General features: G+C 37.8%; 93 protein-coding genes, 1 pseudogene and 1 other annotated feature. Of the genes and pseudogenes, 79 read left to right on the forward strand and 15 right to left on the reverse strand.

What is annotated here, in order from left to right; translation table 11 throughout:
• Positions 1-317: 317 nt before the first annotated feature.
• The 18 genes from rapZ (at position 318) to ilvE (ending at position 22165) form a co-directional block, all read left to right on the forward strand.
• A complete protein-coding gene (rapZ, locus tag BUC45_RS09345) occupies positions 318-1187 on the forward strand; it encodes an RNase adapter RapZ (protein ID WP_366750107.1) in 870 nt (289 codons plus the stop codon).
• Positions 1188-1193: 6 nt separating this feature from the next.
• Complete coding sequence (locus tag BUC45_RS09350) at positions 1194-2129, forward strand: gluconeogenesis factor YvcK family protein (RefSeq protein WP_296971846.1); 936 nt, start codon at positions 1194-1196, stop codon at positions 2127-2129.
• Between the two features lie 61 nt (positions 2130-2190).
• Positions 2191-3147, forward strand: a complete 957-nt coding sequence (gene whiA / locus BUC45_RS09355) for a DNA-binding protein WhiA (RefSeq protein WP_366750109.1) — start codon at positions 2191-2193, stop codon at positions 3145-3147.
• The gene (locus tag BUC45_RS09360) at positions 3148-3414 is read left to right on the forward strand and encodes an HPr family phosphocarrier protein (RefSeq protein ID WP_013777816.1); all 267 of its coding nucleotides are present in this window, start codon (positions 3148-3150) and stop codon (positions 3412-3414) included. It abuts the gene before it with no gap.
• Positions 3415-3473: 59 nt separating this feature from the next.
• A complete protein-coding gene (locus BUC45_RS09365) occupies positions 3474-4772 on the forward strand; it encodes a DRTGG domain-containing protein (RefSeq protein ID WP_296971847.1) in 1299 nt (432 codons plus the stop codon).
• Positions 4773-4781: 9 nt separating this feature from the next.
• Positions 4782-8207 carry a DNA polymerase III subunit alpha gene (locus BUC45_RS09370; protein WP_296971848.1) on the forward strand — a complete coding sequence of 1142 codons (3426 nt, stop codon included), beginning with the start codon at positions 4782-4784 and terminating at the stop codon, positions 8205-8207.
• Positions 8208-8250: 43 nt separating this feature from the next.
• The gene (locus tag BUC45_RS09375; protein WP_296971849.1) at positions 8251-8451 is read left to right on the forward strand and encodes a hypothetical protein; all 201 of its coding nucleotides are present in this window, start codon (positions 8251-8253) and stop codon (positions 8449-8451) included.
• Positions 8452-8470: 19 nt separating this feature from the next.
• A complete protein-coding gene (gene pfkA / locus BUC45_RS09380; RefSeq protein WP_296971850.1) occupies positions 8471-9430 on the forward strand; it encodes a 6-phosphofructokinase in 960 nt (319 codons plus the stop codon).
• A 12-nt stretch (positions 9431-9442) separates the two neighbouring features.
• The gene (gene pyk / locus BUC45_RS09385; protein ID WP_296971851.1) at positions 9443-10882 is read left to right on the forward strand and encodes a pyruvate kinase; all 1440 of its coding nucleotides are present in this window, start codon (positions 9443-9445) and stop codon (positions 10880-10882) included.
• 449 nt (positions 10883-11331) lie between these two features.
• Positions 11332-13005 carry a biosynthetic-type acetolactate synthase large subunit gene (gene ilvB / locus BUC45_RS09390; RefSeq protein ID WP_296971853.1) on the forward strand — a complete coding sequence of 558 codons (1674 nt, stop codon included), beginning with the start codon at positions 11332-11334 and terminating at the stop codon, positions 13003-13005.
• Between the two features lie 3 nt (positions 13006-13008).
• A complete protein-coding gene (gene ilvN / locus BUC45_RS09395; protein ID WP_013778992.1) occupies positions 13009-13512 on the forward strand; it encodes an acetolactate synthase small subunit in 504 nt (167 codons plus the stop codon).
• A gap of 1 nt (position 13513) precedes the next feature.
• Positions 13514-14512, forward strand: coding sequence for a ketol-acid reductoisomerase (gene ilvC, locus BUC45_RS09400; RefSeq protein ID WP_296971855.1), 999 nt, complete (start codon positions 13514-13516; stop codon positions 14510-14512).
• Between the two features lie 142 nt (positions 14513-14654).
• Positions 14655-16190 (forward strand): 2-isopropylmalate synthase, encoded by a 1536-nt coding sequence (locus BUC45_RS09405; protein ID WP_296971857.1) that lies wholly within the window; start codon positions 14655-14657, stop codon positions 16188-16190.
• Positions 16191-17465 carry a 3-isopropylmalate dehydratase large subunit gene (leuC, locus tag BUC45_RS09410; protein ID WP_296971860.1) on the forward strand — a complete coding sequence of 425 codons (1275 nt, stop codon included), beginning with the start codon at positions 16191-16193 and terminating at the stop codon, positions 17463-17465.
• Positions 17455-17958 carry a 3-isopropylmalate dehydratase small subunit gene (gene leuD / locus BUC45_RS09415; RefSeq protein ID WP_296971861.1) on the forward strand — a complete coding sequence of 168 codons (504 nt, stop codon included), beginning with the start codon at positions 17455-17457 and terminating at the stop codon, positions 17956-17958. The genes leuC and leuD overlap by 11 nt, the downstream gene beginning before the upstream one ends.
• The gene (gene leuB / locus BUC45_RS09420) at positions 17946-19016 is read left to right on the forward strand and encodes a 3-isopropylmalate dehydrogenase (RefSeq protein ID WP_296971862.1); all 1071 of its coding nucleotides are present in this window, start codon (positions 17946-17948) and stop codon (positions 19014-19016) included. Before leuD ends, leuB begins: the two co-directional genes overlap by 13 nt.
• 55 nt (positions 19017-19071) lie before the next feature.
• Positions 19072-19339: a binding site (T-box leader), on the forward strand.
• A 165-nt stretch (positions 19340-19504) separates the two neighbouring features.
• Positions 19505-21187 (forward strand): biosynthetic-type acetolactate synthase large subunit, encoded by a 1683-nt coding sequence (gene ilvB, locus BUC45_RS09425; protein ID WP_296971864.1) that lies wholly within the window; start codon positions 19505-19507, stop codon positions 21185-21187.
• A gap of 99 nt (positions 21188-21286) precedes the next feature.
• Complete coding sequence (ilvE, locus tag BUC45_RS09430) at positions 21287-22165, forward strand: branched-chain-amino-acid transaminase (RefSeq protein ID WP_296971865.1); 879 nt, start codon at positions 21287-21289, stop codon at positions 22163-22165.
• A 274-nt stretch (positions 22166-22439) separates the two neighbouring features.
• Here the strand turns inward: ilvE and BUC45_RS09435 are convergent, their stop codons facing one another.
• The 5 genes from BUC45_RS09435 to steA all read right to left on the reverse strand — a co-directional run bounded on the left by BUC45_RS09435 (position 22440) and on the right by steA (position 27128).
• Positions 22440-23519 carry a DUF3866 family protein gene (locus BUC45_RS09435; RefSeq protein ID WP_296971867.1) on the reverse strand — a complete coding sequence of 360 codons (1080 nt, stop codon included), beginning with the start codon at positions 23517-23519 and terminating at the stop codon, positions 22440-22442.
• A 7-nt stretch (positions 23520-23526) separates the two neighbouring features.
• Complete coding sequence (locus tag BUC45_RS09440) at positions 23527-24348, reverse strand: glycosyltransferase (protein WP_296972002.1); 822 nt, start codon at positions 24346-24348, stop codon at positions 23527-23529.
• 73 nt (positions 24349-24421) lie between these two features.
• Entirely contained in the window at positions 24422-25123 is a 702-nt protein-coding gene (locus BUC45_RS09445) for a glycosyltransferase family 2 protein (RefSeq protein WP_296971869.1), read from the reverse strand.
• The gene (locus BUC45_RS09450) at positions 25113-25997 is read right to left on the reverse strand and encodes a copper transporter (RefSeq protein WP_296971871.1); all 885 of its coding nucleotides are present in this window, start codon (positions 25995-25997) and stop codon (positions 25113-25115) included. The genes BUC45_RS09445 and BUC45_RS09450 overlap by 11 nt, the downstream gene beginning before the upstream one ends.
• Before the next feature lie 12 nt (positions 25998-26009).
• On the reverse strand, positions 26010-27128 hold the full coding sequence (gene steA / locus BUC45_RS09455; RefSeq protein WP_296971873.1) for a putative cytokinetic ring protein SteA: 1119 nt from the start codon (positions 27126-27128) through the stop codon (positions 26010-26012).
• Positions 27129-27304: 176 nt separating this feature from the next.
• Between steA and BUC45_RS09460 the strand changes: the two genes are divergently transcribed.
• The 13 genes from BUC45_RS09460 (at position 27305) to BUC45_RS09520 (ending at position 44776) form a co-directional block, all read left to right on the forward strand.
• Complete coding sequence (locus BUC45_RS09460) at positions 27305-29488, forward strand: phosphoglyceromutase (protein ID WP_296971874.1); 2184 nt, start codon at positions 27305-27307, stop codon at positions 29486-29488.
• Positions 29489-29522: 34 nt separating this feature from the next.
• Positions 29523-30839, forward strand: coding sequence for a histidine--tRNA ligase (gene hisS / locus BUC45_RS09465; RefSeq protein WP_296971876.1), 1317 nt, complete (start codon positions 29523-29525; stop codon positions 30837-30839).
• Between the two features lie 221 nt (positions 30840-31060).
• Positions 31061-32347, forward strand: a complete 1287-nt coding sequence (locus BUC45_RS09470) for an amidohydrolase (protein WP_296971878.1) — start codon at positions 31061-31063, stop codon at positions 32345-32347.
• A gap of 13 nt (positions 32348-32360) precedes the next feature.
• Positions 32361-33140 (forward strand): MTAP family purine nucleoside phosphorylase, encoded by a 780-nt coding sequence (locus BUC45_RS09475; RefSeq protein ID WP_296971880.1) that lies wholly within the window; start codon positions 32361-32363, stop codon positions 33138-33140.
• A 589-nt stretch (positions 33141-33729) separates the two neighbouring features.
• Complete coding sequence (locus BUC45_RS09480; RefSeq protein WP_296971883.1) at positions 33730-34953, forward strand: dicarboxylate/amino acid:cation symporter; 1224 nt, start codon at positions 33730-33732, stop codon at positions 34951-34953.
• 337 nt (positions 34954-35290) lie between these two features.
• Entirely contained in the window at positions 35291-36478 is a 1188-nt protein-coding gene (locus tag BUC45_RS09485; RefSeq protein WP_366750111.1) for a PLP-dependent aspartate aminotransferase family protein, read from the forward strand.
• Positions 36479-36520: 42 nt separating this feature from the next.
• Positions 36521-37327, forward strand: a complete 807-nt coding sequence (locus BUC45_RS09490) for a sugar phosphate isomerase/epimerase (RefSeq protein ID WP_296971887.1) — start codon at positions 36521-36523, stop codon at positions 37325-37327.
• A 410-nt stretch (positions 37328-37737) separates the two neighbouring features.
• A complete protein-coding gene (locus BUC45_RS09495; protein WP_296971889.1) occupies positions 37738-38427 on the forward strand; it encodes a heptaprenylglyceryl phosphate synthase in 690 nt (229 codons plus the stop codon).
• A 100-nt stretch (positions 38428-38527) separates the two neighbouring features.
• Entirely contained in the window at positions 38528-41167 is a 2640-nt protein-coding gene (locus BUC45_RS09500) for a cation-translocating P-type ATPase (RefSeq protein WP_296971891.1), read from the forward strand.
• Positions 41168-41249: 82 nt separating this feature from the next.
• Entirely contained in the window at positions 41250-41546 is a 297-nt protein-coding gene (locus BUC45_RS09505; RefSeq protein ID WP_013778970.1) for a hypothetical protein, read from the forward strand.
• Positions 41547-41726: 180 nt separating this feature from the next.
• Entirely contained in the window at positions 41727-42623 is an 897-nt protein-coding gene (locus BUC45_RS09510) for an MBL fold metallo-hydrolase (protein WP_296971893.1), read from the forward strand.
• 24 nt (positions 42624-42647) lie between these two features.
• Positions 42648-44471 carry a translational GTPase TypA gene (gene typA / locus BUC45_RS09515; protein ID WP_296971894.1) on the forward strand — a complete coding sequence of 608 codons (1824 nt, stop codon included), beginning with the start codon at positions 42648-42650 and terminating at the stop codon, positions 44469-44471.
• 125 nt (positions 44472-44596) lie between these two features.
• Positions 44597-44776: a hypothetical protein gene (locus BUC45_RS09520; RefSeq protein ID WP_296971895.1), complete on the forward strand. Its 180-nt coding sequence runs from the start codon at positions 44597-44599 to the stop codon at positions 44774-44776.
• Positions 44777-44974: 198 nt separating this feature from the next.
• Here BUC45_RS09520 and BUC45_RS09525 read toward each other — a convergent pair whose 3' ends face one another.
• Positions 44975-45787, reverse strand: coding sequence for a hypothetical protein (locus tag BUC45_RS09525; RefSeq protein WP_296971897.1), 813 nt, complete (start codon positions 45785-45787; stop codon positions 44975-44977).
• 219 nt (positions 45788-46006) lie between these two features.
• Between BUC45_RS09525 and BUC45_RS09530 the strand changes: the two genes are divergently transcribed.
• Together BUC45_RS09530 and BUC45_RS09535 are read left to right on the forward strand one after the other, a co-directional pair.
• Positions 46007-47002, forward strand: coding sequence for a biotin--[acetyl-CoA-carboxylase] ligase (locus BUC45_RS09530; RefSeq protein WP_296971898.1), 996 nt, complete (start codon positions 46007-46009; stop codon positions 47000-47002).
• A 95-nt stretch (positions 47003-47097) separates the two neighbouring features.
• Positions 47098-47310: a hypothetical protein gene (locus BUC45_RS09535; RefSeq protein ID WP_296972004.1), complete on the forward strand. Its 213-nt coding sequence runs from the start codon at positions 47098-47100 to the stop codon at positions 47308-47310.
• Here BUC45_RS09535 and BUC45_RS09540 read toward each other — a convergent pair.
• Positions 47303-48628 (reverse strand): CCA tRNA nucleotidyltransferase, encoded by a 1326-nt coding sequence (locus tag BUC45_RS09540; RefSeq protein WP_296971900.1) that lies wholly within the window; start codon positions 48626-48628, stop codon positions 47303-47305. The genes BUC45_RS09535 and BUC45_RS09540 overlap by 8 nt on opposite strands.
• A 199-nt stretch (positions 48629-48827) precedes the next feature.
• Between BUC45_RS09540 and BUC45_RS09545 the strand changes: the two genes are divergently transcribed.
• The 31 genes from BUC45_RS09545 to BUC45_RS09695 all read left to right on the forward strand — a co-directional run bounded on the left by BUC45_RS09545 (position 48828) and on the right by BUC45_RS09695 (position 79037).
• Positions 48828-49214, forward strand: a complete 387-nt coding sequence (locus tag BUC45_RS09545) for a GntR family transcriptional regulator (protein ID WP_296971903.1) — start codon at positions 48828-48830, stop codon at positions 49212-49214.
• Positions 49204-50073 carry an ABC transporter ATP-binding protein gene (locus BUC45_RS09550; RefSeq protein WP_296971904.1) on the forward strand — a complete coding sequence of 290 codons (870 nt, stop codon included), beginning with the start codon at positions 49204-49206 and terminating at the stop codon, positions 50071-50073. The genes BUC45_RS09545 and BUC45_RS09550 overlap by 11 nt, the downstream gene beginning before the upstream one ends.
• Positions 50070-50732, forward strand: coding sequence for an ABC-2 transporter permease (locus BUC45_RS09555; protein WP_296971906.1), 663 nt, complete (start codon positions 50070-50072; stop codon positions 50730-50732). Before BUC45_RS09550 ends, BUC45_RS09555 begins: the two co-directional genes overlap by 4 nt.
• A gap of 106 nt (positions 50733-50838) precedes the next feature.
• Positions 50839-51522, forward strand: a complete 684-nt coding sequence (locus BUC45_RS09560; protein ID WP_296971907.1) for a DUF6391 domain-containing protein — start codon at positions 50839-50841, stop codon at positions 51520-51522.
• 159 nt (positions 51523-51681) lie between these two features.
• Complete coding sequence (gene gatC / locus BUC45_RS09565) at positions 51682-51972, forward strand: Asp-tRNA(Asn)/Glu-tRNA(Gln) amidotransferase subunit GatC (protein ID WP_296971909.1); 291 nt, start codon at positions 51682-51684, stop codon at positions 51970-51972.
• A gap of 22 nt (positions 51973-51994) precedes the next feature.
• Positions 51995-53473 carry an Asp-tRNA(Asn)/Glu-tRNA(Gln) amidotransferase subunit GatA gene (gatA, locus tag BUC45_RS09570; RefSeq protein ID WP_296971911.1) on the forward strand — a complete coding sequence of 493 codons (1479 nt, stop codon included), beginning with the start codon at positions 51995-51997 and terminating at the stop codon, positions 53471-53473.
• A complete protein-coding gene (gatB, locus tag BUC45_RS09575; RefSeq protein WP_296971913.1) occupies positions 53463-54881 on the forward strand; it encodes an Asp-tRNA(Asn)/Glu-tRNA(Gln) amidotransferase subunit GatB in 1419 nt (472 codons plus the stop codon). The genes gatA and gatB overlap by 11 nt, the downstream gene beginning before the upstream one ends.
• A gap of 563 nt (positions 54882-55444) precedes the next feature.
• Complete coding sequence (locus tag BUC45_RS09580; RefSeq protein ID WP_296971915.1) at positions 55445-57103, forward strand: ABC transporter substrate-binding protein; 1659 nt, start codon at positions 55445-55447, stop codon at positions 57101-57103.
• An 85-nt stretch (positions 57104-57188) separates the two neighbouring features.
• The gene (locus tag BUC45_RS09585; protein ID WP_296971917.1) at positions 57189-58115 is read left to right on the forward strand and encodes an ABC transporter permease; all 927 of its coding nucleotides are present in this window, start codon (positions 57189-57191) and stop codon (positions 58113-58115) included.
• A gap of 14 nt (positions 58116-58129) precedes the next feature.
• Positions 58130-59047, forward strand: coding sequence for an ABC transporter permease (locus BUC45_RS09590; protein ID WP_296971919.1), 918 nt, complete (start codon positions 58130-58132; stop codon positions 59045-59047).
• 11 nt (positions 59048-59058) lie between these two features.
• The gene (locus BUC45_RS09595) at positions 59059-60057 is read left to right on the forward strand and encodes an ABC transporter ATP-binding protein (RefSeq protein ID WP_296971923.1); all 999 of its coding nucleotides are present in this window, start codon (positions 59059-59061) and stop codon (positions 60055-60057) included.
• A complete protein-coding gene (locus BUC45_RS09600) occupies positions 60047-61021 on the forward strand; it encodes an ABC transporter ATP-binding protein (protein ID WP_296971924.1) in 975 nt (324 codons plus the stop codon). Before BUC45_RS09595 ends, BUC45_RS09600 begins: the two co-directional genes overlap by 11 nt.
• A 154-nt stretch (positions 61022-61175) precedes the next feature.
• Positions 61176-62426: a DUF1015 family protein gene (locus tag BUC45_RS09605; protein WP_296971925.1), complete on the forward strand. Its 1251-nt coding sequence runs from the start codon at positions 61176-61178 to the stop codon at positions 62424-62426.
• A gap of 160 nt (positions 62427-62586) precedes the next feature.
• Positions 62587-63525 carry an FAD:protein FMN transferase gene (locus tag BUC45_RS09610; protein WP_296971927.1) on the forward strand — a complete coding sequence of 313 codons (939 nt, stop codon included), beginning with the start codon at positions 62587-62589 and terminating at the stop codon, positions 63523-63525.
• Positions 63526-63658: 133 nt separating this feature from the next.
• Positions 63659-64288, forward strand: a complete 630-nt coding sequence (locus tag BUC45_RS09615; protein ID WP_296971929.1) for a redox-sensing transcriptional repressor Rex — start codon at positions 63659-63661, stop codon at positions 64286-64288.
• Positions 64288-65097, forward strand: a complete 810-nt coding sequence (locus BUC45_RS09620; RefSeq protein ID WP_296971931.1) for an anti-sigma regulatory factor — start codon at positions 64288-64290, stop codon at positions 65095-65097. The genes BUC45_RS09615 and BUC45_RS09620 overlap by 1 nt, the downstream gene beginning before the upstream one ends.
• 23 nt (positions 65098-65120) lie before the next feature.
• On the forward strand, positions 65121-66443 hold the full coding sequence (locus tag BUC45_RS09625; RefSeq protein WP_366750113.1) for a [Fe-Fe] hydrogenase large subunit C-terminal domain-containing protein: 1323 nt from the start codon (positions 65121-65123) through the stop codon (positions 66441-66443).
• A gap of 12 nt (positions 66444-66455) precedes the next feature.
• Positions 66456-66800, forward strand: a complete 345-nt coding sequence (locus BUC45_RS09630) for an AraC family transcriptional regulator (RefSeq protein ID WP_296971935.1) — start codon at positions 66456-66458, stop codon at positions 66798-66800.
• A complete protein-coding gene (locus BUC45_RS09635) occupies positions 66800-67546 on the forward strand; it encodes a PHP domain-containing protein (RefSeq protein ID WP_296971937.1) in 747 nt (248 codons plus the stop codon). The genes BUC45_RS09630 and BUC45_RS09635 overlap by 1 nt, the downstream gene beginning before the upstream one ends.
• A gap of 62 nt (positions 67547-67608) precedes the next feature.
• On the forward strand, positions 67609-68097 hold the full coding sequence (nuoE, locus tag BUC45_RS09640; RefSeq protein WP_296971939.1) for an NADH-quinone oxidoreductase subunit NuoE: 489 nt from the start codon (positions 67609-67611) through the stop codon (positions 68095-68097).
• Positions 68098-68099: 2 nt separating this feature from the next.
• Positions 68100-68648, forward strand: a complete 549-nt coding sequence (locus tag BUC45_RS09645) for an ATP-binding protein (RefSeq protein WP_296971941.1) — start codon at positions 68100-68102, stop codon at positions 68646-68648.
• Position 68649: 1 nt separating this feature from the next.
• Entirely contained in the window at positions 68650-69024 is a 375-nt protein-coding gene (locus tag BUC45_RS09650) for a (2Fe-2S) ferredoxin domain-containing protein (RefSeq protein WP_296971943.1), read from the forward strand.
• Between the two features lie 33 nt (positions 69025-69057).
• Entirely contained in the window at positions 69058-70851 is a 1794-nt protein-coding gene (gene nuoF / locus BUC45_RS09655; protein ID WP_296971945.1) for an NADH-quinone oxidoreductase subunit NuoF, read from the forward strand.
• Positions 70852-70878: 27 nt separating this feature from the next.
• Positions 70879-72630, forward strand: a complete 1752-nt coding sequence (locus BUC45_RS09660; RefSeq protein ID WP_296971947.1) for an NADH-dependent [FeFe] hydrogenase, group A6 — start codon at positions 70879-70881, stop codon at positions 72628-72630.
• 213 nt (positions 72631-72843) lie between these two features.
• Complete coding sequence (locus tag BUC45_RS09665) at positions 72844-73683, forward strand: formate/nitrite transporter family protein (RefSeq protein ID WP_296971949.1); 840 nt, start codon at positions 72844-72846, stop codon at positions 73681-73683.
• Positions 73684-73910: 227 nt separating this feature from the next.
• On the forward strand, positions 73911-75233 hold the full coding sequence (rsxC, locus tag BUC45_RS09670; protein ID WP_296971950.1) for an electron transport complex subunit RsxC: 1323 nt from the start codon (positions 73911-73913) through the stop codon (positions 75231-75233).
• A 66-nt stretch (positions 75234-75299) separates the two neighbouring features.
• Complete coding sequence (locus BUC45_RS09675) at positions 75300-76223, forward strand: RnfABCDGE type electron transport complex subunit D (protein WP_296971952.1); 924 nt, start codon at positions 75300-75302, stop codon at positions 76221-76223.
• Complete coding sequence (locus BUC45_RS09680; RefSeq protein ID WP_296971954.1) at positions 76220-76762, forward strand: RnfABCDGE type electron transport complex subunit G; 543 nt, start codon at positions 76220-76222, stop codon at positions 76760-76762. The genes BUC45_RS09675 and BUC45_RS09680 overlap by 4 nt, the downstream gene beginning before the upstream one ends.
• Positions 76763-76764: 2 nt before the next feature.
• The gene (locus tag BUC45_RS09685; protein WP_296971955.1) at positions 76765-77361 is read left to right on the forward strand and encodes an electron transport complex subunit E; all 597 of its coding nucleotides are present in this window, start codon (positions 76765-76767) and stop codon (positions 77359-77361) included.
• A gap of 31 nt (positions 77362-77392) precedes the next feature.
• Positions 77393-77983, forward strand: a complete 591-nt coding sequence (gene rsxA, locus BUC45_RS09690; protein WP_013778933.1) for an electron transport complex subunit RsxA — start codon at positions 77393-77395, stop codon at positions 77981-77983.
• 25 nt (positions 77984-78008) lie between these two features.
• The gene (locus BUC45_RS09695) at positions 78009-79037 is read left to right on the forward strand and encodes an RnfABCDGE type electron transport complex subunit B (RefSeq protein WP_296971958.1); all 1029 of its coding nucleotides are present in this window, start codon (positions 78009-78011) and stop codon (positions 79035-79037) included.
• Between the two features lie 58 nt (positions 79038-79095).
• Here BUC45_RS09695 and BUC45_RS09700 read toward each other — a convergent pair whose 3' ends face one another.
• The 3 genes from BUC45_RS09700 to BUC45_RS09710 are packed head-to-tail and all read right to left on the reverse strand — an operon-like array spanning position 79096 to position 80132.
• Positions 79096-79668 (reverse strand): manganese catalase family protein, encoded by a 573-nt coding sequence (locus tag BUC45_RS09700; protein ID WP_296971959.1) that lies wholly within the window; start codon positions 79666-79668, stop codon positions 79096-79098.
• Entirely contained in the window at positions 79655-79936 is a 282-nt protein-coding gene (locus tag BUC45_RS09705; RefSeq protein ID WP_296971961.1) for a spore coat protein CotJB, read from the reverse strand. Before BUC45_RS09705 ends, BUC45_RS09700 begins: the two co-directional genes overlap by 14 nt.
• A gap of 19 nt (positions 79937-79955) precedes the next feature.
• Positions 79956-80132: a spore coat associated protein CotJA gene (locus tag BUC45_RS09710; protein ID WP_296971963.1), complete on the reverse strand. Its 177-nt coding sequence runs from the start codon at positions 80130-80132 to the stop codon at positions 79956-79958.
• 305 nt (positions 80133-80437) lie between these two features.
• Here BUC45_RS09710 and sdaAB point away from each other — a divergent pair, with 305 nt between their 5' ends.
• Together sdaAB and sdaAA are read left to right on the forward strand one after the other, a co-directional pair.
• Positions 80438-81109, forward strand: coding sequence for an L-serine ammonia-lyase, iron-sulfur-dependent subunit beta (gene sdaAB / locus BUC45_RS09715; RefSeq protein WP_296971965.1), 672 nt, complete (start codon positions 80438-80440; stop codon positions 81107-81109).
• A gap of 1 nt (position 81110) precedes the next feature.
• The gene (sdaAA, locus tag BUC45_RS09720) at positions 81111-81977 is read left to right on the forward strand and encodes an L-serine ammonia-lyase, iron-sulfur-dependent, subunit alpha (protein WP_296971967.1); all 867 of its coding nucleotides are present in this window, start codon (positions 81111-81113) and stop codon (positions 81975-81977) included.
• Here the strand turns inward: sdaAA and BUC45_RS09725 are convergent.
• Positions 81955-82203, reverse strand: coding sequence for a hypothetical protein (locus tag BUC45_RS09725; RefSeq protein WP_296971971.1), 249 nt, complete (start codon positions 82201-82203; stop codon positions 81955-81957). The genes sdaAA and BUC45_RS09725 overlap by 23 nt on opposite strands.
• 380 nt (positions 82204-82583) lie before the next feature.
• On the opposite strand from BUC45_RS09725, the gene brxF reads away from it, so the two are divergent.
• The 7 genes from brxF (at position 82584) to BUC45_RS09760 (ending at position 95243) form a co-directional block, all read left to right on the forward strand.
• Positions 82584-83069: a BREX-3 system P-loop-containing protein BrxF gene (gene brxF, locus BUC45_RS09730; RefSeq protein WP_296971973.1), complete on the forward strand. Its 486-nt coding sequence runs from the start codon at positions 82584-82586 to the stop codon at positions 83067-83069.
• Between the two features lie 44 nt (positions 83070-83113).
• Positions 83114-86779: a DUF6079 family protein gene (locus tag BUC45_RS09735; protein WP_296971975.1), complete on the forward strand. Its 3666-nt coding sequence runs from the start codon at positions 83114-83116 to the stop codon at positions 86777-86779.
• 13 nt (positions 86780-86792) lie between these two features.
• Entirely contained in the window at positions 86793-89348 is a 2556-nt protein-coding gene (locus BUC45_RS09740) for a DNA methyltransferase (protein ID WP_296971977.1), read from the forward strand.
• A 12-nt stretch (positions 89349-89360) separates the two neighbouring features.
• Positions 89361-91280, forward strand: a complete 1920-nt coding sequence (gene pglZ, locus BUC45_RS09745; protein ID WP_296971978.1) for a BREX-3 system phosphatase PglZ — start codon at positions 89361-89363, stop codon at positions 91278-91280.
• A 3-nt stretch (positions 91281-91283) separates the two neighbouring features.
• Positions 91284-91991 (forward strand): hypothetical protein, encoded by a 708-nt coding sequence (locus BUC45_RS09750; protein WP_276793112.1) that lies wholly within the window; start codon positions 91284-91286, stop codon positions 91989-91991.
• Between the two features lie 64 nt (positions 91992-92055).
• A complete protein-coding gene (locus BUC45_RS09755; protein WP_276793114.1) occupies positions 92056-92409 on the forward strand; it encodes a DNA-binding protein in 354 nt (117 codons plus the stop codon).
• A 95-nt stretch (positions 92410-92504) separates the two neighbouring features.
• Positions 92505-95243 carry a sigma 54-interacting transcriptional regulator gene (locus BUC45_RS09760; RefSeq protein WP_296971980.1) on the forward strand — a complete coding sequence of 913 codons (2739 nt, stop codon included), beginning with the start codon at positions 92505-92507 and terminating at the stop codon, positions 95241-95243.
• A gap of 106 nt (positions 95244-95349) precedes the next feature.
• On the opposite strand, the gene BUC45_RS09765 is transcribed toward BUC45_RS09760, so the two are convergent.
• From BUC45_RS09765 to BUC45_RS09780, 4 genes are read right to left on the reverse strand one after another with little or no spacing between them, the layout of a single operon-like run.
• On the reverse strand, positions 95350-96306 hold the full coding sequence (locus BUC45_RS09765) for a hypothetical protein (protein ID WP_296971982.1): 957 nt from the start codon (positions 96304-96306) through the stop codon (positions 95350-95352).
• 22 nt (positions 96307-96328) lie between these two features.
• Positions 96329-96655, reverse strand: coding sequence for a PTS lactose/cellobiose transporter subunit IIA (locus tag BUC45_RS09770; protein WP_296971984.1), 327 nt, complete (start codon positions 96653-96655; stop codon positions 96329-96331).
• Between the two features lie 15 nt (positions 96656-96670).
• Entirely contained in the window at positions 96671-96979 is a 309-nt protein-coding gene (locus BUC45_RS09775; protein WP_296971987.1) for a PTS sugar transporter subunit IIB, read from the reverse strand.
• Positions 96976-98241 (reverse strand): PTS transporter subunit EIIC, encoded by a 1266-nt coding sequence (locus tag BUC45_RS09780; protein ID WP_296971990.1) that lies wholly within the window; start codon positions 98239-98241, stop codon positions 96976-96978. The genes BUC45_RS09775 and BUC45_RS09780 overlap by 4 nt, the downstream gene beginning before the upstream one ends.
• 299 nt (positions 98242-98540) lie before the next feature.
• Here BUC45_RS09780 and BUC45_RS09785 point away from each other — a divergent pair, with 299 nt between their 5' ends.
• The 6 genes and pseudogenes from BUC45_RS09785 to BUC45_RS09810 all read left to right on the forward strand — a co-directional run.
• Positions 98541-100289 (forward strand): sigma 54-interacting transcriptional regulator, encoded by a 1749-nt coding sequence (locus tag BUC45_RS09785; protein ID WP_296971992.1) that lies wholly within the window; start codon positions 98541-98543, stop codon positions 100287-100289.
• A 289-nt stretch (positions 100290-100578) separates the two neighbouring features.
• Positions 100579-101811, forward strand: coding sequence for a diaminopropionate ammonia-lyase (gene dpaL / locus BUC45_RS09790; protein WP_296971994.1), 1233 nt, complete (start codon positions 100579-100581; stop codon positions 101809-101811).
• Between the two features lie 22 nt (positions 101812-101833).
• Positions 101834-103015 (forward strand): YgeY family selenium metabolism-linked hydrolase, encoded by a 1182-nt coding sequence (locus BUC45_RS09795; RefSeq protein ID WP_296971996.1) that lies wholly within the window; start codon positions 101834-101836, stop codon positions 103013-103015.
• 18 nt (positions 103016-103033) lie between these two features.
• Positions 103034-104629, forward strand: a complete 1596-nt coding sequence (locus tag BUC45_RS09800) for a D-aminoacylase (RefSeq protein WP_296971998.1) — start codon at positions 103034-103036, stop codon at positions 104627-104629.
• A gap of 31 nt (positions 104630-104660) precedes the next feature.
• The gene (locus BUC45_RS09805; RefSeq protein ID WP_013778909.1) at positions 104661-104978 is read left to right on the forward strand and encodes a YhdT family protein; all 318 of its coding nucleotides are present in this window, start codon (positions 104661-104663) and stop codon (positions 104976-104978) included.
• Positions 104975-105838 (forward strand): annotated as a pseudogene (locus BUC45_RS09810) (sodium/panthothenate symporter); the annotation flags it as partial. The gene BUC45_RS09805 and the pseudogene BUC45_RS09810, both read left to right, overlap by 4 nt.

Here is a 105838-nt window from a genome sequence, read left to right on the forward strand (position 1 = left end):
CTTTCATAATTATCACCTTAAATCCTATTATAGCAAATATTGCAGTTTTTCCAAACTTGATTTTACGTACATTTTTATAGAATGGATTTTATTAATAATATATATTATACTGTTACTAAGATATTATAAGATATGAAGCTGATAAATGTAGTTAGAACCAGTAGCAATATAATTAAATAAATATATGGAATTAATGCTGTTTGAATATGCAAATAAAAAACATAATTAAAGTAGGCATTGTCCATAAGATGTTTAAGTAATTAGCTGTCTTAAGAGCAGTAAAGGGGTGAAAATGTATGAATGACACAAAAAATGACATAAAATTTGTAATTATTACCGGACTTTCAGGAGCGGGGAAAACGTTGGCTATGAGGGTATTTGAAGATCATGGATATTTTTGCGTAGACAATCTTCCTCCGGCATTGATCCCTACCTTTATAGAACTTTGCCGACAGAGCATTAAAAAAATAAATAAGATAGCCTTAGTAATTGATATACGGGGTGGCGGCTTTTTCGACAAGCTTTTTGAGAGCTTAAACGAACTGAGTAAGGCAGGCCATAACTATGAAATACTTTTTCTTGAGGCGTCTGACGAGGTGCTCATAAAAAGATATAAGGAAAGCCGTAGACGTCATCCGCTAGCCTTTGAAGGGCGCATAGTTGAAGGAATAAAATCCGAACGGGAGAAAATGGCAAAACTTCGAGAAGTAGCCGACCATATTATTGATACATCTTTAACAACACCGGCTGAACTGAAAGAGGAAATAGTAATCAGGTTTATTGAACAGGAAAAAGAGGATCCTTTTTTGATAAACATAGTATCATTTGGCTTTAAACAGGGAATTCCCTTAGATGCAGATTTGGTTTTTGATGTGAGATTTCTGCCTAATCCGTATTATATTGATGAACTTAGACCATATACCGGCGAAGATCAGGAAGTTAAAGAATTTGTGATGAAATGGCCGGAAAGCCAACAGTTTTTAGACAAACTAATTGATATGATTCAGTATTTAATACCATATTATATAAGAGAAGGCAAAACCCAGCTGATAATAGGCATCGGTTGCACCGGCGGTAGACATAGGTCTGTGGCCTTAGCTGATGAAATGGCCGTAAGGCTTAAGATTGACCGCTGCCGGGTGATCATAGACCATAGAGATATAGACAAAGACATAGAACGGAGTTGAAAGGCCATGTACCCTAATATAGTATGTTTAGGGGGAGGCACAGGTCTTCCTAATCTTTTAAGGGGCTTAAAATCTTATTCGGACCGCATTACTGCTATTGTAACGGTAGCAGATGATGGTGGCAGCTCAGGAGTTATCAGGAATGAACTTAAAATACCACCTCCGGGCGATATAAAAAACTGTATATTAGCATTAGCTTATACAGAACCACTCATGGAAGAGTTATTTCAATACCGTTTCAGCAGCGGGTCTTTAAAAGGACATAGCTTCGGAAATCTATTCTTGGCTGCCATGACTGAGATGCTAGGTAATTTTGAACTGGCTATAAAAGAATCGAGCAAGATTCTCGCAGTTAAGGGAACTGTTCTACCATCCACTTTGGAGGATGTAACGCTTGAGGCAATTTATGAGGATGGTGAAAAAGCCAGCGGCGAATCTTGCATTCCTAATTCGCGAAAAAGGATATCAAAAGTAATGCTAAAGCCATCCGATGCTAAGCCGCTGAACGATGCATTAGAAGCCGTGGAAAATGCAGATTTGATAATACTCGGCCCGGGAAGCTTGTACACCAGCTTAATTCCCAATCTTCTTGTAAAAGATCTGACTGAGGCTATAACAAAGTCAAAGGCAAAGAAGATTTATATTGTAAATGTAATGACACAGCCGGGAGAAACTGATGGCTATACTGCATCTGATCATGTGAAAGCGGTTATAGAACATTCGAGTCCTAATGTGATGGAATATGTCATTATAAATACCGGTCAAATTCCGGATTATCTGCTGTCGCGCTATCTGTCTGAAGGTTCTACATATGTAGAGTGTGACAATGATGTCATAGAAGAAATGGGTTATACTGTAGTGGCAGATTCCATAGTTAATCCCACTGATGTGGCTCATCACAGTCCAGTAAAGCTAGCCCAAACGATTATGAAATTAATTTAGTAAATTTTGTTTGAAGGTTTTTTAAAATTAATGTAGAATAAGATGGAATGAGGTGAGGATGGTGTCTTTTTCGTATAATGTAAAAGAAGAATTATCCAGACTATCCTCAAGCACCTGTTGCCAACGAGCAGAACTAGCTTCACTTATGCAAATGGCTGGCACAATCCAAATAATAGGTGGGCAAAAAAAAATACTTCTAAGGATTCAAACTGTACATGCACCCACAGCTCGGAGGATTTACAAACTTTTAAAGAAAAATTCCATATCACCAGAGGGGATTGCTGTTAAGCGGAATAGTTTCTTAAAAGACAGAAGCTTATATATCATTTCCGTAGATGTAAAGCAATGCAAGACTTTACTTGAAGAACTGGGAATATTACCTATTGGAAACGGTTCCGAACATCAAAGCACCGGTATCAACCCGGACTTAATTAAAAATAAATGCTGTAAAAAAGCCTTTTTGCGAGGCGCTTTTTTAGGTGGAGGTTCGATAAGTAATCCTAAAGGCTCCTATCATATGGAATTTGTTACACAAGATAAGGATATGGCTCAGACCCTATTAAAACTTATTGGTGATTTTGGTTTAAAATCAAAGGTGGTAGAGCGTAAAAACAACTATTTAATATATTTGAAAAATGGGGATCACATTGCCGATATGTTAGGGATTATCGGTGCGCACAGCAGTCTTTTAAAATATGAAGACATAAGAGTGCTAAAAGAAATGCGAAACAGTGTAAACCGTATGGTTAATTGCGAAACTGCCAATTTGAACAAGACGATTGATGCTTCAGTCAGGCAGACTGCTAGCATTAACTATTTAAAAGAAAGTGGCAAGTTTGATGATTTACCGGAGAATTTAAAACAAGTTGCTGAACTTAGACTCAAACACCCGGATTTGAGCTTAAAAGAATTGGGCCAAATGATGGATCCTATTTTGGGCAAATCAGGTGTGAGTTATAGATTAAAAAAAATTGAAGAAATAGCTAAGAAGCTACAGTCAACGAAAGGGGAATATTAGATGTTTCAACAAAATGTAACCGTTAAGAACAAAACGGGTCTTCACGCAAGACCTGCAGCATTGTTTGTTCAAACAGCAAACAAATTTAAATCTGAAGTATTTATCGAAAAAGATGGGAAAAAGGTTAATGCCAAAAGTATAATGGGTGTTATGTCACTTGCAGTAAGTCAAGGAACTCAAATTACAATTTCTGCTCAGGGTGAAGATGAGAAAGAAGCTGTGGAAAAACTAGTAGAATTAATAGAGAGCAAGTTTGGTGAAGATTAATTTAAAAGCTACCGTGACGGTAGCTTTTAAATTAGATATAATGAATTAAAGGTGAGATTATGACAAAACATGCCCGTATTATTGAATATATTAAAAAGCTTGAGGTAGGTTCAAAAATATCGGTAAGGCAGTTGGCAAACGATTTGAATGTAAGTGAGGGGACGGCATATCGCGCCATAAAAGATGCACAGCTGGCAGGATATGTTTGTACCATGCCTAGAATAGGCACTATCCGCATTGAAAAAAAGACCGATGAAGCAATTGAACATTTATCCTTTGCCGAAGTAGTAAATATAGTTGAGGGAAGTGTAATGGGCGGTAAATCCGGCCTGCATAAACCTCTTAGTAAGTTTTTAATTGGTGCTATGGAAGTAGAAGAAATGCACAAGTTTATTGAACCAGAAAGTCTTCTAATAGTAGGCAATCGTAAAGATGCACAAATCCTGGCATTAAAACATGGTGCAGCAGTGCTGGTAACGGGTGGCTTTGATGTGGATGATGAAGTAATTAAACTGGCAGATGATATGGGAATGCCCTTACTTTCTTCGTCATATGATACATTTACCGTAGCTACAATTATCAATAGTGCTATCTATAAAAGGTTGGTAAGGAAAGAAGTTGTCAGAGTAAAGGATGCGATGGTAAAAGAACCTGATTATTTAACCATTGATGCTACCGTAGGCGATTGGAGAAATATGTATAAGAAAACCCAACACAGTAAATTTCCTGTAGTCGACAAAGACATGAAAGTCTGTGGAATTGTTACTACAAATGACATATCAAGTTTAAGGGATGATGTTTTAATAAAAGATGTTATGAGCAAAGATCCTATAGTATTGACGAAAGATACGCCGGTTGCGCATGCGGCACGGTTAATGGGTTGGGAAGGTATAAAGCTTATTCCTGTAGTAGAAGATAAAAGACTGGTAGGCATCTTGACTCGGAAAGATGCGATTAAGGCTTTGCAACATTTGAGTTTTCAGCCGCAAATAGGTGAAACGGCGGATAGTATTGTGATGAGTCGTTTTTCCATGAGCAAAACCGAAGATGGAGTGAAACTTCAAGGGAAGACAGATCCCGTCATGTTAAATCCTTATGGTGTAGCAAGCAGCGGAGCTCTTATGACGGTTATAGCTAATGCCGGTTTTGAGGCATTCAGAGCACAGAAAAGGTTGGAAACAGTTCTGGATAGTTTTACGGTATATTTTTCAAAACCTGTACAGTTAGAGCAGGAAATAGAGATAGAAGCTAAAATAATCGATATAGGGAGAAAGTCGGGAAAAGCTGAAATAAATCTCATGCACGAGGAAAAATTGGTGGCAAAAGCCATTATTTCTGTGAGGGTTATTGATAGGTAGGTGATTTTTATGGGAGAGTTTGTGCATTTGCATGTCCACACAAACTATAGCCTCTTAGACGGTGCGTGTGAAATAGAAAGGCTGGCTAAACGGCTGGCAGAGCTAGGGATGAAAAGCGTAGCTATTACAGACCATGGTGTAATGTATGGCGTAATAGATTTTTACAAAATTATGCTCTCTTATGGCATCAAGCCGATAATAGGCTGCGAAGTTTATATGGCTGCACGAACCATGCAAGACCGCCAGCCGGGAATAGATGATGATTTATATCATTTGGTTCTTTTGGCAAAGAATAACGAGGGCTATAAAAATTTGATGAAGCTAGTTTCGGTAGGTTTTACTGATGGGTTTTACTATAAACCAAGAATAGACATGTCGGTTCTTAAAGAATATTCAGATGGTCTTATAGCATTAAGTGCCTGTCTTGCGGGCAAGATACCGACTTTACTCTTAAAAGGTAATTATGACCAAGCTAAAAAAACCGCTGAAGATTTTAAGGAGATATTTGGACAGGACAATTTTTACTTAGAGGTTCAGGATCATGGCATATTAGACCAGAGAAGAATAATCAATGACCTTATACGTTTGAGTAAAGAAACTGAAATTCCTATTGTAGCAACAAATGATGTCCATTATATTAATAAAGACGATGCAACAGTGCAAGATGCTCTTTTATGTATACAAACCGGTAAAACCATAGATGATGAAAATAGAATGAAATTTCAAACTTCAGAATTTTATTTGAAATCATCGGAAGAAATGGAAAAGCTTTTTTCATATATACCCGATGCCATTGAAAACACAGCTATGATTGCAGAAAAGTGCAATGTGAAACTTGACTTTAATACAATACATCTGCCCAGCTTTGAAGTTCCGGAAGGCGTTACTCAGGATGAATTTCTGGAAAAATTATGCTATGAAGGTGCGGCTGAAAGATATCCCGAAATTACGGACAAAATCAAAAAGCGTTTAGATTATGAGTTGGATACAATTAAAAAAATGGGTTATTCCAGTTATTTCCTAATTGTATGGGATTTTATTAACTATGCACGGAAAAATAATATAATGGTAGGACCCGGGAGGGGATCGGCGGCCGGCAGTCTTGTAGCTTATTGTCTGCATATTACTAATATTGATCCGTTAAAGTACAATCTTTTGTTTGAGCGCTTTTTAAACCCCGAGAGAGTGTCTATGCCGGATATAGATGTAGACTTCTGTTATGAGCGACGACAGGAGGTTATTGATTATGTCGTCAGGAAATACGGTCAAGATCGAGTAGCACAAATTGTAACATTTGGAACAATGGCTGCACGAGCTGCTATTAGGGATGTAGGAAGAGTTATGGGATATCCTTACGGCGAAGTAGATACGATTGCCAAAATGATACCACAGGAGATAGGCATGACTATCGAGAATGCCTTGATAGTAAATCCTGAACTTAAAAAAATGTATGATGAAAATGAAAGAATCAAGCGGCTTTTAGATGTAGCAAAAGCCCTTGAAGGTTTTCCGCGCCATGCATCTACACATGCGGCAGGCGTTGTAATATCAAAAGACCCAATTGTAGAACATGTTCCCTTGCATAAAATCGGTGATTCTAATGTGGCAACACAGTATACAATGACCGCTCTTGAAGAACTAGGTCTTTTAAAAATGGATTTTTTAGGGCTTCGCACTTTGACGGTTATAAGGGATGCTATAAACATTATTCGCCACACGAAAGGTAAAGAAGTAAATCTTGATAAACTTTTGTTAGATGATAAAAAAGTTTACGAAATGTTAGGTAAGGGAAACACTGCAGGGGTTTTTCAGCTTGAAAGCTCAGGTATGAGAAATTTACTTACGGAATTAAAACCCGAATCTTTTCAGGATGTGGCAGCAATAATAGGTTTGTATCGACCAGGTCCGTTAGGAAGCGGTGCAGCCGATGATTTTATAAAGAGTAAAAATGGTCAAAAACCTATCAATTACCTGCATCCTGCGCTAAAACCCATATTAGATGAAACTTATGGAATAATTCTTTATCAAGAGCAGGCTATGCAGATTGCTCAGGAGTTAGCCGGTTTTTCTTTGGCTCAAGCCGATATCCTTCGTAAGGCTATGGGAAAAAAGAAGCAGGATGTTATGGCTGCCCAGAGGGAGTCGTTTGTAGATGGTTGTATAAAAAATGGCATTGACAAAATAACAGCGGGTAAAATCTTTGATGAAATTTCTTATTTTGCCGGTTATGGCTTTAATAAGGCACATACAGCCGCTTATGCCGTTATAGCATATCAGACGGCCTATCTTAAAGCCCATTTTCCGGTAGAATTTATGGCTGCTCTTTTGACCAGTGTGATAGACAATACCGATAAAGTAGCTTATTATATAAATGAGTGTCGTCGCATGAATATAGAGGTCCTGCCGCCGGATATAAATGAGAGTTACGAAAGTTTTACAGTAGTTTCTGATAAAATAAGGTTCGGCCTTACTGCTGTAAAAAACGTGGGTCAAAGTGTTGCAAAATCGATCATAAATGCCAGAAAAGATAAAGGCAGGTTCACTTCTTTTACCGATTTTATTGAAAAGGTTTGCGGCGAATTAAATAAGAAGGCATTAGAGAGCCTTATAAAGAGCGGGGCATTTTCATCATTAGGAGTAAAGCGTTCCCAACTTATTAGAATCTATGAAGGTACTTTAGTTCGCATTCAGAAACAGCAAAAGGAAAATGTAAAAAATCAAATCTCAATTTTTGAAATGCTTGATGATGTCCCTGCATTTCAGGAGGTTTTACCAGATATTCCGGAATATCCGAAGGCTGAATTGCTTGCTATGGAAAAAGAAATGCTAGGCATCTACTTAAGTGGTCACCCCTTGCTAGAATATGAAGAAGAATTGTCAAAAAATGTTACCTTCTATATTGGGAATAAGAATGATGTAAACAATATTCAGGATAACATGCCTGTAACCATTGGCGGCATTATAACAGCAATAAAAACTAAAACCACTAAAAACGATAAAATAATGGCATTTGTAGACATTGAGGACTTAACAGGGACAATGGAAGCCATAGTTTTCCCTACGATTTTTGAAAAGTACAAATCTTATTTGTTTACGGATTCAAAGGTGTACCTAAAAGGCAGAATTAGTTATAAAGAGGATGAATCACCAAAGGTCATTGTGGATGAAATTATTCCGATGGAAAAAGATAATACGGCAAGGCTGTTGGTGATTCCCTTGTCCGGCCAGGATGATACTAATGTTATAAGTGATATCAAAGAATTTATTTCCACACATTCCGGCAATACACAAGTTGTGATACATCTAAAAGATATAGATAAAAGCTTTTTACTAGATGAAAGGCTGGACATTTCGGCCAATAATTTGAATTTATTTACCGAAAGGACTGGCTTGAGAAATTATTTGTTTTGGGATAAATTAGTGGTAGGGAAATAGTAATTTGCAATAACCCTTTACAAAACCAGGAAAAAGGAGGCCGGTGGATTTGTGGACTGTAATATATATAGCCTCAGACAAAGAAACTGCCCTTAAAGTAGAAGAGGCAATACGAAGTGAAGGTTTCCTAGTTGAGACAAGGGAGGTAATGAAAAGCAAGAGACATGGCTGCTATATTGAGATAATAGTTCCCGAATCCGAAGCACAAGAAGCGCAAAATGTTATTTTGGAGAAGAATCTATAGTTGAAAGGAGAAATGATATATGAACAGAATTGGAGTACTTACGAGCGGTGGAGATGCTCCTGGCATGAATGCTGCAGTTAGGGCTATAGTCAGGAAAGCTATACATTATGGAATTGAAATCTATGGTGTACATAGAGGCTTTATGGGACTAATAAATTCGGACTTTATAAAGTTGGATATAAGTTCAGTAGGTGATATTATACATCGCGGTGGAACCGCTCTACTTACTGCCAGATGTGATGAGTTTAAGACAGAAGAAGGGCAGAAGAAAGCATTAAAAAACCTGGAAGCTTTTGGTATTGAGGGAATCATTGTAATAGGAGGCGACGGTTCTCTTAGAGGTGCCAATGCTTTGTCAAAACTGGGTATCCCCACAATCGGGATTCCTGCAACTATTGACAATGATATACCATTTACAGATAATTGTATTGGTTTTGATACTGCTGCAAATACAGTGGTTGATGCACTAAACAAGGTTAGAGACACTGCAACATCACATGAGCGGACTTTTATTATAGAAGTTATGGGAAGAAGAGCCGGGCATCTAGCTTTATATACCGGTCTTGCCAGCGGAGCAGAAACTATCTTGGTGCCGGAAATCCCATTTGATTTAAATGCTGTATGTGACAAAATTGAAAAAGGCTATATCAGAGGCAAACTGCACAGTATTATCGTAGTTGCTGAAGGGGCAGCCAACAGCATGGAAGTAGGAAAAGTTATCCAAGAAAAAACCGGTCTTGAAACAAGGGTCATTATTTTAGGTCATTTGCAAAGAGGGGGCAATCCTTCGGCATATGATAGAATATTGGCCAGCCGTTTTGGCGGAAAGGCTGTCGATTTAATAAGACAAAACACAAAGGATAAAATGCTAGGTCTTATCAATGGGGAACTGGTTATCACTGATATAGAAAAAGTGCTTAGTGCTACTAAACCCTTAGATATGGAATTATATCAATTGGCAGATATATTATCATTTTAAGGATGTGATTTTATGCTCAGGACAAAAATAATATGCACTCTTGGTCCATCAAGCGAAGATAAATATATAATGAGTCAATTAATCCAAGCAGGGATGAATATCGCTCGTGTAAACCTTTCACATGGTGACCATGAAGAACATTCCAAGAGAATTAAGGTCCTGCGCGAAACCTGTAGAGAATTAAAATCCAATGTAGCTTTGCTGCTTGATACAAAAGGGCCTGAAATACGTTTGGGCACCTTTTATGGAGGGAAGGTAACCCTAGAAAAAGGCCAAGAATTTACAATTACTTCAACTCCAATAATAGGTAACGAAAAAGAGGCTTTTATAAATTATGAAAAGATTTCTAAGACAGTAGTTCCAGGAGATAGGATACTTTTGTCTGATGGTTTAATAGAGCTTCAAGTAAAAGAAATACGAGGCGAAAGGGTTATCTGCAATGTTGTAAACGGCGGCCAGTTAAGCGATAGGCAGGGAGTAAACATACCTAATAAATCCTTGGATTTACCTTCATTGGCAAAGAAAGATATAGAAGATATAATTTTTGGCATAGGCATGGGTGCGGATTTTATAGCAGCCTCGTTTATAAGAAAAGCTGCAGATGTAAATGAAATAAGAAAGCTATTAGATTCAAACGGCGGCAATGATGTTCACATAATAGCAAAGATAGAAAACCGTGAAGGTGTTCAGAACATTGATGAAATAATCAATGCGGCTGATGGAATCATGATAGCTCGCGGAGATTTAGGTGTTGAGATTCCGGTTCAAGAGATACCTTTAGTACAAAAGAGAATTATCGGCAAATGCAATGCGGCAGGAAAACCTGTTGTTACTGCCACACAGATGTTAGACTCTATGATTAGAAACCCCAGGCCTACAAGGGCTGAAGTCACCGACGTGGCAAATGCCATATTTGATGGAACCGATGCAATTATGTTGTCAGGAGAAACAGCAGCAGGGAAATATCCCATAGAATCGGTAAGGATGATGGCCAGCATAGCACAGAAGGCTGATCAGGCCCTTATTGAGCATACAAAGCATAAGGCGTTAAATGCAAAACCGATAACTGCAAAGTCTGTAACTGATGCTATAAGTCATGCAACATGTTCTATAGCTTCAGAGCTGAAAGCAAAAGCGATTATTACTTCCACAAAGTCAGGCTATACTGCAAGAGCGGTTGCAAAATACCGACCAGGCGCTCCGATTATAGCGGTTACTTTTAAGGAAAAAGTTTTAAAAACCCTTCAGATTGTTCATGGAGTAGTTCCTCTTAAAGTTGAAGAAACCTCATCAACTGATGAAATGTTTTTTGAAGCAGTAAGAGGGGCTGTAAGTTCCGGAATGGTTAAAAAAGGTGATTTAGTTGTCATAACTGCCGGTGTTCCGGTCAATGTGACGGGTACTACCAATTTAATTCGCGTACATGTAGTGGGAGACGAAAAGATAAGTTAGCAAGTGATAATTATAAAACCAACTCCTTTCTCATAGGTGACATTTTACCAGAATAAATTTGACATGACATTATCATAGAATAACTATAAAAATTAAAAATAACTCTTGACATAATTAAAAATCGTGATAAAATACATACCAACACTTAAAAGTTTATAGGTTAATTGTAATGATGGAGAGAATAATGAAGAAAGTGGCTAAAGAGAGCCGGGCAAGGTGAAAGCCGGTCCACCGATTCATTTTGTGCTCGCTCCTGAACAGCCCGAGCGAAGTAGTAGTAGTTCGGTGCCGCAATATTGCGTTAGAATGAAGTAGTTTTCTACTTCCCGAGGCCATTCCGCAAGGTAAGGCGAAACAGGGTGGTACCACGAGAAAAACCCCTCGTCCCTGAGATTTTATCTCAAGGTGAGGGGTTTATTTTTATTAGTTTATGAAAGGTGGTGCAATAAATGAAAATTACCGGAGCACAAGCACTTATAAAATCATTAGAAATTGAAAAAGTAAAATACGTTTTTGGATATCCCGGTGGGGCGATACTTCCTGTGTATGATGCGCTTAATTATTCTAAAATAAAACATATTCTTACTCGTTCGGAACAGGCTGCTGCTCATGCGGCAAGTGGTTATGCACGTGTTTCCGGCAATGTGGGAGTGTGTATGGCAACCTCGGGACCTGGAGCAACTAATCTAGTAACAGGAATTGCCACAGCTTATATGGATTCAATTCCCATTATAGCTATTACCGGTCAAGTTTCCACATCGGTAATAGGCAAGGATGTCTTTCAAGAAGTTGATATAACCGGTGCTACAGCACCTTTTACAAAACATAATTATCTCATTAAAGATGCAAATGATATTCCAAGAATTGTTAAAGAGGCTTTTTATATCGCATCTACCGGCAGGCCCGGACCGGTCCTGATAGACCTGCCTAAAGATGTAGCTGAAACAAAGATTAACTTTAAATACCCAGAAAACATCTCATTAAGAGGCTACAAGCCCAATATAATAGGACATTCGCTGCAAATATCAAGAGCGGCGGAATTGATAAATAAATCCAGGTGTCCGGTTATTTGTGCAGGCGGAGGTATAAACTCTGCAGGTGCTGAAGAAGAATTAATGCAGTTAGCCGAGAAGACATGTATTCCGGTTGTAACTACATTGATGGGAATAGGGGCATTTCCGGCAAACCACCCGCTCCACATGGGCATGATTGGCATGCACGGCATACCGGCAGCCAATAAGACTGTTACCGAGGCAGATTTAGTAATTGCTGCGGGTTCACGATTTGCCGATAGAACCGTAGGAAAGGTCGAGGGGTTTGCGCCAAAAGCAAAGATAATACACATTGACATAGACCCTGCAGAGATAGGAAAGAACATCCAAGCACATATTCCTATTGTCGGTGATGTTAAGCAAATCCTTGGAGAAATAGTAAAAAAAGTGGAACATAAAGTGCCGTCTGCATGGAACGAATATGCTTCAAGCTTAAAAAAGTTAAAAGAAGAAGAAAACTTGGGCAGTCATAGCGATGAGCGCTTAAATCCCATTGAGATTATCCGGCAGCTTTCAAATAAGACTAAAGGAAAAGCAATTATTACTACTGAAGTAGGTTGCCACCAAATGTGGACTGCTCAGTATTATGAGTTTATTAAACCTCGCACATTTATTTCATCGGGTGGACTTGGCACCATGGGATATGGCCTGCCGGCAGCTATTGGAGCTCAAATGGCAAAGAAAGACGAAATGATTATCAATATTTGCGGTGATGGAAGCTTTCAGATGAATTTAACTGAGATGGCCACAGCTGTAGAGAATAACCTTCCGGTAAAGATTGTTCTATTTAACAACTCCGGTTTAGGTCTTGTCCGCCAACTTCAGGAATTCTATTGTGATAAGCGCTATAACCAGGTGTATTTCAGTTTTGTGCCGGATTTTATAAAACTTGCGGAAAGCTACAACTTTAAAGCAATGAGGATACAAAAGCAAAGCGAAATTTCTGATGCGATTGACAGCTTGATTTCACATGAAGGTCCGTTTTTACTTGAATGCATTTTGGATATTAATGAAAATGTATATCCAATGGTGTTAAACGGTTCTCCTATCAATGAAATGATTGGAGGGTAAGACATGAAAACGACGCTTTCAGTGCTGGTAGAAAACCAACCGGGTGTATTGTCTAGAATAGCCGGCCTTTTCAGCCGCCGAGGTTTTAATATTGACAGTTTAGCTGTTGGAACTACAGAAAATCCTGACATATCCAGAATGACTATAGTTGTAGAAGGAGATGAATATGTAGTAGAGCAAGTAAAAAAACAGCTAAACAAATTAGTAGATGTTATAAAAGTGAGTAAAATTATTCCGGAGGATTCGGTTACAAGAGAATTGGTTTTAATAAAAGTTGATGCAGATTCCCACATGAGGTCGGAGATAATTCAAATAGCGGAAATCTTCAGGGCAAGCATTGTGGATGTTAGTCAGAAATCACTTACAATAGAACTTACCGGTGACAAAGATAAAATAGCTGCATTTGAGGAACTCTTGAGACCATTTGGTATAAAGGAATTAGTTAGGACCGGCGTTATCGCCGTAAATAGAGGTGCTAATACCATAAAAATTGAGGAGGAAGTTTAGAATGGCAAAAATGTATTATGACAGCGACGCTGATTTACAATTATTAGAAGGGAAAACAGTTGCTATTATTGGCTATGGAAGTCAAGGGCATGGCCACGCATTGAATTTAAAAGAAAGCGGCATCAATGTAGTTGTAGGCTTATATGAGGGCAGTAAGTCATGGAAAATTGCCGAAGAAGCAGGCCTTAAGGTAAAAACCGTAAGTGAAGCATCTGAGGAAGCCGATATCATAATGATATTAATTCCTGACCACATACAGGGCAGGGTTTACGAGCAGGAAATAAAACCACATTTGAAACCGGGTAATGCCCTTGCATTTGCTCACGGATTTGCTATTGTTTACAGTCAGGTTATACCGCCGGAATATGTCGACGTTTTTATGATTGCACCGAAAGGACCGGGCCATCTTGTAAGAAGGACATATGAGCAAGGCGGAGGCGTTCCGTGTCTGGTAGCAGTTGAACAAGATTATTCAGGGCGAGCTAAAGACATTGCATTGGCTTATGCTAAAGGCATAGGAGGTACTCGTGCAGGTGTTATAGAAACAACCTTTACCGAGGAAACCCAGACCGATTTATTTGGAGAACAATGCGTCTTGTGCGGCGGAGTTTCGGAACTAATCAAAGCTGGATTTGAAACTCTGGTAGAGGCAGGCTTTCAGCCGGAGATAGCATATTTCGAATGTTTACATGAAATGAAACTAATTGTTGACCTGATATATGAAGGCGGTTTAAGCCGGATGAGATACTCAGTCAGTGATACCGCCAAATATGGAGACTTTACCGTAGGTAAACGAATCATCACTGAAGAAACCCGCAAAGAAATGAAAAAGGTGCTTGATGAAATCGTAACAGGACAATTTGCTAAAAACTGGATACTAGAAAATCAAAGCGGCAGACCGGTCTATAGAGCCGTCCAAGCTAAAGAAGCTGAGCATCCTATTGAAAAAGTAGGCGAACAGTTGAGAAGTATGATGCCATGGCTTAAAAAAAATAAGTAGCTGCTGTGCTATTGAATATTAAATACAAGATTACTTATAAGGGGCAGGGCCTTCTTTAAAGTCGCCCTGCCTATAAAATATAACAGTTTATTGAGGATGTTCAATAAAATAAATCAGAATTATCAAAAAAGGTGGTATAAAAATGCCTAGAAAAATAGAAATCTTCGATACCACCCTGAGGGATGGAGAGCAAACTCCTGGAATTTCTTTAAATGTTAAAGAGAAACTTGAAATAGCTCGACAACTGGAAAAACTCTCGGTGGATGTAATAGAGGCGGGTTTTCCCATAGCCTCCAACGGTGATTTTAACGCAGTCAAAGCCATAGCGGAAAATGTAAAAGGGCCGGTTATTACAGGCCTTGCCCGAGCTAATTTTAAAGATATAGACAGAGCTGCAGAGGCATTGAAAGCTGCAGAGCGGCCGCGAATTCATACTTTCATAGCATCATCTCCGATTCATATGAAATACAAGTTGAAAATGACAGAGGAACAAGTTTTAGAAGCTGCAGTAGCCGCAGTAAAAAGGGCTAAATCCTTCGTGGAAGATGTCGAGTTTTCAGCCGAAGACGCATCAAGATCCGATGTAGAATTTCTCTGTAGGTTATTTTCAGCTGCAATTAAGGCAGGTGCTACCGTCATAAATATTCCGGATACAGTAGGGTATACAACTCCCGGAGAATTTGGACAATTAATAAAAACTATTATGGAAAGAGTACCCGAAATTGACAAAGTAAAGGTAAGTGTTCACTGCCATGACGATTTGGGAATGGCTGTTGCTAACTCATTAGAAGCTGTAATTTATGGGGCAACTCAAGTAGAATGTGCGGTAAATGGCCTTGGTGAGCGAGCAGGCAATGCTGCATTAGAAGAAATTGTAATGGCGCTTGATACTCGAAAGGATTTTTATCAGGTCGAACATGGTATAAATACAAAACAGATTTATCGCACAAGTAAAATGGTAAGCACCATAACCGGGATATTCATACAGCCTAATAAAGCTATTGTAGGCGCAAATGCTTTTGCACATGAATCTGGAATCCATCAGCACGGTGTTTTAACAGAAAAATCTACTTACGAAATAATGACTCCGCAGTCTATAGGCCTTACTACTAACACTCTGGTGCTTGGCAAGCATTCAGGCAGACATGCTTTTGCTGAGAGGTTAAAGGAAATGGGATATGAATTGTCGCAAGATGAACTTAACAAAGCATTTGAAAGGTTTAAAGACTTGGCAGACAGGAAGAAGGAGATATCAGATTTGGATATTGAAGCAATAGTTGAAGACCAGGTAATGAAACTTCCACAGCATATTGAATTGGAATGTTTCCAGGTTTCAACAGGCAATAAAGCTATTGCTACTGCAACAGTAAGAGTTAATGTGAACGGTAAGGTTATTGAAGAGGCATCCACCGGTGACGGTCCTATTGATGCAATATATAAAGCCCTTGAACGTGCCTGCAACATGAATTGTAAGCTTGTTGATTATTCAATAAGATCCGTTACTGCAGGAAAAGATGCTTTAGGTGAGGTTACTGTTAGAGTTGAAAAAGATGGAAGAACATTTTTAGGTCGAGGCCTTAGTATAGATATCATAGAAGCTAGTGCAATGGCATATACGAATGCTATGAATAAAACAATGTGGAATAACGGCTACAGCAAACCCCGGGAGGTGGATTAAATGGGGATGACTATTACTCAGAAGATACTTGCCAAACATTCTGGTAAGGATTTTGTGGAACCGGGTGAACTTGTTATGGCTGAAGTTGATTTAGCACTGGCCAATGACATAACTGGACCCGTTGCTATAGAAGAGTTTAAAAAAGCAGGAGGTCATAAAGTTTTTGACCGCGAAAAGATAGCTCTAATTCCCGACCATTTTGCACCAAATAAAGATATTAAATCGGCAGAGCTTTGCAAAACGCTAAGAGAGTTTGCGAAGGCTCAGCAGATTAAACATTACTATGAAGTGGGGCGTATGGGAATAGAACATGCCTTTTTGCCGGAGCAGGGCATTGTCCTTCCTGGAGATTTGGTAATCGGTGCTGATTCACATACATGCACTTATGGAGCCCTTGGGGCTTTTTCCACAGGTGTTGGTTCTACAGACCTTGCATTTGCTATGATGACCGGCAAATGTTGGTTTAAAGTACCGGAAACTATAAAATTTATTTATCACGGGAAACCAAATCCATGGGTAACAGGTAAAGACTTAATTTTGCATACTATAGGAGATATAGGAGTAGATGGAGCATTGTATAAAGCCATGGAATTTACCGGTGATACCATTACACATCTTAATATTGACGAAAGGCTTACGATGTCAAATATGGCCATTGAAGCCGGTGGCAAAAATGGTATCATGGAACCGGACGAGATAACCTTGGAGTATGTTAAAAATAGAGCTAAAAAACCTTATGAGGTGTTTAGAAGCGATCCGGATGCAGCGTATTCGGATATAATAGATTATGATGTTAAAAAAATACAGCCTAAGATCGCATTGCCTCATCTTCCAGAAAATGTGGTCGATGTAGAAGCTGTAGATAATATTGCAATAGATCAAGTAGTTATAGGTTCGTGCACTAATGGAAGGCTGGAAGACATGAGGCTTGCGGCGAAAGTGCTTAAAGGTCATAAGGTTCATCCTTATCTGCGATTAATTATAATCCCTGCAACGCAGCAAGTTTACCAGGACATGATAAAAGAAGGAATTACTGAAATTTTCGTTGATGCTGGTGCAGTTGTAAGTACGCCTACATGTGGGCCTTGTTTGGGCGGATATATGGGAATTCTTGCTAAAGGCGAAAGAGCTGTAGCAACGACTAACAGGAACTTTGTAGGCAGAATGGGCCATCCTGAAAGCGAGGTATACCTTTCAAATCCTGCAGTAGCAGCAGCCTCTGCAGTAAAAGGAAGAATAGCTCATCCCAAGGAGGTGGTTTGCTGTGATATTTAAGGGAAAAGCGTGGATTTATGAAGATAATATCGATACAGATGTAATCATTCCTGCTCGCTATTTAAATACTACAGATCCCAAGGAACTGGCCTCACACTGTATGGAGGACCTGGATCCTGATTTTTCGACAAAAGTTGAAGCCGGGGATATTATTGTTGCAGGAAATAACTTTGGATGCGGGAGTTCCCGGGAGCATGCACCACTAGCTATAAAGTCGGCCGGCATTAGTTGTGTGGTTGCTTCCTCTTTTGCACGAATATTTTACAGAAATTCTATTAATATTGGACTTCCAATTTTAGAATGTAAAGATTGTAATAAAAAAATAAAAACAGGTGATATACTAGAAATCGACACAGACAAGGGTATTATAAGCAATATAACTTCCGGAGAAATATTCGAAGCAAGGCCATTTCCGGAATTCATAAAAGGTATAATAAATGCAGGCGGGCTTATGAATTACGCAAAAGAGGTGGACGAAAAATGCAGACAATAGCCCTTCTCCCGGGTGACGGCATAGGGCCTGAAATAATTGACGAAGCAGTCAAGGTTTTGAGAGCTATAGAGGCAAAATATGATTTAAAATTCCAGTTTAAAGAGAGTTTAGTAGGAGGTGCATCTGTAGATATTTACGGAACTCCTCTTACAGAAGATACATTGGCTCTTTGTAAAGATTGTGATGCGATTTTATTTGGAGCAGTGGGAGGACCTAAATGGGATGGATTACCAAAGGAACTTCGGCCTGAACAGGCTATTTTAGGTCTTAGAAAAAGTCTTGGTCTTTATGCAAATCTTAGGTCTGTGATTCTCTTTAATGCTCTTTCAGCTGCCTCGCCGATAAAAAAAGAAATTATCGGTGAAGAACTGGATATTATGATAGTTCGTGAGCTTACAGGAGGACTTTATTTTGGTAAACCTAAAGGAATAGAGAGAACTCATGATAAGACACGAGCTTTTGATACTATGGAGTATACGGATGAAGAGATAAAGCGAGTGGCTCGTATTGCCTTTGAAGCAGCCCAACGCAGGCAGAAACGCCTTACTTCGGTAGATAAGGCTAATGTCCTTGAAACCTCACGATTGTGGAGGACTATTGTAACTGACATGGCTGCTGATTACCCTGATGTAAAACTTTGCCATATGTATGTAGATAATTGTTCGATGCAGCTTGTGCTAAACCCTGGTCAGTTTGATGTGATTTTAACTGAGAATACTTTTGGAGATATATTAAGCGACGAAGCATCAGTTTTGACGGGTTCGATAGGCATGCTGCCGTCAGCTAGCGTAGGTGACGGCAAACCGTATCTTTATGAACCAATACACGGGTCTGCACCTGACATAGCGGGTAGCGGCAAAGCAAATCCTATTGCCTGTATTTTATCGGCCGCAATGATGCTGGAATATTCTTTCGGGGCCAAAGATGCCGCATCAGCGATAAGAAATGCGGTAGAAAAAGCTTTAAACGAAGGATATAGGACTTTTGACATTCAAGTTGGAGCAAAAAAAGTTATATCAACTTCGGAAATGGGAGATATTATTGTTAAAAATTTATAGTTGTATTTTCTTGAATTAGATGGTATAATTTAAGCTAATATATTTTATTTCGTTTTTAAAAGCTGTGAAGAGAAGAGTAGCGGTTTTTTTCAGACTAAAGAGAGTCGGATAAGGTGAAAGCCGATGTTTGAAATGACCGGTGAAAATCATCTCGGAGCTGCCAGAGTGAACTTTAAAGTAATTCTGGCCGGGTTCCCTGTAAGAGGGAAATAGGTCACCGTTAAAATGACCGGGTATCGGGCGAATGCCCCGTACCTATTGAGATTTATACCGCGAGGTATAAATGAATACAGGGTGGTAACGCGAGATCCTTCGCCCCTTTTATAAGGGTTAGGCGTAGGATCTTTTTTATTCTTTAAGGTTCTAAATGCAGTTTCAAATTACTAAACTAGTAATTTTTAGGAAATTGTCGATTATAAACTTGTGTTTTATACTACTTTGCAGTTGACATAATTTTAATATTTATTACCATAAAAGAAGGTGAGAAAATGACTGGTGCAGAACTTTTGTTAAAAACATTAGATGAGTTGGGTATTGATACCATTTTTGGCTTTCCAGGCGGTTCGGCTTTGCCGATTTATGATGCCCTTTATAACTATAAAAGAATAAGACATATACGAACCGTCCACGAACAGGGAGCAGCGCATGCCGCAGATGGATATGCAAGGGCAACTGGGAAAGTTGGAGTAGTTCTAAGCACCTCCGGTCCTGGAGCCACAAACTTAGTTACAGGTATTGCCAATGCTTATATGGATTCGGTACCTATGTTGGCTTTCACAGGGCAGGTTGCTTTAGACCTCCTGGGCAAAGATTCATTTCAAGAGGTGGACATTACGGGGGTTACCCTTCCAATTACAAAACACAGTTTCTTAATTAGAGATAAAAAGGATATTGCAAAGAAAGTCAAAGAAGCATTTCATATTGCAACGACAGGAAGACCTGGACCTGTGCTGGTAGACTTACCCAAAAACATAATGGCCGAACAGGTTAATGAAGATGAAATAAGAAGAGACATGAATGGATTTATTGCAACTTATTCTTTGAAACAACATTTGCCGGAGAACTTCAAGATATTACTTGAAAAAGCTGCCACTATGATTGAAAAAGCCGAAAGGCCGGTTATATATGCCGGCGGTGGAATTATAAACTCTGACGCCACTGCGGAGTTATTAAGACTAGCTGAAAAAATAAATGCACCGGTAACAACTACCCTAATGGGTATTTCGGGTTTTCCCACAGAACATCCTCTCTGCTTAGGCATGCTAGGTATGCATGGCACTGCTTATGCTAATATGGCAGTTACCGAGTGCGATTTACTGTTGGCTTTGGGAGCGCGATTTGATGACAGAGTTACCGGTAATGTAAAAAAATTTGCACCGAATGCAAAGATTATTCATGTTGATATTGATATGGCTGAATTAGGTAAAAATATAGATATAGATTTGGGAATCAAGGGAGATGTAAAGCAGTTTTTAACGGAAATATTAGAAATACTTTCCCAAAAGAAAAATGAACAATGGATAAAAACAGTGGCGAATTGGAAGGAATCTTACCCACTTAAATATTGCTCAAAAGGCTTAAAACCTCAGTATGTAGTAGAAGAAATTTGCCGACAAACCCAAGGAGAAGCTATTATTGTAACTGAAGTAGGCCAACATCAGATGTGGGCAGCACAATTTTACAAATTTAAGGAACCAAGAAGTTTTGTATCTTCAGGCGGATTGGGTACCATGGGCTTTGGACTGCCGGCAGCCATTGGAGCTAAACTTGGAAGACCGGATAAAGTTGTGTTTAATATTGCAGGAGATGGCAGCTTTGAAATGAACTGTCATGAATTGATAACTGCTGCCAGATACAATATTCCGGTTATAACGGTGATATTCAACAATCGTAGTCTTGGAATGGTTAGGCAGTGGCAAGAACTGTTCTTCGATGAAAGATATTCCCATGTATATTTAGATGGTGCCGATGTTGATTATGTAAAATTAGCCGAAGCTTGTGGCGTAAGAGGTTATGAGGTTACTGAAAAAAGCGACTTACCGAAAATAATAAAACAAGCCGTAGAAATCCAAGAACCTGCTGTGATAGATGTAAGAATAGATCCCAAGGAGAATGTTATGCCGATGGTTCCAGCAGGCAAGGCTATAAATGAAATGATGGGTTTTGATTAATTTTCTTAAATATAATCTGAGATATGAGTATAAAACATTTTGCCATATTTTTCTTATGAGCAAACATTAACTATATAACTATGAAGGAGGAAGCTTTACATGAGTATTCAAGTTTATGTAAACGGTCAGTACTTTCCAAAGGAAGAAGCCAAAATTTCTGTATTCGACCATGGATTCTTATACGGTGATGGAGTTTTTGAAGGTATAAGGGCATATGGCGGTAAGGTATTTAGGCTTAATGAGCATATAGATAGGTTGTATAACGGTGCACGAGGAATAATGATTGACATTCCTTTGAAAAAAGAAGAGATGGCTGAAGTTGTTTTAGAAACTCTTCGCAGAAATGAGCTGAAAGATGCATATATACGGCTAGTAATATCCCGTGGAACCGGCGATTTAGGTCTTGACCCAAGAAAGTGCAAAACTCCGACAATTATATGTATTACAGATAAGATAGTGCTTTATCCTGAAGAGCTTTACAATAAAGGGATGGAAATAATTACAGCGGCTACTAGAAGAAATAGACCTGAGGGTGTGAATCCTCAAATGAAATCACTAAACTATCTAAATAATATAATGGCAAAACTAGAGGCGAATTTAGCTGGAGCTCCTGAAGCCATGTTGTTGAACAATGAAGACTATGTAGCAGAGTGCACAGGCGATAATATCTTTATTGTCAAAGACGGTGTGCTAATAACTCCACCACCTTATGTCGGTATTTTGGTTGGAATAACAAGAAATGCTATTATGGAATTAGCGGAAAAAATAGGGATAAAAGTGGAAGAAAAAGTATTTACCAGATATGAAGTCTTCACTGCCGATGAATGCTTTTTATCAGGTACAGCTGCCGAAGCTGTTCCAGTAGTAAAAGTAGACGGACGACAAATCGCAGATGGCAAACCCGGGCCAATCACCAATAAAATCTTAAAAGAATTTAAAGAACTCATTAAAACCGAAGGAACAGAAATATATTCATAAATATCAAACTGCTCAACGGGATAGAAATCGTAATTCCAATTCAAAAACCTTAATTTTTCAATTTAATTATCAACCAGTAGGGGCGGTCATCGACCGCCCGTTTTTTACAACAAAAACATTAAATATTAAATAGATATTTTTACGTCAAAACTGACTTTCTACAGTAGAATCAATTATAATATATGAAACCAATGAAAAATATATAAATAAACTCCCAACAATACAGAAATGCAACCGTAGGGGCGGTCATCGACCGCCCACCTTTTTTTATATCTTATAAAATATTAGATGCAAAATATCCGGCTGCCCCTGCAGTTATGAAAAACTCCGGTTCCAAATCAATGCCTCTGCCCATGGTCGATAAATGAAAGTCAAAGCATGAAAGGTTTTCTAAAACTGATGAAGTTTCTTTAACATAGACAATCTCATGTTTTTTATCAATTTCATTTTGTGTGATTTGCTTTTTAACATAGTCCATTCTATCTTGTTCCATTACCGGTATGACCACTTCAGCCCGAGTTTTGGCAATTTCCTTAAGCACAAGGATACTATGGTGACTGATGCCATGGTGTCTAATTCTTTTATCAGCAAAGCTTATTCTGGGGATGAAAATCGGTCTACCGCCAAGAGTATTTACCGCATCTATAATTGGCCCCTGTTCGATACCGGAAAACCCATATTTTGTCCCTGTTCCGGTTATACCGGGTCCCATAGCCACAACTGCTATATCTGATTTTAAAATATCAAATGCGGTTATCAAAGCCGTATAAATATTAACTGCCTCAAAATCACCACCGAAAGCTTGACCAAAGGTGATGGTGCCATTGATTAATTCTTTTTGTTTTAAATAAGCTATACTTTTACTAAAGCTTATAGGCAAAGCTCCGCCATCAGTCATTATATAAGATACACACGCATCCGGTCGATTTCTTTTTATATTAAAAACCACCGGCGGCAGCATACTGTGAAGTTCGCCGATTATTACAGGTTTTCCTTGAAGACTTTTAAAATCATTAAAAATGTGATGATAAGGACTTTGCTGCTCCTCAGCACTTAAAACGGAAAATTGAAGAGGGGTATACCGAAGCTTCATTATATGACCTATTTCTTTAGTGAAAGGGAAAAAAGTATTACCATCATTAACAGATACTACGAAATGGTATCCGCCACTTCCCAGTTTTAAATCTTGTGCTGTTGTATTTAAAAGCACGTAGTCTCCGGCCTTAACCGAACCTGTTAAACAGTCATAATTTACTGCATTGTACTCTTTGTTATTAATAATAACTGTTATTTCAGTGCAGCCTTCTCTTTTTTGTATAATATCTTTTACCTTAGCCTTTGTATAGTTAATCATAAATACCTCACGATCTTCCCAGATTATCCAGATAATTCAAAAAGCGATTGTTTTTAATCAAATCAGTCAGTGAATATTTTTCCGTAAGAACATGTATTCCTATAAGAAATGCCAGAACCAAAATTTTTACATATAGACCAAAAGTAGAAGTGATTAAGACACCAATTGAGATACCTAGCACATTAGAACCGGCATCTCCCATCATACATCTTGCCTTTAAGTCATAAGGCATGTAGCCGATAATAATGCCTAGCAAAGGCACAAAAGGCAATATTGCAGCAGCTTTTTGGATGATAACTAATCCAAGTGATATGACAAGGAAAGAAAAAATATAAACCTTGATAGCTCTGCCCGGTCTTAAGTCCAGCAAGTTAAAGAAGTTAGTAAAAAGTGCTATGGTTAGCGCACTTATAACAGCTTCCGAAAAATTTGAAGTAAGAGTTGAACTGATGATAAATGAAACGAGAAGCCCTACAATAGCCTTTAAAGCCCCTGTATTAAGTCTACCTGTAAATAAACTTTTAAAATGCCCCTTAAACCCCAGAACATCTCGGCTACCTAGCATATCATCAATAAAACCAATAAAACTTGCTGCTGTAATGGCAAATTGAAGCAAGAGTGCATCTGCAGAATCGTGCTTAAACAACAATAAGAATAAGGTGTACCATAACAAGGTGTATATGGGAAACATAATGCCGATTCCTTGGGGTATCATATCACCTTTATAATTTTTTACGAGCCTGCCGCTTCTCTCAAACAAATCAATAAAGGCAGGAGTCAGAGCATAACTTACAATGGCAGCGGAAATAAAAATCATGAACCTGTACATGTATATCAATATATCGCCCTCCTTAAAGTTGTTAGGAGATTTCTAAAATTATGCGATTATCAACTTAAGGTCTTCAGAATATACCATAATTAATCATTTTAGAAATTAATACCTTCAGAATATGCCAAAACTGTTTTCCCCTATGCAAAAAACCTTTCAAATCTCTGCCCGTCACATCATGATACATATCCACATCAACTTCTTTTACCGTATAACCTTTTTTAAGTATGTCAATTAGCATTCCGACTTCTATTCCAAAGCCTTCAGGAATAGTTCCGATGTCATTTAGAACATCCTTCTTAAAGGCTCTTTGTCCGGATAAAGCACTTGTCACTTCTTTTCCGGTAAAAAATCTTACACCATAAAAAGCGAGAGCTTTGACAAAGCCAAATCCCCTCTTTTTGCTAGGCGGTTTAAACTTTGCAATTGTCACATCGGCTTCGCCTTTTAAAATCGGTAAAACAAGTTTATATACTTCACTGGAGCTTGCCTGCAAGTCTGCATCTAAAAAAACCAAAATATCACCGTCGATACTCTTGAGGCCCTCTCTAAGTGCGCTGCCTTTTCCCATATTTTTGTTTAAGCTCAAGACCTTAGCACCGGCATTTGATGCTTTGATGCCGGTTTGATCGGATGAGCCATCATCAATTACCAAGATTTCTAGATCCACCTGATTTTCTGCACAAAAAGTATCTTTAAAATACTCAAGGCCTTTTATAGTCTGTTCGATATTTTTTTCTTCATTAAAAGCCGGTATTAATACACTAACCTTCACCTGCTTTTTCCTCCTCGCTCAAAAAAGGCATAAGGGAATTAGCGCTTTTCTTAACGCCATAATGTCCTTCTTTTCCGGTCATAACTAAGACCAAGGAAGTTTGACCTATAATAGTGTCTACATTATCAACAGTTGACAACTTTTCTTTTTTATAGATGTCGATATAAGAGTTTTCCACATCGGTAATTTCCACACCTACAATAGGCAAGGATAATTTTTTCATTTCCCTAATCAAAGGAATATCTATTACCTCATGTTTATTATCTTGTGCATGACTGCCACCGGCCATTACAACATAATCGGCAGGATTTTGCAAATCTCCACTTACATAAATAATGCCTTTTTCAATCAAGAATGCAATGTCATCTGCATTATCTTTTCCAGCTGCAGTTTCTGCGATTTTTTTAAGAATAACCGGAACAATATTTTCGCTGATGCCGAAATGCTCCATTAATTGATTTTGCTCTTCATCACTTATATAAAGAAGTTTTTCACTTATTATGGTTACGGAAGTGACATCGGCACCTGCCATCTTTAATGCTTGTCTCATGTCGGTATATATGTAATCATCAGTAGTTTCAATTGTTACAACATGTAAATCAGATAACTTATTCTTAATATAATCGGGGAATATATTTTCAATATAAGTCTTATTTAATTCGTTAGAACTTGAAAGCTGCTTTATTTCATTTTGAAGATCAAGGTTGACTCGGTTGAGCTCATCAAATTTATCTTCCATTTTTTGAACAGTAATTTCTTGCTGCTCAAAGATGATTTTCTGAGAGTCCACTTGGATACCGATTAAAATACCTATACCAAGTGCCAAAAAAATAGATATTACAGTAATAACTAAATATTTTATATTAATAAACATGTCTTTGCTCCTTTAGGGTAAAAGCATTTTTAATCTAAGCTCCAAAAGCTTTATTGCATGCTTGATGGGAGGAGAAATGGTAGAAATTACAATAATAGGAACCATTGCGGCGGCAAAAAGACTTATCATATAAGAAGGTTTTAATTTTTGATTATAGAGCTTACTTACGCCCTTAGCATCCACTAAAATGGAACCGATTTTTAACCTGACCAAAAAAGTGCTACCCATGCCTTTGCGACCTTTTTCCAAAAAATCAATCATACTTGAGTGCGTTCCTACGGCTACTATCAAATCAGCTCCTTTTTCATATGCTAAAAGCATGGCGATATCTTCGCTTGTACCCGGAGATTTAAAAGTCACCGCATCAAGACCTAATGCCTGCACTCTTGCAAGACCGGGAGCTCTGCCGTCAGGATAAGCATGAACTATGATATCTTTGCATATTTTTAAGGCATTATCAGATACACTATCCATATCCCCTATGATAATATCCGGAATATAACCATATTCCAAGAGAGCATCAGCACCACCGTCCACACCAACCAAGACAGGTTTTACCTCGTCAATATACGTCTTTATGGCAGCTAAATCCTCTTTATAATTATTGCCACGTACAACAATCAAAACATGTCTGTCTTTAATAGTTGTTTTAACTTCGGGTATTTCAACTCCGCCCATTATTAAATACTTTTCTTTTTTGGCATATTCCAAGGTATTATTTATAAATTGCTCTAGAGAGTTTTCAATGTTTTGCCTGGCCAATTCTAGCTTTGCTTTAACTATGTCAGGTTTAAGAAATTCTCCCTTGGCAATCAATTTATTATCAACATAGATTGCACCATTATCTTCAATAGTAACAACTGAGCCTTCTTTAAGGGACATTATTTGTTCTCCAACATTATCTAAAACTGGAATATTTGCATCTAAAAGTATACTTGGGCCGGGATTCGGGTAGCGGCCGGTGATGGATTTTGCCGAATTTACTACAGCTTTAACCTTGCAACCTACTAAACCCAAAGCACCAACCTCATCGATATCTTCATGGTTTATTATCGCAATATCACCCGGTTTCAATCGTTTAACGAGGTTTTTAGTTCGATAATCAATCTTTGCAGTGCCGATAATAGGCATTTACTACACCCCTAAACATAAGCTTGTTTCAAATCTATTCTAATATAATTTAACATAATAAAGCTGTCATCTCAACTCTTCAAAAACTCAGCATTTTGTTGCAAGGGATATCTTAGATTGGTATAATAGCGATATATAATGATAATATAGTTTGTTATATAAATGGCGGAGGGCATATGAAAAAAAGCATTGCTTTATTCCTTATAACAGCAATAGTCATCCTTATTATACCCTATTATGGATATTCAGCTTCATCCTCACAAAAAAAAGTTATAATGTGTATGCTTGACAATATAAATTATGAAGACCTTACTACTTATGGTCAAGACAATATAAAATATATATTGGAAAATGGAGCATTAGGCCTTATGAATACAAATTCAGGAGGTTCTTATACGGTTGCCAATGCATACGCTACAATTGGTGCAGGTTCTTATGCAGTAAGTTCAGCCTACGGAAGCTATGCAGGGGAATACGATGATTTATTTTACCATGAACCGATAAATATGGTTTACAAGAGAAATACTGGAAAAGAAATGAAGCAGGGTAATATCGCAAATATAGATATTTTAGGGCTTAAACGGCAAAATGAAAAATTAAAACGCCCTGTTAAAATAGGTCTCTTAGGGTCCCTTCTCAATGAGCATGGATACAAAACAGCTCTGATAGGCAACGAGAGCACCAGCCTTGATGATATTACAAGAAATGCTTCAATGATAACCATGGACAGCGATGGAATTACAGATTTAGGCAAGGTTGATCAAAGCCTCTTAATTAAAGATTTTATGAGCCCTTTTGGAATAAAAACAAATTATGATGCATTGTACCAGGCTTATAAAGATGTAGAAGAGAAAGCTGACTTTATTGTAATTCAGACAGGAGATACTTACAGATTAAATAAATATATGTATATTTCCGATGAAAGACATAAAGAAAGCAAAACAGATATATTTAAAGATGTTGACGAATTCTTAGGGAAAATAATAAAGGATATCGATAGCGATACACTTTTGATGCTAGTAACCCCTTTTCCTTCCGGAGACGATATTGCGATTGGTAAAAAGCTAACACCTGTGATAGTGCTTAATGAGTCAATTCCTAAAGGAGTGCTGACATCTGCTACAACAAAAAGAGATGGTATTATTACCAATACAGATTTAACGGCTCATATAGTCGATTATTTTGGGATTAACAAAAGTCCTTTCATGATAGGCCATAAATTGATTTCAAAAAATATGGATAAGCCTTTGGAATACCTGACAAAAATAAATGAAATTACTGCTTTTAATTATAAAATCCGTTCAACTGTGGTAAAGGCCTATATTGGTTGTATTATCGCTATTCTTTTGATGTTTCTTATCTTCATAACCTATTTTAAGGAACATCTGCACTATATAAAACCTTTACTTATTGCAGTCCTTATAACACCTACCGTATTGCTTGTTTTGCCGATACTAAATCCGTGGAATACGACAAAACTTGCTTTAAGCTTAGTTGTGAGCGCATTGACATTAAGCCTTATTATTACTTATTTTTTAAAAGACAACTTGCAAATATTTATAGTTACATGTTTTACTTCAACAGGTATTATACTGTTGGATACCTTCCTCAAGAACCCATTAATGAAGGTTTCGATTCTGGGTTATGATCCTATTGTTGGAGCAAGGTTTTATGGGATTGGCAATGAGTATATGGGATTTTTGTTGGGGACAACCATTATCGGGACTGCTGCACTAATAGACCGTCATAGGAACAATAAGAACATCATGAAAGCATTAAGTATTGCTATATATGTGGTCATACTTTTAACCTTGATGGCACCGACTTTTGGAACTAACGTAGGCGGTTCTATGGCGGCATTTGTTGGTTTCGGAGTAGCAACTATTTTGAACTTAAAAGGCAAAATAACCAAAAAAGATTTAATTATTCTTGCATGCTTTTTAATAATAGGTTTGTTTGCACTCTTTATTTATGATGGGATGAGACCTTCGCAGTTACAATCACATATAGGTCAAACAAGTTTGCTTATAAAGCATAGCAGCTTTATTGCACTCTTTCAGATATTCTGGAGAAAGCTCTCCATGAACTATAAGCTTATAAGATACTCTACATGGACATGGGTGCTTTTTGCAACCATGGCCACTTTGGGAATACTTTTTAAATGGCCCGTGGGCATCTTGAAAGAAATCTTTCGCAAACATAACTATCTATATTTTGGGTTCATATCCGGTATAATCGGAACTTTGGCCGCTCTTGCTTTTAATGATTCCGGAGTAGTAGCAGCGGCTATGTTCATGATACCCATTACAATTCCTTTGATTATGATGTGCATTGATGAAGAGATAGCAAGTCAAAAATAAACGTAACTCAACATTTAAACGGAGGTATAAATTTATGAGTAAAGATATTGTAAAACCATCAACTTTACCGGGCTTTTTAGAACTATTGCCCCAAGACCAGATACTATTTAATGAGATTAAAGATAGTATTAGAAATACATATGAGAAACATGGGTTTATTCCTATTGATACTCCCTTGATTGAAAAATCGGAAATATTACTGGCAAAAGGTGGGGGAGAGACAGAAAAACAGATATATCGTTTTACCAAAGGCGATACAGATATGGCTCTTAGATTTGACCTTACAGTACCATTGGCTAGATATGTAGCACAGCATTTCTCAGAGCTGACTTTTCCGTTTCGCAGATATCATATAGGCAAGGTTTACAGAGGAGAGAAAAGTCAGCGGGGAAGATTTAGGGAGTTTTATCAATGCGATGTGGACATTATTGGCAACGGCAAGCTCAATGTAATTTATGATGCCGAAATTTTAAGCATAATATATTATACTTTTAAAAACCTCGGTTTTGAAAATTTTACTATAAAAATAAATAACAGAAAAATCTTAAACGGATTTTTTAGTTCCTTAGGTATAACAAATTCTGTAGAAGTTTTAAGAACCATTGACAAACTGGAGAAAATCGGTGAAAAAGGCGTAATTGATGAACTTATTAATCTCGGCTTATCACGGGATGCCGTTACAAAGATTTTAAAGTTTATTCAAATAAGGGGAAATGATGAAGAAAAACTTCAATCACTAAAATCCCTTAATATCGAGTCTCAAATCTTCCAGGAAGGTATAAAAGAGCTTATAACGGTAACTAATTATACAAAAATTTTTGGCGTGCCGGAGAAAAACTACACCATAGACTTAACTATTGCTCGTGGATTGGATTACTATACAGGCACAGTTTATGAGACTTTTCTTGATGATTACCCCGAAATAGGTAGTGTGTGTTCCGGCGGCAGGTATGAAAATCTTGCGGAATACTATACCACTCAAAAATTGCCCGGCGTTGGAGTTTCCATAGGATTAACCCGCTTATTTTATCAGCTAAAAGAAGCGGGGCTGCTCGAAAATGATACACCGTCAACATTCACAAAAGTGCTTATTATACCAATGGATGAAAGCTTTAACGGCTATGCTATAAAGATTGCCAATACCTTAAGGGAGAATAATATAATCTCTGAGGTGTATTTTGAAGATGCCAAGATTGGCAAGAAGTTAAACTACGCAAACAATCTCAATATTCCTTATACCATATTTATAGGAGAAGAAGAAGTCAAAAACCAGATGGTTTCTCTAAAAAATATGAAAACAGGCTCTCAAGAGCTTGTTACTATAGATGATGTTATCAAAACCGTAAAGTAAACGTAAAAAAGCAGCCATGGTAAAAGCTTTAAACCATGGCTGCTTTTTTACGGCAGAATCAATTTATTATATATTTTTTGATATTGGAAGCTCTGTTTATTTGAAGTAAATAATATGTTAAACTGTATTAAAGAATTTTATCAAATTTATGGGAATTTAAGTTTGCTTTTACGGGTGTTAATTTAAAAAATAAAAAAATATTATACGAGGAGGTAAAAGCATTGAAAATACTTATAAAAAACGCTCAAGTTTTGGTTTTTGAGGGTGAAAAGGCAGTAGTAAAAAAAGCTGATATAGGTATAGAAGGTTCAAGGATTGTGCAAATTGGCGAGGTTAAAGCTGATTTCGATGCTCAAAGGGTTATTGACGCAACTAATATGCTGGCCATGCCAGGCCTTATCAACACACATACACATCTATCGATGAATCTTTTCAGAAATTATGCAGATGATATGCCATTATGGGATTGGCTTACAAAAAAGATATGGCCATTGGAAGAAAAGTTAACTGCCGAGGCTGTTTACTGGGGGTCGACTCTGGGGATTGCTGAGCTCATAAAAAGCGGTGTAACTGGATTCCTTGATATGTATTTCTTTGCGGAAGAGACGATAAAAGTTGTTTTAGATACTGGCATCAGGGCCTATATTGCAAGGGGATTAACAGATGAAGAGGAAGGCAAAGAAGCTCACCTTGAGGAAACTCGTGAACTCTATCAAAAATATCATGAAAAAGAAGGCAGGATTAAAATATTTGCCGGTCCACATGCTCCGTATACCTGCAGTCCCCGCTACCTCGAAAAAGTGAGAGCTCTTTCGGATGAGCTAAGTATAGGCATACATATACATCTTTCTGAAACCCAAAAAGAGGTAGACGAAAGTATCGAAAAGTGGGGAAAGACTCCAATTAAGCATGTTTATGATTTGGGAATTTTTGAAAGACCTACCATTGCTGCACATTGTGTCCATGTTAATGATAATGATATTGAAATTCTTGCAAACTGCAAAGTTAGCGTGGCACATAACCCTACAAGCAACTTAAAACTTGCTAGTGGATTTGCGCCAATAGAGAAAATGCTAAAAGCCAATGTAAATGTAGCATTAGGTACAGATGGCGCATCGTCCAACAATAATCTTAATATGTTTGAAGAAATGCATTTGGCGTCTATTATAAACAAATGTGTAAACAGCGATGCCACATCGGTTCCGGCAGAAGCTGTAATTAAAATGGCTACAATCAATGGTGCTAAGGCTTTAGGTGTAGAGAAGGAACTGGGAAGCATTAAGGTTGGTAAAAAGGCAGATATAATACTGATTGATTTAAATAAACCTCATCTTTGCCCGCTACACAATCCTCTTTCAGCTATCTGTTATTCGGCTCAAGGCTCCGATGTTCATACGGTTATAGTCGATGGAAATATATTGATGGAAAACTATGAGTTAAAGACCATAGATGTTGAGAAGGCTATGTATAAAACTGCTGAGTGCTCTCGAAAATTAATTGAATCTTAGGGGGAAGTAGGAAGTGGTGAAAGTAGAAAAAGCCATCATAGGTGGAACGGGTGTATATGAAATCGGTAAATCCTCTCAACAAAAAATCAAAACTGAATATGGTTCGGTCATTGTTGATATTGTAAAGACAAGCAATGGCACAGAGATTGCTTTTTTGGCACGACATGGCAAAGGTCACTCAACGCCTCCGCACTTAATAAATTACAGAGCCAACATGAAGGCTTTAAAGAATTTAGGCGTAAAGTACATATATGCCACCGGCGCCGTTGGGTCTTGTAATGAAAACTTTGCGCCCGGTGATGTAGTAATGTTAAAAGATTTTATGGATTTTACAAAAACTCGCCCCCTAACATTTTATGAAGGCAGTGAAACTGGTGTTGCACATGTAGCTATGGATGCTCCCTATTGCCGGAATTTACGAGAGAAATTCTTAAATAGTGCACAAAAGACAGGCCTTGAAATAAAGGGTGATGCTGTTTATGTATGTACAGAGGGTCCAAGGTTTGAAACAGCCAGTGAAATAAAAATGTATAAAATGCTGGGGGCAGATGTAGTCGGCATGACTAATGTACCCGAAGTGGTGCTTGCCAAGGAACTGGGCATGTGTTACCAGGCACTAGGAATAATTACTAATTGGTGCACAGGTATTAAGGGTGCAGTCATAGACCACGATATTACGGACATAGTGGAAAAAAATAAGCAGCTTATTACTGAAACTTTTATGCTTGCATTAACAGGTCAAGAACTTTCTCAGGATAATTGCAATTGCAAGGCTTCTTTATTAAAATTATGACCGCCCTTGGCTAAGCTGTTTTTTGAGGTATTAGGATTGGTAATATGCGAAAAGCCAAAGTAATTAAGAATGATGGTATAAAAATAATCATAAAATTATATTATAGGGGTGGGGGGTATACGGAAAAGCTTATAATGTTAAGTCCGGGGAAAACGACCTCAATCAGCTTAGCTGCTCAACTTGAATAAGTTTTCGGTCAATATCAATATACCAAAGTCAAGCCATATTGTTTAAAGGATGATATTGAGATTAATCCAGGAAAGAAAATCGGGTATTTTTTCTATTGTAAGGCTAATAGGAGCTCTAGCGATATCAGAAAATTTAAAAAAGGAGGTGCTTTGAATTTACTGGCTTTATACCTTATAAATAAAGCACTTTGTTATGATACAGTTTAATTTTTACATTATCAAAAAGGGTATAGAATTGATCGGATTGAAAAGGAGAAACTTGCAACTGAATTTATATCTAACCAAAACAATCCAAATATATTCCAATATCTATTTTTGATTTATATCAAACATATTTAGCAGTTAAAAAGAAGTTCGCCCTTGGTATGCGAAAATCTAAAAAAATATAAGGGGGGATCTTTGTGAAAAAAGTTAGTTTGTCTGTAAGGATTTTTATTGGATTGCTGTTAGGTGTGCTGGCAGGTCTTATGCTTCAATCGTCACCAGCGGTTGCAACAACATATATTAAACCCTTGGGGACTTTGTTTTTAAATCTCATCAAAATGATTATAGTCCCTTTAGTCTTATCTTCATTAGTAGTAGGAAGTGCTAGCACTGGTGATGTTGGAAAGCTTGGCAGAATTGGTATCAAAACTTTGACTTATTATTTAATTACTACTGCTCTGGCTGTTATGTTGGGGTTATTTCTTGCTAATGTTTTAAACCCAGGTTTTGGCTTAAGTATTCCTTTGGATGCAACAGCCGAAGCCAAGGAAATTCCTTCTATGGTAGATACGTTGCTAAATATCATCCCAACAAACCCCATCCAAGCTATGGCTAATGCTAATATGCTTCAAATTATTGTTTTTGCTATATTTTTGGGAGTTGCGATTACTTTGGTGGGTGATAAGGGTAAACCATTCCTTGCTTTTTTTGATAGCATGGCAGAAGTATGTTATAAGATAGTGGCCATAATAATGGAATTTGCACCTATCGGGGTTTTCGGCCTAATTACTCCTGTCATAACAGAACATGGAGTATCAGCACTACTCCCGCTATTGAAGGTTATAATTGCGGTTTATCTTAGCTGTTTCATCCATGCTATTGTAGTTTATTCCGGTACAGTTTATATTTCTGCAAAGATGAGCCCTGCTACGTTTTTTAAAGGTGCGGCTCCTGCGATGATGCTTGCTTTTACTACAAGTTCCAGCTCAGGAACACTGCCTGTTACTATGAAATGTGCAGAGGATAATTTAGGGGTTCCGAAATCCATAGGCAGTTTTGTGCTTCCCTTAGGAGCTACAATAAATATGGATGGAACGGCTTTATACCAAGGAGTATGTGCACTATTTGTAGCTCAAGTTTATGGTATGGACCTTACAATTGTTGAACAGATGACGATAGTATTAACAGCTACTTTGGCTTCAATCGGTACTGCTGGAGTTCCTGGTGGAGGACTTATCATGCTTACAATGGTTCTCCAATCGGTAGGCCTTCCCTTAGAAGGTATAGCTCTTATTGGCGGAATTGACAGAATTCTCGATATGGCAAGAACTTGTATTAACATAACCGGTGATATGGCCTGTGCTGTATTAGTATCATCTACTGAAGGAGAGTTGCAAAAACCTGCTCAAAAATCAATTTAAGTTTAAATCTTTGGGATTTAAAAAACATCGGTAAAAGATGCAATTGACTTTGCAAGAGCTTGTTATGTTATCTAAACATTTTTTATTTATAGTTACTTAAATATTCAGACGGGTTTCCTCTAAAGAAGACATTCGTTTTTCTATCTTCGTTTCAATCGATGAATAACTTTCCCAATATGATTGTAATAGTAAGATTTCTTTGTTAAAATTATGATTGTAATACAGGCCTCAATTTAGTTTGAGAAATAGAAACAGATGATTCTTGCTTTAATTGGAAGAAAGCTGTTAAGCAGTTTTCCAAGAACTGTATTATAGGTAAAAATTTATTATTGGAGGAATAACATTGGGTAAAGACTACGGTTTTGATACCCTTTCAATACATGGAGGAGCAGAGGAAAACCACCCTAAAAATGCTTTAAACCCCCCAATATTTATGACTTCTACATATGTTTTTGATGATGTAAAAGATGCTGAAGATATCATGAACTTTGAAAAGCAAGGTTTTATATATACCCGCGGCAATAATCCCACATTACAGCTTTTTGAGAAAAGAATGGCCGCTTTAGAAGAGGGTGAGGATGCTGTTGCATTCGCATCGGGGATGGCGGCTATATCCTCGGTTTTGTTTTCTTTGCTTTCACCGAAAGATAATGTGGTAGTACACAAGACACTGTATGGTTCCAGTTTTACTGTAACACATAAGCTCCTTCCCAAATATCATATAGATTGTAAAAGTGTAGATTTTACTGAACCAAAGGCAGTTGAAGGGGCTATAGATAAAAATACAAAGGTTTTGTATTTTGAAACACCGGCAAATCCGAATCTTGCCATCATCGACATACAACAGATAGTAAGGATAGCAAAGGCTTATGGTGTCAAAGTTGTTGTGGATAATACCTTTGCCACACCTTATTTCCAAAGGCCTCTTGCTTTCGGCGCTGATGTGGTAGTTCACAGCGCAACCAAGTACATTTGCGGTCACGGCGATGCCCTTGGCGGTGTTGCGGTATCAAAGGATGCTGATTACATAAAAAAGCTGAAGTTTGACTACATGTGCGAATTCGGCGGTGTTATGAGTCCTTTTAATGCTTGGCTGATGCTCAGGGGTTTAAAAACATTAGGCTTAAGGATGCGCCAGCATGAGGCCAATGCCATGGCGATTGCAGAGTATTTGAAAAGTCACGATAGCATTGCAGAAGTTTTTTATCCGGGCCTTGCCGACTTTAGAGGCCATGAGCTTGCAAAAAGGCAAATGGACGGGTTTGGCGCTGTAATGAGCTTTGAAGTTAAAGGCGGCCTGAAAGCGGCAAAACGATTTATAAACAGTGTAAAGCTTGCTAAAATTGCAGTAAGTTTGGGCGACTGTGAAACATTGATAGAACTTCCGGCTGCTATGACCCATGCCGGATATCCGAAAGCAAGGCTGCAGGAATTCGGCCTTACAGATAGTATGGTTAGATTATCTGTTGGGATTGAAAATGTTAAGGATATTATCGAAGATTTGGACAATGCCTTAAAAGTCTAAAGAACTTAAAAAATATCGATTTTGGCGGAGGTCTATGGATTTATGAAAAATAAAAAATATGAAGATGCGGCAAAGGTAAAATTAGGAATATTTTCCTGGTTTGGATTTGTAATGCCATTACCAGCTAGGCTTAAGCTTATTAAAAGCGCCGGTTTTGACGCAACTTCGCTTTGGTGGGAAGATGAGCAGGGACACCCAAACATATCAAAAGATGAAATGCCAAAGATGGTAAGGGAATCCGGTTTAACATTGGAAAATATCCATGCTCCATTTACTAATTCCAGTGACTTGTGGAGTGAAAACTTGTCGGCTCGCAAAAAGATTTTAAGAGAGCATATGATTTGGCTGGAAGATTGCGCAAAACATGATATTCCAATTATGGTAATGCATATCATGGAAAATGAAATTCCTAAACTGAATAAGTATGGCATTGAAAGCATATCATACCTTACAAAAAAAGCCGAAGAATATAAAATAAAAATTGCGCTGGAAAATACAAAACTAACCGGTGGTATCCCCTTCGTATTATCTGAAATACAATCGGATTACTTAGGCCTTTGCTACGACAGTTCCCATGCAAGATTAAATGGCGAGGAAGCCTTATTGAAGGATTTTGGTCATAGATTGATAGCCTTGCATATTTCTGATAACGACGGTCAAAAGGACAGGCACTGGCTTCCTGGAAATGGAATTATCGATTGGAATAAGTTTTTAGAATCATTTCCAAAAGACAGTTACTCAGGAAATCTAACTTTAGAAGTGTGTCCGACTGAAGAAGAGATAAATGCTGGCCCCAATGAGTTCTTATTAAAGGGATTTAAAAGGATTTCAAGCTTGGCAAGCGGTTAAATTTTGGATTATATTTCTATAAAATCATAATGTAAAAAATATTTTCTAAAAATGCAATTGATAGCAGTGCTATTATGCTTTCTTATAATATAATACATAATACAGAACTTTAGATATTAAAAAAATCTTCCTTATGACAGCTTTGTAGGCTGTAGTTACTATTCAGAGGTCGAAAACTACTTGTCATCCCAAACGCAGTGAAGGATCTTTGTAAGGATTAAATAAGATTCTTCGCTGCGATCAGAATGACAGTAATATATGTATAATAACAGCGTTATATAGTAAAATGGCAGCGATATATGACAGAACGACAGCAGTATATAATAACATGACAGCAGGTATTATGGTAAAATGACAGGTCTATGAATAGTTACAGCTGTAAATAATAAGTAAAAGGAGAGGGTCAGCAGATGTTCCCGGAGTGGAAAAACTGGCGGCATGTAGTTAAACTTGACCCGGATAAGCCTGCGGATGAATGGCTAATAGAGCAGGTTATAGCAAGTGGCACTGATGCAATCATAGTAGGTGGCACGCAAAATATTACCCGGGAAAAGGTGCTAAAACTTTTTAAACTTTTAAAGCCTTATAAGCTGCCTAAAATTTTGGAAGTCTCTACAATAGTGTCTATAACATTTGGATTTGATGGTTATTTAATTCCCGTTGTTTTAAATGCCGGTGATCCTAAATGGATTATAGGTGCACATAAAGAAGCGGTAAAGCTGGCAGGAGACCTTATGGAGTGGGATGAGGTTTTACCTGAGGGTTACATAATATTAAATCCTGAATGTGCGGCTTTTAAACTGACCGAGGCCCGCTATCCTTTAAGTGAACAAGATATTTTAGCATATGCTCGTTGTGGTGAGAATCTTTTTTCGCTTCCTTTGATTTATTTGGAATATAGTGGAACATTTGGAGAGCCGGAATTGGTATCGCAAATTAAAAGCGGTTTAACTAAAGCCAAAGTTTTTTACGGCGGAGGAATTGATAATGCTCAAAAGGCTGAAACAATGGGTAAGGTGGCAGATACTATTATAGTTGGAAACATGATTTACACAGAATCTATTAAAAACTTAAAAGATACCGTGAAAGCCACCAGATAAGAATGAATATGCAGCTTTGCTGCTTTTTTTATATTAAGACATATTCCCTTTTCCTATAACATATGTTTTTAAATGTAAGCACCTTGGTGGAGGGAATATTATGAATATGTACCAGACAGATCCTTATAAAGGACTATCCAGTAGAGAAATACCGCTTAAAAAGAAGCTCTTTGGGGAAAATCAGTTGGAGCAAGTTAGCGGTGTCTCGGCGATAACAATTTTCATAAATCAGTTCAAAGACTTTATGATTCTCGTTTTATTATGTGCATCCTTAATTTCGGCTTATCTGGGGGAGATTGCGGATGCTTTAGCTATTTCCGCCATAGTAATACTAAACGGCATACTGGGCTTTGTCCAGGAATACAGGACTGAAAGGTCACTTCAAGCGTTACATAAATTAGCGGCACCTACGGCAAAAGTTATAAGAGATGGCAGAATACTTACAATACCTGCTTGCGATGTCGTTCCCGGCGATATTGTTCTTCTGGAAGGCGGTGATCGGGTACCGGCAGATGGCAATATATTGGTATCGGAAAATTTAAAAATCGACGAATCTCTTTTGACAGGGGAATCTGTACCCGTTGAGAAAATGGCAGGAACAGGGAATGAATCTCAAATCAAAATACATAGAAAAGATTATGCTTTTATGGGAACTTTGGTTGTGACCGGCCGAGGTAAAATGATAGTGGAAAAAATAGGTATGGATACACAGATGGGTAAAATTGCCGGTATGATGGGGGACATAGAAGATGAGCAAACCCCTCTTCAAAAAAGATTAGACCTTTTAGGAAAGCAGTTGGTAAGCCTCTGCCTGGCTATATGTGCAATAGTTGCACTATTGGGGGTTATTCGAGGTGAAGAAATATATGACATGTTTCTTTTTGGTGTAAGTTTGGCGGTTGCAGCCATACCTGAAGGATTACCCGCTATTGTAACGGTGGTTTTGACCCTTGGGGTTCAGAGAATGATACAAAAAAAGGTAATCATAAGGCGGCTTTCTGCAGTTGAAACATTAGGCTGCGCCACGGTAATCTGCAGTGATAAGACAGGGACATTAACGGAAAACCGAATGAATGTAAGAAAGATGTATATTGGCAAAGAAACGATTATGGTTACAGGCACAGGATACACAAATGAAGGCGAGTTTATAACTCTAGAAGGTAAGCTTTTAAAGAGTTTGCCTAAAGAGGTAAAAAAACTTTTAGAAATAGGCGTATCCTGTAATAATGCAAGAATCAACAGAGAAAAAAGCAAAAATATATTCTCTGCCTTTAGCGGTGATGAAGAACTTGTGCCTTATGGTGATCCTACGGAAGTTGCAATTTTGGTAGCGGGCTTGAAGGCCAAAATTGAGAAAGATTATATAGACCAAAAGTATGTAAGGATTAAAGAGATTCCTTTTGATTCAGACAGAAAACGTATGTCGGTAATAGTCAAATCCAGAAGAGGTGAAATCTTTCTTTTTACAAAAGGTGCACCTGATATAGTTTTATCTCTTTGTAAAAATTTAGAAGACAAAGATGGAATTCGCTGTATTACCCAAAGAGATGAAAAGGACATTTTAACCGCTAATGAAGATATGGGGCGTGAAGCCTTAAGAGTGTTGGCTTTTGCTTATAAAAAGCTTTCTATAAATAATTTACAAGATTTAAACCCTGAAAAGGATCTTACATTTTTAGGGTTGATGGGTATTATAGACCCACCAAGACCGGAGGCTATTTCAGCAGTACAAAAGTGTTTTTCATCCGGAATCCGACCGGTGATGATAACTGGAGACCATAAATCTACGGCTTGGGCGATAGCCAGAGAATTAGGTATGTTAACAAAAGACAGCAAAATTATAACCGGACAAGAAATTGACAACATGAGTGAAAATGAACTTATAAAGCAAATTGATGATGTAGCGGTTTTTGCTCGAGTTACACCTCGCCACAAACTTAGAATCGTCAAAGCCTTAAAAAAGAAAGGGAATGTAGTGGCAATGACCGGAGACGGTGTCAATGATGCTCCGGCTGTAAAAGAAGCTGATATTGGAATTTCTATGGGCATAAACGGTACTGATGTTACCAAAGAGGCCTCGGCCATGATATTAATGGATGATAATTTTGCAAGTATTGTGGCAGCAGTAGAGGAAGGCAGAGTAATATATGAAAATATACGAAAATTTATAAGGTATCTTCTTTCCTGCAATGTAGGAGAGATACTTACCATGGTATGGATATCAATACTTGGATTACCGCTGCCGCTGCTACCCATACAAATACTATGGGTAAATCTTGTAACAGATGGACTCCCTGCCATGGCTCTTGGTATAGACCCGCCGGAAAAGGATGTAATGAACCGCAAGCCTCGAGGAAAAAATGAGAATATTTTTTCTCAAGGTCTTGGCAAAAAAATAATATACAGAGGTATCATTATAAGTCTTGTTACAGTAGCAGCGTTTATCATTACTAATATATATAGTCAAAGTAATCTTGAGATGGCGAGAACGGCAGCCTTTGCCACTTTAGTTATGTCCCAACTCTTATTTGTATTTGAATGTAGAAGTGAAAAAGCCGATACTTATTGGTATAACCCCTTTAGTAATATTTATTTGACATTGTCAACTATATTATCTGCCGGAATGCTTTTTGCAGTAATATACATTCCTTTTTTTCAGCCTATATTTCAAACAGTGGCACTTAAAGAAAATATACTCCTCTTGGTCTTAGGATTGGCCGGCTTGGGAGCAGTAATTTAAATATTGCTCTTAGAAACCAGGAAGGAGTTTGCAGTTTTTTGTGGAATTATATAAGCAAAACGTTGGCCGAGGGGGTTGTAAAATGTCTAAAAATCTCGAATTTAATATTAATCTTTACACTGATGGTGAAATGCTTTTTAATATCTTAAAGGTGTTTATAAGAGATTATAAAGATTCAAAATGGCCTCATGAAGTTGAGCGTATGACCTTTGCCAGAGAACTGTTTAAAAAAGCCCTTGATACTTATGAAGAAGGGATTAAAGCCGATGAAGGTCGCATTCAAGAAGGATTTTACACTGATGCTGACATAAAAATCGTTAAAGAAATGAGAGGCAGGTATGATTACTGGAAAAAGAAATATGAAGAATTGGTAGGCTAGTAGAATCAAACATAAATCTTAGTCTATAAAAAACAGGATAGTATGCTTTACTATCCTGTTTCTGCATGTAATTACTACTATATGGCATTGATAAGCATTTCTTGATTTTCTTGCACGAATAAATGTATAATAGAATAGTAGTTCGAGTTAAATGTTTATTGTTGTATCGGAGGCAGTAATATGAATACGGAATTGATTAAACTCAGGGGACGCACCTACTACATTTTAGGTGCTACAAATGTGGGTGTATATCGATATAGAAACGGTTTATGTACTTTAGTTGATACAGGTTTGGATAATACAACTGGCAGGAAAATTTTAGAAGTATTAGAAGATAACAGCCTAAAAGTAAAATATATAGTAAATACACATGCTCATCCGGACCATTTTGGAGCAAATAATTTTATAAAAGAAAACCAACCTGCTTCACTTGTAGCAGCATCACATAAAGAAAAAATTTTCATGGAAAACAGTATTTTGGAGGGAATTGTTTTATACGGGGCATCTCCGATGCCGGGACTTTCTACTCGAGTTTTAAAAGCACGTGATACGACTGTTGATATCGAGATAACGGAAAACTATATTGACTTAGGAGATAAAAGATTTGAGATACTGCCTTTGGAAGGCCACAGCTTTGGGCAAATAGGAGTGGCAACCGAGGACAATGTACTTTTCTGTGGAGATGCATTTTTCAGTGAGGATAAAATGGAAAAATATCCGTTTCCATTTTTATTTGATGTTGGCGCTCATTTAAAGACATTGGAATTTTTACTTGAAACTGATTATGATTACTATATAATTTCGCACTGTAATGAGCCTCCCGAGAAACCAAAATCGCTTATCCAAAAGAATATTGACAATGTGAAAGAAAATCTTGAGATTATAGTCGATTTCTTGGCTCAGCCATTAACAAGGGAAGACTTGACAGAACTTATAATAAAAAAGTATGATATACCGATGAATACATCACAATATTTTATAACCATATCTTCAGTTAGTGCTTTTTTAACCTTCCTTCTCGAAAAACAGTCTATAAATATGGATATAATAGATGGAAAGATGTATTTCTATGCTTAAATTATTAGGGGAGATGCAATAATAATGATTACCAAGAGAGATAATATCAGGAATATAGCCATAATAGCCCATGTAGATCACGGCAAAACAACGCTGGTGGACGGTATGCTCAGGCAAAGCGGTATATTCCGGCAGAATCAGAAGGTTGAAGACCGTGTAATGGATTCAAATGATTTGGAGCGTGAGCGTGGTATAACTATTCTGGCAAAGAATACGGCTGTGACTTATAATGGGATAAAGATAAACATTATCGATACTCCCGGCCATGCGGATTTTGGCGGCGAGGTTGAACGGGTGTTGAAGATGGTGGATGGGGTGCTTTTATTAGTCGATGCTTTTGAGGGTCCTATGCCGCAGACACGCTTTGTCTTAAAAAAGGCATTGGCATTAAACTTACCTGCCATTGTAGTAATCAACAAAGTCGACAGACAAGATGCTCGAATTGACCAAGTACTTGATGAGATACTTGAGCTTTTTATTGATTTAGGGGCCGATGATTCTCAAATAGAATTTCCAGTAGTCTATGCATCTGCCAGAGAAGGCTTTGCTAAAACAAATCTTAAAGATGATTCCAATGATTTAAAGCCTTTATTTGATACCATTGTAAATTATATACCTGCTCCTGTCGGCGATAGTCAAGCACCGGTACAGGTGTTAATCACTACATTAGATTATGACGACTATGTGGGCAGGGTTGCTATAGGAAGAGTGTTCAGGGGGACTATTAAGGCCGGCGATGAGTACGCATTATGTAAAAAAGACGGCACGATTTCAAAGGTCAAGGTAAGCAATCTTTTTGAATTTGATGGTTTGAAAAGAGAAGCTGCAGTTTCGGCTAGTGTCGGCGATATAGTAGCGGTTACAGGTATCGAAGATATTGAGATTGGAGAAACCATCGCAGATGTAGATAATCCGGAAGCAGTGCCTTATGTCAGTATTGACGAGCCTACACTGTCAATGATTTTCAGTGTAAACGACAGCCCGTTTGCAGGCCAGGAAGGAGAATATATTACTTCAAGACATCTAAGAGACAGATTACTTAAAGAGGCTAAAAGTAATGTTAGCTTAAGAATAGAAGAAACGGACAGTCCGGATAAATTTAAGGTTTCCGGGCGAGGAGAATTGCACCTTTCGGTTCTGATAGAAACCATGCGGCGAGAGGGGTTTGAGTTTCAGGTTTCAAAACCAATGGTTATTATAAAGGAAATAAATGGAAAGAAAATGGAACCAGTTGAATCGGTAGTCATAGATATTCCAGAGGTCTACCTAGGTACTGTCATGGAAAAAATGGGTATGCGTCATGGTCAATTGGTCAGTATGGAGAACCTTGGAGGGAACTCCATAAGATTGGAATTTGAAATTCCTACTCGTGGATTATTAGGATATCGTTCTGAATTTATCACCGATACGAAGGGAGAAGGAATTATAAATGCGGTTTTTGCAGGTTTTGCTCCGTTCAAGGGTGATATACCTACTAGAAATAGAGGGTCACTGGTTGCGTTTGAAACAGGAGAGAGCAATACCTACGGCCTTTACAATGCTCAGGAAAGAGGAACATTGTTCATTGGTCCTCAGGTAAAGGTATATGAAGGTATGATAGTAGGTGAAAATTCTAGGCCGGAAGATTTGGACATTAATGTTTGTAAGAAAAAACATATTACTAACTTGCGCTCATCAACAGCCGAAGAAACCTTGAGATTAACTCCTCCGAAGGAAATGACTTTAGAAAAGTGCCTTGAATTTATTCAGGATGATGAACTGCTTGAAGTAACACCCAAAAGCCTTCGTATGAGAAAATCCATACTCTCACGTCAGGACAGGCAGAAAATAAAGGGAAGGAACAAATAAAGGAGTTGCGCAAAACTACTTAAAAAATAGTTTCGCGCACTCTTTTTTTGCTTAAAGTATGGATTTATTTTTAAAAAATGGAAATACTAGCTTTAGCATCAAATTTAGGATAAGGAGGCATGCACATGGCAAAGAAGAAGATTGAAAGGGAAAAAACGAAAAACAAGCTTATCGTAGGGCAGGGAAAGCTTAAAGATGAATCAATAAATGATAATATGCAAGAAGACTATGAATTATCCGAGGAACTAACTCGAAACAATCGTTCAAAAGAGCAACAAAAAAAACCTAAAGAAAAGAAAATGTAAGGAAATTACATGCATTTATTAAAAGCTATTGCCCGATAAAAGATAGATTAAACTGGGGTTCCTGTAATCGGAACTTATAAAATTAAAAATTGAGTCAAAAAACCGCTAGAAAACTGATATGATACTTCCAAAGTAGACAGTCTAATTAATTAAAATTAGATTATCTACTTGGAGGTATTTTTTTATAAATTAATATTATTAATTAGCTCTTGGTATTTCAACGATCTGCTCAACCTTGAAATTGCCATATTTATCTTTTTCCTCTATGGGAACAAATTTAAATACCCTATCCCTGCCCCAAGAGTCTTTAATAACTGCTACCACCCAATCTCCTCGGCTTGATTCAAAAATATCCACAGCCGTTACTTTGCCGTAAGGAATAATCGACTTTATATCCTTAGAATTAATTTCTTTGCTATAAGTTTTGGATATATATTTTGTTGCAAGGTCGTAATTTCCGTCCATTCTGGCTCTTAAGAGTGAATTTACCGTGAGGACTCTTGCGTCTTTTATGACTTTTATGGGTTCCTCTTTAATTGGCTTTTTATAGTCAATATATCCGTCTTTAATGTAAGTTTTAGCATATCCGGTCCTTAAGAACTTACCATTACCCCACTGATAAGTGTAAGTTTCATAAAAATATCTGCCGTCATATTCCACATTAGTTATTGAAAAACTATTATCACTTATTCTAATCGAATTACCTTTACCGGAAAAAACTCGAATCATTTTCTGACCTAGGACTTTGTAAATTTCTAAATGCTGATATCCGAAAGTATCATAGAATATTACTGCAACTTCATATATGCCGTCGCTGTCAAAGTCTTTGTAGATTTTTTGTGTATAATAATAATCATTTGTGTAAGATACATCTGAGTAAATAATGCCCGAAGGAAATATCGTATTTTCTATGTTATAGTAAATACTGTTATCTGCCGCCAGAGCAAAACTCGAAAAAACTTGAGTTAATAACAGAACAATTATTAGAGCTAAATATTTCTTATTGAACAATTTTTTGTCCTCCTCTGATTAGTCGACTTACATAATTTATGTTAACATAATAATGTTTTATCAGTCGATGTAATTTTGAAGGAAAACAAGTAAAAAAGTAGAAAGGTATTAATAATGTGGTAAAGATAGCAAAGATTTAATCTTTATACTGCTTTAATCTTGCTGAAGTTTTATGCAGGTTGCTATGTAAAAATAAAGACAGAAAGGTGCTGGTATATATTGCCCGAAAATATTTCGTCAAACTCTGACAGGTTAAAACCAAATGAGCTTTTAATGCTTTTGCTGGCAAATAAGGGAACTTATCTTTCTGGTGAAGATATAAGTAAGAAATTTGGTATAACTCGTTCGGCCATATGGAAACAGATAAATGCTTTAAGGGACATCGGTTATGTAATAAAATCATCTCCGCGTTTGGGCTATTGTCTGGACGAATCGCCTGATTTACTACTGCCTGAGGAGATATGGTCAAAATCTGATTTGACTGTTTTAGGCAGCAAAATTTGCTATTATTCGATTACCGGTTCTACCAATGAAGATGCAAAAAAATTGGCTCGGGAAGGGGTTCCGGATGGAACTCTTGTAATAGCTGAAAAGCAACATAAGGCACGAGGGCGAATGGGGCGAGCGTGGAATTCTCCTGACGGAGGTCTTTGGTTTTCTGTGATTTTGAGACCGCATTTTGTTCCCATGGATGCACCAAAATTAACTATTATGACAGCTGTGGCTGTAGCTGAGGCAATTATACAAACAACCGGAATTCATGCAAAAATAAAATGGCCTAATGATATACTTACGGACGGGAAAAAGGTCTGTGGAATTCTTACGGAAATGAGTGCAGAAATGGATGCAATAAATTATGTAATAATCGGTGTAGGAATAAATGTAAATAATGACGACTTTCCCGACGAATTAAAAGGTATAGGCACATCTTTAAAACAAATAAAGGGAGAAAATATAAATCGCTTAGCACTACTATCAGCTTTACTAAAAAAACTTGAATATTATTATATAAAAGCTGAAAATGAAGGATTCCATGAAGTATTTGAAAAATGGCGATCATTATGCTTCAATCTGGGTAAAAAAGTTAACATTACAGGCAAAAATGATGTTTTTGAAGGAACCGCCATTGACATTGACGAGTTTGGAGCTTTGTTGGTCAGAACTGAGAACGGTGAAGTTGTTCGCGTGTTAAGTGGCGATGTATCGCTGAGATAAAAGAATAAAACACCTTCCTGTGGTTAAAATAAAGATAACTTAGTCTTCGATCTCCTGCACGGTAAAATACAGGATATTTGAATATAAAACAGGAGGTGTTTTTATTGATAGAAAAAGAGAAACAAATTGAAGAAATACTACAATTTGTAACAAGACACAAGGGTTCACATGCAAGTCACAATGTATGCTCAAGGATTCTGGGCGGTGAATTTTACGGAATCGATGAGCAGGTAATAAATCAGTTAAAATCGAAACTTCCGGAAATTGGCGATGATGAGATAGACTCGTGCTACTATATAATTAAGTAAGCTGTTCAGCAGCAAGAGTAGTTTTAGCAATCTCAAGCAATGCGGCTTTATTGTTCAATGATGGATTTTCTATAACCTTGTCCAAGAGAATATTTAATATTTTACCGACTTGGGGTCCCGGAGAAATTCCCAATTCCGACATAATATCTTCGCCGGTTACCGCCAAGTCTTTTATTTGGTAATCACCACATTGTTCATTTTTTATTATCTCAATATCCATAATTAATTTTTTTAATCCCGGCGAATACACCCTGTCAAAACCGCTTGCTATTTTATCTGCTACTCGCAAATCTATCAGATTGTATATATTCTCCCATCCTACTTTCGATATAAGCCTTCTGGCATCAGCTAAAGATGAGTTTTCCGTGTAAAAAAACATATGGTTTTCAATCAAAAGAACCACTTTTTTTATAGTCTTATTGTCAAACCTTAATCTTTGCAAAATTTCTCGTGCAGCAGCCGCCGATTCAATCTGATGTTTGGGAAACCTCAAACCTTCTTCGCAGTTTACAGCAGTTTCAGGTTTTGAAATATCGTGCAAAAGTGCTGCAAGTCTTAAAGGCAGTGTATTCCTGATAACCTTGCAGGCGATAAGGTTGTGCTCTAATACATCCACAGGTTTATTGGAATGCATGACTCCCATACCGGCCATAAGCTCAGGTATTATATAATTCATAAGGTCTGTTATGACAAGTGTTACTAACCCGTCAAAATTATAATCCGCCGTTAAAATTTTTGTAAGCTCATCGCGTATTCTTTCTTGAGATACGCCGGTAAGCTCCTTGGCATGAGATTTTAAAGCATACAATGTTGAAGCATCAATTGAAAATCCGAGCTGCGCCTGGAACCGAGCCGCCCTCATAGCTCTGAGAGGGTCCTCCCAAATTCTTCTTGTAGACCCGGTGCATTTAATTACGCCATTTTTTATATCTTTTATTCCGTCGAATGGGTCTATAAGTTCATCATCAATAGGGTCATAAGCAATAGAGTTTATTGTAAAATCACGCCTTGCAAGATCAGTATATATGCTTCCTCCAAAAACATAATCGGGCTTTCTTCCGGGGGCATCATTGCGGAAAGGAGTTATCTCGACCTTTAATCCATCAGCAATTACCAACATGGTGCCGAAATTTCCATAAGGCTTAGCATTTGGAAAAACTGACTTTATTTCATTGGGAAAAGCACTTGTGGCTATATCAAAATCAGAATTTTGACGGTTCATTATCAAGTCCCTTATTGTGCCGCCGACAACATAAGCTTCAAATCCTGATGCTCTAAGTTTATTACATATTTTCTTTATGGCAGATGGCATGCTCATTTGAATCATAATAAAAAACCCCGAATTCATAGTATTTAAATATATTATACACTAATATACTTGCTTAACAAAGCATGGCAGGGAACAAAATATAAAAACAAAATTGTTTACATAGAACTTATATTTTTTTAACCTATTGACACCACCATATATATAATATATACTGTGTATATACGATATATACAGATTAGGAGGCACTATGTTTATACCAATTTCTAATAATAATCCGAGGCCTCTTTATGAGCAAATCTCTGAGGGAATAAAAACTAAAATATTAAGGGGCGAGCTTATGCCGGGAGATGCCCTTCCGTCTATAAGACAGTTGGCTCAAGATTTAAAAACCAGCGTTATTACGACAAAGCGCGCTTATTTTGAGCTGGAGCAGCAAAAGCTTATTGTTATGCGCCCTGGTAAAGGCAGTTTTGTAGCGGATTATGATGTGGACGAAATTACATCTTTGAGTTTGCGCAAAATTCAACAACAAATGAGAGAGATAGTTGATGAGGCCAAAAGAACCGGAGTTTTACGTGAAGATCTTGAAAACATTTTTTATAAAATCTTGGAGGAGGAATATTGTGGAAGATAATATTTTGGAGATAATAAACCTAAATAAAAATTATGATAAATTTAAGCTATGTGATATAAATATCACGCTGCCGCGAGGCTATATAATGGGATTTGTAGGTGCGAACGGTGCAGGAAAGACTACCACAATAAAACTTATCATGAATATGATTCGAAGGGATTCCGGTAAAATAAATGTAATTGGTAAAGACAATATAAAATATGAAATACCCATAAAAAATAAAACAGGATATGTAGGCGAACAACCGGTTTTTTATGATGATTTGACGGTGGGATGGACAGCGAATTTTGCAGGGAAATTTTATTCGGATTGGGATGGGGCAGCTTTTAATGAATTATTGACAAGATTTGGTGTAGATAAAACAAAAAAAATAAAACAGCTTTCAAAGGGAATGAGGATGAAAACGGCATTAGCCATTGCACTTTCCCACCGGCCTGAGTTTCTTATACTGGATGAACCGACTTCGGGGCTTGACCCTGTTATAAGAGATGAGTTGCTTGATATATTGATGGAGTTCATTCAAGATGAAAGGCATGGAGTATTTTTTTCATCACATATTACCTCGGATATAGAAAAAATAGCAGACTATGTAACACTTATCGACAATGGCAAGATAATCTTTTCGGAAGAAAAAGATAAAATCTTAAACGACTGGAAGTTGGTCAAAGGTGATATCAATAAATCAGATGATTATAGAGATGACCTGGTAGGTCTAAAAGTATCAAAGACAGGTTTTAGCGGTATCGTGAAAGACATAGATGCTTTTAAAGCTTGTCATGATATGTCTTTGCTTACTATAGATAAAATAAGTCTTGATGATGTACTACTGCATCTTGCAAAAAAGGAGAATCAAAAATGAGACATCTAGTTATAAAAGATCTTTATGTAAATAGGAAGTATATGTCATTTGTTTTGCTATTCTTGGCAGCTATATTGGTTTTAAAGGGAAGCTCAGCTCCAATGGTATTATTTGGAGTGGGTATAACTTCATATGGTGTGCTTATAAGAAGCTGCTACTATGATGATAAAGATAGGGGTGACATATTCTTAAGGACACTGCCGATAAAAGCATCCACCATTGTTTTAAGTAAATACATTTTGGGTATCTCGGTATTATTTATAGTAGTAGCAATTTGCCTATTGTTTGCCATCTTGAGCGGACAAAACTTGGATATCTATTTTGCAAGTTTTGCCTTCTCGATTTTAGCTATAAGTATTGTCTACGCCATTTACCTGCCGATATTTTTTAAGTACGGTTATGTAAAAGCTGCAACCTCTCAATCAGTATTGTTTATTATAATTATGGGAGCTTCTTTCGGCTTTAAAGAATTAATAAATATTACAAATTTCCCAGTGCCGGTTAACCAATTGCATCGGTTTCTAACTCCTCTAATCAACTTTATCAATGAGATTTCAAGGAGCAATATAATATTATTGCTGACACTTTCTGCAGTATCACTTGTTATACTTGCAGTATCAGCAAAACTTTCTATAAAATTTTATGATGCGGGAAAATAAAAGGGCCATCACTTTACAGCTCATAACTTTTTAAAAGTCCTCATCGCAATTACTGCCTCATATGTTATAATAAACCAAGAGGTAAATTGTAAGGAGGTCGTGCATAATGATATTCTCATTGCTCATGTTTTTAATCATAGCTATGCTTTTCCCGTATTTGTTTATACCTATATTGATTTTTCTGGGTATAGGTTTTTTGTTTTTACTACCATATGTTGTTGTATTCAATTCCTTTTACAATATAATTACCATACCATGGCAGATCATAAAGATTGCTTCAGACCGTAGAATTAGAAAAAATCACAGCCTAGAGCACGCCACTATAAATGTGCTGGAGCAAAGATACGGAAGACCTCTGCAGGCAGGGGGGTTAGCATATTCTAACGGATTTTCGCTTTCAGGTCCGGACCTTCCGCCAATTTACGAAGTTATGAGTGCAGTTAAGGAAGCACAATTTCGCATGATAAACGGCGAAAAGGAATTGGCCATTCATCCCAGATGCGGGACTTCTATTGCGGCAGCAAACTTCCTATTTTCCCTGGTTTTTATAATCGTGCTTTTTTCTTCACATCATTTATCCTTATTAAATGTAATACTTGCATTTTTGCTTGCTAATCTTTTGGCAAAACCCTTTGGGCGAGTTCTTCAAAAGTTTTTTACGACATATCCCGAAGTAGAAGATGTGGTTATACAGGATATCTATGTCCAAGCACAACATGATATGATTCCTTTTTTGACAATAATAAATCCAAATCGCTCTTACTTTATTAAAACATATCAGCTTAAATAAGATTAATTAATAAGCGACAAGAATCAAAATAAGGACAAATGATATTATTTCTATCAAAGCAATTTTTATATCAGGATTAATCAACCCGTTGTATAATATGCCGTAAAATGATAAAATTAAGAAATGTTAGTGGCCGAAATAAATAAGAGAGGTGAAAACATGATTATGGATAAAGATACAGTTGAACGTATGGCCGATATAGCTCACATGTATATCTCTGAGGAGGAAAAAAACAGAATTTCAAAAGAGCTAAGTTTCCTATTAGAATGTTTTGATAAACTGAATCAAGTTGATACTGAAGGGGTTATGCCCACAATTCATCCAATAACGGATAGAAATATTCTCAGAGAAGATGTGGTTTGGGAGAGCCTTCCTATAGAAGAAGTCTTAAAGAATTCTCCTGATAAGGACAACAGATTTTTTAGAGTGCCCAGGATAATCGAAGAATGAGAGATTTATGATTGGAGGCAGTATGTTGAAACTTCATGAACTTACGATTAATAAAGCAAATGAACTTTTAAAGAAAAAGGAAATAAAGTCTGAAGAACTGACGAGTGCCCTTTTCAATAGGATAGATAGCTTTGATGGCAAAATCAAAGCTTATGTCACACTTGATAAGGATAGAGCCCTTGAAGCAGCCAGGTTGGCAGATAAGAAAGCCGATTTTACGCAGCCTCTAACCGGAATTCCAATGGCCGTAAAGGATAATATCTGCACAAAAGATTTAAAGACTACCTGCTGTTCAAAAATGTTAGAGAATTTTGTGCCACCTTATGATGCAACAGTAATATCAAAATTAAAAGATACAAATGCTGTAATTTTGGGAAAGACCAATATGGATGAGTTTGCAATGGGTTCTTCTACTGAAAGCTCATTTTTCCAAGTGACTAAAAATCCATGGAATCTTGAATGCGTACCCGGAGGCTCCTCCGGAGGTTCGGCCGCTGCTGTGGCTGCCGATGAATCCCTGTATGCCCTTGGTTCTGATACGGGCGGTTCAATAAGGCAACCTGCCGCTTATTGTGGTGTAGTAGGCTTAAAGCCCACATATGGAAGGGTTTCCAGATTCGGAGTAGCAGCACTTGCTTCAACCATGGATGCAATAGGCCCCATTACAAAGGATGTCACAGATTGTGCCATTGTGCTTTCTGCTATTGCAGGCATTGATAGCTTTGATCCGACATCGTCGGATATACCGTTAAGCGACTATCTTAAATGTTTACATGATGAGTTAAATGGCATAAAGATAGGCATACCTAAAGAATTTTTAGATAATGATGTAATTGATAAAGATGTAAAGGATGCCTTTTTAAATGCAGCTAAGATTTATGAAAATCTCGGTTGTATTTGCGAAGAAATAAGTCTTGCAAATGCCGAATATGCACTATGGGCGTACCACATTACCGTTGCGGCCGAGTCAAGCTCTGAATTAGGCCAGTATGATGGTATTAGGTATGGACACCGCGCTACAAAATATGAGGATTTAAAAGACCTTTACAAAAAAAGTCGAGGCGAGGGCTTTGGCACTGAAGTTAAGCGACGTATCATATTGGGTACATATTTGTCAGATGCGCAAAACTATGACAAATATTATCTAAAGGCTCAAAAAATCAGGACACTCATAAAAAAAGATTTTGAAAATGCTTTTAATAAATATGATCTTTTAATAACGCCTACGGTTCCCACCACAGCCTTTAAAATTGGAGAAAAAATCGATGACCCGCTGAAAATGTACATGAACGATTTATATACAACCCCTGTGAACCTTGCAGGCCTTCCTGCCATATCTATTCCCTGTGGTTTTTCAGATGGCTTGCCCATTGGTCTTCAGATTATAGGTAAAGCATTTGACGAGGCATCAATTTTACGCGCTGCATATGCTTTTGAGCAGAATACAAACTACCACGAAAAGCGGATAAAATGGGAGGAGGGTTTTAGTGATGAATTATGAGACTATTATAGGTCTTGAAGTACATGTAGAGCTTTTAACAAAAACAAAAATATTTTGCGGCTGCAGTACCGAATTTGGCAAAGAACCGAACAGCCACTGCTGTCCGATTTGTCTCGGGATGCCGGGGGCCCTTCCACTTATGAACAGGAGTGTTGTAGAATATGCTGCTAAAGCCGGATTGGCTCTTAACTGTGATATAGCCGAGCTTTCCAGATTTGACCGGAAAAACTATTTTTATCCAGACCTTCCTAAAGCATATCAAATATCTCAATATTATATTCCGCTGGCAAGAAATGGATATATAGAGATTGAGCCTAATGGTCAAAAAAAGCGTATAGGTATAAGAATCATGCATATGGAAGAGGATGCCGGCAAATTAATCCATGAAGAGGGGAGCGCCTATTCCCTTGTGGATTTGGACAGGGCAGGTGTGCCGCTTGTTGAAATAGTATCAGAGCCTGATATGCGGTCAGCAGAAGAAGCATGGCTTTACTTAAATAACCTGAAAACAATACTTTCATATATTGAAGTGTCTGACTGCAAAATGGAAGAAGGCTCCTTAAGATGTGATATAAATATTTCTCTTAGACCGGAGGGCTCCAAAGAATTCGGAACAAAAGTCGAAATTAAGAACCTGGGTTCTTTCAGAGCCGTAAGACGTGCGATAGAATATGAAGAAAAGCGTCAAAAAGAAATTCTTGAAAGTGGTGGAAGCATTACTCAGGAAACCCGCCGCTGGGATGAGGCACAAGGTTTTACTACTTTTATGAGAGGAAAAGTGGAGAATCGATATTCGCCTGAACCTAACATGGCACCTATTATCATAAAAGATGACTGGAAAGAGGAGATACGCAGCAAAATTCCCGAACTGCCCAATGCACGAAAGGCAAGGTTTATGCAGGAATACAGCCTCCCGGAATATGATGCCTCAGTTATTACCGCATCTAAAATTCTTGCAGATTTTTATGAGGAATGTGTAAAATATTATCATGATCCAAAGGTAGTCAGCAATTGGGTTATGGTAGAATTAATGAGTATATTGAATGAAACAGGGCAGGGCATCAAAAATTTGAAATTTACTCCGAAGCAATTATCAGATATGCTTGTGATGATTGACAAAGGCACTATCAGTGGGAAAATAGCAAAAGATGTCTTTAGGGATATGTTTGAAACAGGGAAATCCCCTGAGGATATAGTAAAAGAAAAAGGTCTTATTCAGATTTCGGACGAAGCTGAGCTTGAAAGTATAGCACAAAAGGTTATAGACAATAACCCTAAATCAGTTCAGGATTATAAAAACGGCAAGAAAAAAGCACTGGGCTTTCTTGTGGGTCAAATAATGAAGGAGACAAAAGGTAAAGCAAACCCACAGATGGTAAATACCATATTAATTCGATTATTGGATTGAAAAATATTTTGTAAAATTGTTTATAGAGGCTGTTTTAAAACAGCCTCTATAAACAATTTTGGTTGTAATGCCAAGATTCTTTTTTCTAAATTCAAGGTCAATATAAAGCACCTAATATTATAATCAAGAACAGTATATCGATATCTCTAGTTTAAAATTAACTTTAAAGTAAGTAATTGATGTTTTATATTGATAATTAGAATTAACACTATGTTAAAAACTGATATAGTAAATATGAAGGATTTTTTGATTAGTTATCGAATAATTAAATAGTAATATGGCAATATCATAGTTTTAGAAACTCGTTCAAAGCAGTATAACTTGCATGCTATATTATATTTATAATGTAGATTATTCCTGTTAATATTTGAAAGGTCATTATCCTCTGATAGATTAATTAGTAAAACAAAAACTATCCGAGGAATAATTATGACCTTATACAATATAACATAAATGAGCAAATTTGAAGGGGGGAATTTTCTACAAAATATAGAAGATTTATTGGGGGATTTAGCAAGTTGATGAAAAGGTTAAATATTCTAATTTTATTAGGAGGGGATTTAGTGTTAAAGAAAAGTTTAGTAGTAATACTTGCTTTGTTGATAGCTGCGACAGCTTTGGCAGGGTGTGGACAAAAACCAGCCGAGCAGGGTAAAGAGGAACAACCTCAGACAGAAGCATCTAAAATTCTCAGAGTAGGTGTTATGTCAAACCCACCTAAATTAGACCCGGTCTTTGCCACAGATACTTCGTCTTCAAGAGTTATTTACCAGATTTTCGAAACACTGGTGGACTATGATAACGAGGGAAATGTACAGCCGCTTTTAGCAGAATCATGGGACATTTCCGAAGATGCATTAGAATATGTTTTCCATCTTAGAAAAGGCGTTAAATTCCATAGTTCAGTTGCGGGAGAACCAACTGCTAACGGTGGTCGCGAAGTAACTGCCGATGACTGGATTTGGTCCTTTAATTATATATTAAATCCGGACACCAATTCACCGAGAGCGTATTTCTTGGACATGATTAAGGGTTATGAAGACTATCAGGAAAAGAAAACCGAGCAAATTGCTGGAATTTCCAAGGTCGATGATTATACAATAAAAATAGAGCTGGATTATCCCTTTGCACCATTCCTAAGTATTCTGGCTTATAATACCTTTAACGTTCTTCCTAAAGAAGATGTGGAAAAGCATGGAACGGATCAATTTAATTTCCATCCAGTAGGCACAGGTCCGTTTAAATTTGAGGAATGGATACAAGATGATAAAATTGTACTTTCTAAAAATGAAAATTACTGGGCAAAAGATGAAAATGGCAATCAGCTGCCCTATCTTGACGGTGTAGAATTCGGCATAGTTACGGACTTGGCAATGCAGTGGACCGAATTCGGATTAGGCAATTTTGATATAATCGAGGAAGTTGATGACCCGTATTACAATGAAGCTAAAGAGATGCCGAACTTTATAGAAAGAGCCGAACTTGGCACATATTACTACGGATTTAATCTTACAATGGCCCCATTTAAGGATAATAAACCGCTAAGGCAGGCTTTTAACTACGCTATTGACCGCCAGGGCTTAATAGACATAGTAAAAAACGGCAGAGCTCTTCCTGCATCCGGTGCTCTACCGCCGGGAATGATGGGATATGATGAGAATATCGAACCCAAGTATACCTATGATGTAGAAAAAGCGAAAGCATTGCTTAAAGAAGCTGGATATCCCAATGGTATAAAAGTTGAGCTTACTTATAATACCAGCGATGCTCATAAGCGAATAGCCGAAGCACTCCAAGCTCAATTTAAGAAGGCTGGCATTGATGTCAGTTTAAAAAATATTGATTGGGGAGCTTTACTTGATGCTGCTGATAGGCTAGAGGTGCCGTTCTTCCGTATGGGTTGGGTTGCTGACTATCCGGATCCCGACAATTTCCTTTATGTACTCTTGCATTCCAATAATATCGGCCCAAATGGAAACTATACAGGATTTAGCAATAAAGATTTTGACGAAATTACAATGAAGGCGAGAATAGAAACAGATCCTGCCGTACGTGAAGAACTTTATAAAAAGGCTGAGTCAATAGCCCGAGAAGAGGCACCATGGTTATTTATATATCATTACACTACACATGGTCTAGCTCAGCCCTATGTTAAAAATATGAGAGTGCCCTTTTTCGGTGCATATTCACTCAAATATACCAATTTAGATATAGAAAAATAAAGAAGTTTAAGACATGGCTTCCTTTTGAAAAGGAAGCCATGCATAAATATATCGCAAAACATTCTAGACGAGGAGGGAAAAGAATTTGCTGAATTATGTCATAAGAAGGCTTGTAGGAGCAATCCCGGTATTGATAGGCGTTATTGCCGTAGTATTTATACTCACTACAATTGTCCCGGGAGACCCTGCAAGAATTATGATGGGGCAGAGGGGGAATCCTGAGACCATTGCAAAAATACGACATGAAATGGGACTTGACAAGCCACTTTCTATTCAATTTTTAGATTTTATGAAAAATGCACTTACGTTAAATCTTGGTAAATCTTATAGAAATAATATGACAGTAGTAGAGGCAATAACTACTAGGATCCCAGTTACATTTAAATTGGCATTTTTTGCTATTGTAATAGCAATCCTTGTTGGTGTTCCGCTGGGAATTATTTCAGCGGTAAAGCAATACTCATGGATTGATTATGGGGCGATGTTTTTTGCCATTCTTGGAATATCAGCTCCTGTTTTTTGGGTAGCACTGCTGTCTGTGGTGCTTTTTTGCGTAATACTAGGTTGGATTCCCGGCACCGGCACGGGAAACGGGGAGTTGATTTATTATGTACTCCCGTCAATTGTTCTAGGATTAAGACCCGCAGCTCTCATTGCAAGACTTACCCGTTCAAGCATGCTGGAGATAGTCAGACAGGATTATATACGGACTGCCAGAGCTAAGGGACTATCTGAGAGGGTAGTTATAATGAGGCATGCCCTGCGCAATGCATTAATCCCGGTAGTGACAGTCATAGGTATAGAGGTTGCAAGTCTTTTGAGCGGTGTGGTAATTACAGAGCAAATATTTTCATTGCCAGGCATAGGCAGGCTCAGTGTTGAAGCTTTGACAAATCGAGATTTCCCGGTTATACGTGGAGTAGTGCTATTTATGGCATTTATTTTTGTTTTAGCAAATCTTATTGTCGACCTTTCCTATCCATTTTTTGATCCGAGAATAAAGTACGATTGATAGGGGGATGAGTCATGAAAACAAAAATAGAAAAACAAAAAGAAGAAAAGAATATTAATCAAAAAATGGAAGGTCGCAGTCTTTGGGCAGACGGATGGATTAGACTTAAGAGGAATAAGCTGGCCATGTTTGGAATGTGGCTTATTATAATAATCTGTTTAGCTGCAATTTTTGCACCATATATTACCAGGTATGACCCTAATGAACAGTTTATTTGGACAGAGGGCCCCTCTGCCAAACTCGTTCCGCCTTGTTCCAAATACTGGTTTGGAACTGATGTATACGGTAGGGATATTTACACCAGAGTAATTTACGGGGCGCGAATCTCTCTACAGATAGGATTTGCAGCAACGGCCATATCAGTTATAATCGGTGTAATACTTGGGAGTATAGCGGGCTACTACGGTGGTATCATTGATGATTTTATAAGTTGGCTTACAAATGTAATTTTTGCATTTCCTTTTTTATTATTTGTTTTGGCATTGGTAGCGTATTTGCCGCCCAGTCTACCCCTGCTCTACATGGCCATAGGCGTTATTTCATGGGCGTCCTTTGCAAGGGTTGCAAGAGGTCAAGTTATTCAACTTAAGGAGATGGAATTTGTTGAAGCTGCAACAGCCATCGGTAGTCACGACAAAAGGATTATATTTAAACATATACTGCCAAATATTTTAGCACCTATTATAGTTCAAACTACCTTGGAAATTGGCAGTATAATTATGCTGGAATCATCCCTCAGTTTTTTAGGTTTTGGAATTCAACCGCCAAAACCTGCCTGGGGATATATGATAAGTGAAGGAAAACAGTATTTTCTTTCCGGCCAATGGTGGTGGTCAGTTTTTCCCGGCTTAGCTATTATGATATTGGTCTTAGGATTTAATCTTTTCGGCGATGGTCTGAGGGATGCTCTTGATCCTCGGCTTAAGCAGTAAGGAGGGATATCGTGTCTGAAAATTTAGTTGAAGTAAAGAACCTAAAAACCTATTTTTATACTGAAGATGGTGTAGTTCCGGCTGTTGATGGAGTTGATTTTAAAATTAAAGAAGGAGAAACATTGGGAATAGTTGGTGAGTCAGGATGCGGCAAAAGTGTTACATCTCTGTCTATTTTGCGGCTTATTCCTAGTCCTCCGGGGAAAATTGTGGATGGAGAAATACTTTTCAGGGGGGAAAACCTCTTACAAAAATCAGAAGCTGAAATGCGTAAGATTCGTGGAAATGACATATCCATGATATTTCAAGAGCCTATGACATCGCTGAATCCGGTTTTTACAGTAGGAGAACAAATTGCTGAAGCCATAGAGCTGCATCAGGGTTTAAACAAAAAGCAAGCAATGGATAAAACCGTTGAGATGTTAAATCTTGTCGGCATACCATCGGCGGATAAAAGAGTAAATGATTTTCCTCATCAAATGAGTGGTGGCATGCGGCAGAGGGTAATGATAGCCATGGCTCTTTCTTGTAATCCGTCGCTGCTTATAGCTGATGAACCTACAACAGCCCTAGATGTTACCATTCAAGCTCAGATATTGGAATTGATGAAGGATCTGAAGAAAAGATTAAATACCTCCATCATGCTGATAACTCATGATTTGGGTGTAGTTGCTGAAATGGCTGAAAACGTTTTAGTTATGTATGCTGGCAAAGTAGTAGAATATGCAGATGTCAGGACTATTTTTAAAGAACCGAAACACCCATATACTATTGGCCTTATGGGGTCTATTCCACGATTAGACCAGCCTAAAGAAAAGCTTTATGTCATAGAGGGAACTGTTCCGAACCCTTTTAATATGCCTAAAGGCTGTCGGTTTCATCCTAGGTGCCCCGAAGCCAGAGAAATATGTGTTACTAAGGAACCTGAGCTTATAACCATCAACGGTCATCAAGTGTGTTGTTGGAAATATTGCAACGAGTGGAAGGGGGGCGGAATGAGTGGACTCTAGTCAGAATAAAATACTTGAAGTTAAAGGCTTAAAAAAATATTTTCCAATAACCGGGGGATTGCTTCGCAAGACCGTAGGTTATGTAAAAGCCGTAGATGGAGTAGATATCTTTATAAAGCGCGGAGAAACTTTAGGCCTAGTTGGAGAAAGCGGTTGCGGTAAATCTACTTTAGGTCGGGTTATATTGAGACTGATAGATGCAACTGAGGGTGAAATCATATATGAGGGTCAAAATGTTTTAAAACTTACAAAAAGTCGTATGAGAGAAATGCGCAAAAAAATGCAAATAATATTTCAGGACCCATATGCATCCTTGAATCCACGTATGACAGTTGGAGATATTATTGGCGAACCCATGGATATTTTTAATTTGGCAAAAGGACGGGAAAAGGAAGAAAGAGTTCTTGAGCTTTTAAGTGTTGTCGGATTGGATATCCAGCATATAAGACGCTATCCTCACGAATTTTCCGGAGGTCAGCGCCAGAGGATCGGAATAGCTAGGGCATTGGCTGTGGACCCGGAGCTTATAATATGTGATGAACCAGTTTCAGCACTTGATGTTTCAGTGAGATCGCAAGTGCTAAATCTTATGCAGGAACTCCAACAAAAATTTGAGCTTACCTATTTATTCATATCACATGATTTAAGTGTGGTAAAACATATAAGTGACCGGGTTTGTGTCATGTATTTAGGCAAAATCGTAGAGGTATCGGAGAAGAATGAACTATACGATAATCCGCTTCATCCTTATACTAAAGCACTTCTTTCGGCAATACCCATTCCTGATCCTGAAGTTAAAAGAGAAAGGATAATTTTAGAAGGTGATGTGCCGACACCGATAAATCCTCCGCAAGGCTGCCGCTTTCATACGAGATGTCAGTATGCCATGCCTATATGCAGCCAGCAGGAACCGGTTTTAAGAGATGTTGGCAAAGAACACTTTATTGCATGTCATTTATACTAATTCTGATAAAATGTTTGTTTTAATATTGAAAGGTATAAGCGCTATATGCTACAATCAGGTCATTAGGTAATAATTAATAATGATATTACTTGATGACCTGTATATTATTGCAGATAAAAAACTAGCAAAACAAAGCAAAATCAGGAGGAATAATATGGCAACAATAAAACCGTTCAAAGCTTTAAGGCCGACAGCTAAGCTGGCATCACAAGTTGCAGCACTACCATATGATGTGGTAACTACAGAAGAAGCCAGAGAATTTACAAAAGATAATAAGTACTCATTTTTACACATTGACAGGCCGGAAACTGCTTTTAAAGAACCAATAAATCCGTACGATGCGAGAGTTTATGAAAAAGCTCGAGAGAAATTGTGTGCTATGATTGAAGCAAAGGTATACATACAGGATAAAAAACCGTGTCTGTATATATACCAATTAGAAAGAGAAGGTAAGCGTCAAAAAGGTATAGTAACTTGTACATCTTTAGATGATTACGTAAATGATATTATTAAGAAACATGAACACACCTTGCCAATTAAAGAACAAGACAGAGTAAATCATGTAAAATACACTCAAGCACATACAGGACCTATACTTATGACTTATCGTGAAAATCGTGAAATTACAAGCATAGTTGATGACTGGACCTTATCGCATACCCCGATTTATGATTTTGTTTCAAGTGACAAGGTTGTTCAAACTGTGTGGGTGATTGATGATGATAGAATCATAAAAAAAATTGTAGACTTATTTGCAGATATTAGAGCAATTTATATAGCCGACGGTCATCACAGAGCGGCCGCAGCCGTAAAGGTAGGGTTGGAAGAAAGGGCAAAGAATCCCAATTATACTGGTAACGAAGAATATAATTATTTTCTTTCGGTTATTTTTCCCGACACACAGCTGACCATACTCGAATACAACAGAGTTATAAAAAATTTAAACGGTCTTGGTGAAAAAGAATTACTTGAGAAAATTGATAAAAATTTTGAACTCGTATACAAGGGCAAAGAAGCTTTCAAACCTAAAGCAAAGCATTTTTTCGGTATGTATATGGATGGACAATGGTATGGCTTGAAAGTCAAGCCTAACAGCTTTAATGAAGATGATCTTGTAGAAAGTCTAGATGTATCTATACTTCATAATCTAATAATCTCACCGGTTTTTGGCATTACAGACCCAAGGACTGATTCTCGGATTGACTTTGTAGGTGGAGTAAAAGGTGTGGAAGAATTGACAAGGCGTGTTGACAGTGGCCAGATGCGTATAGCTTTTGCACTGTTTGCTACACCGATAGATGATCTTATGAAAATTGCCGATGAAGGTTTGATAATGCCACCGAAATCTACTTGGTTTGAACCAAAATTACAAAGCGGGATATTTATTCACTCAATAAAGGAATAGCAGAAATATAAAAAACTTTTTACGAAGGGAGGAAATAGATACGAAATACAATGTTTTAAAAACAAAATTACAAGCCCTTACCCTTCTTGTTATTTTTATCTTTTGTATTTCTGCTTGTGGTAATTCCGAGAACAGTGAACCGGTTACGAAGACAAATTTTTTGCTCGATACCGTAATAAGTATAGAGGCTTTCGGGCCTTGCGCCTCTGAAGCTATTGATAAAGCATTTGACCGAATTGCCGATATTGAAAAAAAAATGACATTAAACGCTGAATCTAGTGAATTAATCGAGATAAACAAAAAAGCCGGAAAGGAGCTCTGCAAGGTAAGTCCGGATACCTTTTTCGTTATTAAAAAAGGTCTGCAGTATTCCAGACTGTCCGAAGGTAAATTCGATATAACGGTAGGTCCCTTGGTAAAGTTATGGGGTATTGGAACCGACAAGGCACATGTTCCTACGCTTACTGAAATAAAAAAAGCCTTATCACTGATTGATTACACGCAAGTAAAACTTGATGAAAGCCAAAATGCCGTATTTTTAAAAAAGGCAGGCATGGCTTTGGATTTGGGCGGAATTGCAAAAGGATATGCTGCAGACGAGTCGGTTAAGGTTTTAATGCAAAGTGGCGTGGAAAGCGGATTGATTGATTTAGGCGGCAATCTTTATGCTATAGGTACAAAACCTGATGGTACGCCGTGGAAAATAGGCTTACAAGATCCTTTTGATGTAAGGGGAAGCATCTTTGCTACGGTAGAAGTGGCAGATAAAACCTTAGTTACTTCCGGACCTTATGAAAGGTATTTTGAAGAGAATGGAAAGAAGTATCATCATATATTAGATACAAATACGGGATTTCCGATAGAAAATAGTTTAATGAGTGTAACAATTATATCAGATAGTTCCATAGATGCGGATGCGCTGTCTACCGTTGTCTTTTCCATGGGTTTAAGTGATGGAATAAAATTTGTGAATGGACAAAAAAACATAGAAGCAGTTTTTGTAACCGGCGATTATAAAGTATATGCAAGTTCAGGAATTAATAAATACAATTTCAAAGTTACAAATAAACGTTTCAAAATGGAAAGTTGCATTAAGTAGATTATGGATTGAATTTGTTAAATAATTAACAAAGATTTTGATAATAATATAACATTGTGACTTATTTCACTTTTTCTATTGTAAAAAGAGTACTGTTATGCTAAAATTAGTTGCGAAGGAGTGTTGCACAGCTATGCTAAAAAAGATCAAGATACCGGATGCTACTATCGGTCGTTTATCATTATATTCAAGATATTTAATTGAAGCTCACGAAAAAGGGATAACAACCGTGTCGTCGCAGCATATTGCGAAGGCAACCGGTGTCACTCCTGCTCAAGTTCGTAAAGACTTAGCATATTTTGGAGAATTTGGAACAAGAGGAGTAGGCTATAATTCTAAAGAGCTTTATAATTATATAATGAAGATTTTAGGTCTGGATAAGCGCTGGTCGGTAGCTATTGTTGGCGCTGGCAATTTAGGCAAGGCGCTTTCTCAATATAAGGGTTTCTATCAAAGAGGATTTGATATAGCCTGTATCCTTGACAATGATCCAAAAAAGGTAGGAAAAAAAATATCTAATATAAATATCTACCATTTAGACGCTTTAGACGAAAAGGTTAAAGAGTTGAAAATAAATCTGGGGATTATTGCAGTACCGGCACAGGCAGCCCAAGAAGTAGCGGATAAATTAGTAAAAGCAGGTATAAGAGGGATAATAAATTTTGCCCCTATAAATATTACTGTAGATGAAAATATAATCCTAAGAAGAGTTGATTTATCTGCTCAACTGGAGTATTTGACCTACTATCTGGAGGAAGCTTGATGAAACTGTCAAAAATAAAAGAGCTGCTTCAGGCTGAAGTGCTTTGGGGAGACGAATTTTTGGACACTGAAGTTTTGAGCGCTTGTGGTGCGGATCTCATGAGTGATATTTTGGCGGATACTAAAGTCAGTGCTGTGCTTCTAACAGGTCTAACCCATAGGCAGATTATTCAAACGGCGGTCATGGGCGATTTTGTTGCGGTTACGTTTGTGCGAGGCAAAATTCCTCCGAAGGATGTTATAGAGCTAGCACGACAAGCAAAAGTCCCGCTGCTGAAAACTAATTTGCCGCTGTATGAAACATGCGGAATTTTATACGAGGCAGGTCTTAGACAAACTCATACAAAAGATGTGACATCGAAGCCCGAACGAGCCGAAGAAGTCGAATCGGCTCAGACCATGAAACTTACTTATGACATACTCGGCAACGATTTTAATAATGCCGGTAAAGCAGCCGAACAAGCTAAGATGGTATTAAAGCAAATAGGAATAGATCCTTCGGTTATAAGGAGGGTTTCTATTGCTGCATATGAAGCCGAAATGAATATTGTAATCCATGCTCATAAAGGTCAACTAATTTTTGCTATTACACCCGCATATATAGAATTAATTGCCGAAGACCAAGGTCCTGGAATTTCCGATGTACAAAAGGCTTTGGAAGAGGGGTATTCTACTGCTCCGGCTCGTATAAGGGAATTGGGCTTTGGAGCGGGAATGGGTCTTCCAAACATGAAGAAATTTACTGATATTTTTGAGATAGATTCGGTTATCGGAAAAGGAACAAAAGTAAGAATGGTTATTAATTTATAGCATGGTTGAAAGCTGGTGATTTTGTGCAACAATATTATCATTCGGTTACCCTTGATGTTGATAAATGCAAAGGTTGTACAAATTGTATTAAAGGATGTCCCACTGAAGCAATAAGAGTAAGAAATGGGAAAGCACATATTTTAGAAAATAAATGCATTGACTGCGGCGAGTGCATACGGATATGTCCTAATAGTGCAAAATATGCAGCTACAGATAGTATATCAAGATTGAAAGAATTTAAGTTTAAGGTAGCGCTTCCTGCTCCAAGTCTTTTTGGTCAATTCAAGGAAGGTACTTCGACGAAGAATATTATATATGCACTAAAGAAAATTGGGTTTGATGAGGTTTATGAGGTTTCGTTAGCGGCTGAAGAAGTTTCTTTTGCTATTAGGGAGTATATTAGTAAACATAAAGATATAAGACCACTTATTTCTTCATCTTGCCCTGCTGTTATGCGTCTTATACAAGTAAGATTTCCGGAACTAATAAAAAACATCATACCTATCAAATCACCAATGGAAATTGCTGCAAGACGTGCCAAGGAAATTTTAAACAAAGAGTTTGGTTATAAGGCAGAGGAAATTGGAGTTTTTTTTATCAGCCCTTGTCCTGCCAAAGCTACCTCTGTTAGACAGCCTATAGGCTCAGATAAATCCTATTTAGATGGAGTGATTTCGATTTCGGGGATTTTTGGTGATATAGTAAAAAATCTGGACGGCGAAGAATTTAAATCAATATTTAACAGTTCTTCCGGTCTTGGAATAGGATGGGGTAGGGCCGGTGGAGAAAACTTAGCCATAGGTGGCGATAACTACTTAGCTGTAGACGGAATTCATAATTGTATAGAAGTATTAGAAGAAGTTGAAATGAATAAACTTTTTGACATAGACTATATTGAATGTCAAGCATGCATAGGCGGATGCATCGGTGGGGCTCTTACTGTAGAAAGTCAGTATATAGCGAGAGTCAAAATACGAAGATTATCAGAAAAACTTGGTTTTAACAGTTCGGTTGATAAAAATAAAGTAGTGAAGCAGTTCAAGGATGGATACTATAATTTAGAAGGAAAAATTCTTCCAAAATCTTCTCTGAAATTAGATGATGATTTGGTTGAAGCAATTCGCAAGATGGAACTTTTAGAAAAAACCGTAAAAGATCTTCCTGGCCTGGATTGCGGCAGCTGTGGCTCGCCTAATTGCAGGGCTCTGGCCGAAGATATTGTAAAAGGTCAAGCAAATGAAGAAGATTGCATATTCAAGCTTAGAGATAGAGTAAAACACTTAGCCGGTGAGATGTATGACCTTGCACAAAAGTTGCCTCCGACCATGGAGACAAAGGAAAGATAGGAGTGATAACCGGTGAACTTAAAAGAAATGCAAGAATTACTTAGCTTAAAGTTAGTTACTAAAAGCACAAACCTCGATAGAAATGTTTGCGGTGGATATGCTTCGGATCTTTTAAGTTGGGTAATGGCCCATGCTAAGGAAAATGAGGTCTGGATAACAATTCAAAGCCATCAAAATATAGTGGCGGTAGCTTCGCTCTTAAATCTTGCAGCAATAATTGTGGCTGAAAATGTCAATATTGAAGAAAACACATTAAAAAAAGCAGAAGAGGAGAATATACCAATTTACTCTAGTGAAAAATCAATTTTTGAATTATGCGGTATACTGTATAATATGCTATCGAGGGAGTCTAAATAATGCTTGCCGAGTTCCCAGCGGATCTTCATATTCATACTTGCTTATCACCTTGTGCAGACGATGACATGGTTCCTATAAACATCTTAAATATGGCAAAACTGATGGGTACTAAAATATTAGGTGTATGTGATCACAATTCGGCAAAAAATATAAAGAGCATGTTAGAAACTGCGAAGGATTATGATATCCTTGTAATTCCGGGAATTGAAGTGCAAAGTGTTGAAGAAGTCCATATGCTGTGCTTTTTTGAAAATCTAGATGAGGTGTTGGAATGGCAAGAATATATTTATTGTTTTTTACCACAGATAGAAAATAAGCCGCGTTATTTTGGTCATCAATGGATTGTGGATGGTCAGGGAAATATCTTGGATGAAGAAAATCGAATGCTTTTGACATCAACTTCGCTAACCGTGGAAGAAATTTCGGAAAAGGTATCAAAGCTAAACGGATTATTAATTCCCGCACATGTAGACAGAAAACATTACAGCATTGTTAGTCAGCTCGGTTTTATTCCAGATAAATTAAAAATAGATGCGGTGGAATTTTCCAGAGCAATTTCAGAAGCGGATTTCAGAAAATCATTTCACGATGTTAGTAATTATACTTTAATAACATCCTCTGATGCTCACAGCTTAAAAGAAATGGTGTACCAGAAAACCTTTTTTTATATTGAATCTTTGAAATACAGTGAAATCTTAATGGCCTTTAGAGGCTTAGAGGGGAGGAAGGTATTCATTAAAGAGTAGATGCTAATTTTTAAAGTAAATAGTGAAAGAAAGAACTATAACATATGAAGGAGAGAATAAACATGGCGGTAGCTTTAAATCAGCAGCAAGAATTTACTGCTAAACTCAAACAAATCGAAGAAATGTTAAAAAAGTATAAGGGCCAAAAGGGAGCTTTATTGCAGGCGCTCCAAGAGGCTCAGAATATTATGGGTTATCTACCCATAGAAGTTCAAGAAATGGTAGCAGAAACCCTAGATATTACTCTAAGTGAAGTCTACAGCACCATCACATTTTATTCTTTTTTTAGCCTTAAACCAAAAGGTAAGTACCAAATACGAACATGTTTAGGGACTGCTTGCTATGTAAGAGGAGCCGAAAAGATACTGGATAGATTAAAAACTGAGCTAGGAATTGAAGTTGGAGATACAACCGATGACGGTAAATTTTCCCTCAATGCCTGCCGCTGCATAGGTGCTTGTGGCTTGGCCCCGGCTATTATTATCAATGATGAAGTATACGGTAGATTGACCCCTGACAAGATTCCTGATATTCTTAAGAAATTTGAATAATTATGAAAGAGCTTTCTCTGCATATTTTAGATGTAGTTCAAAATTCGCTAGGGGCTAAAGCATCTCTTGTTGAAATTGACATTGTAGAAGATGTAAAAAATGATTTACTTACAATAAAAATTAAGGATAACGGGACAGGCATGGACGAGGAAATGTCTAAGAAAGTTATTGATCCATTTTTTACCACAAGGACAACTCGAAAAGTAGGAATGGGTATACCGCTTTTTGCCCAAGCGGCTAAAAGCTGTGGAGGAGATTTGAAAGTTTACTCTGAAAAAGGCAAGGGAACAGAAGTTATAGCAACTTTTGTCCTTAACCATATTGACAGAGCTCCCATAGGCAGCATGGCTGATACTATGGTTTCTTTAGTTGCCGTGCATCCTGATGTGGATTTTATATATCGACATTGCGTAGAAGATAAAGCATTTATACTGGATACTCGTGAAGTAAAGAAGATACTTCACGATGTACCGATAAATAATCCAATGGTGTTGGATTGGATTAAAAGATTTATAGAAGACAACTTAAAGGAAATTAACGGAGGTGCGTAAAATGTCAGTAATCAAGTCGATAGAGGATCTTGAGAAAATCAGAGAACAGGCTAAAGATATGATAAATTTAAGAGTTGACAATGAAACCAAGACCCGTGTAGTTGTAGGCATGGGAACCTGTGGCATCGCTGCCGGTGCCAGAGCTGTTATGTTAGCAATATTAGATGAATTAAAAAAGAGAAATGTAAATGATGTTATTGTAACCGAAACAGGATGTATTGGTCTTTGCCAGTATGAACCACTTGTGGATGTTATTCAACCGGATCATCCAAAAGTGACTTATGTAAATATGACTCCCGAAAAGGCTAGGGAAGTTGTTGTCAAGCATATTATTAATAAACAAGTTGTTGATGAATATGTAGTACCAAATATATGATAATAATTACGAGGACTTGAGGAGGTTGTAAAAATGGAAATATACAGGGCTCATGTTCTGGTCTGCAAAGGCACCGGATGTGTAGCTTCCGGCAGTGAACCTATAATGGAAGCTTTTGAAAAAGAAATCGAAAAGAAAGGGCTTTCTAAAGAAGTAAAAGTAGTTCAGACAGGCTGCCTAGGCCTTTGTGAACTAGGACCAAATGTACTTATTTATCCAGAGGGCAGTTATTACTGTACGGTAAAAGCGGAAGATGTGCCGGAAATTGTTGAAGAGCATTTGTTAAAGGGCCGTATTGTTGAACGCCTTTTATATAAAGAACGCGATACAAAAGAGCGCTATCGTTCTTTGATGGATATTGATTTTTATAAAAGACAAAAGCGTATTGCACTAAGGCATTGCGGACTCATCAATCCGGAGATAATTGAGGAATATATTGCAAATGACGGTTACAGAGCTTTAGCCAAGGCATTAACCGAAATGACTCCACAGCAAGTAATCGATGAAGTAAAACAGTCTGGCCTAAGAGGCCGTGGAGGCGGTGGATTTTCAACAGGAACTAAATGGCAGTTTGCTGCAAATGCTCAAGGCGACATAAAATATGTGGTATGTAATGCCGATGAAGGAGATCCGGGGGCTTTCATGGATCGCAGTATATTAGAAGGTGATCCGCATACGGTACTAGAAGCCATGGAGATTGCTGGTTATGCCATTGGTGCAAGTGAAGGTTATATATATGTAAGGGCAGAATACCCAATAGCCGTAAAACGCCTGGAAATAGCTATTGAACAAGCTAGAAACCATGGCCTATTAGGTAAAAACATTCTGGGAACAGATTTTAGTTTTGACATATTTATAAGACTTGGCTCAGGGGCTTTTGTGTGTGGTGAAGAAACGGCACTACTTGCTTCTGTTGAAGGACGCCGTGGTGAGCCAAGACCTAGACCGCCGTTCCCGGCAAATAAGGGACTTTGGGATAAACCCACAATTATAAATAATGTTGAAACATATGCAAATGTACCCGAAATTATTCTCAAAGGTGCAGAGTGGTTTTCCAGTATAGGTTCTGAAAAGAGTAAGGGAACTAAAGTATTTGCGGTAGGAGGCAAAATAAATCACACCGGTCTTATAGAGATTCCAATGGGAACTACGCTTAAAGAAGTTATTTACGATATTTGCGGCGGTATACCAAACAATAAAAAATTTAAGGCAGTTCAAACTGGAGGCCCTTCCGGCGGATGCCTGCCTGCATCCCTTCTAGATATGCCTATTGAGTATGATACACTGATTCAAGCAGGCTCGATGATGGGTTCGGGCGGAATGATCGTCATGGATGAAGATAACTGTATGGTGGACATAGCTAAATTCTTCCTAACCTTTACCCAAGAAGAATCCTGCGGCAAATGCCCCCCTTGTAGGATTGGAACTAAGCGAATGCTGGAAATTCTTGAAAGAATAAGCAACGGTGAGGGAAAAGAAGGCGATATAGAACTTTTGGAAAATCTGGCCAATAGCATAAAGGCTTCTGCATTGTGCGGCCTTGGACAGACAGCTCCTAATCCAGTTTTGTCCACAATTAGATACTTCAGGGATGAATATGAAGCACATATTAAAGATAAAAAATGCCCTGCCGGTGCCTGTAAGGCTTTAGTACATTATGAAATCATAGCTGATAAATGCAAAGGCTGCGGAATGTGCTTGAAAGTATGTCCTACTCAAGCGATCAGCGGAGAAAGAAGACAGCCTCATAAAATAGATGCAGAAAAGTGTATAAAATGTAATAGTTGTTTTGACAGATGCCCATTTGGTGCCATTGTTAAAATATAGCATTAGCGAAGGGAGAGATAAAAACTCATGGATATGGTGACATTGACGATAGATGGTATAAAAGTGCAAGCTCCAAAAGATGCTACAGTGCTTGAGGCTGCTCGAAAAGCCGGAATCAAAATCCCCACACTTTGTTTTTTAAAAGGAGTAAACGAAATAGGTGCATGTCGAATGTGTGTTGTAGAAGTAAAAGGGGCTAAGTCATTACAGACAGCTTGTGTTTTACCGGTGTCTGACGGTATGGAGGTTATTACTAATTCAGCGGCCGTAAGAGAGTCACGAAAAGTGACTTTAGAACTACTGCTCTCAGATCATAATTTAGAATGCCCGACATGTATAAGAAATCTCAATTGTGAGCTTCAGAAACTGTCTGAAGAGCTGGGTGTCCAAGCTATAAGATATCCTGGTGAAAAGAGCAAGGCACAATATGATGATTTTTCACCTTCTATAGTAAGGGATACATCAAAATGTATTTTATGCAGAAGGTGTGTGAGCACATGCCATAAAGTACAAAGCGTAGGTGTTATATCCCCTAACTATCGGGGATTTAATACGGTGATTGCACCAGTATACGACATGAGCCTCAGTGAAGTTTCGTGCGTTAATTGCGGTCAGTGCATAATGGCATGTCCGGTCGGCGCTTTAAAAGAAAAAGACGATACAGATAAAGTTTGGAAGGCTTTGGCTGATCCTGAAAAATATGTTATAGTTCAAACAGCCCCAGCTATTAGGGTATCATTAGGTGAAGAATTCGGTGGAGAACTGGGTACTATAGTTACTAAGAAGTTACCGGCAGCTTTGAGAAGACTCGGCTTTGACAAGGTCTTTGATACGGACTTTTCGGCTGACCTTACTATTTTAGAAGAGGGCTCGGAATTTCTAGATAGGCTGCAAAACGGCGGCAAACTTCCGCTTATCACATCATGCAGTCCTGGCTGGATTAAGTTCTGCGAGCATTACTATCCTGAATTTCTTGACAATCTTTCCACATGCAAGTCACCTCAGCAAATGTTTGGAGCTCTTGTTAAGACCTACTATGCGGAAAAAATGGGAATAGATCCATCAAAGATTTTCTCAGTTTCCATTATGCCGTGTACTGCAAAAAAATATGAATGCAAGCGTCCGGAAATGTTCTCTAGTGGATATCAAGATGTAGATGTAGCACTGACTACCCGTGAACTTTCAAGGATGCTTAAAGAAGCCGGGATTAATCTAAACAATCTACCAGATGAAGAATTTGATGAACCGTTGGGAATATCTACAGGAGCCGGTGCCATATTTGGAGCTACCGGAGGTGTTATGGAAGCAGCCTTAAGGACCGTTTATGAAATAGTAACAAAGAAGGAATTAAAAAACATAGATTTTACAGAAGTTAGGGGCGTTGAAGGAGTAAAAGAAGCTACAATCGATATAGACGGCATTAAGGTTAATGTTGCGGTAGCACATGGCTTATCCAATGCCAGGGTTGTTCTGGATAGGGTAAAAAATGGTGAAGCTAACTATCATTTTATAGAAATTATGGCTTGCCCCGGAGGATGTGTTGGTGGAGGCGGCCAGCCGATATTAAATGCCGATGAACGCTGGGAAGCCGACTACAGGGAAGAAAGAGCAAAGGCCATATACGAGGTTGACCGTAATATGCCGCTGAGAAAATCTCATGAAAATCCTGCAGTTAAGTCCTTGTATAAAGAGTTTTTGGGTGAGCCTCTCGGTGAAAAATCGCACAAATTACTTCATACACACTATACAAAGCGCGAATTGTATCCTGCAACAAAATAGCGAGCAAATAGAATAGATATTCTTTGACATATCAGGGTGGAAAGTGAAGGAGCATGTGCTAGTGCGTCACTTTCCACCTATTCTTATAATTTTTTGCTAATTAATTAACAAATATTAAAACCTGTTGAATGCAGATTAGTTCTGTTATATAATCAGATTAATATTTTTTTATTTTTAAATTAATGTTAAAAAATTAACAAGGAGGTTTGAATAATGAATAATTTTTATAGTCCAAAAGAAATAGCAGAGGCATATGACAACATTTCTGTAAGTAAAGCAAAAAATTCTATAACCAACTTATTTATTTTAGGGGTTTTAGCGGGAATTTATATTGCTTCTGCAGGTTTTGCATCGCAAACCATATCTTATGCTATTGAAAACCCCGGCTTATCTAAATTTGCAAGCGGAGCGGTGTTTCCAGTAGGGTTAATTCTTGTTGTACTTGCCGGAGCAGAACTTTTTACCGGCAACAATCTGATGATAATCGGATTTATGGATAAAAAAATATGTTTTAACGAGCTTCTTAGAAACTGGATTACAGTGTACATAGCAAACTTTGTAGGATCAGTTTTGTTTGCGTTTTTGGTCAGCCGTAGCGGCCTTTTTGACAATGCCGGTGGGCTTTTGGGTGCAACCGCAATCAAGACAGCTGTTGCTAAAGTTTCATTACCGTTCAATCAAGCGTTGATTAGGGGATTGTTGTGCAATATCATGGTAGTTTTAGCTGTTTGGATGGCAACTGCCGCTAAAGATATAGTAAGTAAAATTTCTGCTATCTGGTTTCCTATTATGCTTTTTGTAATGTCTGGTTTTGAACATAGTATTGCGAACATGTATTTTATACCAGCAGGCATTTTCGCTAAATCAAATGCAGATTATCTTAAAGCAGGTCAAATTGAGGTGGCATCCCTGAGCAAATTAAATTTAAGCGGACTTTTTGCTAATCTGGTTCCCGTTACTGTCGGAAATATTTTAGGTGGGGCTATCATAATCGGCTTGTCTTATTGGTATGTTTATAGATTTACTCCTGATAAAATGAATTTTAAAAGCTAAAGCGAAAACAGCAAATATTAGCTTGCTATTATAGATTAAAATTGACATAAAATTTAATTGCCCAAGATAAATAAAATATTTTTCCGAATATGATATTATGTAAAAAGAGTTTAATAAAGTGTATACTATATACTTTATTAAAAACTTTTTCTGAAAATAAGAGGTTTTTAATAAATAATGTCGAATAGTATTTAAGTTAGCTCAAGCTCAAAGGAAGAGGTGAAACAATGATTAAAACCTTCAAAGGAGGTATACATCCTCCGTATAATAAAGATTTGACAAAAAATAAACCTATTGAAAAGGCTGTCCTGCCTAAGAAGGTTACAATTCCTATGGGCATGCATATAGGTGCTCCATGCGAGCCGATAGTAAAAGTCGGAGATTTAGTTAAGAAAGGTCAAAAGGTTGGCGAGGCAAAAGCTTTTGTATCAGCACCTGTTCATGCCAGTGTTTCGGGGAAAGTCGTTGCTGTAGAACCTAGGCCTTGGCCGGGTGGAGGACTAATGATGTCGGTTGTTATCGAATCTGACGGAAAAGACGAATTATTTGAAGGTGTAGTACCTTCTAAACCGATCGAACAATTGACACCTGATGAGATAAAAAACCTTATAAGAGAAGCAGGAATAACAGGTCTTGGTGGTGCCGGTTTTCCTACTCAGGTTAAATTATCTGTACCTCCGGAAAAAAATGTTGATACTATTATTGTAAATGCTGCCGAATGCGAGCCATACATTACGGCAGACCATAGACTGTTACTTGAACGCCCTGAAGATGTCATATTTGGTCTTGAGGCCATTATGAAGGCAACGGGTGTCAAAAAAAGCTTCATAGGAATAGAAGACAATAAACCGGATGCGATAGATTCAATCAATAAAGTAATTGCAGGTAAGAAAGATATTGAAGTAGTGGTTTTAGCTACCAAATACCCACAAGGAGGCGAGAAACAGCTAATAAAAGCTGTTACAGGCCGAGAAGTTCCTTCAGGCGGTCTGCCTATGGATGTAGGGGTTATTGTAAACAATGCAGGGACATGTGCGGCCATTGCAAATGCATTAAAGACCGGCATGCCTTTGATTGAAAGGATAACTACGGTAACCGGCTCAGGGGTAAAGGAACCTAAGAACCTTTTAATAAGGATTGGGACTCCCTTGATAGATATTATCGAACAATGCGGCGGTTTTAAAGGTACACCGGGTAAAGTTCTTATGGGAGGCCCTATGATGGGATTGGCTCAATCTGAGCTAGATGTGCCGGCAATAAAAGGCACTTCGGGTATATTAGTCTTGGAAAAGTCGGATGTTAAGTTATTTGAACCTTCACCATGCATCCGATGTGCCAGATGTGTCGACGCATGTCCGATAAATCTTTTGCCGACTAATCTTGCTAAATTTACTGAAAGAGGCATGTGGGCAGAAGCAGAAAATTACCATGCATTGGATTGCATCGAGTGCGGATGCTGCTCATACGTATGCCCGGCACACATACCGTTAACTCAGCATATAAGAGTTGCCAAAAGTCATATTATAGAATTGAGGAAGAAAAATAAATAAACTTTTCAGTAAAAATGTTTAACTGTTTATATTCAAACAAAGTAACGAGATGGGAGGTAGTTATGGATGGATGATTACAGGTTAATTACCACGTCTTCTCCTCATATACATTCGGGAGAAAGTGTTTCGAGAATAATGTTCAATGTAGCAATAGCATTATTATTGCCTACCTTTGCTGGAATATATTATTTCGGCTTTCGAGCCTTAGCTCTTGTTATTATAACTAGCCTTTCAGCAATACTAACTGAAGCTGTGTTTCAAAAGCTGAGGAATAAGCCTATTACTATAATGGACGGTAGTGCTTTAGTAACCGGTATGCTATTGGCTCTTAATTTACCGCCTGGTCTGCCTTATTGGATGGCTGTAGTTGGTGCGGTAGCAGCAATCGCTTTAGGAAAACAGATTTATGGTGGTTTAGGCTCAAATCCGTTTAATCCTGCTCTTATCGGCAGAGTATTTTTAATGATATCATTTACAACTCCGATGACTACATGGATAAATCCTGTTGATGGTACTACGGGAGCAACTCCGCTTTCACTGATGAAGATGCAGGGAATCACAACGGATTATGCAAAGCTCTTTTTCGGGAATGTAGGAGGTTCTCTGGGAGAAACTTGCGCATTGCTTATTATTATTGGAGGTATGTACCTTATATTTAAGGGGTATGTTGATTGGAAAATACCGGCGAGCTATCTGGGAACCGTAGCGATTCTATCGGTAATCCTTGGTCAAGATCCCATTTTCCATTTGCTTTCAGGAGGCCTTATGCTCGGAGCTTTCTTTATGGCAACGGATATGGTAACAACACCTCTGAGCGGGCCTGGTAAACTCATTTTTGGTATTGGTGCGGGTTTGTTGACAGTAATTATAAGATTTTACGGAGGATATCCTGAAGGCGTATCTTTTTCCATTCTTCTGATGAATGCTTTTACCCCATTGATAAATCGCTTTACTGTACCTAAAATCTATGGGGAGGTGAAAGCCAAATGAATCAGTATGCAAAAATGATTATAGTTCTTATGATTATTTCTATTGCATCCGGAGCTGTGCTGGCATTATCTTATGAAGTAACGAATCCAAAAATTCAGGAACAGGCAAGGCAAAAATTAGAAGAATCGGTGCTTAAAGTAATTCCTGGCGCTGCAAAGATGGAAGTAGTCCAAAAAGAAGACATGACAATTTACTTAGGCCTTGACGAACAGGGTAATAAGAAGGGGATTGCATTTAAAGCTGTCGGTTCGGGTTTTAATGGGGCTATTGAGCTGATGGTGGGTTATAACCCTTCGGAAGGAAAGCTTACAGGTGTAGAAATTCTTTCAATGAGCGAAACCCCCGGTCTTGGTGCAAAAATAAAGGAAGAGGCTTTCACAAATCAGTTTAATGGGAAATCAGTAGAAGATAAATTCATTGCCAAAGAAGATGTGCAGGCAATATCAGGTGCTACAATATCTTCCACAGCTGTAGCGAAGGCAGTCAAAACTTCACTGGATAATGTTATGAAAATATATCCTGTGGGAGGCGATTTCTAGTTATGCAATTATTTAAGGATTTTATTAACGGTATATGGAATGAAAATCCAATATTTAGGATGGTCATAGGAATTTGTTCCGCATTGGCTGTAACCACTGCTGCAAACAACGGCATTGCAATGGGTATGGCACTGACTTTTGTGCTGACATGTTCTAGCATATTAATATCATTACTTAGAAATATAATTCCTGCGAAGGTCAGAATACCCTGTTATATTATAGTAGTTGCAACCTTTACTACAGTTGTCGACCTTTTTATGAAAGCATATTTTCCATCATTATATGAGGTTATGGGAATATTCATTCCTCTCATTGTAGTCAATTGCATTGTCTTGGCACGAGCCGAAGCCTTTGCATCAAAGGTAGGACCTGTTCGAGCCACGGCCGATGCTTTAGGGATGGGTTTAGGCTACACATGGGCTATTACTTTAATCAGTATGATAAGAGAATTGATGGGTGCAGGGACACTATTTGGTTATCATATAATGGGTGAAGGTTTTACTCCTTGGACAATTATGATAATGCCTCCCGGTGCCTTTATCGTAATGGGTATATTGGTCGGATTAATGAATATGATTACCAGAAAACCGGTTGAATAAACTGATAGCCATTGAAGGGGTGTGGTGACAGATGGCAAAAGAATTGTTTTTTATTATAATAGGTTCAATTTTTGTTAACAATTTTGTATTTTCAAGATTTCTGGGAAACTGTCCCTTTCTAGGTGTTTCAAATAAAACTGAAACTGCTATCGGAATGGGCATAGCAACAACCTTTGTCTTGACTATGACGGCAGTAGCAGCTTATTTTATACAAAACTATGTATTAGCACCTTTTGGGCTAGAACCCTTTTTACAGATAGTTTCATTTATCTTAGTAATAGCGTCACTGGTGCAGTTGGTGGAAATGGTAATATTAAAGGTAAGTCCGGCATTGTATAATGCCTTTGGCATATTCTTGCCTTTGATAACTACCAACTGTATAGTAATGGCAGTGGCTCTTCTAATACCAATGAACAATTACAATCTTATTAAAAGCATTGCACTGGGTTTAGGAGCAGGCTTAGGATTTACACTGGCTTTAGCATTGATGTCCGGAATTCGTGAAGATTTAGAGTTTGCGGATGTCCCGGAAGCTTTGAGAGGGCCGGCCATAGTTTTTATTACAGCAGGCCTGTTGTCTTTAATATTTTTAGGATTTACAGGGCTTGTTCCATTAGCATAAATACCGGAGGAGGGAGGTAAATAAAATGGCGGATATAATAATAACTTCCGTACTAAGCATGGGCGGTTTGGGTTTGTTATTGGGCGGAGGGCTTGCTCTTGCGTCTAAAAAGCTGGCTGTAGAAACAGACCCGAGAGTCGATGCAATAATTGAGGCCTTGCCCGGAGCTAACTGCGGTGCATGCGGATACCCCGGCTGTTCAGGTTTAGCTAAAGCAATTGCGGAAGGTAAGGCTCCAGTTAATACTTGTCCTGTTGGAGGAGCACCTGTTGCTGAAAAAATAGCAAAAATAATGGGTATGGATGAGGCTATAGCTTCAACGGAGAGAAAGGTAGCCAGAGTCTTATGCCAAGGAGGAAAGACCGAAGCTAAGGTCAAATCTGAATATCATGGAATAAAAACATGCAAAGCCGCATCTATGATAAACAATGGTCCTAAGGCATGCCCGTTTGCATGTATAGGATTTGGCGATTGTAAAAAAGTTTGTCCTGTGGGCGCCATAACTATGGGTGAAAATGGTCTGCCATATGTCGATGAAGAAAAATGCATTGGCTGCGGCCTTTGTGCGCAAGAGTGTCCAAAAGATGTTTTGGCTTTGATTCCTGAAAAAAATGAGGTTCGTGTAAGCTGTCGAGCCACCATGAAAGCAAAAGACACCAGAGCCGTATGCACTGCTGGATGTATAGCTTGCAAACAATGCGAGAAAGTATGCCCGTTTGATGCAATACATGTTAATAATAATGTGGCAATGATTGACTATGAAAAATGCCGTAATTGTATGCTGTGTGTAGAAAAATGCCCTACCGGAACTATAACATCGACTTTTGCCGAACGAAAAAAGGCTGTTATTATAGAAGAAAAATGCATTGGGTGTACACTATGTGCAAAAAATTGCCCGGTGAATGCAATTTCCGGCGAGGTAAAAAAAGTGCATAAAGTTGACCAAGATATATGTATCGGTTGTGGTATCTGTCAAGAGAAATGCCGCAAAGATGCCATCAAAATGGTGAGAAATGGCCAAAAAGATTGTGATACTTGTACTGCCGTAAAATGATAAAATGGCATGAAAAATATAGCATAAAAAGCCTTCGGTTTTTGCCGAAGGCTTTTATTTAATATACATGTTTTTTATCCAAGTATTCCCTTACAAGCATCAGTGTCTCCCCAAAACGTTGAAAATGAACGACTTCCCTTTCTCTCAAAAATGAGAGGGCAGCAATTACACATGGATCATCGGTCAGATTTATTAGATGTTCATAGGCAGTTCGGGCTTTTTGCTCTGCTGCCATGTCTTCATGCAAGTCGGCTATAGGATCTCCTGTTGACTGTATATATGCAGCCGTCCATGGAACTCCTGCCGCATCAGCAGGATAAAGGGCTTTATCATGCTGGGCGTAATAATTGCCTACACCGGCTCTTCTCATTTGTTCAGGAGTAGCACCGTCAGTAAGCTTATATATCAGTGTACCGATAATTTCCCAGTGGGCCAGTTCTTCAGTGCCTATATCTGTTAGCACGGCTTTAGCCTGCGGTATTGGCATGGTGTAGCGCTGAGTTAGATATCTTACAGCAGCGGAAAGTTCGCTATCGGGGCCTCCATATTGAGCATAAAGAAATTTGGCCATGCCTAAATCTGTGCGCGAAACATTGGCAGGATATTGAAGCTTTTTCTCATAATACCACATCGCTTTCCCTCCCTAAATATTGTATTTCCCATGGCCAAGGGTCATTTATATACTGATATGGAAACCCTGATATCGAATTGATATGCAAGGGTCCATATTTTTCTTCATAAGCTGTTTTAAGTTGATGAGATTTTTTTGCGAAATTATTGTGATCTTCCAGGGCTCTTCTTTCGTTCGGATGGGTATCCAAGAAGAGACCCAATTCATAGAGTACAAAGTCTACCGCCATGATTTCTTTTAAAAGATTCATCATATCTTTTGAATACATTTTAATCACCTCGCCAAATCTATACTTTAGGTCTTACGGGATAGGGTCTGTATAATTCAGGGAACAGTGTCCCGTGTATTAATGCTGCTTTTGGGTCAAAGGTTTCTCCGTAAATTTGAATGGGAATATAAGCTTCGGCAAGTTTATAGGCAGCAAACAATCCTTTTTCTTTACCGATATCTTCAGGTACTGACATATTATCCCTCCTAGGAATTTATATATTATATTGAGCGTCATAGCAGGATGCCTTTTCAATACTATACTATTCCTTGGACATATATTTGGTGTAAGAGCCGATAGACAGTAGATAAATAATGCATATATAAATGAAAAACCGAATATCGACATTTCCAGCCCAAAATTAACTTTCTACTACAGAAGCAATATTGAGTTATTTTTTAAAAATGATAAACTTAAATCATCCATGCAATGAAATACAAATATTTTCTTAAATATGAGACTAAATAGAAGTAATAAATTAAAATCGTAGGAGGTGGTCTGTTGAATATATTTGATATTATAGGCCCTGTTATGATTGGACCTTCAAGTTCGCATACTGCGGGGGCTGTGAGGATGGGAAACTTGGCAAGGAATATACTGGGGGAAGAGCCTGCAGAAGCTCAAATAGTTTTATTTAACTCTTTCTCTAAAACCGGCAAGGGTCACGGAACAGATAAAGCCTTAGTAGCTGGAATTCTGGGTTTATCTACTGATGATGATGGAATCAAGGAATCTTTTGAAATAGCTCGAAAGAAAGGAATTAAAGCAGATTTAGTTTTTGGGAACACTCATCCGGAATTTCCTCCAAATACAGCAAAGTTTATATTAAAGGGAAAAAACAATTCCACAGTAGTAATTGGCTCATCCGTTGGAGGGGGCAGAGTTATAATTTTTTCTATTAATGGTTTTAATACGGAGTTTACCGGAGAGTTCAATACAATTATTACTATTCACGATGACAGGCCCGGTGTGATTGCAAGGGTAGCATCTTTCTTGGCTGAAAAGAGTATAAATATTGCCCAGATGAAGGTCTCCCGGGAATCTCGGGGTAAAACTGCTTTAATGATGATAGAAGTCGATGAAGAAATTCCAGAAGGTTTAGACTCAGCTTTATCTAGTATAAATCATATTCAAAGAGCCATGATAATTAAATCTGTATTAGGTGGTGTCTAAAATGAACATAAGAACACTTGATGAAATTATTACTGAGGCCGAAGCTCAAAAAGTAAGCATATCTACTATTATCAAAATTATCGAATCTAAAGAATTGGAAACTTCTGTAGAAAATCTAACTAAGAAGATGAAAGAATATTTTCAAGTAATGAAAGAGTCAGCTCAAAAAGGGATTGAAAGACCTATATCATCACTCAGTGGTATAACAGGTGGCGAGGGATATCGTCTATGGAAAGCGTCTGAAAATGCTATTTCCGACAATGTTACTCTAAAAGCTGCTGCACGTGCTATGGCAGTATCAAATGTAAATGCTTCTATGGGACGCATTGTAGCTTCACCTACAGCCGGATCCTGTGGCATTATACCCGGAGTTTTAATAAGTGTTGCAGAAAAATTAGGCAAAAGCGATGATCAAATTACAGATGTTCTGTTTACTGCCGGGGCAGTAGGAAAAATAATAGCTATGAATGCAACTTTAGCCGGAGCAGAAGGAGGCTGTCAGGCAGAATGCGGTAGCGCAGTAGCTATGGCAGCTGCAGCAACTGTCGAACTTTCCGGAGGAACACCCAGGCAAGTAGGACACGCCGTAGCAATTGCATTAAAAAGCCTTATGGGGCTTGTATGTGACCCGGTAGCAGGTTTAGTTGAGGTGCCTTGTATAAAGCGAAACGGCATGGGTGCGGTCCAGGCCATAATGGCAGCAGATATGGCTTTAGCCGGCATAGAAAGCATTATTCCTGCCGATGAAGTTATAAAGGCTATGGGAGAGGTTGGACGCATGATGCCTGAGCAGTTGAGAGAAACAGCTACGGGAGGTCTCGCTACAACTCCAACCGGAAAGCGGATTAAGCGAGAGCTGTTCGGCTGATTGTAAAGAAAAAAATAAAAGGGCTTATTTGCCCTTCAACGCTTTTTCCAACTATTGCCCCGCCCAATCTGCCATTTATAAATCCTTCTTTTATAGAATATTTTAAATCTATATCGTCTCCAAAAATCATCCCACCGATTCTGCCGGAAATTACTCCGTTTTCTACAGTAGCATTGATATCATATCCTCCGATAGTGCCGCCGATTCTTCCCGAGACTGTTCCCATAAAACCTTACCTCCTCTTTCGCCTATAATTACAATTATTTAAAGCAAGGCCGATGTTATGTAATGCGGTAAAAACCTCTGAAGCATAACCAGTATATTGCTGCCATGTTTTGTTTGAGATATTTCTAACATAACAAATATATTCTATAACAAATAACTGGCAAAATAAAGGCGATATGTCATTAACTTCAGTCGGGAAACCTTATTTGTCGCTTGAGTGATAATAAGGTAAATCATAGCTGACTGATACCATATATTCGTACTACCCTCTATATTGTTAGAAGGATTTCTTTAAATTATAACGAAATATAGATATTAGTGTAGGAAAAACTAAATGCGGATATTTTTTCAAAACAGATTGAAAATCGGGAGGCGATTTTTATGCGGTTGACGGATGAGATAACAAATGCACTTATGATTTTTTCACATAAGTTCTACCAACTACTTCTAATTGCCGGTGACGATTCGCATAAAAAAAGCCTTCTTTTAAAGCAGATAGCTGAAAGCGGCAACTATGCTTATGTAAACCTTAACCTCGCCATGTCAGAACGCTTGATGATGATTCCAAGCCATGAACGCAGCCTATTTGTGAATCAGTGCATTGATGAAATCATAAATGACATCAGTGCTGAAACAGTTATTTTTGACCATATCGAAATACTGTTTGAAAAACCGCTGAATATAGACCCTATGGCACTTCTAAAAAATATCTCGCGGCACAGAAAACTCATATCTGCTTGGCCAGGCATCATCAAAGATGATATTCTGATTTATGCTAAACCCGGCCATCCAGAATATGTAAAATATCCTGTTGAGGTCGATTATACAATTATTGATATAGACCAGAACTATAAGGCTAGTTTTTAACCGCCGCTTTTGAAATGACTAGATTAATAGAGGGAGTGTTTCCAGTGAAATACAGGGAACTTGTCAGTTTTGATCCGGTAGAATCCGTTATAAAATTGGTAGAAGCAGACCAGCCTCAGGAGGCTATGAGGCTGGTTAAAACTTATGTAATGTCAGATAGTATGGCAAAAACATTAAAAGACATAGTTATTCCACAGCTGCAGTTCGAAAATTCCTTTGATAATAAGGGTATATTTATCGTTGGCAACTATGGCACGGGTAAATCTCATCTAATGTCAGTACTATCTGCCGTAGCCGAAGATAAAAAGATGCTTGAGCTGGTAAATAACCAAATATTTCAAGAAGCAGCTCAAAGCATTGCCGGCAAATTTGAAGTCTTGAGGTTTGAAATTGGCACTTCAAAGATGGACCTTCGAGACTTAGTTATAGGGCACCTGGAGAAAGATTTGGCAAAAAGAGGCATCGACTACCGTTTCCCATCCATGGAGGAAGTCCCTAATACTAAAGATTACCTTTTAGAGATGATGGCACTATTTCAAGAAAAATATCCTGATAAAGGCTATTTGATAGTTGCGGATGAATTTCTGGATTACCTTCGAGGCCTTACCGAACAAAAAGTAGTCCTTGCGCTTAATTTTCTCCGCGAAATCGGCGAAATATCGAAGAGCTGTCGGCTACGTTTCATAGCAGGGGTTCAAGAATCCCTTTTTGACAGCGGGCAGTTCGCATTTGTTGCCGACTCACTTAGACGTGTAAGGGATAGATACGAACAAGTAGTAATCCGGAAGCAGGACATATCTTTTGTTGTATCAGAGCGGATACTAAAAAAAGATGAACGGCAAAAGGCGTGGATACGAGAACACCTGATCAAGTTTTCCCATCTATATTCAAATATGGCTGATAGATTGGAAGATTATGTAAATCTATATCCAATTCATCCGGCGTATATAGAAATCTTCGAAAAAGTTTACATAGCAGAAAAACGAGAGGTTTTAAAGACCATAACACATACTATCAAAAAAATCTTAGACAAAGATGTTCCTGAAAACGAGACCGGAATCATCTCATATGACTCATACTGGGAGTATATAAAGGAAAATATTTCCGTGCGCTCAGACCCCGACCTTCGGGAGGTAGTGGAAAAAAGCAATGTATTAGAAGACCTTATACTAAAATCATATACAAGGCCTCAGTACCGACCCATAGCTCTGCGAATCATCCACGCTCTAAGTGTTCACAGACTAACTACTGGCGATATCAATGCACCCATTGGCATAACTGTCGATAACATGAAGGATGACCTTTGTATATATACACCTATGCCTGAAGTAGAGGAAAGTTTTTTAAAGACTACGGTAGAAACAGCGGTCCGGGAAATCTTAAAGACCGTTAGCGGCCAATTTATCTCTTATAACCGAGATAACGAGCAGTACTATCTGGATTTAAAGAAAGATATAGATTATGATGCAAAAATTCAAGCAAAAGCCGATTTCATGGATGATGATATGCTCAATAAATACTATTATGACGCACTGCTTAAGGTATTGAACTGGGAAAGGCCTGAACATAAAACCGGCCGAAGGATATGGCAGTATGAGATTATTTGGGAGGAGAAGAAGGTTGAGCGATATGGCTATCTGTTCTTTGGCGCTCCCAATGAACGCACTACTGCTCAACCTCCTAGAGATTTTTACATATATTTTTTACGCCCATATGGCAACAACGTCTATCAAGGTGAAATTGAGAAAGATGAGGTAATATTTGAATTCATAAACAGAGATGAAAAAGTGGATGAATATATAAAGCTGTATGCTGCTTCTATGGAACTTGCGATGGTATCCTCAGCAGATAGTAAACAGACTTATTTTAAAAAAGCCGAAGGTTATCTAAAGGCAATTGTTCAGTGGATAAAAGAACATGTCAAGGAGTGCTTTATAGTAAAGACTGCCGGCGAGCAACAGACTATACAATACTGGCTAAAAGGTAAAGCTGCCGAAGAGCATACCGTAAAGGAATTTGTGGATATGACTGCTTCTGCATGTCTTTCGACTTATTTTAATGATAAATATCCTTATTACCCAAGATTTTATACACAAGTAACACGCGAGAATATGAAAGAACTTTTTAAAGCAGGATTAAACTATCTTGCCGGAAGAAAAAATGAACTGGGTGCCAAAGTGCTAGATTCTCTGGGACTTTTGGAAGGTGATATGATTGCACCGGAAAAATCAATTTATGCGCGCCGTTACATCAAGCTTTTAGAAAATTTGCCGGAAAAACATGTGCTAAACAGAGAAGATGTCTTAGAATATTTAAGTGAAGTTACACTTGATAAAGAATTTCAATTAGAAGATGTATGGGTCACATTGATACTTTGCGCATTAGTATATAGTGGTCATGCTACTTTGACCATTTCTGGACATACTTTCGATGCTACAAAAATGGAAGAAATAGCTGCCGCCAATCCTGCAGATTTAATTTTATTCAAATACTGTCAGGTGCCGGAAGGTGTCCCTGTAAAAATATTAAAAAAACTTTTCGAAGGGTTGGGGCTGCCGCCTGGTCAAATAACCAATCCCAACACGCGAGAAGCTGCCATAGAAAAAATGCTTGTTCGAGCAGAGGAATTGACCAAAAGGGTAATCGAAACACAGCAATTTCTCATAGGTGATTTGGCACTTTGGGATAAACCTGCAATAGATGAAGATACAAAAGAAAACTATAAGGAAAGCTTAAAAACGCTAAAGGATTTCCTTGATGCCATAAAACAATATAACACCCCTGCAAAGTTAAAAAACTTCAGGTTTTCAGAAGACGAGGTAGCAAGTTCCTTAGCTAACATTGAAATAATGCAAGAAATCTTGAATATAAGGGATTTTAAACTAAAGGTTGATCCTTATGTATCCTATCTTACACGTACATGTATGATACTTAAAGATGATAAGTGGAATCAAAAAGTCCAAAAGGTCCGAGTTGAAGCACTAGACAAGGTACAAAAGCCGCAGGAACTGACAGATGCGTATATCAAAGAATATGTAGGTAAACTTCAAGCACTGAAGAAAGAATATATTTCTATTTATATCAAGCTTCATAAAAAATATCGCCTGGATTTAAACGGCGATAAGCAAAAACAAAAGCTTTTAGAAAGTAGATTAAAACATAATCTGGATATGCTTACTTGTGTTGGTGATTTAATTTATTCAAAACCCTATGAAAAGATGTGCAATAGACTTTTGAAATTGAAAACATGTTTTAGCTTAATTGAAGATGATATTAATATGAGTCCATTATGCCCCCACTGCGGATACACGCCTGATGAAGAAGAGCAGCCGGTATTTGGCGTGGTGGAAGCCATTGAGAAATCTATGGAAGAGCTATTTTTCCAATGGGAAAAGATAGTCCTTGAGATTTTAGAAGATGAAAAAGTAAAGGAGAACATTGCTTTACTAGATAAGCCTCAACGGCAAGCTTTAGAGAGTATTGCCCAAAATCAGCGGCTTCCTGATAAAATCGATTCACAGCTTGTTTCAACGATTAATATGCTAATGAAAGGTCTTGATAAGGTAGAGATTACCACTGAAGATTTGGTAAGGGCAATATTTAAAGGCGGACCGGTTACTGTATCTGATATGAAACAGCGCTTGAACGATTATATTGATGAGATGGTAAAGGGAATGGATGTCGATCGTGTGCGGATAATGCTGAAATAATGGAGGAATGTAAGTGAAACTAACAAAAGAAATACTTGACAAAGTAAGGAATATTGAAGGCTTTCCATTAGGAAAGGATGAAGACATTATAGCACTTTCGGATCCGCCGTATTACACCGCATGCCCAAACCCGTTCATAGGTGAATTTATAGAAAAATACGGAACTTCTTATGACGAGTCCACAGATGAATACAATGTGGAGCCATATACTGCTGATGTATCCGAAGGCAAGAACGACCCCATATACAACGCCCATTCCTATCATACTAAGGTGCCACATAAAGCCATCATGCGATATATTTTACACTACACAAAACCGGGTGATATAGTATTTGACGGCTTTTGCGGTACCGGCATGACCGGAGTAGCTGCTGCAATGTGCGAGAATCCTGACGAGGATTTTAAAATAAAATTAGAACAAGAAGCCAGACAGGAAGGCAAAACCATAGAATGGGGAGCTAGAAGAGCAGTTCTATGCGACCTATCGCCGGCGGCTACCTTTATAGCATATAATTACAATACCCCAGTGGACGTGGAGGAATTTGAAAAGGAAGCTAAAAGGATATTACAAGAAGTGGAAGATGAATGCGGTTGGATGTATGAAACTAATCATACTATTAATGGTACATCCCAACTAAGCATTGACGGCAAACCCATGAAGGGACGGATAAACTATACGGTATGGTCTGATGTTTTTCTATGTCCTAATTGTATGGAAGAAATGATTTTTTGGAATATAGCGGTAAACAAAAAAACGGGCAAGGTCATGGATAAATTCCACTGTCCCCATTGCGGACTATTAACTGACAAGAGGAATGTGGAGAAGGCAAAAGTAACCATATATGATAAGGCATTAGGCAAGATGATAGAACAGGTAAAACAAGTGCCTGTAATGATAAACTATTCGGTTGGCCGCAAAAGATTTGAAAAGACTCCCGATGAGGAGGATTTGAAATTACTCCAGAAGATTGAGGAGATGGATATACCTTATTGGTATCCTACGGACGAAATTAAAAAAGGCGATAAGACAGGAGAACCTCTGAGGATTGGGATAACACATGCGCACCACTTTTATACAAAAAGAAATTTGTGGGTGTTGAGCGCGATATATCACGAAACAACAGAAGTTTGTAATGACAGAGCAAAAAGACACTTATCATTTCTTTTTACATCAATATTCTCTAGAACCCATAAGATGAACCGATATATGCCCAATCATAATCGTCATGTAGGTCCCTTGGCTGGAACCTTATACATACCATCCTTGCCGACTGAAATAAACCCAATAAATATATGGAAAGATAAAATTAACTCATTTCTTAGAGCAGAAAGTTTAACGTTAAACAACTTTATTACTACTCAATCAACAGCAGATTTAAAAATCAATAATAATTCAATAGACTACATCTTCACCGATCCGCCCTTTGGAGCAAATCTCATGTATTCGGAGCTCAACTTTCTGTGGGAGGCATGGCTGAAAGTTTTTACAAATAACGAATCAGAAGCCGTAATAAACAAAACACAGGGAAAAGGTTTATTAGAATATCAACGAATCATGGAAAAATGTTTTAAAGAGATGTATCGAATTTTAAAGCCTGGCCGGTGGATGACAATCGAATTTCATAACACTAAAAACAGTGTATGGAATGTTATACAAGAAGCAACCCTTAAAGCAGGATTCATTATTGCGACTGTAAAAACACTGGATAAAAAAAAAGGTACTGTAAACCAAATGTCATATAGCATGACAGCAAAGCAAGACCTTATAATCTCTGCCTATAAACCCAAAGATCGTTTTGTGCAAGATTTTGTGCGGCAGGCAGGTACTGAAGAAGGTGTGTGGAATTTTGTACGCCAACACCTAGAGCGGCTGCCGGTGACGTTGGAAAGCGGCGGAAGACTTGATGTTATTCCGGAAAGGCAAAATTATCTGCTTTACGATAGCATGGTGGCATATCATATTCAGCGTGGGGCGACAGTTCCAATGGGAGCAGCAGATTTTTATCAAGGGCTAAAGCAGCGGTTTCCAGAACGGGACGGTATGTATTTTTTACCGGATCAGGTTAGTAAGTATGAGCAAAAGCGAATGGAATTGGAGTTAAATGAACAGGTATCTTTTCTGATTCTTGATGAGAAGACTGCAATTCAGTGGCTAAGACAAGAACTTTCAAAGGGACCTAAGACCTATCAGGATATACAGCCTAAATTTTTACAAGAGCTCAAGCAATTACGTCATGAGAATATGCCGGAACTTGGCGATTTACTGCAGGAAAGCTTTCTGCAGGATGAAAAGGGTCGCTGGTACGTGCCGGATACAAGTAAACAGTCAGACTTGGAAAAACTCCGGGAACGGCGGCTTTTAAAAGATTTTGAGGAATATAAGACTGGCCGTGGCAAGCTGCGCTACTTCAGGACTGAAGCCGTTCGGGCAGGGTTTAAGGACTGTTGGAGCAAAAAGGATTATAATACCATTGTTAAAATAGGCGAGCGTCTGCCGGAATCTGTGTTGCAAGAAGACACTACCCTTCTGATGTACTACGATAACGCATTGACTAGACTGGGGGACTAGGAGGAGCTTCCTATGAAATCAGCGGTTATTGCAAAACTTAAGCAAAGCCCTATACCATTCATATTGTTATATGATATTGATGATATTACTTCATCGGAAGATATCCTAACTTCTATTACCTCACAGGGCTTTCAATTAGTAAATTATGATGATTCCATTGCATTTAGGTATTTTTTCGAGAAAAACTTTCGAGAAAAACCCGATTGCAACGTGAAACTTGTACTTAAGGTGACAGGCTATCACAGCTATATACCATATGATATTGAAAGCAGTTTCTATAATATTACTCTTTCACTTAAGGAATTGTTTCCGGGCCTTTCTTATAGCATATTAAAGGAACTGGATAGTGAGCTTTATGATAGGCTGTATAGGGTATATAAGTATATGGGCCAAAACCTTAGCCAGCGGGAAACCCTAGACTTTATTTTAAAAAACCTTTTTGGCATATACCCTGAAACAATTAACAAATTTACAGACCTAATAAAGGCTTTGATTGATTTTTACTATGAAAATGATTCGCTGCCTCAAGTAGTTTCAGATTATCTTGCTGATTTACTAATGTGCAAGGAAGATTTTAAGGAATATCCGGTGAAAAAACTATTAGAGGGTGCCGACTCTTTCTTTGATTACCTGCAGGGACAGTGGAAAATCTTTGTAAAGGGTTTAACTAGCACTTTGCCTATAAAAAGTGCGGTGGACTTTTCTCATAAAGATATTAAAATATATTTGGGCAGTCTTTTTGATGAAGGCTATCTAACTCCTGTCCGAAGTGATAACATTGACAACGTGCCTTTGTGGGTGCACCGAGGAATACTGATAGATGAACTTGGCCAACTTAAGGCAAATTATAATAATTTATTGGATCGCCTTTATGATACACTTGATAATATAACTTCTTATAAAGACTGGTTACAAGCAGCAAAAGATTGGGCTGAAATATTGGTTATTTACAATGATGAACGAATCCAAGGAAGGCTTGATGAGAAGGCTTTCATATCGATTTCCGATATGCTAAACAGCAGGTTTCGCACTTGGCTTTTTGACAACTATAATCTATTACCATCATTGTCTTATGCCCGTGCTCCAGTTATGGTTCATCACATCCCTTGGTATATTAACTACAGAATGGGAAAAGATGCTACGCAAAAAGCTGCTCTTATTGTAGTTGATGGTATGGCGCTTGACGACTGGCTTATCATTAGCCGGTATTTGAATCGGAATTCGAGTTGCCGCTTTGAAGAAAAACTTTGTTTTGCTTGGATTCCTACGATTACTTCGATATCCAGGCAAGCGATATTCTCCGGGCAAATTCCTAGGTATTTCGGCAAAACTATTTTCAGCACTAGTGAAGATGAACGTCATTGGAAGAAATTTTGGGCAGAGCGTGGTATTAGACCTGATGCTATTTATTACATGCGAGGCATAAAACATTTTAACGAAAATGGATTAAGAGATATCGTTGAAAACCCTAAATCTAAGATGCTAGGCTTGGTTGTAAATATGATAGATGATATGGTTCATGGTCAACAAATGCTTCGAGCAGGACTGCATCAAAATCTTCGGCTTTGGATGGAAAAAGAAGGTTTTAAAAAATTCCTGCAGACTCTTTTAGAACGGAATTTTGATGTTTACATTACGTCAGACCACGGTCATGTTAGCAGTGTGGGTCAGGGCAACCTTCGGGAAGGCTTGGCGGTGGATAGGGCCGCTGACAGGGTAAGGATTTATGAACAGGGGAAGAATTATGAAACGGCTTTAAAAAGGTACAAGGCATACAAATGGGCAGGTTACGGTCTTCCTGAGGAGTATAACTATATTATCAGTGACGGATGTTACTCTTACGGCAAGGATAATGAAAAAAATCTTACTCATGGCGGTATTTCTATCGAAGAAGTAGTCGTACCATTTATCCATATAAGGAAGGAAGAATAAATCATGCGAATAGTTGGTCTTGACAGATTTTTAAAAGGTGAGTGGCTAGATAAGACGATGGAGATTGCAAGTAATGAAAGTGATATTAGTTTAATAAGAGAGACCTTGGAAGAATACTTAAAACAAGAAATCCCCGGCGATATTACAAGGCGAAAAGCCAGAGATAAGCTGATGGCTATATGGGTAAATATCCCAGAGGAATTAGAATGGATAAAAAGTGAGGCAATTATACTTTCAAATGAAGTCTTTAATCAAGAGCGATTGTTGCTTCACTGGACAATGATGTTTGCGGTCTATCCTATTTTTAGGGATATATCTACAATTATAGGTGCTATTACTGATTTTCAAGATGATGTCACTTTGTCGTTGGTGGAAAAGCGCATTTATGAAATTTGGGGAGAGCGCAGCACTGTAAAGTATGCAGTGCAGAAAATCATGAGTTCAATGGTTGATTGGCAGGTTTTAGAGCGAAGGGGCAGTGGTAAATTTAAGAAGAAGCCACCTATAAAAATAGAAAATACCTCGCTAAAACTTCTTTATTTAAAAGCTTATCTTTCAGTGAATAACAAAGATTATATAGAATTTTTCAAAGCAAATAATATAAAGAGTGTCTTTCCCTTTGAAATCCAATACAAAATGGAAGATTTTGCATTATCTGATGAATTTGCTTTAGTTAAAATGGGAAGTGATGTGGCCATTTCCCTAGCATAGAATTAATTTTCTTGCTAAATTAAAACATTTATTGCCCAGTTATTTTATTTGGGGGGATGATAGCATGAAACCAATTTATGTGGCGATAGTAGGGCTAAATCATTATTTTGGGTCAAGGATATTTAAACCGGGACAATTCTTGCGACTTGTTAAGGATTTTGAAAATGACTATGACGGAGAAGCAATTATGGCGCTGTTAGACCCAGTCGGCATAGTGGGCTATGTGGCTAACAGCGTTCATACCGTCCCGTTGGGATGCTATAGTGCCGGTAGGGCATATGACACATTTGGCACCACTACATATGCAGTGGTGCGATTTGTAACAAAGGATGTAGTCATTGCAGAAATTATTGACAAGATACAAATTGAGATTTATATAGAAGAGGGAATGTCAACATCTAACGAGATAGAGGAATGAAATATTAGTTTAGTAAAATACGCTGCCTATATTATCGCGAGATTACAAAATGTGGCAGAATGTGAATAATAACAACTGTGAAAGTAGGACACATAATGAAACGTTATCAGAAGGTTTATGAAACAGTAAAATTACTGTGTGCACAGCAGCTTGAGCAAACTGGAGAGATTAAAGGAGTTTATGCAAAAGAAGTTGCTGAGATTTTAGATATCTATCGCTCAAATGCTTCTGGTGATTTAAACCGTCTGGTAAGAGAAGGCAAATTAAAAAAAATTACTGGGAAACCGGTGCTTTATAAAGTAAGTGTGGACAATACTGATACAGTAAAAGTGCATGAAACGTCAGAGAAATTTAACAGCGCATTGGAACAAAATATAATGGATAAAATCATTGGGGCAAGTGACAGCCTCAAGACTGCTATCCTCCAAGCCAAAGCAGCCATTATGTATCCTCCCATAGGTCTTCATACTTTACTTCTGGGAGAAACGGGCACGGGCAAATCCATGTTTGCCGAAGTTATGTTTAAGTATGCCAAAGAAATCGGAGTATTTGACGATAAGGCTCCTTTTATTTCATTTAACTGTGCCGACTATGCTCACAATCCACAACTGCTTATATCGCAATTATTCGGAGTGAAAAAGGGAACATATACGGGAGCTGACAAGGATAGGGTAGGCCTGGTCGGCAAGGCTGACGGAGGTATTCTTTTCCTTGACGAAGTTCACCGATTACCCCCTGAAGGCCAAGAAATGCTGTTTTATCTTATAGATAAAGGGCTATACAGAAGGCTTGGCGAAATAGATACAGCACATAAAGCACAAATTCTTATAATATGCGCTACTACAGAAAATCCTGAATCTGCGCTTCTTGCAACCTTTATGCGGCGCATACCTATGGTAATAAAACTTCCGCCGCTTAGAAAACGAACATTTAACGAGCGGTTGCAGTTGATAAAAGCTTTTTTTAAGGCAGAGTCCGGATACTTAAAGACCGATATACATGTTCCTGCAAATTCAATTAAAGCTTTGATGCTGTATGATTGTCCAAATAACATCGGACAGCTCAAGAGTGATATAAAATTAAGCTGTGCAAAAGCCTTCATTCACTATATCTCCGGTAAAGAAAATAATCTGTACATTCGCAGCGAAGACCTGCCTGAGTATGTAAGAAATGGATTATTACATTACAAAGAATATAGAGATAAACTGGAAAAACTTGAATTAGATAGTGAAATGATTTTTGATGCTAGTGAAGATAAGTCTGAGACCCATGAAACGACAGATACGTTTAATATCTACGAAGCCATTGAGGAAAAAAGGAGTCTTTTAAAGAAGAATGGGTTAGCTGAAAAAGACATTGATTTAATATTATATCTTGATATAGAAACTGTTATAAAGAAATATATGTCAAAGCTTAATGAACAAAATATGGAGCAGCTTTACAAGGTGGTTGATAAAAAAGTTGTAGAAGTGGCAAGGACTTTTATGGACTATGCCTCAAATAGATTGGGCAAAAATTTCAGCGACAGGGTTTTGTATGGCATATCAATGCACGTTTCCAGCACTATGGAAAGAATTAAAGCCGGCAAGTCGATTTTAAATCCGCATACTGAAGAAATCAAGAAGTCTTATCCCGCAGAGTTTAATGCCGCATCTAAAATGCCAGAGTTGATAAAAGAAAACTTTGGGATTGATGTACCGCAAGATGAAATTGGATTTATAACTATGTTTTTAATAGCAGAGGATTACACGAAAAAAAAGGATTTATCAAGAGTAGGCGTTTTAGTTGCAATGCACGGGGAAAGTACAGCTACTTCAATGGTTGACGTAGCGGCAAAACTGTTGGGAGAAGGGCATGCCGTAGGATACAACATGCCCCTTGATAAAAAACCGGAGACTTCTCTTGAGGAACTTACGCAACTCGCCGCAAAAATCGATGAGGGCAAAGGCGTAATTATCTTGGTAGATATGGGGTCCTTGGTATTTTTTGGCGATATAATACACGAGCGAACGGGTATACCCATAAAAACCGTAGAAATGGTAAGCACACCAATGGTACTGGAAGCTTCAAGAAAAGCGGCTATGATGTCAAGCCTTGACGAAGTATACGATGCGGTTGTAAATTTAAGCCCATATATTGGGCGCCTTTATTCTAACAGTATTGATTATAGTAATGGCATAAAAGATGATATAATCGTAACTGCATGTTTTACAGGTGAAGGTGCGGCTTTAAAAATGAAAGGAATGGTAGAAGAAATAATAGAAAAAACCGGCTGTGAGGCAGTAGATGTAATTCCTATAGATATCGCATCAATCGAAGAATATAATAGGAAAATTTCTCAGATAAAGCAAGAAAAAAACATTATAGCAGTTATAAGCTCGGTAAAACCCCAAGATAAAACCCTAACATATTTTTCGCCGAAGGATCTTATTAAAGGTAAGTTCAAAAGCTTCGTATATTCCAAACAACATGATAAGAATATCGAACTCTTAGACCAAATGCGAGAAGTAATAAGAGAAAATTCTAATATTGATGCTGAAAAATATATAGATGAATTTATTGCTTTTTATAAAAATCTAAAAGCTCATAATATAAACCTAAATGAAGATATGCTGGTAGGATTTGTTCTGCACATTGCATGTGCTATAGAAAAAATTCAAACAGGAAACTTTAAACACCGAACTGATTACAGCCAAACTGATTTTTTGAAAAAAGAATACGAAGAGGATTTTGATATAATCAAGTCAGCCTTAGAATCTATGGAGAAATCCTTTGATATCAAATTTCCGGATGAGATATATGCAAATTTGGTAAAGGTTATTCATTTTTTGTGATGATACTTGTGCTGTAATAAATGGTCATATAATAAATAAAAATATACAGTTTTAAAAAAAGTATCGCAAAACACCTTTGAAGTTTTGCGATACTTGCATTTAAAATCTATTTTCTTAACGAATAAGCCATCCTGCGATATGTGTGTCTTTTTCCTCTTATTGCAATAGAAAGTGCTGCTATATTTTCCGGTAAAGCAATACCGCCATAACCTGCATCACCGATGTGTTGAATATCTGCTCCTGCCATTTTTGACATTAAGGCCATATCTTGTATCACGTTTAAATTCGCACCTTCTTGCGAAGTTCCTATGGCAGTTAAAGCCATTTTTCCAGTTTCGTGAATTGCGCTTATTTGACGGCGGCATAGTTCAAAATCCAATCCGGGTATCGTTCCCGGTGCTCCTATTAAAATAATATCTGCACCTGCCTTAGAAAAGTCTTGGAGCACTTTTGGATCGTAAATATTATCACTCCCTGCACCATGCATCTTTCCTGCGATTATTATAGCCTTATCACCTAAAATATCCGCAGCTTCTTTTATGCCGTTTAAGATATCCTCATTTGTAATTCCTGTTTTGGGATTTCCGGTTATGACTATGTAGTCAAAACCCAATGCTGACGCTTTCTCCAATTTTTTTTTGTTTAGTTTTCTGCCCTCGCAATAATTAATATTTTTTGGAATCGGCTCCATGTTTACACCCAGCAATCTTCCAACTACATTTTTTGTTTTGCGTATATAATCCCTATCAGCAGAATTTCTATGAAGGATTTTTTGAATTTCAGCAGATTTATTTACCATATCAGATGCATCTGATATTGCCAAGTCTTTATCATCTATACCGAAGATGAATGGTGCGTCAAAATCGAATAAATTCAGTGTAATCATATCTGCGCCAAAGGCGGCAGCAAGTTCCGGATTGCTTACACCGTATATTATAGGTTGTTTTGCTACATCAGTTTCTGCCATCACGGTTCTGCCTTCTGATGAGCTTATTGATAAAAGCAAATCTTTTTTTGAGATATTCATTATATCTTCAAAGTTCAATTCAAATGTTCTTTTCAAATAAACCACTCCAAAATATTTTTTAATTAATATGCTCTTCGTTTTGAAAAACCTTCTCGTATAGTTCGATAAATTCTTCGATAAGGTCTTTTGCCAGCATGGCCGCCATAAGATGATCTTGAGCATGAATAAGTAACAGACTAATTTCGTGTTTTTCGCCTGCGGCTTCTTTATGCAGCATGTTGCTTTGAATTTTGTGTGCATTAAGCAGTTCTTCTTTAGTTTCATTTATCTTTTTGTGAGCTTCGCCTAAATTGCCTTCCTTTGCAAGACGCAATGCTTCAAAGCAGAGACTACGGGCATTTCCAGCATGAGCTATAATTGATAATATGATTTTTTCACAATCCATTCTTAAGACCCCTTTTTAGCTGTTTGTAAGGTTAATAGCAAGATCTAAAATTTTCGCACCATTTACCGATCCGTATACGGCTGGCGGAATGATAATATATTTTTTGTTTTTTTGTTCGCACAAACTTTTTATATATGGCTCTTTGTATCTTATTTGTGGTCCGACCATTATTACATCATAATTATCGATTATCTGTTCTAATTCCTCGATGGCATTGGCATCGACTTTAATATCTTTAATATTTCGCTTTTCAATCTCCTTTTTCATTTTTTCAACAATCAGGCTTGTCGACATACCGCCTGCGCAAACTAATAATATTCTCATATATTTTCCTCCGTTACTTGTTTTGTTTCTTCCTCGAGTTTCATCTTATCCCACATTTTAAGGAATGGATAATAGATGATAGCGGCAATAATAATATTAACTAATTGCAGTATAATGGCTTTCCAATCTCCGGTTGTTAAGAAGCCGCTAATAAAAGCGGGAGTTGTCCAGGGAACTATTGCATAAGGTCTAGCAACTAAATTAGTTGCCATCGCGGCGTATGTCGTAACAGCTGCTGCCAAGGGAGCCAGTATAAACGGAATAAACATTACAGGATTCATTATTATAGGCATGCCAAAGGTTATAGGTTCATTAATATTAAACATTGTGGGCCAGATTCCGACTTTGCCAATGGCTTTTAACTGTGAAGACTTAGCATTTAATAACAAAAGAGCAAGAGCAAAAGTTGCACCGGCACCGCCAACAAAGACAAATACATAAATGAACTGGTTTGTTATAATGTTTGGCAGCATTTCTCCCGCTGCTTTAGCTACTGCATTTTGTTCAGATAAAGATAGCCATACCGGCCCTAAAAAGACTGCTACAATATCAGCGCCTTGTATTCCCACACACCAAAGAAGCTGAATTATAATTATTGCTATAAGGGTAGCAGGCAAAGAAGAACCCAGATTCATAATGGGTATTCCCAGAACGATATTAATAGCTTCAGGTAAAGTTAAGCTTGTGCTTCTCAACAATATAATATTAACAATCCAAACGAGAAGTAACATAGCAAATCCCGGAAGTAATGCCGCAAAAGACCTAACTACAAAAGGCGGAACTTCAGCAGGCATTTTAATAAAAATGTTTTTCTCCATAAAAAATCTTTGAATTTCTACACTTAAAATAGCGATAACCATCGCAACAAATAAGCCCTTGCTCCCAAGCCATTCTGCAGGAATATTACCATTATCTGTAGCAGGCATCGAAAGTAAAAATGCTGACACACTTATTATGCCGGATGCTAGACTGTCAAGCTTGTAAGAATTCGAGAGTGAGTATGCAACCGAAAAAGATGCTACAAGTGCAAGGATTCCAAAAGTAGCGTTAGAAACTTTAGAAAGCTCGCCTCTAAAAGGTGCAACTGCAGCATCTAGAGCTTCTATAGGCGGGTAAGCTATTATTAAAAATAGAGAGCCAACCAATAAAAGCGGCATTACAGCAACAATTCCCTCACGCAATGCTTTAAGATGTCTTTGTTCCGCAAGTTTTCCTGCGAAAGGCATAAAGTGGTCATTTAAAAAATTCATAATAGCGTCCAAAATAATCATCCTTTCTTTTTTATCTTATAGTATTATCTAAAATTAACATATAAGCAAAAAGCATGCCATATCTTAAAACCTTGATTATATTAAGGTAATTTTATTATGTGTATTAATTTGTATCGGTGTGTATTGTAAAGTTGAATATATAATACTCATGTGTATGAAAAGTGTATAATGTATCTTGCCTAATTTTGCAAAGAACCAATTTAATTGCATTATTTTGTAAAACTGTTAAACTTAAATTATCAAATTGATACAGATATTTATCTAAAGACGGCTGACGGAGGGAAATAAAGTTGGCAAGTATTTTAAAAAGCATGCAGGATACTGTTGAAAAATATGCGAATGTTTTGTCTCAGGTTTTGGGCGTTGATGTGGAAATCGTAGATGATAATTTTGAGCGTATAGCGGGCACAGGCATGTTTTCTGGCAGGATAAACAGGAACATGGAAGATGAAGGTTATGTTTATAAGGATGTTATGAAAACAGGCAAACAACGAATTATTTCAGAACCCGGTAAGCACGAGATATGCAAGAATTGCCCTAAAATAGCTCAAGAAGGTCGTTGCGAAGAGACGTTTGAAATGAGTATGCCTATAAAAATCGGAGAAAAGGTTGTAGGCGTGATGGGATTTGTATGCTTTAGCGATGCGCAAAAGGAACATATTTTAGGTAATTCGGACACCTTTATGGAATTTTTAGAGCAAATGTCAGACCTTATTTCTTCAAAAGCGAAGGAAGAAATCGAAAAGCAGAATATGCTTACTCTTATTGATATGCTAAATGACATAATCGATAAAATTGATCAGGGAGTAATCGTATTAGACAAGAATGAGAAAATTTTAAAGGCAAACAGTATAGCAAAAAATATTTTGAATATAAATGATGTTACAGATGTTTTCCCCACAATAAAAATCAAGGCAACCGGAAATTCTCTTTTAAATATGAAAGAATATGAACTTGCGACAGGAACTAAAAATTATATGCTAATTGGAGAAGAATATGAAATTTTTGAAAGCGAATTTAGTTATAGCAAAGTATTCATATTTACAGATCTAAATTCACTAAAACAAAAAATGTTTTCTGCAACAACTACAAAAGAGAATGTGAATCTCGAAAATATTATCGGTGAATCCGAATCTATAAAAATGCTTAAAAATAAGGTCAAAAAAATTGCCCAATCATCTTCAACAGTTCTTATCATAGGGGAAAGCGGCACAGGAAAAGAGATATTTGCCAGGGCGATACATGCTGAAAGCGATAGAAAAAACAAACCTTTTGTAGCAATTAACTGCGCGGCAGTGCCCGATACACTCCTTGAGAGCGAACTTTTCGGATACGTAAAAGGTGCATTTACCGGCGCTGACCCCAACGGTAAAATCGGCAAGATAGAGTTCGCTAATAAAGGCACTTTATTTCTTGATGAAATAGGGGATATGCCGCTTTATTTGCAAGCAAAACTTCTCAGAGTTTTTGAACAAAAAGAGATCGTAAGGTTGGGTTCAAATACGCCTGTGCCTGTTGATGTCAGGATAATCGCTGCTACAAATAAAAATCTTGAAAAGCTTATTGAAGAAGGGGCATTTCGCGAAGATCTTTATTATAGACTCAATGTTATACCCTTTTATATACCGCCTCTTCGCGAACGAAAAGAGGATATACGGGTGCTGACAGATTACTTTGTTCGTAAATATTCGGCGCTCTTTAAAAAGAAAGTCATTGGCTTTGAAAGCAAAGTTTGGGATTTACTATATAGTTACAGCTGGCCCGGAAATGTTCGCGAACTCGAGAATGCAGTGGAGTATATGATAAACATGCTAGACGACAAAGGCATAATAACTGTAAGCTTACTTCCCCAGAAGATAAAGACAAATTTAAATAAGAGTGATACTTTAATTACACTGGAAGAACTGGAAAAGAATTTGATAGAACGCGCTCTCAATTTATACGGCAATAATGTAACCGGAAAACAGCAAGCAGCAGATGCGCTCGGTATAGGAATCGCTACGTTGTACAGAAAAATTAAAAAGTATAATTTATTATAAGCCGACGGTTATCATTTTGATAAACATCTATCATTTTGATAAATGATGTCATGCCTTCAATATATAGTCGTAGTTGATTTTAACTAATTATATTTATCATTGTGATAAATATAATTTAAACTTTTAAGAATAATATACAAGTTTATTGTTCGAAGAAAGCATCTAAAGCCTTATCATACAAGGCTTTTGTTTTTTATTATTGATTTTGCAAGTTATGGCATAGTATTTGCATTATATTTTTAGTAAGAAATCGTAAAGTATTAAAATACTAGAAGGCAGGTATTGACTAATGAATAATTTACCAATTAAATTTATTTGCAATAACAATGCTAGAAAAAATTATAGCAAAAAGGTTTCTGCGGATATTATGTCACAAGAGCAAATTAAAAAGGTGCGTAATTTTCACAAAAGCTTTCCCGAATATTCAGTGACACCGCTGCATACCCTGGACAACCTTGCTAAAAGATTTGGGGTAAATAAAATCTGGGTAAAGGACGAATCTTATAGATTTGGTCTTAATGCTTTTAAAGTTTTGGGCGGTTCTTTTGCTATAGGAAGGTATTTAAGTCAAAAGCTCGGCATACCCCAAGAAGAGATAACATTTGAAAAACTGTGCTCGAAAGAAAAAAGAGAAAAAATAGGCGACATTACTTTTGTAACGGCTACCGACGGCAATCATGGGCGAGGGGTGGCATGGGCGGCCAAAAAGTTAGGGCAAAAATGCGTAGTCTTTATGCCGAAAGGTTCTTCAGAAATACGCCTGCAAAATATAAGAAACGAGGGTGCCGAGGCATCAATCACAGAATACAATTACGATGATTCTGTAAAAATTGCAATAGAATATGCCGAAAAGCACGGAGGAGTTATTGTACAAGATACGGCTTGGGAAGGATATGAAGACATACCTTTTTGGATAATGCAAGGATATGGCACGTTAATTGATGAAGCAATAGAGCAAATCAAGGCACTTGGCGACGATAAACCCACGCATGTTTTTCTTCAGGCAGGGGTAGGTTCATTTGCAGGAGCTGTACAGGGCTATTTAGCATCACGTTATAAGGAAGAAAGACCTGTAACACTTATAATTGAGCCTGAAAAAGCTGCATGTATATATGAATCTGCAAAAGCAAGTGACGGAAAGCCACATGCAGTAAGAGGCAGTCTTGATACTATTATGTCAGGGCTTGCATGCGGTGTGCCAAATATTATAAGCTGGGAAATTTTAAGAGATTATGCTGATATGTATGCTATATGCTCTGACGATGTGGCTGCAAGAGGTGTAAGAATACTTGGCAACCCGCTCAAGAAAGATGCGCAAGTGATATCAGGTGAGTCAGGAGCTGTGGGAATAGGAGTTTTAAGTTTAATTGCAGAGTCAGGAAAACTCAGCCAAATGAAAGATTTACTCAAGATTGACGAAAAATCCAAAATCCTTCTTATAAGCACAGAAGGTGATACAGATCCGGTAGACTACAGAAAAATAGTTTGGGATGGCAAATATCCTTCATATGATCTTTTATAAAAATACAAGAGGTGAAAAGGAAATGCTTACTGAAAATCAACAAAAAGAAGTAATAAGCCTATGCCGAGATTTAATAAGAATCAAAAGCTATTCCGGAGAGGAGGAAAAGCTTGCCACAAAACTTGCTGAGACTTTCAAAGCAATGGGGTTTGCTGAGATTTTCACTGATGATTATGGCAATGTCATTGGCCATATAAGGGGTAATAAGCCCGGCAAGACTATCCTGTTTGACGGTCACATGGATACTGTGCCTGCTGATGAAGGCCAGTGGAGCAAGGCACCTTTTGAAGGAATTATTGAGGAAGGGAGGATATATGGTAGAGGAGCTTCAGACATGAAGGGCGCCATTAGTGCAATGGTATGTGCGGCCGCAAACTATGCAAAAGATACAAATAAGGATTTTGCAGGAGATATATACATTGCAGGTGTTGTCCACGAAGAATGTTTTGAGGGGATAGCATCTAGAAAAGTCAGCGAAAAAGTAAAGCCTGATTACGTTGTCATAGGAGAAGCTTCAGAATGCAACATTAAGCGCGGGCAGAGAGGGAGAGCAGAAATAGTTATAGAGACTTTTGGAAAAAGCGCTCACTCTTCAAATCCTAAAGCGGGAATAAATGCTGTCTATAGCATGATGAATTTGGTTGATGAGATCCGCAAAATAGAGCCCGTCCATCATGACTTCTTAGGAGATGGGATTTTAGAACTCACAGATATAAAATCATCGCCTTATCCCGGAGCATCTGTCGTACCTGACTATTGCAGAGCAACATTTGACAGAAGGCTTTTAGTTGGAGAAACAAAAGAAAGTGTTCTGCAGCCGATAAAGAATATCATTGCAAGGATGGAGAAAAATGACCCGACTTTCAAAGCAAAAGTATCTTATGCTTTAGGGGAAGAAAAGTGCTACACAGGCACAAAAATACAGGGAGAAAGATTTTTCCCGGCATGGCTTTATGATGAAAAAGAAGATTTTATCCAAAAAGCCTATAACGGCCTAAAAAGCGCAGGCTTTCAGCCTGAAATAACCCATTATTCTTTTTGCACTAACGGTAGCCACTATGCAGGAGAGGCGAATATAAAAACACTGGGCTTTGGCCCGTCTAAAGAGAGTCTTGCCCATATAGTGGACGAATATATAGAGATCGAACAGCTTCTAAAAGCAACATGTGGGTATTACGAAATAATCAAGGCTTTATTAAGCTAAATCAAGGAGGGTTTTTAGATGAGCGTTTTCGATATTATAATCAAAAATGGCCGCGTAGTTGATGGAACAGGCGCCAAAGGCAAGAAGGCGGATATAGGTATAAAGAATGGCAAGATTGAAGCTATAGATGGCGACCTTAAAGATGCTGAAGGCAAAACAGTAATTGATGCCTCGGATAAGGTAGTATCTCCCGGATTCATCGACACCCATAGCCACTCAGATTTACACGTATTTGCAGAACCGTTTATTTCGCCAAAGATTCGCCAAGGAGTCACAACTGAAGTTATTGGTCAGGATGGGATGTCACTTGCACCTATAAAAGATGAATATATTTCTTCTTGGAAGAAAGCAATGGCAGGTTTAGAAGGCGAATATGAAGTAGAGTGGACATGGAGGAGTACAGGCGAATACTTGAGCCGGCTAGAAGAGCTTGAGCTTGGCCCGAATATTGCATTTTTAGCGCCTCATGGCAATCTACGCCTTTCGGCTATGGGGCTTGACGACCGCTTGCCGACTACTGAAGAACTTAAATCAATGGAAAAACTTTTAGAAAATAGCATTAAAGAAGGCGCCTTTGGCATGTCTACAGGAATGATATATCCGCCTTGCTGTTATGCCAAAGTTGATGAATTTATTGCTCTAGGAAAAGTATTGCATAATACAGGCGCTGTTTTTGTAACACATCAGCGCAGTGAAGCAGATAGCATATTGGACTCAATGGATGAAATTCTCACCATTGGGAAAGAGAGCGGTTGCAGAGTCCATTTTTCTCATTTTAAAGTAGCCGGCAAGAAAAATTGGGATAAATTTCCAAAAGTAATGAAGAAGCTGGATAAAGCACATGAAGAAGGCATTACGGTATCCTTTGATCAATATCCATATGTAGCTGGCAGCACAATGCTCGGAGTAATTTTGCCGCCCTGGGCTCACGATGGAGGCACAGATAAACTTCTAGAACGACTTAAAAGCCCGGAATTAAGGAAAAAGATGAAAGAAGATATAATTAATGGAATACCTGGATGGGATAATTTTATTGATTTTGCAGGCCTCGATGGCATTTATGTCACATTTGTTAAAACGGAAAAAAACCAAGATGTAGTTGGAAAGAATTTGGTTGAAATCGGCGAAATGAGAGGAAAAGACCCTTTTGAAGCTGTATTTGACTTACTGCTTGAAGAAGAAAATGTTGTAGGAATGGTGGACTTTTACGGAAAAGAGGAACATGTGATAGAGATTATGAAGAGAAAAGAACATAATGTATGCACTGACGGCATTATGGGAGCAAAACCACATCCTCGGCTGTACGGGACATTTCCTCGCGTTTTAGGCAAATACGTTCGGGAAGAAAAGGTACTGGATTTAGAGACAGCAATTTACAAAATGACAGGAAAACCTGCAAGTGTTTTAGGATTAAAAGATAGAGGACTTCTAAAGAAAAATTATGCGGCAGATATAGTTATTTTCGATCCTGAAAAAGTAAAAGATACTGCCGATTATGTTAATCCTATCCAGTACCCCAAGGGGATTGATTATGTAATTGTAAACGGGCAAATGCTTGTAGATTGTGGCAAGCCGCAACCTAAAAAAGCAGGCAAGGTTTTAAGATTCAGTTAGGTATTAAAATTTTAAGGGAGGTGAGGAAGAAATGAAAAATGATCAAGACTATGACATGAAAGATATAGAAGTCGATGAAAGATTTGTGATAGCTAAAAAGGAAATGCTTATTGTTTTTGCAGTCCAACTATGCTACACATTTATAATGCTTATAGTTGCATATACTGTCGGGAAAGGCGACCCTAGAAATTACAATTTTATATTAGGAATGCCGGCGTGGTGGTTTTATGCCTTACTGATTACAGTATTATTCCTAATTTTAATATACTATCTGGTTTCAAAAATATTCATTCCTGTCAGCGTAGAACCGTGGATTAAACAAATAAAAGAAAAAAGAGGTGAGCAATGATGGATATATCAGGCGCTAGAACTACTGTAATAATTTCTTTTATAGTATATTCCTTGATACTACTTGGAATCGGAGAATACTCAAGACGCTCAATGGCTAAAACAAAATTAGACGATTACCTAAGTGAATTTTATACCGGCGGTCGTGGAATGGGAACACTTGTAATTGTATTTATGCTCGCTGCAGGCTTATGCAGTGCCGGCACGTTTCTAGGTAGTCCCGGACTTGCATATAGTGTCGGTCTAGTATTTCCCTTTGTGGTTTTGTCTCAGAGCTTTATGAACTTTGTTGTATTAGGACAGATAGGAAAAAAAGTAGGTATTATCGCTCGGCGCATAGATGCTCAATCATATCAAGACATCTTGACATATAGATACAATAATAGCAAAGCTGTAAGGTGGTTTAGTGCCATTGCTATTTGGATTTTTTATACGTCTAATGTAGTAGCTCAACTTAGCGGAGGAAGCAGATTAATTGAAGTAATGACCGGTCTACCATATGTTACAGCTCTAATGATATTTGGTATAGTAATTTTAATTTACACTGTTACGGGCGGAATTAAAGGCGTATCGACTGCTACAGTCTTTCAAGGGATAGTTATGACTTTAGCGATAGTAATGTTGTTTGTTATGCTTATTGCAAAGGTGAGTCCTTTAGAAGCTACTTACAGAACTATTATTGACATCGATCCTAATTTGGTAACTCCTTGGGTTTGGAATCCCGCTTATGCCTTTTCGATGTTTGTTTCACTGGGCCTTGTTACTATAGGTCAACCGCATGGAGCTATGGGTTGCCTAATGTATAAAGATACAAAAGGTATGCACAATGCCATGATAATAGGCGCAGTTGTAGTGTTTATA

The organism is Tepidanaerobacter sp. EBM-38 (assembly GCA_001896545.1).
Classification (GTDB): domain Bacteria; phylum Bacillota; class Thermosediminibacteria; order Thermosediminibacterales; family Tepidanaerobacteraceae; genus Tepidanaerobacter.

Bases quoted from the DNA above. Each gene is read 5' to 3' on its own strand.
- BUC45_RS09350 (WP_296971846.1), top strand. From the start codon at position 1,194: ATGTACCCTAATATAGTATGTTTAGGGGGAGGCACAGGTCTTCCTAAT.
- BUC45_RS09360 (WP_013777816.1), top strand. From the start codon at position 3,148: ATGTTTCAACAAAATGTAACCGTTAAGAACAAAACGGGTCTTCACGCA.
- BUC45_RS09365 (WP_296971847.1), top strand. From the start codon at position 3,474: ATGACAAAACATGCCCGTATTATTGAATATATTAAAAAGCTTGAGGTA.
- BUC45_RS09370 (WP_296971848.1), top strand. From the start codon at position 4,782: ATGGGAGAGTTTGTGCATTTGCATGTCCACACAAACTATAGCCTCTTA.
- pfkA (WP_296971850.1), top strand. From the start codon at position 8,471: ATGAACAGAATTGGAGTACTTACGAGCGGTGGAGATGCTCCTGGCATG.
- pyk (WP_296971851.1), top strand. From the start codon at position 9,443: ATGCTCAGGACAAAAATAATATGCACTCTTGGTCCATCAAGCGAAGAT.
- ilvB (WP_296971853.1), top strand. From the start codon at position 11,332: ATGAAAATTACCGGAGCACAAGCACTTATAAAATCATTAGAAATTGAA.
- ilvN (WP_013778992.1), top strand. From the start codon at position 13,009: ATGAAAACGACGCTTTCAGTGCTGGTAGAAAACCAACCGGGTGTATTG.
- ilvC (WP_296971855.1), top strand. From the start codon at position 13,514: ATGGCAAAAATGTATTATGACAGCGACGCTGATTTACAATTATTAGAA.
- BUC45_RS09405 (WP_296971857.1), top strand. From the start codon at position 14,655: ATGCCTAGAAAAATAGAAATCTTCGATACCACCCTGAGGGATGGAGAG.
- leuC (WP_296971860.1), top strand. From the start codon at position 16,191: ATGGGGATGACTATTACTCAGAAGATACTTGCCAAACATTCTGGTAAG.
- leuB (WP_296971862.1), top strand. From the start codon at position 17,946: ATGCAGACAATAGCCCTTCTCCCGGGTGACGGCATAGGGCCTGAAATA.
- ilvB (WP_296971864.1), top strand. From the start codon at position 19,505: ATGACTGGTGCAGAACTTTTGTTAAAAACATTAGATGAGTTGGGTATT.
- ilvE (WP_296971865.1), top strand. From the start codon at position 21,287: ATGAGTATTCAAGTTTATGTAAACGGTCAGTACTTTCCAAAGGAAGAA.
- BUC45_RS09435 (WP_296971867.1), bottom strand. From the start codon at position 23,519: ATGATTAACTATACAAAGGCTAAGGTAAAAGATATTATACAAAAAAGA.
- BUC45_RS09440 (WP_296972002.1), bottom strand. From the start codon at position 24,348: ATGTACAGGTTCATGATTTTTATTTCCGCTGCCATTGTAAGTTATGCT.
- BUC45_RS09450 (WP_296971871.1), bottom strand. From the start codon at position 25,997: ATGTTTATTAATATAAAATATTTAGTTATTACTGTAATATCTATTTTT.
- steA (WP_296971873.1), bottom strand. From the start codon at position 27,128: ATGCCTATTATCGGCACTGCAAAGATTGATTATCGAACTAAAAACCTC.
- BUC45_RS09460 (WP_296971874.1), top strand. From the start codon at position 27,305: ATGAAAAAAAGCATTGCTTTATTCCTTATAACAGCAATAGTCATCCTT.
- hisS (WP_296971876.1), top strand. From the start codon at position 29,523: ATGAGTAAAGATATTGTAAAACCATCAACTTTACCGGGCTTTTTAGAA.
- BUC45_RS09490 (WP_296971887.1), top strand. From the start codon at position 36,521: ATGAAAAATAAAAAATATGAAGATGCGGCAAAGGTAAAATTAGGAATA.
- BUC45_RS09495 (WP_296971889.1), top strand. From the start codon at position 37,738: ATGTTCCCGGAGTGGAAAAACTGGCGGCATGTAGTTAAACTTGACCCG.
- BUC45_RS09500 (WP_296971891.1), top strand. From the start codon at position 38,528: ATGAATATGTACCAGACAGATCCTTATAAAGGACTATCCAGTAGAGAA.
- BUC45_RS09505 (WP_013778970.1), top strand. From the start codon at position 41,250: ATGTCTAAAAATCTCGAATTTAATATTAATCTTTACACTGATGGTGAA.
- BUC45_RS09510 (WP_296971893.1), top strand. From the start codon at position 41,727: ATGAATACGGAATTGATTAAACTCAGGGGACGCACCTACTACATTTTA.
- typA (WP_296971894.1), top strand. From the start codon at position 42,648: ATGATTACCAAGAGAGATAATATCAGGAATATAGCCATAATAGCCCAT.
- BUC45_RS09520 (WP_296971895.1), top strand. From the start codon at position 44,597: ATGGCAAAGAAGAAGATTGAAAGGGAAAAAACGAAAAACAAGCTTATC.
- BUC45_RS09540 (WP_296971900.1), bottom strand. From the start codon at position 48,628: ATGAGCATGCCATCTGCCATAAAGAAAATATGTAATAAACTTAGAGCA.
- BUC45_RS09545 (WP_296971903.1), top strand. From the start codon at position 48,828: ATGTTTATACCAATTTCTAATAATAATCCGAGGCCTCTTTATGAGCAA.
- BUC45_RS09555 (WP_296971906.1), top strand. From the start codon at position 50,070: ATGAGACATCTAGTTATAAAAGATCTTTATGTAAATAGGAAGTATATG.
- BUC45_RS09560 (WP_296971907.1), top strand. From the start codon at position 50,839: ATGATATTCTCATTGCTCATGTTTTTAATCATAGCTATGCTTTTCCCG.
- gatC (WP_296971909.1), top strand. From the start codon at position 51,682: ATGATTATGGATAAAGATACAGTTGAACGTATGGCCGATATAGCTCAC.
- gatA (WP_296971911.1), top strand. From the start codon at position 51,995: ATGTTGAAACTTCATGAACTTACGATTAATAAAGCAAATGAACTTTTA.
- gatB (WP_296971913.1), top strand. From the start codon at position 53,463: ATGAATTATGAGACTATTATAGGTCTTGAAGTACATGTAGAGCTTTTA.
- BUC45_RS09590 (WP_296971919.1), top strand. From the start codon at position 58,130: ATGAAAACAAAAATAGAAAAACAAAAAGAAGAAAAGAATATTAATCAA.
- BUC45_RS09605 (WP_296971925.1), top strand. From the start codon at position 61,176: ATGGCAACAATAAAACCGTTCAAAGCTTTAAGGCCGACAGCTAAGCTG.
- BUC45_RS09615 (WP_296971929.1), top strand. From the start codon at position 63,659: ATGCTAAAAAAGATCAAGATACCGGATGCTACTATCGGTCGTTTATCA.
- BUC45_RS09620 (WP_296971931.1), top strand. From the start codon at position 64,288: ATGAAACTGTCAAAAATAAAAGAGCTGCTTCAGGCTGAAGTGCTTTGG.
- BUC45_RS09635 (WP_296971937.1), top strand. From the start codon at position 66,800: ATGCTTGCCGAGTTCCCAGCGGATCTTCATATTCATACTTGCTTATCA.
- nuoE (WP_296971939.1), top strand. From the start codon at position 67,609: ATGGCGGTAGCTTTAAATCAGCAGCAAGAATTTACTGCTAAACTCAAA.
- BUC45_RS09645 (WP_296971941.1), top strand. From the start codon at position 68,100: ATGAAAGAGCTTTCTCTGCATATTTTAGATGTAGTTCAAAATTCGCTA.
- BUC45_RS09650 (WP_296971943.1), top strand. From the start codon at position 68,650: ATGTCAGTAATCAAGTCGATAGAGGATCTTGAGAAAATCAGAGAACAG.
- nuoF (WP_296971945.1), top strand. From the start codon at position 69,058: ATGGAAATATACAGGGCTCATGTTCTGGTCTGCAAAGGCACCGGATGT.
- BUC45_RS09660 (WP_296971947.1), top strand. From the start codon at position 70,879: ATGGATATGGTGACATTGACGATAGATGGTATAAAAGTGCAAGCTCCA.
- BUC45_RS09665 (WP_296971949.1), top strand. From the start codon at position 72,844: ATGAATAATTTTTATAGTCCAAAAGAAATAGCAGAGGCATATGACAAC.
- rsxC (WP_296971950.1), top strand. From the start codon at position 73,911: ATGATTAAAACCTTCAAAGGAGGTATACATCCTCCGTATAATAAAGAT.
- BUC45_RS09675 (WP_296971952.1), top strand. From the start codon at position 75,300: ATGGATGATTACAGGTTAATTACCACGTCTTCTCCTCATATACATTCG.
- BUC45_RS09680 (WP_296971954.1), top strand. From the start codon at position 76,220: ATGAATCAGTATGCAAAAATGATTATAGTTCTTATGATTATTTCTATT.
- BUC45_RS09685 (WP_296971955.1), top strand. From the start codon at position 76,765: ATGCAATTATTTAAGGATTTTATTAACGGTATATGGAATGAAAATCCA.
- rsxA (WP_013778933.1), top strand. From the start codon at position 77,393: ATGGCAAAAGAATTGTTTTTTATTATAATAGGTTCAATTTTTGTTAAC.
- BUC45_RS09695 (WP_296971958.1), top strand. From the start codon at position 78,009: ATGGCGGATATAATAATAACTTCCGTACTAAGCATGGGCGGTTTGGGT.
- BUC45_RS09700 (WP_296971959.1), bottom strand. From the start codon at position 79,668: ATGTGGTATTATGAGAAAAAGCTTCAATATCCTGCCAATGTTTCGCGC.
- BUC45_RS09705 (WP_296971961.1), bottom strand. From the start codon at position 79,936: ATGTATTCAAAAGATATGATGAATCTTTTAAAAGAAATCATGGCGGTA.
- BUC45_RS09710 (WP_296971963.1), bottom strand. From the start codon at position 80,132: ATGTCAGTACCTGAAGATATCGGTAAAGAAAAAGGATTGTTTGCTGCC.
- sdaAA (WP_296971967.1), top strand. From the start codon at position 81,111: ATGAACATAAGAACACTTGATGAAATTATTACTGAGGCCGAAGCTCAA.
- BUC45_RS09725 (WP_296971971.1), bottom strand. From the start codon at position 82,203: ATGGGAACAGTCTCGGGAAGAATCGGCGGCACTATCGGAGGATATGAT.
- brxF (WP_296971973.1), top strand. From the start codon at position 82,584: ATGCGGTTGACGGATGAGATAACAAATGCACTTATGATTTTTTCACAT.
- pglZ (WP_296971978.1), top strand. From the start codon at position 89,361: ATGAAATCAGCGGTTATTGCAAAACTTAAGCAAAGCCCTATACCATTC.
- BUC45_RS09750 (WP_276793112.1), top strand. From the start codon at position 91,284: ATGCGAATAGTTGGTCTTGACAGATTTTTAAAAGGTGAGTGGCTAGAT.
- BUC45_RS09755 (WP_276793114.1), top strand. From the start codon at position 92,056: ATGAAACCAATTTATGTGGCGATAGTAGGGCTAAATCATTATTTTGGG.
- BUC45_RS09760 (WP_296971980.1), top strand. From the start codon at position 92,505: ATGAAACGTTATCAGAAGGTTTATGAAACAGTAAAATTACTGTGTGCA.
- BUC45_RS09770 (WP_296971984.1), bottom strand. From the start codon at position 96,655: ATGGATTGTGAAAAAATCATATTATCAATTATAGCTCATGCTGGAAAT.
- BUC45_RS09775 (WP_296971987.1), bottom strand. From the start codon at position 96,979: ATGAGAATATTATTAGTTTGCGCAGGCGGTATGTCGACAAGCCTGATT.
- dpaL (WP_296971994.1), top strand. From the start codon at position 100,579: ATGAATAATTTACCAATTAAATTTATTTGCAATAACAATGCTAGAAAA.
- BUC45_RS09795 (WP_296971996.1), top strand. From the start codon at position 101,834: ATGCTTACTGAAAATCAACAAAAAGAAGTAATAAGCCTATGCCGAGAT.
- BUC45_RS09800 (WP_296971998.1), top strand. From the start codon at position 103,034: ATGAGCGTTTTCGATATTATAATCAAAAATGGCCGCGTAGTTGATGGA.
- BUC45_RS09805 (WP_013778909.1), top strand. From the start codon at position 104,661: ATGAAAAATGATCAAGACTATGACATGAAAGATATAGAAGTCGATGAA.